Source organism: Panacagrimonas sp. (genome assembly GCF_965216805.1).
Lineage (GTDB): Bacteria > Pseudomonadota > Gammaproteobacteria > Nevskiales > Nevskiaceae > Panacagrimonas.
This window is the reverse complement of record NZ_CBDCGN010000003.1, coordinates 973,705-1,089,047: the sequence shown is the minus strand read 5'-3', so window position 1 is coordinate 1,089,047 and position 115,343 is coordinate 973,705. Positions and strand designations below refer to the sequence as shown.

The 115,343-nt window shown below is 66.2% G+C and carries 93 protein-coding genes and 2 pseudogenes (2 of these 95 only partly in view); 51 read left to right on the top strand and 44 right to left on the bottom strand.

Annotation, left to right across the window (positions count from 1 at the left end):
* Positions 1-426, bottom strand: partial view of a 50S ribosomal protein L13 gene (rplM, locus tag ACOOHP_RS17995; protein WP_420467863.1) — the 5' portion only. The gene continues 12 nt to the left of window position 1, outside the view; only the first 426 of its 438 coding nucleotides appear in the window; its start codon is at positions 424-426; the stop codon falls past the left edge of the window.
* Between the two features lie 248 nt (positions 427-674).
* Here rplM and ACOOHP_RS17990 point away from each other — a divergent pair, with 248 nt between their 5' ends.
* From ACOOHP_RS17990 to ACOOHP_RS17975, 4 genes are read left to right on the top strand one after another with little or no spacing between them, the layout of a single operon-like run.
* Positions 675-1,403 (top strand): TetR/AcrR family transcriptional regulator, encoded by a 729-nt coding sequence (locus ACOOHP_RS17990; RefSeq protein WP_420467862.1) that lies wholly within the window; start codon positions 675-677, stop codon positions 1,401-1,403.
* A 22-nt stretch (positions 1,404-1,425) separates the two neighbouring features.
* Positions 1,426-2,748: a TolC family outer membrane protein gene (locus ACOOHP_RS17985; RefSeq protein ID WP_420467861.1), complete on the top strand. Its 1,323-nt coding sequence runs from the start codon at positions 1,426-1,428 to the stop codon at positions 2,746-2,748.
* Positions 2,749-2,757: 9 nt separating this feature from the next.
* A complete protein-coding gene (locus tag ACOOHP_RS17980; RefSeq protein ID WP_420467860.1) occupies positions 2,758-3,951 on the top strand; it encodes an efflux RND transporter periplasmic adaptor subunit in 1,194 nt (397 codons plus the stop codon).
* A 38-nt stretch (positions 3,952-3,989) separates the two neighbouring features.
* Entirely contained in the window at positions 3,990-7,139 is a 3,150-nt protein-coding gene (locus tag ACOOHP_RS17975; RefSeq protein ID WP_420467859.1) for an efflux RND transporter permease subunit, read from the top strand.
* A gap of 414 nt (positions 7,140-7,553) precedes the next feature.
* Here the strand turns inward: ACOOHP_RS17975 and kdsB are convergent, their stop codons facing one another.
* The 4 genes from kdsB to msbA are packed head-to-tail and all read right to left on the bottom strand — an operon-like array spanning position 7,554 to position 11,291.
* A complete protein-coding gene (kdsB, locus tag ACOOHP_RS17970) occupies positions 7,554-8,318 on the bottom strand; it encodes a 3-deoxy-manno-octulosonate cytidylyltransferase (protein ID WP_420467858.1) in 765 nt (254 codons plus the stop codon).
* A 17-nt stretch (positions 8,319-8,335) separates the two neighbouring features.
* Positions 8,336-8,518, bottom strand: coding sequence for a Trm112 family protein (locus ACOOHP_RS17965; protein ID WP_420467857.1), 183 nt, complete (start codon positions 8,516-8,518; stop codon positions 8,336-8,338).
* A 4-nt stretch (positions 8,519-8,522) separates the two neighbouring features.
* Positions 8,523-9,524 (bottom strand): tetraacyldisaccharide 4'-kinase, encoded by a 1,002-nt coding sequence (gene lpxK, locus ACOOHP_RS17960; protein WP_420467856.1) that lies wholly within the window; start codon positions 9,522-9,524, stop codon positions 8,523-8,525.
* A 6-nt stretch (positions 9,525-9,530) separates the two neighbouring features.
* Positions 9,531-11,291, bottom strand: a complete 1,761-nt coding sequence (gene msbA / locus ACOOHP_RS17955; protein ID WP_420467855.1) for a lipid A export permease/ATP-binding protein MsbA — start codon at positions 11,289-11,291, stop codon at positions 9,531-9,533.
* 89 nt (positions 11,292-11,380) lie between these two features.
* On the opposite strand from msbA, the gene ACOOHP_RS17950 reads away from it, so the two are divergent.
* The 3 genes from ACOOHP_RS17950 (at position 11,381) to ACOOHP_RS17940 (ending at position 15,037) form a co-directional block, all read left to right on the top strand.
* Complete coding sequence (locus ACOOHP_RS17950) at positions 11,381-11,722, top strand: histidine triad nucleotide-binding protein (RefSeq protein ID WP_420467854.1); 342 nt, start codon at positions 11,381-11,383, stop codon at positions 11,720-11,722.
* 332 nt (positions 11,723-12,054) lie between these two features.
* On the top strand, positions 12,055-12,726 hold the full coding sequence (locus tag ACOOHP_RS17945) for a response regulator (RefSeq protein WP_420467853.1): 672 nt from the start codon (positions 12,055-12,057) through the stop codon (positions 12,724-12,726).
* Positions 12,727-12,874: 148 nt separating this feature from the next.
* Positions 12,875-15,037: a sensor histidine kinase gene (locus ACOOHP_RS17940; RefSeq protein ID WP_420467852.1), complete on the top strand. Its 2,163-nt coding sequence runs from the start codon at positions 12,875-12,877 to the stop codon at positions 15,035-15,037.
* A 32-nt stretch (positions 15,038-15,069) separates the two neighbouring features.
* On the opposite strand, the gene ACOOHP_RS17935 is transcribed toward ACOOHP_RS17940, so the two are convergent.
* The 8 genes from ACOOHP_RS17935 to gltX all read right to left on the bottom strand — a co-directional run bounded on the left by ACOOHP_RS17935 (position 15,070) and on the right by gltX (position 21,281).
* A complete protein-coding gene (locus ACOOHP_RS17935; protein ID WP_420467851.1) occupies positions 15,070-15,519 on the bottom strand; it encodes a DUF1499 domain-containing protein in 450 nt (149 codons plus the stop codon).
* The gene (locus ACOOHP_RS17930) at positions 15,516-16,346 is read right to left on the bottom strand and encodes a M23 family metallopeptidase (RefSeq protein WP_420467850.1); all 831 of its coding nucleotides are present in this window, start codon (positions 16,344-16,346) and stop codon (positions 15,516-15,518) included. The genes ACOOHP_RS17935 and ACOOHP_RS17930 overlap by 4 nt, the downstream gene beginning before the upstream one ends.
* Positions 16,347-16,372: 26 nt before the next feature.
* Entirely contained in the window at positions 16,373-18,310 is a 1,938-nt protein-coding gene (gene thrS / locus ACOOHP_RS17925; protein ID WP_420467849.1) for a threonine--tRNA ligase, read from the bottom strand.
* Between the two features lie 2 nt (positions 18,311-18,312).
* On the bottom strand, positions 18,313-18,726 hold the full coding sequence (locus ACOOHP_RS17920; RefSeq protein ID WP_420467848.1) for a type II toxin-antitoxin system VapC family toxin: 414 nt from the start codon (positions 18,724-18,726) through the stop codon (positions 18,313-18,315).
* An 18-nt stretch (positions 18,727-18,744) separates the two neighbouring features.
* Positions 18,745-18,999, bottom strand: a complete 255-nt coding sequence (locus tag ACOOHP_RS17915) for a type II toxin-antitoxin system Phd/YefM family antitoxin (protein WP_420467847.1) — start codon at positions 18,997-18,999, stop codon at positions 18,745-18,747.
* Positions 19,000-19,072: 73 nt separating this feature from the next.
* Positions 19,073-19,498, bottom strand: a complete 426-nt coding sequence (locus ACOOHP_RS17910) for a type II toxin-antitoxin system VapC family toxin (protein ID WP_420467846.1) — start codon at positions 19,496-19,498, stop codon at positions 19,073-19,075.
* Positions 19,485-19,799 carry a CopG family transcriptional regulator gene (locus ACOOHP_RS17905; RefSeq protein WP_420467845.1) on the bottom strand — a complete coding sequence of 105 codons (315 nt, stop codon included), beginning with the start codon at positions 19,797-19,799 and terminating at the stop codon, positions 19,485-19,487. Before ACOOHP_RS17905 ends, ACOOHP_RS17910 begins: the two co-directional genes overlap by 14 nt.
* Positions 19,800-19,871: 72 nt before the next feature.
* Positions 19,872-21,281 carry a glutamate--tRNA ligase gene (gene gltX, locus ACOOHP_RS17900; RefSeq protein ID WP_420467844.1) on the bottom strand — a complete coding sequence of 470 codons (1,410 nt, stop codon included), beginning with the start codon at positions 21,279-21,281 and terminating at the stop codon, positions 19,872-19,874.
* Positions 21,282-21,435: 154 nt separating this feature from the next.
* Between gltX and ACOOHP_RS17895 the strand changes: the two genes are divergently transcribed.
* Positions 21,436-22,272 (top strand): 6-pyruvoyl trahydropterin synthase family protein, encoded by an 837-nt coding sequence (locus tag ACOOHP_RS17895; protein ID WP_420467843.1) that lies wholly within the window; start codon positions 21,436-21,438, stop codon positions 22,270-22,272.
* Between the two features lie 59 nt (positions 22,273-22,331).
* Entirely contained in the window at positions 22,332-22,811 is a 480-nt protein-coding gene (gene hisI / locus ACOOHP_RS17890) for a phosphoribosyl-AMP cyclohydrolase (RefSeq protein WP_420467842.1), read from the top strand.
* A gap of 7 nt (positions 22,812-22,818) precedes the next feature.
* On the opposite strand, the gene ACOOHP_RS17885 is transcribed toward hisI, so the two are convergent.
* The 4 genes from ACOOHP_RS17885 to ACOOHP_RS17870 all read right to left on the bottom strand — a co-directional run bounded on the left by ACOOHP_RS17885 (position 22,819) and on the right by ACOOHP_RS17870 (position 26,741).
* Positions 22,819-24,039 (bottom strand): acyl-CoA dehydrogenase family protein, encoded by a 1,221-nt coding sequence (locus tag ACOOHP_RS17885; RefSeq protein WP_420467841.1) that lies wholly within the window; start codon positions 24,037-24,039, stop codon positions 22,819-22,821.
* Positions 24,040-24,235: 196 nt separating this feature from the next.
* Positions 24,236-25,531, bottom strand: a complete 1,296-nt coding sequence (locus ACOOHP_RS17880; RefSeq protein ID WP_420468739.1) for an acyl-CoA dehydrogenase family protein — start codon at positions 25,529-25,531, stop codon at positions 24,236-24,238.
* A 46-nt stretch (positions 25,532-25,577) separates the two neighbouring features.
* Positions 25,578-26,063, bottom strand: a complete 486-nt coding sequence (locus tag ACOOHP_RS17875; RefSeq protein ID WP_420467840.1) for a hypothetical protein — start codon at positions 26,061-26,063, stop codon at positions 25,578-25,580.
* 114 nt (positions 26,064-26,177) lie between these two features.
* Positions 26,178-26,741 (bottom strand): adenylate kinase, encoded by a 564-nt coding sequence (locus tag ACOOHP_RS17870; protein WP_420467839.1) that lies wholly within the window; start codon positions 26,739-26,741, stop codon positions 26,178-26,180.
* A 296-nt stretch (positions 26,742-27,037) separates the two neighbouring features.
* Between ACOOHP_RS17870 and ACOOHP_RS17865 the strand changes: the two genes are divergently transcribed.
* From ACOOHP_RS17865 to ACOOHP_RS17855, 3 genes are all read left to right on the top strand, one after another.
* The gene (locus ACOOHP_RS17865; protein ID WP_420467838.1) at positions 27,038-29,080 is read left to right on the top strand and encodes a sodium-translocating pyrophosphatase; all 2,043 of its coding nucleotides are present in this window, start codon (positions 27,038-27,040) and stop codon (positions 29,078-29,080) included.
* A gap of 218 nt (positions 29,081-29,298) precedes the next feature.
* Entirely contained in the window at positions 29,299-29,847 is a 549-nt protein-coding gene (gene ppa, locus ACOOHP_RS17860) for an inorganic diphosphatase (RefSeq protein WP_420467837.1), read from the top strand.
* A 10-nt stretch (positions 29,848-29,857) separates the two neighbouring features.
* Entirely contained in the window at positions 29,858-31,498 is a 1,641-nt protein-coding gene (locus tag ACOOHP_RS17855) for a phytoene desaturase family protein (protein ID WP_420467836.1), read from the top strand.
* 30 nt (positions 31,499-31,528) lie between these two features.
* Here ACOOHP_RS17855 and ACOOHP_RS17850 read toward each other — a convergent pair whose 3' ends face one another.
* The 5 genes from ACOOHP_RS17850 to ACOOHP_RS17830 form a co-directional block, all read right to left on the bottom strand.
* On the bottom strand, positions 31,529-33,160 hold the full coding sequence (locus ACOOHP_RS17850; protein ID WP_420467835.1) for a flavin-containing monooxygenase: 1,632 nt from the start codon (positions 33,158-33,160) through the stop codon (positions 31,529-31,531).
* Positions 33,161-33,461: 301 nt separating this feature from the next.
* Complete coding sequence (locus tag ACOOHP_RS17845) at positions 33,462-34,706, bottom strand: NADH:flavin oxidoreductase/NADH oxidase family protein (RefSeq protein WP_420467834.1); 1,245 nt, start codon at positions 34,704-34,706, stop codon at positions 33,462-33,464.
* 481 nt (positions 34,707-35,187) lie between these two features.
* Positions 35,188-37,107: a sulfate adenylyltransferase subunit CysN gene (gene cysN / locus ACOOHP_RS17840; RefSeq protein WP_420467833.1), complete on the bottom strand. Its 1,920-nt coding sequence runs from the start codon at positions 37,105-37,107 to the stop codon at positions 35,188-35,190.
* Positions 37,108-38,040 carry a sulfate adenylyltransferase subunit CysD gene (cysD, locus tag ACOOHP_RS17835; protein ID WP_420467832.1) on the bottom strand — a complete coding sequence of 311 codons (933 nt, stop codon included), beginning with the start codon at positions 38,038-38,040 and terminating at the stop codon, positions 37,108-37,110. It abuts the gene before it with no gap.
* A gap of 129 nt (positions 38,041-38,169) precedes the next feature.
* The gene (locus ACOOHP_RS17830; protein ID WP_420467831.1) at positions 38,170-38,850 is read right to left on the bottom strand and encodes a TetR/AcrR family transcriptional regulator; all 681 of its coding nucleotides are present in this window, start codon (positions 38,848-38,850) and stop codon (positions 38,170-38,172) included.
* A gap of 291 nt (positions 38,851-39,141) precedes the next feature.
* Here ACOOHP_RS17830 and ACOOHP_RS17825 point away from each other — a divergent pair, with 291 nt between their 5' ends.
* On the top strand, positions 39,142-40,251 hold the full coding sequence (locus ACOOHP_RS17825) for an efflux RND transporter periplasmic adaptor subunit (protein WP_420467830.1): 1,110 nt from the start codon (positions 39,142-39,144) through the stop codon (positions 40,249-40,251).
* A gap of 19 nt (positions 40,252-40,270) precedes the next feature.
* Positions 40,271-43,384, top strand: a complete 3,114-nt coding sequence (locus tag ACOOHP_RS17820; protein WP_420467829.1) for an efflux RND transporter permease subunit — start codon at positions 40,271-40,273, stop codon at positions 43,382-43,384.
* Positions 43,385-43,460: 76 nt separating this feature from the next.
* On the opposite strand, the gene ACOOHP_RS17815 is transcribed toward ACOOHP_RS17820, so the two are convergent.
* Complete coding sequence (locus tag ACOOHP_RS17815) at positions 43,461-44,078, bottom strand: uracil-DNA glycosylase family protein (RefSeq protein ID WP_420467828.1); 618 nt, start codon at positions 44,076-44,078, stop codon at positions 43,461-43,463.
* 39 nt (positions 44,079-44,117) lie between these two features.
* On the opposite strand from ACOOHP_RS17815, the gene ACOOHP_RS17810 reads away from it, so the two are divergent.
* Both ACOOHP_RS17810 and gorA read left to right on the top strand, forming a co-directional pair.
* Positions 44,118-45,230 carry an aminopeptidase gene (locus ACOOHP_RS17810; RefSeq protein ID WP_420468738.1) on the top strand — a complete coding sequence of 371 codons (1,113 nt, stop codon included), beginning with the start codon at positions 44,118-44,120 and terminating at the stop codon, positions 45,228-45,230.
* A 23-nt stretch (positions 45,231-45,253) separates the two neighbouring features.
* Complete coding sequence (gene gorA / locus ACOOHP_RS17805) at positions 45,254-46,633, top strand: glutathione-disulfide reductase (protein ID WP_420467827.1); 1,380 nt, start codon at positions 45,254-45,256, stop codon at positions 46,631-46,633.
* Between the two features lie 184 nt (positions 46,634-46,817).
* Here the strand turns inward: gorA and ACOOHP_RS17800 are convergent, their stop codons facing one another.
* The gene (locus ACOOHP_RS17800; RefSeq protein ID WP_420467826.1) at positions 46,818-47,630 is read right to left on the bottom strand and encodes a DsbC family protein; all 813 of its coding nucleotides are present in this window, start codon (positions 47,628-47,630) and stop codon (positions 46,818-46,820) included.
* 410 nt (positions 47,631-48,040) lie between these two features.
* Between ACOOHP_RS17800 and ACOOHP_RS17795 the strand changes: the two genes are divergently transcribed.
* The 6 genes from ACOOHP_RS17795 to ACOOHP_RS17770 all read left to right on the top strand — a co-directional run bounded on the left by ACOOHP_RS17795 (position 48,041) and on the right by ACOOHP_RS17770 (position 53,224).
* Complete coding sequence (locus tag ACOOHP_RS17795) at positions 48,041-48,781, top strand: lysophospholipid acyltransferase family protein (RefSeq protein WP_420467825.1); 741 nt, start codon at positions 48,041-48,043, stop codon at positions 48,779-48,781.
* Positions 48,778-49,869 (top strand): cell division protein ZapE, encoded by a 1,092-nt coding sequence (gene zapE / locus ACOOHP_RS17790; RefSeq protein ID WP_420467824.1) that lies wholly within the window; start codon positions 48,778-48,780, stop codon positions 49,867-49,869. Before ACOOHP_RS17795 ends, zapE begins: the two co-directional genes overlap by 4 nt.
* A gap of 171 nt (positions 49,870-50,040) precedes the next feature.
* On the top strand, positions 50,041-50,604 hold the full coding sequence (locus ACOOHP_RS17785; protein ID WP_420467823.1) for a DUF4124 domain-containing protein: 564 nt from the start codon (positions 50,041-50,043) through the stop codon (positions 50,602-50,604).
* A gap of 74 nt (positions 50,605-50,678) precedes the next feature.
* A complete protein-coding gene (locus ACOOHP_RS17780) occupies positions 50,679-51,641 on the top strand; it encodes an IS5 family transposase (protein WP_420464632.1) in 963 nt (320 codons plus the stop codon).
* Between the two features lie 616 nt (positions 51,642-52,257).
* Complete coding sequence (locus tag ACOOHP_RS17775; RefSeq protein WP_420467822.1) at positions 52,258-52,611, top strand: carboxymuconolactone decarboxylase family protein; 354 nt, start codon at positions 52,258-52,260, stop codon at positions 52,609-52,611.
* Between the two features lie 13 nt (positions 52,612-52,624).
* A complete protein-coding gene (locus tag ACOOHP_RS17770; RefSeq protein WP_420467821.1) occupies positions 52,625-53,224 on the top strand; it encodes an RNA polymerase sigma factor in 600 nt (199 codons plus the stop codon).
* 250 nt (positions 53,225-53,474) lie between these two features.
* Here ACOOHP_RS17770 and ACOOHP_RS17765 read toward each other — a convergent pair whose 3' ends face one another.
* Positions 53,475-53,900, bottom strand: coding sequence for a GFA family protein (locus ACOOHP_RS17765; RefSeq protein WP_420467820.1), 426 nt, complete (start codon positions 53,898-53,900; stop codon positions 53,475-53,477).
* 285 nt (positions 53,901-54,185) lie between these two features.
* Positions 54,186-55,448 (bottom strand): OmpP1/FadL family transporter, encoded by a 1,263-nt coding sequence (locus ACOOHP_RS17760; protein ID WP_420467819.1) that lies wholly within the window; start codon positions 55,446-55,448, stop codon positions 54,186-54,188.
* Between the two features lie 204 nt (positions 55,449-55,652).
* On the opposite strand from ACOOHP_RS17760, the gene ACOOHP_RS17755 reads away from it, so the two are divergent.
* On the top strand, positions 55,653-56,234 hold the full coding sequence (locus tag ACOOHP_RS17755; RefSeq protein WP_420467818.1) for a TetR/AcrR family transcriptional regulator: 582 nt from the start codon (positions 55,653-55,655) through the stop codon (positions 56,232-56,234).
* Between the two features lie 659 nt (positions 56,235-56,893).
* Here ACOOHP_RS17755 and ACOOHP_RS17750 read toward each other — a convergent pair.
* Positions 56,894-57,268, bottom strand: a pseudogene (locus ACOOHP_RS17750) (HPP family protein); the annotation flags it as partial.
* A 274-nt stretch (positions 57,269-57,542) separates the two neighbouring features.
* Here ACOOHP_RS17750 and ACOOHP_RS17745 point away from each other — a divergent pair.
* The 6 genes and pseudogenes from ACOOHP_RS17745 (at position 57,543) to ACOOHP_RS17720 (ending at position 62,237) form a co-directional block, all read left to right on the top strand.
* Positions 57,543-59,864 (top strand): nitric-oxide reductase large subunit, encoded by a 2,322-nt coding sequence (locus ACOOHP_RS17745; protein WP_420467817.1) that lies wholly within the window; start codon positions 57,543-57,545, stop codon positions 59,862-59,864.
* Between the two features lie 2 nt (positions 59,865-59,866).
* Complete coding sequence (locus ACOOHP_RS17740; protein ID WP_420467816.1) at positions 59,867-61,102, top strand: NnrS family protein; 1,236 nt, start codon at positions 59,867-59,869, stop codon at positions 61,100-61,102.
* 1 nt (position 61,103) lies between these two features.
* The gene (locus ACOOHP_RS17735; RefSeq protein ID WP_420467815.1) at positions 61,104-61,508 is read left to right on the top strand and encodes a SirB2 family protein; all 405 of its coding nucleotides are present in this window, start codon (positions 61,104-61,106) and stop codon (positions 61,506-61,508) included.
* 69 nt (positions 61,509-61,577) lie between these two features.
* Positions 61,578-61,649 (top strand): annotated as a pseudogene (locus tag ACOOHP_RS17730) (DUF3565 domain-containing protein); the annotation flags it as partial.
* A 51-nt stretch (positions 61,650-61,700) separates the two neighbouring features.
* Complete coding sequence (locus ACOOHP_RS17725; protein WP_420467814.1) at positions 61,701-61,955, top strand: DUF3565 domain-containing protein; 255 nt, start codon at positions 61,701-61,703, stop codon at positions 61,953-61,955.
* 48 nt (positions 61,956-62,003) lie between these two features.
* Positions 62,004-62,237 (top strand): hypothetical protein, encoded by a 234-nt coding sequence (locus tag ACOOHP_RS17720; RefSeq protein ID WP_420467813.1) that lies wholly within the window; start codon positions 62,004-62,006, stop codon positions 62,235-62,237.
* A 104-nt stretch (positions 62,238-62,341) separates the two neighbouring features.
* Here ACOOHP_RS17720 and ACOOHP_RS17715 read toward each other — a convergent pair whose 3' ends face one another.
* The 3 genes from ACOOHP_RS17715 to ACOOHP_RS17705 are packed head-to-tail and all read right to left on the bottom strand — an operon-like array spanning position 62,342 to position 66,349.
* Positions 62,342-65,797 carry a UvrD-helicase domain-containing protein gene (locus ACOOHP_RS17715; protein ID WP_420467812.1) on the bottom strand — a complete coding sequence of 1,152 codons (3,456 nt, stop codon included), beginning with the start codon at positions 65,795-65,797 and terminating at the stop codon, positions 62,342-62,344.
* Positions 65,798-65,823: 26 nt separating this feature from the next.
* A complete protein-coding gene (locus ACOOHP_RS17710) occupies positions 65,824-66,066 on the bottom strand; it encodes a tyrosine-type recombinase/integrase (RefSeq protein ID WP_420468780.1) in 243 nt (80 codons plus the stop codon).
* Positions 65,951-66,349, bottom strand: a complete 399-nt coding sequence (locus tag ACOOHP_RS17705) for a phage integrase N-terminal SAM-like domain-containing protein (RefSeq protein ID WP_420467811.1) — start codon at positions 66,347-66,349, stop codon at positions 65,951-65,953. The genes ACOOHP_RS17710 and ACOOHP_RS17705 overlap by 116 nt, the downstream gene beginning before the upstream one ends.
* Before the next feature lie 456 nt (positions 66,350-66,805).
* On the opposite strand from ACOOHP_RS17705, the gene ACOOHP_RS17700 reads away from it, so the two are divergent.
* Positions 66,806-68,128, top strand: coding sequence for a hypothetical protein (locus tag ACOOHP_RS17700; protein WP_420467810.1), 1,323 nt, complete (start codon positions 66,806-66,808; stop codon positions 68,126-68,128).
* Between the two features lie 102 nt (positions 68,129-68,230).
* Positions 68,231-68,602 (top strand): hypothetical protein, encoded by a 372-nt coding sequence (locus tag ACOOHP_RS17695; protein WP_420467809.1) that lies wholly within the window; start codon positions 68,231-68,233, stop codon positions 68,600-68,602.
* 61 nt (positions 68,603-68,663) lie between these two features.
* On the opposite strand, the gene ACOOHP_RS17690 is transcribed toward ACOOHP_RS17695, so the two are convergent.
* Complete coding sequence (locus ACOOHP_RS17690) at positions 68,664-69,044, bottom strand: nuclear transport factor 2 family protein (RefSeq protein WP_420467808.1); 381 nt, start codon at positions 69,042-69,044, stop codon at positions 68,664-68,666.
* A 304-nt stretch (positions 69,045-69,348) separates the two neighbouring features.
* Between ACOOHP_RS17690 and ACOOHP_RS17685 the strand changes: the two genes are divergently transcribed.
* Both ACOOHP_RS17685 and ACOOHP_RS17680 read left to right on the top strand, forming a co-directional pair.
* Entirely contained in the window at positions 69,349-69,573 is a 225-nt protein-coding gene (locus tag ACOOHP_RS17685) for a DUF433 domain-containing protein (RefSeq protein WP_420467807.1), read from the top strand.
* Complete coding sequence (locus tag ACOOHP_RS17680; protein ID WP_420467806.1) at positions 69,557-69,895, top strand: DUF5615 family PIN-like protein; 339 nt, start codon at positions 69,557-69,559, stop codon at positions 69,893-69,895. The genes ACOOHP_RS17685 and ACOOHP_RS17680 overlap by 17 nt, the downstream gene beginning before the upstream one ends.
* 40 nt (positions 69,896-69,935) lie before the next feature.
* Here the strand turns inward: ACOOHP_RS17680 and ACOOHP_RS17675 are convergent, their stop codons facing one another.
* The 6 genes from ACOOHP_RS17675 to ACOOHP_RS17650 all read right to left on the bottom strand — a co-directional run bounded on the left by ACOOHP_RS17675 (position 69,936) and on the right by ACOOHP_RS17650 (position 80,826).
* The gene (locus ACOOHP_RS17675; RefSeq protein ID WP_420467805.1) at positions 69,936-72,629 is read right to left on the bottom strand and encodes a PD-(D/E)XK nuclease family protein; all 2,694 of its coding nucleotides are present in this window, start codon (positions 72,627-72,629) and stop codon (positions 69,936-69,938) included.
* 10 nt (positions 72,630-72,639) lie between these two features.
* Positions 72,640-72,963, bottom strand: coding sequence for a ferredoxin FdxA (gene fdxA, locus ACOOHP_RS17670; protein ID WP_420467804.1), 324 nt, complete (start codon positions 72,961-72,963; stop codon positions 72,640-72,642).
* A gap of 113 nt (positions 72,964-73,076) precedes the next feature.
* Positions 73,077-73,532, bottom strand: coding sequence for a chemotaxis protein CheW (locus ACOOHP_RS17665; RefSeq protein ID WP_420467803.1), 456 nt, complete (start codon positions 73,530-73,532; stop codon positions 73,077-73,079).
* Positions 73,533-73,539: 7 nt separating this feature from the next.
* Positions 73,540-79,923: an Hpt domain-containing protein gene (locus ACOOHP_RS17660; protein WP_420467802.1), complete on the bottom strand. Its 6,384-nt coding sequence runs from the start codon at positions 79,921-79,923 to the stop codon at positions 73,540-73,542.
* 4 nt (positions 79,924-79,927) lie between these two features.
* On the bottom strand, positions 79,928-80,476 hold the full coding sequence (locus ACOOHP_RS17655; RefSeq protein ID WP_420467801.1) for a chemotaxis protein CheW: 549 nt from the start codon (positions 80,474-80,476) through the stop codon (positions 79,928-79,930).
* Positions 80,473-80,826: a response regulator gene (locus ACOOHP_RS17650; protein WP_420468737.1), complete on the bottom strand. Its 354-nt coding sequence runs from the start codon at positions 80,824-80,826 to the stop codon at positions 80,473-80,475. Before ACOOHP_RS17650 ends, ACOOHP_RS17655 begins: the two co-directional genes overlap by 4 nt.
* A gap of 209 nt (positions 80,827-81,035) precedes the next feature.
* Here ACOOHP_RS17650 and gshA point away from each other — a divergent pair, with 209 nt between their 5' ends.
* Positions 81,036-82,322 (top strand): glutamate--cysteine ligase, encoded by a 1,287-nt coding sequence (gshA, locus tag ACOOHP_RS17645; protein ID WP_420467800.1) that lies wholly within the window; start codon positions 81,036-81,038, stop codon positions 82,320-82,322.
* Between the two features lie 26 nt (positions 82,323-82,348).
* On the opposite strand, the gene ACOOHP_RS17640 is transcribed toward gshA, so the two are convergent.
* The 3 genes from ACOOHP_RS17640 to ACOOHP_RS17630 are packed head-to-tail and all read right to left on the bottom strand — an operon-like array spanning position 82,349 to position 86,584.
* The gene (locus ACOOHP_RS17640) at positions 82,349-84,685 is read right to left on the bottom strand and encodes a cytochrome P450 (RefSeq protein ID WP_420467799.1); all 2,337 of its coding nucleotides are present in this window, start codon (positions 84,683-84,685) and stop codon (positions 82,349-82,351) included.
* Entirely contained in the window at positions 84,682-86,085 is a 1,404-nt protein-coding gene (locus tag ACOOHP_RS17635; protein WP_420467798.1) for a Dyp-type peroxidase, read from the bottom strand. Before ACOOHP_RS17635 ends, ACOOHP_RS17640 begins: the two co-directional genes overlap by 4 nt.
* Entirely contained in the window at positions 86,078-86,584 is a 507-nt protein-coding gene (locus tag ACOOHP_RS17630) for a hypothetical protein (protein WP_420467797.1), read from the bottom strand. Before ACOOHP_RS17630 ends, ACOOHP_RS17635 begins: the two co-directional genes overlap by 8 nt.
* Positions 86,585-86,782: 198 nt before the next feature.
* Here ACOOHP_RS17630 and ACOOHP_RS17625 point away from each other — a divergent pair, with 198 nt between their 5' ends.
* From ACOOHP_RS17625 to ACOOHP_RS17585, 9 genes are all read left to right on the top strand, one after another.
* A complete protein-coding gene (locus tag ACOOHP_RS17625) occupies positions 86,783-90,793 on the top strand; it encodes an AAA family ATPase (RefSeq protein WP_420467796.1) in 4,011 nt (1,336 codons plus the stop codon).
* Between the two features lie 61 nt (positions 90,794-90,854).
* Positions 90,855-91,820: a glutathione synthase gene (gene gshB, locus ACOOHP_RS17620; protein WP_420467795.1), complete on the top strand. Its 966-nt coding sequence runs from the start codon at positions 90,855-90,857 to the stop codon at positions 91,818-91,820.
* A 190-nt stretch (positions 91,821-92,010) separates the two neighbouring features.
* Positions 92,011-92,568 carry a YqgE/AlgH family protein gene (locus ACOOHP_RS17615; RefSeq protein WP_420468736.1) on the top strand — a complete coding sequence of 186 codons (558 nt, stop codon included), beginning with the start codon at positions 92,011-92,013 and terminating at the stop codon, positions 92,566-92,568.
* Between the two features lie 471 nt (positions 92,569-93,039).
* Complete coding sequence (gene ruvX / locus ACOOHP_RS17610; RefSeq protein WP_420467794.1) at positions 93,040-93,462, top strand: Holliday junction resolvase RuvX; 423 nt, start codon at positions 93,040-93,042, stop codon at positions 93,460-93,462.
* A 73-nt stretch (positions 93,463-93,535) separates the two neighbouring features.
* Complete coding sequence (locus ACOOHP_RS17605) at positions 93,536-94,537, top strand: aspartate carbamoyltransferase catalytic subunit (protein WP_420467793.1); 1,002 nt, start codon at positions 93,536-93,538, stop codon at positions 94,535-94,537.
* Complete coding sequence (locus ACOOHP_RS17600) at positions 94,527-95,825, top strand: dihydroorotase (protein ID WP_420467792.1); 1,299 nt, start codon at positions 94,527-94,529, stop codon at positions 95,823-95,825. Before ACOOHP_RS17605 ends, ACOOHP_RS17600 begins: the two co-directional genes overlap by 11 nt.
* 135 nt (positions 95,826-95,960) lie before the next feature.
* Positions 95,961-96,326: a response regulator gene (locus ACOOHP_RS17595; protein ID WP_420467791.1), complete on the top strand. Its 366-nt coding sequence runs from the start codon at positions 95,961-95,963 to the stop codon at positions 96,324-96,326.
* A gap of 57 nt (positions 96,327-96,383) precedes the next feature.
* Complete coding sequence (locus ACOOHP_RS17590; RefSeq protein WP_420467790.1) at positions 96,384-98,420, top strand: methyl-accepting chemotaxis protein; 2,037 nt, start codon at positions 96,384-96,386, stop codon at positions 98,418-98,420.
* Positions 98,421-98,548: 128 nt separating this feature from the next.
* Complete coding sequence (locus ACOOHP_RS17585; protein ID WP_420467789.1) at positions 98,549-100,201, top strand: phosphoenolpyruvate carboxykinase (ATP); 1,653 nt, start codon at positions 98,549-98,551, stop codon at positions 100,199-100,201.
* A gap of 67 nt (positions 100,202-100,268) precedes the next feature.
* Here the strand turns inward: ACOOHP_RS17585 and ACOOHP_RS17580 are convergent, their stop codons facing one another.
* Entirely contained in the window at positions 100,269-101,255 is a 987-nt protein-coding gene (locus ACOOHP_RS17580; RefSeq protein ID WP_420467788.1) for an NADPH:quinone reductase, read from the bottom strand.
* A gap of 134 nt (positions 101,256-101,389) precedes the next feature.
* Between ACOOHP_RS17580 and ACOOHP_RS17575 the strand changes: the two genes are divergently transcribed.
* The 5 genes from ACOOHP_RS17575 to ACOOHP_RS17555 all read left to right on the top strand — a co-directional run bounded on the left by ACOOHP_RS17575 (position 101,390) and on the right by ACOOHP_RS17555 (position 106,302).
* Positions 101,390-102,892 carry a carotenoid oxygenase family protein gene (locus ACOOHP_RS17575; RefSeq protein WP_420467787.1) on the top strand — a complete coding sequence of 501 codons (1,503 nt, stop codon included), beginning with the start codon at positions 101,390-101,392 and terminating at the stop codon, positions 102,890-102,892.
* A 158-nt stretch (positions 102,893-103,050) separates the two neighbouring features.
* Positions 103,051-103,794: a DUF502 domain-containing protein gene (locus ACOOHP_RS17570; protein WP_420467786.1), complete on the top strand. Its 744-nt coding sequence runs from the start codon at positions 103,051-103,053 to the stop codon at positions 103,792-103,794.
* 61 nt (positions 103,795-103,855) lie between these two features.
* The gene (locus ACOOHP_RS17565; protein WP_420467785.1) at positions 103,856-105,097 is read left to right on the top strand and encodes an MFS transporter; all 1,242 of its coding nucleotides are present in this window, start codon (positions 103,856-103,858) and stop codon (positions 105,095-105,097) included.
* A 57-nt stretch (positions 105,098-105,154) separates the two neighbouring features.
* Positions 105,155-105,628 carry a hotdog fold domain-containing protein gene (locus ACOOHP_RS17560; protein ID WP_420467784.1) on the top strand — a complete coding sequence of 158 codons (474 nt, stop codon included), beginning with the start codon at positions 105,155-105,157 and terminating at the stop codon, positions 105,626-105,628.
* Positions 105,629-105,726: 98 nt separating this feature from the next.
* Positions 105,727-106,302, top strand: a complete 576-nt coding sequence (locus ACOOHP_RS17555) for an ACP phosphodiesterase (protein ID WP_420467783.1) — start codon at positions 105,727-105,729, stop codon at positions 106,300-106,302.
* Between the two features lie 30 nt (positions 106,303-106,332).
* On the opposite strand, the gene ACOOHP_RS17550 is transcribed toward ACOOHP_RS17555, so the two are convergent.
* The 3 genes from ACOOHP_RS17550 to ACOOHP_RS17540 all read right to left on the bottom strand — a co-directional run bounded on the left by ACOOHP_RS17550 (position 106,333) and on the right by ACOOHP_RS17540 (position 108,476).
* Positions 106,333-107,277 (bottom strand): acyltransferase, encoded by a 945-nt coding sequence (locus ACOOHP_RS17550; RefSeq protein ID WP_420467782.1) that lies wholly within the window; start codon positions 107,275-107,277, stop codon positions 106,333-106,335.
* Positions 107,278-107,514: 237 nt separating this feature from the next.
* Positions 107,515-107,955: a YybH family protein gene (locus tag ACOOHP_RS17545; protein WP_420467781.1), complete on the bottom strand. Its 441-nt coding sequence runs from the start codon at positions 107,953-107,955 to the stop codon at positions 107,515-107,517.
* Positions 107,955-108,476, bottom strand: a complete 522-nt coding sequence (locus ACOOHP_RS17540; RefSeq protein ID WP_420467780.1) for a protease complex subunit PrcB family protein — start codon at positions 108,474-108,476, stop codon at positions 107,955-107,957. The genes ACOOHP_RS17545 and ACOOHP_RS17540 overlap by 1 nt, the downstream gene beginning before the upstream one ends.
* 185 nt (positions 108,477-108,661) lie before the next feature.
* Between ACOOHP_RS17540 and ACOOHP_RS17535 the strand changes: the two genes are divergently transcribed.
* From ACOOHP_RS17535 to mutM, 3 genes are all read left to right on the top strand, one after another.
* The gene (locus ACOOHP_RS17535; RefSeq protein ID WP_420467779.1) at positions 108,662-110,455 is read left to right on the top strand and encodes a GspE/PulE family protein; all 1,794 of its coding nucleotides are present in this window, start codon (positions 108,662-108,664) and stop codon (positions 110,453-110,455) included.
* 225 nt (positions 110,456-110,680) lie between these two features.
* Entirely contained in the window at positions 110,681-114,316 is a 3,636-nt protein-coding gene (locus tag ACOOHP_RS17530; protein ID WP_420467778.1) for a beta strand repeat-containing protein, read from the top strand.
* Positions 114,317-114,608: 292 nt separating this feature from the next.
* A protein-coding gene (gene mutM, locus ACOOHP_RS17525; protein ID WP_420467777.1) for a bifunctional DNA-formamidopyrimidine glycosylase/DNA-(apurinic or apyrimidinic site) lyase crosses the window boundary here: on the top strand, positions 114,609-115,343 show its 5' portion. 84 nt of this gene lie beyond the right edge of the window; 735 of the gene's 819 nt are visible here — the first part of the coding sequence; its start codon is at positions 114,609-114,611; the stop codon falls past the right edge of the window.

The window sequence follows — 115,343 nt, the reverse complement described above, 5'->3', positions numbered from 1 at the left end:
GGGCTGCGGCTGCTGCGCGGTGTGCGGGTGCTCGGCACCGGCGTAAACCTTGAGCTTGCGGTAGACGGCGTAGCCCAGCGGGCCCTTGGGCAACATGCCCTTGACGGCCTTTTCGATCACGCGCTCGGGATGCTTGGCCAGCATCTCCTGCAGCGAGGTCTGCTTGATGCCGCCAGGATGCTCGGTGTGGCGCCAGTAGATCTTGCCGTCCTTGCCGTTGAGCTTGTTGCCCGTAGCAACGATCTTGGCGGCGTTGATCACGACGATGTAATCGCCGGTATCGCAGTGCGGGGTGAACTCCGCCTTGTGCTTGCCGCGCAGACGCCGTGCGACCTCAGTGGCCAACCGGCCGAGGACCTTGCCTTCGGCATCAATCACGAACCAGTCGCGTTTGACGCTCTCGGCTTTCGCCATGAACGTGCTCATCGAATACTTCCTATGGGTAGTTATAGTTCGGTTTCCAGAAGGCCTTGAGGGGCCGCCCCGAAACGTCAAAAGGGCGCGAAGGATAGTGAGCGGCACCGGCGAAATCAAGCCTGGACACGGGTACAAAGGGTCTGAGGGCTGACAGATCGCGCCCCTTCCCGTGAACCGCCTAGCGCATATCTCCTACTTGCCGGAATTTTGAATCTAATTCAGGATGCGCGTCCGCATCACATTTTATATTCAAATCAGTGGGAACCCGGGAACGCCGCCAGAGGGAGATCGCCGACCGCGAGGAGCTGCTCCTGGACATCGCCCAGGAGCTGATCCGGCAGGACGGCCTGCTTAACCTGCAGATGAGCCGCATCGCCGACAAGAGCGAGTACGCGGTCGGCACCCTATACCAGCACTTCGCGTCCAAAGAGGACCTGCTGCTGGCGCTAATGACCCGCTACGTCAAAAGCCACGTATCGCTGTTCCAGCGCGTGGCAGCGTGGAAAGCCCCGTCGCGTGATCGCATGTTCGCCATCGGCGTGGCCGACAGCCGCTTCATCAGCCAATGCCCGGATTTTTTCCGGGTGGCCCAATACACCCTCAGCGAGGTGGTGTGGAACGCCACCTCGCCGGAACGGCGCAAGACCTTCTTCGAGGTCAACGATCCGCTCGCCGAGGTCGTGATCTCCATCGTCGACGATGCCCGTCGCGCCGGCGATCTGACCCTGCACGAGCAGAACGCCCAGGAGATTTCGATGGCGACCTGGTCGATGTGTCTGGGCTACCACAACCTGGCGCATGCCGAGGGCATGCTCGAGGATTTTTCCGTACGGGACCCTTACTCGCTCATGTTCCGTCATCTGCAGTACCTGCTGAACGGTTTCGGTTGGAAGCCCCTCTTCGACCCCGCCGACCGTACCGCCATCGAGTCCCTGATCCAGCGTATCGTCAAGGAAGTGTTTGATGAAGAAAGCTGCCTCAAGTAACGCGCCTCCAAAGGCGCAACGGTTGCGATTGCTGTTGGCGGCGCCATTGCTGCTGTGGGCCGGGCACGCCTACACCGCGCCACTGACGCTGGTCGATTCGCTGGCGCTGGCCTACGAGAACGATCCATCGGTCCCGCCGTCGATTGCGCTTCGGGAAACCGAGCGCGAACTTGGCGAACAAGAGCGGGCTGGCCTGCGACCTACGGTGTCGGCGCAGGGCAGCTACAACTACAGCTACTCCGACTCCAAGTTCGCATTCGGTCAGTCGCGCGACGAATACCCCGCCTGGTCGGCCGGGCTGGAGGCACGGCAAGCCTTGTTTCGCCTGGACTGGTCAGCGCGCGGCGAGCGCGCCGACGCGCAGGAAGCCCTGGCCGATGCCGGCATGGAACAGCGCCGCGTCAATTTGTACAGCCGCGTCGCTGAACGCTACATCGGCGTGCTGATCGCAGAGGACGCGTTGCGACAGGCTCAAGCCGAAGCCGATGCCGTGCGCGAGTCTATGCAGGACACCCGCAAACGCTACGAAGTGGACTTGGTGCCCGGAACCGACCTCAAGGAGGCCCAGGCACGCGACGACTTGGCGCAGGCTCAATTGCTATCAGCTCAGCAGGAGGTCGAATCGTCGCGCGACGTGCTTGCCGAGACCGTCGGCCGTCGCGATTTCGATCTGCCGCAGATGCCGGACGCCGTGGTGTTCGGCCCCGTCGTGCCGGCCGAGGTCGATGCCTGGATTGACGCAGCCACCGAGAACAACCCGGCACTGGTCATCGCGCGACGCGACGCGCAGATCGCCAAAACACAGGTTCGCAGCCGCCGGGCAGACGCGATGCCACAGGTCGACCTGGTCGCCAGCGTCAGTCGCAATGACTCCACCGAGTACGTGCTCGGACAGCGTCAGGACGACGCAAGCATTGGCGTGGAACTGAATGTGCCGATCTATGCAGGCGGATACAACGACAGCCGCGTGCGCGAAGCCGAGGCCAATCTGCGACGGGCCGAGTCGGCAGCCCAGCTTCTGGCGTCGGAAACCGAGCGAGAGGTGCGGGTGCTGTTCCGCTCGCTAAAAACGAATTACATCCAGGTTCGAGCCTACGAACGCGCGCGCGAATCAGCGGCGCTGGCTCAGACGGCGACCAAGGCCGGTTACGACGCGGGGACTCGCACCATCACCGACGTGCTCGATGCGCAAAGCCGCGTGGTGCAGGCCAGCCGCAATCTCAATCAGACACGCTACGACTTGTTGCTGAACATGCTGCAACTGCGCCAGTACACCGGCCAGATCGACGAAACATTCTTCGCCGCCGTCGACGCCCTCTTCACGCAGACCCCCGCACAGCCCTGAGATTGTCCCATGACCACAAAACGAATGCTCATCATGCTGGTGTTGGCGCTGGTGCTGTTCGGCGGCGTCTTTGCCTTGAAGTACATGGGTCGCCAGGGCATGAACGCCTATTTCGACAGCATGCCGGTGCCACCGGCAACGATTTCCGCCAGTGCTGCCGAGGCGATGACCTGGGACAACCAGCTCGAAGCCATCGGCTCGGTGGTCGCCGTCAACGGCACCGACGTCACCACCGAGGCCGGTGGCATCGTCACCGAAATCCACTTCGAGTCCGGCGCGCACGTCAAACGCGGTGCGCGTCTGGTCACGCTGGACTCGGCCAACGAACGCGGCGAACTGGAACGCCTGAAGGCGCAGGCCGAGCTATCCAGGCTCAATCTGGAGCGACGCAAGAAACTGTTCGATCTGGAAGCGATTTCGAAGTCCGATCTCGACGCCGCCAACGCCGAAGCCAATGCCGCCCGCGCCGCGGCACAGGCCCAGCAGGCCCTGCTGTCACAGAAGGACATCCGCGCGCCTTTCGACGGTCAGCTCGGCATCCGCCAGATCAACCTTGGCCAGTATCTGTCGCCGGGCACGCCGATCGTGTCGCTGCAGTCGGTAGACCCGATCGAGTTCGATTTCTCGCTGCCCGAACAGCATCTGGCGGTGGCAGAGCCCGGACTGAAAGTCGAACTGACGGTGGACGGTTACGCCGACACCACATTCACCGGCGAAGTGACCGCGGTCGAGCCGCGCGTGGACGAAGCCACCCGTAATTTCGGTCTGCGTGCGCGCCTGCCCAACCCCGATCACAAGCTGCGCGCCGGCCAGTTCGGCCGGGTCAAACTGCTGCTGCCCGGCGAGCGCGAGCTGCTGGCGGTGCCGCGTACGGCGATCAACTACAGCTCCTACGGCACCTCGGTTTTCGTGGTGCGCGAGAAAAAGCAAGACCCGGCTACGCCCGACGTGGCGCCGTCGGCCGGCGATGCCCAGGCCACCGACGCGGCCAGCGGCGAACAGAAACCGAGTCTCGAAGTGATCCAGCGCTTCGTGCGTATCGGCGAGGCCCGCGGCGATTTCGTGGCGGTGCTCGAAGGCTTGAAACCGGGCGAGCGTGTTGCAACCTCGGGCCTGCTCAAGCTGCGCAACCAGCAGCCGGTGCTGATCGACAACAGCGTGGTGCCCGACGCCGAGCTGTCCCCGCAGCCGAAGGAATCCTGAAACCTGCTGCCGTAGCCCGTTTCACCGGAGCACATTCCATGCGTTTCACCGACATCTTCATCCAGCGTCCGGTCCTGGCGACGGTGGTCAGCCTGATCATCCTGTTGCTGGGCATCCGCGCCGCGCTCGACCTCACGGTGCGCCAGTACCCCGAGCTGCAGAACGCGCAGATCACCGTCACGGTGGCCTACCCCGGCGCCGATGCGGACCTCATGACCGGCTTCATCACCACGCCGCTGGAACGCGAGATCGCCACCGCTGACGGCATCGATTTTCTGACCTCCAACACCGCGCTGGGCCTGTCGATGATCACGGCCAACCTGCGCCTGGACAAGGACCCCAACGAGGCGCTGACCGAGATCTCGGCGAAGGTCAACAAGCTGCGCAACCAGCTGCCGCAGGAATCCGAGGACCCGGTGGTGGAAGTGGCGCAGGCCCAGGGCACCGCGGCGATGTACATCAGCTTCTCGTCGGATGTGCTGGACAAGGCGCAGATCACCGATTACCTCGTCCGTGTCGTCGAGCCGCAGTTGTCCGCCATCAACGGCGTGGAGAAAGCCGAGATTCTCGGTGCCAGCGTCTACGCCATGCGCATCTGGCTCAAGCCCGACCGCCTGGCCGCGTACAACCTGACGGCCAGCGAGGTCTACCAGCGTCTGCAGAGCCAGAACGTGCTGTCGGCGGTAGGCGAAACGCGTGGCAACTACGTGAAGATCGGACTCAAGGCCGATACCGATCTGCGCAGCGTGGAAGAATTCCGCGAAGTCATCGTCAAGTCCGACGGCGCCACCAACGTGCGACTGCGCGACATTGCCGACGTGCAACTGGGAGCCGAAAACTACGATCCCACCGCGCGCTGGGATGGCGACCCCGCCATCTTCATCGGACTAGAGGTGCGCCCCGACGCCAACGTGCTGGACGTGATTGCCGATGTACACGCGGTGTGGCCGGACCTGACCGCGCGCCTGCCCGAGGGCCTGGAGGCCTCGATCGCCTACGACAGCACGCTCTACATCCGCGACGCCATCGGCGAGGTGCGTGCCACGCTGCTCGAAGCCGTGGCGATCGTGCTGGTGGTGATCTTCCTGTTCCTGGGCTCGGTGCGCAGTTCGCTGATCCCGGCGGTGACGGTGCCGCTGTCGCTGATCGGCGCCATGTTCTTCATGTTCCTGCTGGGCTTTTCCATCAACCTGCTGACCCTGCTGGCGATGGTGCTGGCGATCGGCATGGTGGTGGACGACGCCATCATCGTGCTGGAGAACATCCACCGGCATATCGAAGAAGGGCTGTCGCCGATGGAGGCCTCCATCACCGGGGCGCGCGAGTTGGTGGGCCCGGTGATCGCCATGACCCTGACCCTGGTGTCGGTCTACATGCCGATCGGATTTCTCACCGGCATCACCGGCAAGCTGTTCACCGAGTTCGCGTTCGCGCTGGCCGGCGCGGTGCTGATCTCCGGCGTCGTGGCGCTGACGCTGACGCCGATGATGTGCTCGCGCATCCTCAAGCCCATGCACGGCGAAGGGGCGGAAAGCAACCGGCTCGCGGTGTTCCTGGACGATCAGTTCGAACGTCTGCGCCAGGGCTACAAGCGCCAGCTGCACGGCGCGCTCGACACCGTGCACGTGATCGGCGCGTTCGGTCTGATCGTGCTGGTGTCCTGCTACTTTCTGTTCGCCTCCACCCCCGGAGAACTGGCGCCGCAGGAGGACGCCGGCTTCATCGCGCTGGTCAACGAATCCGATGGCTATGCGTCGAACGAATACTTCGATCGCTATTCGCGCTACAGCGAGGAGCTGCTGCAAGGCACCGAAGGGATCGCGCACCTGTTCGCGTTCAACGCCTCGATGCCGGGCGCGGGTTCCAATTCCGGCTTCACCGGGATGGTGCTGCAACCCTGGAGCGAGCGCGACAGGAGCGCCGCGCAGATCACCCAGGAGATCACCCCGGTGCTGACCAACATCGCCGGACTGCGCACCACGGTGTTCGAGCCACCGCCGCTGCCGACTCCCGGCCAGGGCTTCCCCATCGAGTTTGTAATCAAGTCCACTGCGAGTCCGCTGGATCTGGCCGAGATCGGTAACGAAATCATCGGCCGCGCCATGGCGTCCAAGAAGTTCATCTTCATGGCGCCCCAGCTCTATTTCGACCGCCCGGAGGCGCGACTGGAGATCGACCGCGAGAAGGCCGCTGCGCTGGGCATCGACATGCGGCAACTGGGCGCCGACCTTGCCGCGCTGCTGTCCGGTGGCGAAGTCAACCGCTTCTCGTTCGACAACCGCTCCTACAAGGTGATCCAGCAGGTCACCCGCACCGAGCGGCTCAACCCGACGCAGCTCGAGGGCTATTACACCCGCGCTCGTGACGGCACCCTGGTGCCCATCTCCACCGTGGCAAAGATCGAAATGCGCACCACCGCGCGCTCGATTCCCCACGCCCAGCAGCTCAATTCCAACACCCTGTCCGGCGTGCCGCGCCCGGACGTCACCCAGGGCGAGGCACTGGCCACGCTGGAGCAGATCGCCGAAGAAGTGCTGCCGCCCGGTTACCAGATCGACTACGCGGGTTCTTCGCGCCAGTTCAAGCAGGAAGGCCAGGCGATGCTGGGAACATTCGTGTTCGCGCTGGTGATCATCTATCTGGTGCTGTCGGCGCAGTTCGAGTCTTTCCGCGATCCCATCATCATGCTGGTCACGGTGCCGATGTCGATCTGCGGCGCGCTGCTGTTCCTCAATATCTTCGGCATGACCAACGGCCTGGGCCTGAGCAGCGTCCCCGGCATGACGCTCAACATCTACACCCAGGTCGGCCTGGTGACCCTGATCGGCGTGATCGCCAAGCACGGCATTCTCATCGTGGAGTTCGCCAACAAGCTGCAGGTGGACAAGGGCCTGCCCAAGCGCGAGGCCATCGAGGAAGCCGCGTCCATCCGACTGCGCCCGGTGCTGATGACCACCGCAGCACTGGTGATGGCGATGGTGCCGCTGCTGATCGCCAGCGGCCCCGGGTCCGCCGCGCGCTTCAGCATGGGCCTGGTGATCGCGTCGGGCATGACCATCGGCACCCTCTTCACGCTCTACGTGTTGCCCGCGATGTACCTCTACATCGGCCGCGACGAGCAGGCCCGGCGGGCGGGCGCAGCGGCCAAGTCAGGCGCAGCGCAGCAGCCGGTGGCGGGAACGCATTGAGGTACGAAGCAAGAAGTCGGCGGCCATGACCATGGCCCCTCCTCACATGAGCGAGGAGGGGCTCTTCCGTCGAAGCTTTTCGTCATGGGTTGACGCTTTTGCTTACCTCTCCCGCAAGCGGGAGAGGTCGGCGCGAAGTGGTTGGGTCCCAGCGCAGGAGTGCCATTGAGGCACTCCTGCGTAAACCCAACCGGGGGAGGGCCGCTCGGTTGGGTGCCGCGGCGTCGGCGAGGCCCTCACCCCCAGCCCCTCTCCCGCTTGCGGGAGAGGGGAGCGCGCAATGCGGCCGGGCTGCGGTTGGTTGCTCATCAAGTCGACTTCTGAATAGGCACATCGCCGTAACCTGCGCCCTTGCGCGAACCCTCGGCATGACGCTGGAAGTACAGCCAGCCACCGATTGGGTTTGCCCGCCGCTCAGCGCCCCACCATCAGGCTGGCCACTGCGGACAGGTCTTCTTCGGTATCCACGCCGCGCGGTGGCGGGTTGTCGGTGATGCCGACGCGGATGCGAAAGCCGTGGGTCAGCGCGCGTAGCTGTTCCAGCGCCTCGCACTGTTCGAGTTCGGACGGCGGCAGTTCGCTGAATTGCGCAAGGCTACCCACGCGATACGCGTACAGGCCGATATGGCGGTAGGCCAGACTCGCCGGCATGTGAGCGGAGGCCTTGGTTACCGACACCGGATCGCGTCTCCATGGAATGGGCGCGCGCGAGAAGTACAGCGCGTAGCCGCGCCGGTCCATCACCAGCTTGACCACGTTGGGATTGAGCCAGTCCTCAAGCGCGTGCAGCGGGTGGGCCAGGGTGGCGATGTCGGCGCTGGCGTCGTCGGTCAGCAACTGCGCCGCCTCGCGCACCAGCGCCGGCGGCATCAGCGGTTCGTCGCCTTGCAGGTTGACCACGATGCTGTCACTTGCCCAGCCGGCCGCGCGCGCGACCTCGTTGACGCGATCGGTGCCGGACTGGTGAGTGGCGGCGGTGAGCCACACCTCGGCGCCGAATTGCCGCGCGGCATCGGCCACCGTGGCGTCGTCGGTGGCGATCACCACCTGTTGCGCGCCGCTGCCGCGCGCGGCTTCCCACACATGGCGCACCAGCGGCTTGCCGGCAATCTCGCGCAGGACCTTGCGCGGCAGGCGGGTGGAGCCGAGACGGGCGGGGATGACGACCTTGAAGTCCATGCTGCCCTCCGGTTGGGTCAGCCGAGTTCTTCCTCGGACAGGGGACGCGCTTCGTCTTCGAGCATCACCGGCACGCCGTCGCGCACCGGGTAGGCCAAACGCGATGCCCGGCACCACAGTTCCTGGACGTCGGCATGCCACTCCAGCGGCGCCTTGGTGACGGGGCAGACCAGGATATCGAGCAGTCGCTTGTCGAGCATCGGATCAGTGCTTGGGAGGAGGTTTCAGCGCGGCCAGAGATTGTTGCACAAGCGTGATCGCGTCCGCGTTGAACCGCGCCCGCACCGGCACCATGTGATGCAGGCCGGTGGCCCAGGGCCGGTATTTCACGGCGTCCTTCTCGGTCATCAACACCGGCAGCTCGTCGGCAAAATCCAGTTCGCCGTCAGCGTAGGCGTAGTGGTCCGGATAGGGGTGCAGGATCAGCTCGATCCCCTGCCCCGACAGCACTTCGAAAAAGCGCTCCGGATGACCGATGCCCGCCACGGCATGGACGCGGCGTCCGTGCCAGTCGGCCAGGGTGCTGCGCGTCGCGTCGCGCAGGGCCACCACGCCGGCAGGCTCCAGCTGCATGTCGATACGGCCCGGATGTTCCAGCGCGCTGAAGCCGCCGTTGACGATCACCAGCGGAATCTCCTGCAGGCGAGACGGCGGTTCGCGCAGCGGCCCGGCAGGCAGCAACGCGCCGTTGCCCAGACCGCGGCGCCCGTCGACAACGCAGATCTCCAGGTCGCGCGCCAGCCGATAGTGCTGCAGGCCGTCGTCGGTGACGACGATGTCGACATCATCCGAGCGCAGCATCGCGCGGCCGGCGGCGACGCGGTCCGGCGCTACCGTGACCGGTGCCCCGGTCCGCAAGGCGATCAACAGCGGCTCGTCGCCGCAGTGTTCCACCGGCGTGTCGGACGTGACCCGCAGCGGATAAGCCGGTGCGCGCCCGCCATAACCGCGCGCGATCAGGCCCGGCTTCCAGCCCGCGTCGCGCAGGTGTTCGAGCAGCCAGATCGCCACCGGGGTCTTGCCGGTGCCGCCGACGGCGATGTTGCCGACCACGATCACCGGCACCCGCAGGCGCTGTGCAGTGCGCTGCAGGCGCCAGCGGCGAAACGCGACGATCCAGCCGAACACGCGACTAAGCGGCCGCAAGGCGGCGGGAGGCGTGCTGGCATACCAGCGGCGCTGCAGCCTGTCGCGCAAGGAGGGCATCGGGACTCAGACCGGGTTATCGAACTGCATGCGATGCAGCGCGGCATAGGTACCGTCCAGCCGCAGCAGTTGCTCGTGATTGCCCTGCTCGACGATACGCCCGTCCTGCATCACCACGATCAGGTCGGCGTTCTGGATCGTGGACAAGCGATGTGCGATCACCAGTGTGGTGCGCCCTGCCACCAGCCGCTCCAGCGCCGCCTGGATCAGGCGCTCGGATTCCGTGTCCAACGCCGAGGTCGCCTCGTCCAGGATCAGGATGGGCGCGTCCTTGAGCAGGGCGCGGGCGATCGCAATGCGCTGACGCTGGCCGCCCGACAGCGAGGCCCCGTCCGGGCCCAGCGGCGTGTCCAGGCCCTGCGGCAGCTTTTCGATGAACTCCCAGGCATTGGCCGCCTTGGCCGCGTCCACAATGCGCGCGGGGTCGGGAATCGGGTCGAGGCCGTAAGCGATGTTCTCCGCCACGCTGCTGTTGAACAGGCGCACCTGCTGATCCACCAGTGCAATCTGCGCACGCACCCGTGGCAGCGGGTAGTCGCGCAGGTCGTGACCGTCGAGCAACACACAGCCAGAGTCGGGATCGTAGAAGCGCGGCACCAGCGACAGCAGCGTGGACTTGCCCGAACCCGAGCGTCCGACAAAGGCCACCGTCTGGCCCGGCGCAATCTTCACCGACACGCCCTTGAGCGCATCCGACAAATCACTGCGGTAGCGAAAGCGCAGATCGCGAAACTCGATCTCGCCGCGCGCTCGGACCAGTTCGCGATCACCACCGACCGGCTCGCGCTCCTCCGACATCAGCTTGAACAGGTCGGTGGCCGCAGCAATGCCGCGCTGCAATTTTTCGTTGACATTGCTGAGCGCGCGGATCGGCGCCAGCAAACCGAGCATGGCGCCGACAAAGGCCACAAAGGTGCCCGGGGTGATTTCTTCCAGCATCTGCGGCTGGGTGGCGACGAACACGATCGCCGCCACCGCCCAGGCAGCGATGAATTGGATCACCGCCTCGCTGCCGGCCTTGGTCGCCACCACCTTCATCGCCAGCACGCGCGCGCGCTCGTTCACCACCTCGAAGCGAGCACGCTCCTGTGCCTGCGCGTTGTGTACCTTGACCACGCGCTGGCCGGAGATGGTCTCGTCGGCCGCCTCGGTGACGATGCCCATGTTCTCCTGGATGCGTCGCGACACCTTGCGAAAGCGACGCGATACGTAGATCACCACGCCGGCAATCAGCGGCGCCACCGCCAGTGCGAACGTGGCGAGCTTGACGTTGAGCCAGAACATCAGTCCGATCAGGCCGATCACGGTCAGACCGTCCTTGATGATGGTGGTCAACGCAGTCGTAGCTGCTTCGGCCACCTGCTCCACGTGATAGGTCACGCGTGCGATCAGGTGCCCGCTGCTGATGCGGTCATATAGGCGGGTCGGCATCGCCAACAGATAATCGAACAGTTCGCCGCGCAGCGTCTTGATGACGTTCCGCGCAATCCATGACATGCCATAGCTGGACGCAAACGCCGACAATCCGCGAGCCAGGAACAGTCCGACGATCGCCCAGGGCATCCAGCGGATGATGTCCGGATCGCGCTCCACGAAACTGCCGTCCAGCAGCGGCTGCATCAGGCCCATGAAAGCCACGTCGGTGGCGGCCGCAGCCGCCATACCCAGCGTCGCCAGCACGAACACCCGCCACTGCGGGATCGAATAGCGCAGCAGGCGTTTGTAGACCGTGAGGGGCCGGTAATCCGGCAAGGGCGTAAAGCTCATGACGGCGCCGATGGTAGCAATACGCCGCTGCGGACTGACGGCAACCTTCGCGTAAACTCAAATGCCCTTCGATCAACCCGAGCTTACGCATGTCCAAAACCCTGTTCGAGAAGATCATGGATGGCGAGATTCCTGCGGAATTCGTTCACCAGGACGAGCATTGCATCGCCATCAAGGACATCAACCCCACCGCGCCGCTGCACCTGCTGGTGATACCGCGCAAGCCGATGCCACGGCTGTGCGACGCGGTACCGGAAGACCAGGCTCTGCTCGGCCATCTGCTGCTGGTGGCCAACCAGGTCGCTGCCGATGCCGGCTACGGCGAGGCATTCCGACTGGTGATCAACAACGGCGCCGCCGCCGGGCAGAGCGTGTTTCACCTGCACCTGCACGTCATCGCCGGCCGCCCGCTCAAATGGCCACCGGGGTGAGCGAGGCCGCGCATTGAAACGACCCGGTGGGTCGTTTCAGGCCTCGCGAACGCCCTGCCGCTCGTCGGCAGGGCCGGGCAGGAGCAAGGTGCAAATTTTTTGCACCCGCCCGCTCATTGGGCGGGCCGGGAACCCAGCGCAGTTTCCTCTCCCCCCAACCACCTATCGTGAGCCCTCGCGGACCAAAAGATTCGAGGCGGCCCGTCCCGCCACCAGCCCTCTCCCCAATTACCGTTCCGGCGGCTTCTGCCAATCCCCTCCTGCAGCCGCCGAGCGGACCACCCCGTGAACAAGGGATTCCCCGCCCGCGACGAAGCTGTCATGTTGAAGCTATGGCAATCCCGCAAGCCTCGCCACGCTCGGCCCTGATCCTGGAAGACATTCCGGAGGTCTCGACTTGGCTCGCAGCGCTGTTGCCGGACCTGTTTCCAGGCATCGCGGTACACACGGCGCCGACGCTGGCCGCAGCCCGCAACTTCCTGACCACCGCAGAGCAGCTCGATCTGGCGCTGATCGATCTGGCTCTGCCCGACGGCAACGGCACCGATCTGATCCGGGAACTTTCCAATACACGGCCGACCTGCGTCGTCGTCGTTACCACGTTGTTCGCCGATGACGAATTCCTGTTTCCAGCGCTGCGTGCCGGTGCCCAGGGCTATCTGCTCAAGGATCAGCGGCCGGAAAAATTTGCGGCAGCCCTGCGCGGCATACTGGAGGGCGAACCGCCGTTGTCGCCCAGCATCGCGCACCGGCTGCTGCGCACTTTCGGTCCGCCCGCAACGGCCGGTCTCGCGGCAATGCCCGCCCTGACCACGCGCGAACGCGAGGTGCTGACCCTGACCGCCAAGGGCTATCGCCTGCCGGAGGTCGCCGAGCGTCTGGCGGTCAGCCGGCACACCGTGTCGGACCATCTCAAGAGCATCTACCGCAAACTCAAGATCAACACGCGCGCCGAAGCAGCGCTCGAAGCGGCGCGGCTCGGGCTGGTCGGCAACCCGCACTGAATCCCCCGCGCCGGCGCGACGCGCGCGCGAGACCGGTGGCGATTGTGGCTTCCGGCAGCCGACAATACCGAATCCTGCGCCGCGCCCATTGCCGGTGTGCCAATCGCATCGCGTAGCCCCGCCCGCGGTGCTCGCAACTTCCTTCCGCATGTTCGGATACCCGCAGCTGCCGCCGCATCGCATCCTCACCGTTGCCCTGATGGCGGCGGCGGTGGCGGTCGCCATTGTCGTCGGCACCGCCCTGAGTCCGCCCTGGCTGGGCCTGCAACTGCAAGGCGACGGCGATGCCGTGGTGGTGGTGCACGTCCACCCGGCGGTAACAGCGCACCCGTTGCGCCGCGGCGACCGTATCGTGGCGGTCTACGGCGCGGACGGCGTCGCGCTGCCGGTCGGCGCGCAGGAGCTGACGCCCGAACCTGACATGGCGTTCTCGCGTTACTCGCAGATGGACGCCTTCTTCGAGCGTCAGACCCTGCTCGCGCGCGCGCTGCAGGCACCGGGCGCGTCGGTACGGCTGCACGACGGCCGCGTGAAGCAGATTCCCGTGCGGGACTCGCGGCCGCTCGCTTCGCTGCCGGTGGCGTTCTGGTTCCAGTTGCTGTGCGCGCTCGGCGGCCTGCTGGCGGGCGCCAGCGTATGGGCATTCCGCCCGCGCGATCCGGCCACGACCTACTACGCGACCACCGGCATCGGCATGCTGCTGTTCGACGCCTCCGCCGCCATCTACAGCACGCGCGAGTTCGTCATCGACGGTCAGTTGTTCATGGTCCTGTCGGCGCTCAATCAGTTCGGTGCCCTGCTGTTCTGCGGCGGCCTGATCGCGGTGCTGTGGTACTACCCCACGCAATTGGCGCCGTGGCGCGCCGGCCCCGTCATCGTGGGTACCTACGTGGCGACCGGCCTGGCCATCCCATTAAGGCTGGTCGACTCGGTGGAAGCGCTGGCGCATCTGCCGATCACGCTGGGCTATCTGTCGACCTACGGCCTGGCCGCCGTGCAGTGGCGCAGGACGCGCCGCGATCCGCTGCAGCGCGCGGCACTGCGGGCGTTCCTGCTGGCCTGGCTGTTCGGCAGCGGCGCGTTCGTGGCGGTGATGATCGTGCCGGCCATGTTCGGCATCGACAACGGCGCCCTGCAGGGCTACGCCTTCGGGTTCTTCCTGTTGATCTATGCCGGCATCGCCGCCGGTGTGCTGCGGTATCAGCTGTTCCGCCTGGATCGCTGGTGGTTTACCGCCTGGCGGTTGTTCTTTGGCGGCCTGGCCGTGATCGCGCTCGATCTGCTGTTCATCTACGTACTGCGGCTGGACGCGCGCAGCTCGCTGCTGATCTCGCTGGCATTGGCGGGCTGGCTGTATTTTCCGCTGCGCCTATGGCTGTGGAAGCGCCTGACCACGCGTGGCGGTGACCCCCAACAGGCGCTGATCCGCAGGGTCACCGAGAGTCTGGCGGACAAGGATCGTGGCGAACTCGACGCCTGGCGCAGCCTGCTCGAAAACACCTTCGCACCGCTGGCGGTCGAGGCGCTCGATGTCGTCGAGGACGCGGTCGCCGAAAGCGGTCTGGCGCTCAAGGTTGCCGCGCACGAGGGCCTGCCCGGACTGCGCCTGCAGTTCTGCGCCCGTGGGGACCGGCTGTTCGGGCAGGACGATCTGCGCACACTGCGCGAGCTGCGTCATCTGTTCCGCGAAATCCTGCGCTATCGCGGCATGCTCGAAGCCGCGGTGGCGCGGGAGCGCCGACGCGTCGCGCGCGATCTGCACGACGACGTCGGCGCGCGCCTGCTCACCATGAGTCACCGGCTGCCGCCCGAACAGGCCGAGCAGGCTCGCCAGGCACTGGCCGAACTGCGCGCCGTGGTTCACAGCATGCAGGCGCCGCCGATGTCGCTACGCGCGCTGCTGAGTCAATGGCAGGATGAACTGGAGGAGCGCTGTATCGCCGCCGGAGTCGCGCTGGACTGGTCTCTGGAAGGCGAGCTGCCCGAGCTCGAACTGGCCGGCGGCGAGGCGCTGTCGCTGACCCGTGTCCTGCGCGAGGCGCTCAGCAATGCGCTGCGTCACGCCGCTCCGGATCGGATCGCACTGCGCCTGAATTTCCGGGGCACGCGCTTATCGATGCAGCTACGCCATCGCCACCACGGTCCGGCCCCGGAACAGTGGACCGCATCCCTGGGGCTGCACAGCCTGCGCAGCCGCCTGGCACCGCTGCGTGGAGAAATCTCGTGGATTGCCCGCGATGGTGAACTGCATACCGACTGGCACGCCGAGCTGGCCGCGAATAGCCCGACAGACCCCGCGTTCGCCGGATAGAGCAGAAGCGTTCGATAAAACGCCGGGAAGCCTCAGGGCACCACCTCGAACGCCTGTCGCAACTGTTCGACCCGCGCCCGGTTGACGTCGAAATCGCGATAACCGAAGCGCGAGATCGAGCGCACCTCGATGCGCCCTTCCGGCAGCACCAGCAGTTCGACGTCGTCGCGGTAACGCATCCGTGGCGTGGCGAACACCGCGTGCAGATAACCTGGACTCTCGTGTTCGATCACGCCGCCCATGCGGTCGATCACCTCGCGCAGCATGGACACCGCGCGCAGGGTATCGCCGGTGTGGGCCAGCGCCGGCACGCGGTGGGCATCGTCGCTGGCGACCGAGGACACGCAACTCGGCCGCGCCGGACAGCCGGCGAACTCGCCGGTGAAGACGTAAAGATCGGCCGGGGTGGTGTGCGTCTTGTACAGCCCCAGCCCGACCACGCCCAGCGCGACGACGAGCAGCACGATCAACAGCGTCTTCATTTCTTGTGTTCTCCCTTGCGAGCCGGTTCACTGTGCACGAGCAGAGACGGGTCCAGCCGTACGTCGAACCAGTTGGCGCGCCAGCACAGATGCGGCCCGGTGGCGCGGCCGGTCTTGCCGACCTTGCCGATGATCGTGCCCGCATCCACCTCGTCACCCAGGTTCACGTCCAGTCTGGACAAGTGCAGGTAGGTCGTGGTGACACCATGACCGTGGTCGAGAATGAGCGTGCCGCCGGTGTAATAGAGATCGCGCTCGGCCAGCCGTACCACGCCGGCTGCGGGCGCACGCACCGGCGTGCCTTCGGCGGCCGCCAGATCGATGCCGAAATGCGGCTGCCGCGGCACGCCGTTGAGGATGCGCTTGGACCCGTACACGCCGGTCACGCGCGCGGCCAGCGGCCAGCGTTGCAGATTCGCGAAGTCGACGCGCGGGGTGTCGTGTTCGCGCGCCGCTGCCACTTTGCGTTGATCGTCGGCGATGCGCTTCAGCACCTCGGCCGGCGGTTCCACCATGGCCTTGGGCAGACCACCGATCTTCTGCACGTCGTACTGCCGCGCTTCCACGCTGTACTCGAAGCGCTGCGCAGTCCCGTCAGGATCGCGCACTTCCAGCGCGGCGGCCGGCGGCGCATCGTAGGCAATACCGATCACGAACCGACCGTCGCTGCTCACCGCGAGCTGGCGCCGATCGAAACGCACCCGCGATCCCGGCGCGATTTGGCCGACGATCAGCCCGCCCTGTATCCAGCGGCCCTGAATCTGCGGTGCCGCCTGCGCCATGCCGGAGACGGCCGCCAACCCCAAGCCGCAACCCAGCGCCAACATCCGCCCTCGCCGCAACATCGCCACGATCAGGGCCGGGCCTGGACGGTCAGGCGCTGCACGGCGTCGGCCAGCGGCAGGGTCTCCTGCCGCTCCTCGCCGCGGAAACGCAGGGTGACGGTGCCCTCTTCGGCCTCCTTGCGACCCACCACCACGATCACCGGGATTTTCTGCGAGGCGTGTTCGCGAATCTTGTAGTTGATCTTCTCGTTGCGCAGATCGGCTTCCACGCGCAGCCCGGCCTTCTTCATCGCCTCGCACACCTGCGTGGCATAGCCGTCGGCGTCGGAGACGATGGGCGCAACCACCGCCTGCACCGGTGCCAGCCACATCGGGAAGCCTCCGGCGTACTGCTCGATAAGAATGCCGATGAAGCGCTCGAAACTGCCCAGCACCGCGCGATGCAGCATCACCGGCCGCTGCTTGGAACCGTCTTCGGCGACGTACTCGGCATCAAGACGTTCCGGCAGCACAAAATCGACCTGCAAGGTTCCACACTGCCAGTCGCGGCCGATGGCATCGCGCAGGGTGAATTCCAGCTTGGGCCCGTAGAACGCGCCCTCGCCCGGATTCATGGTGTACGGCAGGCCCGCCTCTTCAACCGCCTTCTTCAGCGCACCTTCCGCCCGATCCCAGATCGCATCGTCGCCGGTGCGGTTCTCGGGTCGATCGGAGAATTTCACGCTCACATCGACGAAGCCGAGGTCGGTGTACATGCGCTTGAGCAGATCGCAGAACGCGACCGTCTCAGAACTGATCTGGTCTTCAGTGCAGAAGATATGCGCATCGTCCTGCACGAAGCCGCGCACTCTCATCAGACCGTGCAGCGCGCCCGACGGCTCGTAGCGATGACAGGCGCCGAACTCGGCCATGCGCAGCGGCAGGTCACGGTAGCTGCGAATGCCCTGGCGGAAGATCTGCACGTGGCAGGGACAGTTCATGGGCTTGACCGCGAGCACGGCCTTGCGCTGCACCCCGGCAACCTCACCCTCGTCGACTTCGGCGATGAACATGTTCTTGCGGTAGTTGGCCCAGTGCCCGGAATCCTCCCAGAGCTGGCGATCGACGAGCATGGGCGTGCGCACTTCCTGATAGTCGGCTGCGTCGAGCTGCTGGCGAACGTAGTTTTCCAGGGTGCGATACAGCGTCCAACCCTTGGGATGCCAGAACACCTGGCCCATGGCCTCTTCCTGCAGATGGAACAGGTCCAGCGCGCGGCCGAGCTTGCGGTGATCGCGCTTCTCGGCCTCCTCGATCATCTTGAGATGCGCCTTGAGCTCATCATCGTTGGCGAAGGCGAGGCCATAGATGCGCTGCAGCTGTGCATTTTTTGCATCGCCGCGCCAGTAGGCGCCGGAAACTTTCGTGAGCTTGAACGCGGTGCCGAGCTTGCCGGTGGACGGCAGATGCGGGCCCAGGCACAGATCCAGCCAGGTGTCGCCCTGGCGATAGATGGTGAGGGCCTGGTCCTTGAGGCCTTCGCGTATCCATTCGGCCTTGAATTTCTCGCCCGACTTCTCGAAGTGCGCAACCGCATCCTGGTGCGACCAGACCTCGCGCGTGATCGGTAGATCGCGCTTCACGATCTCGCGCATCTTCGCTTCGATCTTTTCAAGATCGGCTTCCGTAAACGGCTCGGCGCGCGCGAAGTCGTAGTAGAAGCCGTACTCGGTCGAAGGTCCGAAGGTGATCTGCGTACCCGGAAACAGCTCCTGCACCGCCTGCGCCATCACATGCGCGGCGTCGTGGCGGATGGTCTCCAGCGCCTCCGGCTTGTCTCGCGTGACGATGCTGATCGAAGCGTCTGCCTCGATCAGACGGGTCAGGTCCCACAACTCGCCATTGACCTGCACGAGCGCGGCCTTCTTGGCCAGGCCGGGAGAGATACCTTGGGCGATGGCAAGGCCCGTGACCGGCGCGTCGAAGGACTTCTGGTTGCCGTCGGGGAAGGTGATGTTGATGGACATGTTCAGAGAGATTTGGTGTCGAACCAGCAGCCTAATGATTGGGCTGCTTTCTTGAGTGCAGCGTCCTGCGTTGCAAGCCGCGCATTGTTACGCATTGCGCAGTCCAGATAGGCCGCGTCGTACGTCGTCAGGTCATGCTGCTCCGCGAGTTCGCTCAGCCGCAGCAGGTCGAAACGGACCGGCAACACGGTGATAGGAAGCTGCAGCGCCTCATGGATCGCAGTCAGGCGCCGCTCGCGGACCATGCGCTTGCGCCGCTCGAGTTGCCACAGGCTGTTGCCGAGCTCGAGCGGCCAGTGCCCGGGCACCAGCCATTCGTTGACTCCCATCCCAGCGAGCACGGCCTCCGCGTACTCGGTGACCTGCTGCGGGTGAAACCAGCCCAGGGTCACCGAATTATCCAGAACGATCCGCACGATCCAGTCTGTAATCTCTTACCACTTGCGACCGATATTTTTTAACTCTTCCCAGGGGATGGGCTTGCCCTTGGGCTTGATGCTGTCGCGCAGTTCCTTGAGCCGCTGGATCGTTTCACGCACTTCCAGCGTACGCGCGTCCGTCGGCTGCATTGGCACCAGCTTCGCCACCGGCTTGCCGTGCCGCGTAATCACCACTTCTTCGCCCTGCAGCACCTGGTCCAGAAGGTTGGACAGGCGGTTCTTGGCTTCGAGGGTGCCGACTTCGGTCATGGCCCGGCTCCAGAAAATTCTGGCCAGATTATAGTTCTTCTGGCCAGATTTTAGCTGACCTCTTTGGTGTCGCTCAGTTGCCTCCCGCGAGAAGATTTTCGAAGGGGTGGTGATGCTTCCATCGATAGTTACGGAAATCGCGCCGGTCGGTGGTCAGGATGCGCCCGTGCCCAAGGTGTTCGGCCAGCAAGACCAGTGAGGCGTCGGCGTAGTCCATCGGAAGGTCCCGGTACTGGTGCATCAGTCGCGCGATTCGCGGGAGTTCCTCGGTATCCAGTTCCAGCACTTCTACCGGACCGTCGCGCAGGGCTTCGACAAGCTGGAGCATCGCGCCGGCATGCTCTCGCCGATATAGCAGGTGACAAGCTTCTGTGATGACCGCGTGCGTGGTGATGAAACCGTCCGATTCATACTGCCCGGCCGCGACCAGCGCGGCGGCATGATCGCGGTCGCGACGGTTGTAGAGCGCCACCCAGAAGCCCGCATCAGCGATGACCATATTTCTCGTCGACGGCCTCGCGCACCAGCGCCTTGTAATTGGCTGAAGCGTCCGGACCCAGATCGACGGCGCCGATCACACCGTGCTTTTGTAGCGCCTCCAGCAGACTCAGCTTGCCCCGCCTCGGCCGGCGTGCGAAGTGCTCGCTGAGGGCCTGCTCGACCACTTCGGTGACCTTGAGCCCACGTTCACGGCGCTCCTCGTCCAGCAGACGCGCCAACTCCGGTTTGAGTCGCACGGTGACACGGTCGGGAAGGAGCTTGTCCAGCTTGTAAGAGCGCTTGTGTTCTGCGACTTTCATGGCAGATTTCGTCTGACGATGTCAGACAATCATACGCTTGTGTCTGGCGAACGGGAGTTTCGCGCGGGCGTTTCAAGCCCCAGCCTTGACGGCTGCCGCCCGCAAACGCGCCAGCGAGCGCTCGCGTCCCAGCAGGGCCAAGGTCTGGTCGATGGGCGGCGACACCGCCATGCCCGCGATGGCGACCCGAATCGGCTGCGCCACATCGCCCAGTTTGAGCCGCAGCTTTTCGGCCACGCCGTGCACAGCCGCGTGCAAGCTGTCGGGTTCCCACTCGGCGGCACTCAGCCCCTCGATCAGTGCGGCGAGCACGGGCGCCGACTTCGGTGTCAGGTGCTTGGCTGCGTCCTTCTCGTTGTAGCCGCTCAGCTCGGCGTAGAAGAACGCCGACTTCTCCGCCATCTCGGCCAGGGTGCGGCAGCGTTCGCGCTGCTGTTCGATCACGGCGGTCAGCGCCGGACCGTTCGCAGGGTCCAGGTTCAGGCGACGCAGATGCCAGTCGAATTCCGGCGCGATCACGGCCGGATCGGCGATCTTCAGGTATTGGTGATTGACCCAGAAGGCCTTCTCCATGTCGAAACGCGCCGGGCTGGCGGAGACATGGTCGAAGTCGAACTTGGCCAGCATTTCCTCACGCGTGAACAGTTCCTGATCGCCGTGGCTCCAGCCCAGGCGCACCAGATAATTCAGCAGCGCCTCAGGCATGAAACCCATGGCGCGGTACTCGATGACGCCGAGCGCACCGTGGCGCTTGGACAGCTTGGCGCCGTCAGCACCCAGGATCATCGACACGTGCGCATACGCCGGCGGTATCGCACCCAGTGCCTGCAGAATCTGCATCTGCCGCGGCGTGTTATTGACGTGATCGTCACCGCGGATGACGTGGGTGATGCCCATGTCCATGTCGTCGACCACGACACAGAAGTTGTAGGTGGGCGTGCCATCGCTGCGCGCGATGATCAGATCATCCAGTTCCTCGGCCGCGAACACGATCTCGCCCTTGATCAGATCTTTGAGCACCACGCTGCCCTCATTAGGGCTACGAAAGCGCACCACCGGCTTCACACCGGCTGGCGGCGACGGCAGGGTCTTGCCCGCCTCGGGCCGCCAGCGGCCGTCGTAGCGCGGCTTCTCCTTGCGCGCCTGCTGTTCGGCACGCAGCGCGTCGAGTTCTTCCTTGCTGGCATAGCAGTGATAGGCCGTGCCCTCGTCCAGCATCTGCCGGATCACCTCGGCATAGCGGCCAAAGCGCTGCGTCTGGTAGATCGGCTCGGCGTTGTCGCCGGCCAGGCCCAGCCAGGCCATGCCCTCGAAGATCGCGTCCACCGCCTCCTGGGTGCTGCGCTCGCGGTCGGTGTCCTCGATACGCAGCAGGAATTTTCCGCCGCGGCCTTTCGCGTACAGATAGGAAAACAGCGCCGTGCGGGCGCCGCCAATGTGCAGGTAGCCGGTGGGGCTGGGCGCGAAACGAGTGACGGTCATAGGACGGGAATCGGGAATGGGGAATCGGGAATCGGCTTGCAGTGACATCCGGCCAAGCCATCTCCGAGGCCGCCGCATTCTAAACTAGCCGCCTTCACGCCCTCCCGCCCGCTCCTGTCTCAAATCTCGATTCCCGATTCCCGACTTCCACAGCATGACTTCCCTGTTTGTCGAACACCTGACCGTCATCGACTGCGCCTACCTGGACGCGCAGCGCGGTCTGGTGGGCGAGAGCTGGATCGTGGACGTGGAGATGGAGGGCGATCTGGACGCGCAGTCCATGGTGCTGGACTTCGGCGAGGTCAAACGGCGGCTGAAACGCGCCATCGACGGCGGCCTGGATCACAGCCTGCTGGTGCCGACCCAAGCGCCGGAATTACGGCTGCAACTGACGGATACGGATGTGCGCCTGCGCTTCGTATCGCAGCACGGCGAGATCGAACAGCTCAGCCCGCCCTGTGCGCTCAGCCTGCTGGCGGTTTCCCGCATTGACGCCGCGAGCGCGGCGGCGCACCTGGAAACCACGCTCAAGCCCATCCTGCCGGCCAATGTCGCACGCCTGAGCCTGCATCTGCGGCCCGAGCACATCGAAGGCGCCAGCTACCACTACGTTCATGGCCTGAAGAAGCACGCCGGCCAGTGCCAGCGCATCGCCCATGGGCACCGTTCGCGGCTGGAAATCCATGTCGACGGCCAGCGTCGTGCCGACCTCGAAGCGGCGCAGGCGCGGGCCTGGACCGACATCTATCTGGGCACGCGCGAGAACGTGATTGCGCAGACCAGCGACCGCATCGCGTTCGCCTATGACGCCCCCGAAGGCCGCTTCGAGTTGAGCCTGCCGGCAGCGACCGTCGACCTGCTCGATACGGATTCCACCGTAGAGCGCATCGCCGAGCATCTGGCGCGGCGGGTTGCGCACGCGCATCCCGGCCGGGCCGTGGAAGTGCGCGCCTACGAAGGCGTCATGAAGGGCGCCCGCGCGCGGGCTTGAGTTGCACCCGGCCGGGCCCACGTATAATCGCGCCCCCGCTTTTGCTGCCGAGCCGTGCCATGTCATCGAACGACGTCGAATTCTCCAAGCGCCTGACCATCGAACAGGTCGAGGAAGGCCATGAGCTGGCGCCCAAGTTCGACGAGCACGGCCTGATTCCCTGCGTCACCACCGCTGCCGGGTCCGGCGAGGTGCTGATGCTGGGTTACATGAACATCGAGGCACTGAAGAAGACCATCACCACCGGCGAGGCGCACTACTACAGCCGCAGCCGCAAGCAGCTGTGGCACAAGGGTGCAACCTCCGGCCTGGTGCAGAAGGTCACCGAGATGCGTATCGACGACGACCAGGACGCCATCTGGCTGCGCGTGGAAATTCCCGGCGATGCGAGCTGCCACGTCGGCTACCGCTCCTGCTTCTACCGCTCGATTCCGACCGGTGAAGGCAGCGACAAGCGCGAGCTGCATTTCGAGGAATCCGAGAAAAGCTTCGACCCCAAGAAGGTCTACGGCGACGCGCCGAACCCGACAGTCCTGTAAGTCACCTCTATTTCAGCTCGGCCGACGTCTTGCCCAGCAAACGGCGCGCCACGATCAGCAGCTGGATTTGCTGAGTCCCTTCGAAGATGTCCAGGATTTTGGCGTCGCGCGCCCATTTTTCCAGCAGGCCGTGGCCGGCTTCGCCCTCGGCGTAACCCAGGCTGCCGGCCAGTTCGATGCATTTGAGCGCAACCTCGGTGGCGGTGCGTCCGGCCTTGGCCTTGGCCATGGAGGCCTGCAAGGAATTGGGCTTGCGGTTGTCCGCCATCCACGCCGCCTGCAGGGTGAGCAGGCGCGCGGCCTCGTAATCGGCTTGCATGCGCAGAAGTTCGGCGGCGGCGGCGGGCTGCGTGATGGGCGGTCTCAAGTAGTCCACGTTCACCCCGGCCTTGGCCAGCAGCTTGCGGGTTTCCTCCAGGCAGGCGCGGGTAAGGCCCACCGCCATCGCCGCCACCAGGGGACGGGTGTTATCGAAGGTTTGCATGACCCCGGCAAAGCCCGATCCGACCTTGATCTCCGGATCACCGAGCAAATTCTGCCGCGGCACCCGCACATCCTTGAGCACGAACGCGGCGGTATCGGATGCGCGGATGCCGAGCTTGTGCTCGAGCCGCACCAGCTCGAATCCCGGCGTGCCTTTCTCGACCACGAAGCTTTTGATGGCGGCGCGCCCCCTGGACTTGTCCAGGGTGGCCCAGACCACCACCAATTCGGCGCGCTCGCCCGCGGTGACGTAGATTTTCTCGCCGTTGAGGACGTAATGATCCCCATCCAGCACGGCCGTGGTGCGGATCGCGGCCGAATCGGAGCCGCAGCCGGGCTCGGTGATGGCCATCGCCGCCCAGCGGTTTCCGAATCGGGCGAGCTGTTCTGCGTTGGCGACGCTGGCGATGGCCGAATTGCCCAGCCCCTGGCGCGGCATCGACAGCAGCAGGCCGACATCGCCCCAGCACAATTCCATGGTGCCGAGCACGGTCGACAGGTTGGAGCCGTTGCGATTGCCCTCGTCGATGCGCGCATCGCGGCGCACGCCGGCAGCGCCTGCGCCGGAGTTGCCGCCGGCGGCGCTCATGCCGTCCAGCAGCGCCGCCAGTGCATCGAGCTCCTTGGGATAGGCGTGCTCGGCAAGATCGTAGCGGCGTGAATGGGGGCGAAAGATTTCGCGCGCGACCTGATGCGCTTGCTGCACCAGGCCTGCGAACTTCTTGGGGGTTTCGAGCTGGATCATGGTGAAAGGCGTGAGGGCCGGAGCGGCGCGTGCCTACGCGAGTGCCTTGACTTGGCACTCGCGTGCGCCGATCCGGCGGGCGGCAGCCCCGGCGCGGCGCGAGCCACCCGCAAGTGCCTTGACCTGGCACTCGCGTGCGCCGGTCCGGCGGGCGGCAGCCCCGGCGCGCGTGGGCCGAAACAATGACGGCTGCCTTTCAAACAAGCACCGCGCCTTCCATCAATCCCACCGCACGCAGATCCCGATACCAGCGCTCTGCCGGATGCTCTTTGACGAAACCGTGGCCGCCGAGCAATTGCACCGCATCGGACCCGATCCGCGCGGCCTGTTGTGCGCACAGCTGGCGCGCCAGCGCGGTCTGTTCGGCAAACTCATGACCTTGTTCGGCCCGGCTGGCGGCGCGCCAGGTCAACAGGCGCATGGATTCGATGTCGATGGCCATGTTGGCGAGGGCAAAGGCCACCGACTGGCGGTGACTGACGGGTTCGCCAAACGCGATGCGCTCGTTCACGTAAGGCACCAGATAATCCAATGCCGCCTGCGCAGTGCCCACTGCCAGGGCGCACCAGGCCAGGCGCGCCAGATTGACGCAGTCGGCGTAGACCTGCGCCTCGCCCTGTCCGAGCAGCGCCTCGTGCGGCAGTGCAACGCGATCCAGGACCAGCCGACCGGTCGCCGCCGCCCGCAAGCCCATCGCGGGTTCGGCGTGCAGGCTCAGACCGGGGTTGGACGATTCGAGCGTAAACAGCGTCGGGCCACGGCCTTCGAGATGCGCCGCGATCAGGAACAACTCGGCATCGGCGGCACGCGGCACCAGCGACTTGACTCCCTCCAGAACGTACCCGTCTGGCGTGCGGCGCGCCTGAGTGGACAGCCTGAATGGATCGAACAGGGCGGCGGGCTCCTGGATTACCAGCGTCGCCGCAGGCGCTTTATCGCTGGCGAAGGCCGGCAGATAACGCGCCTGCTGTTCGCTGCGACCCCACAGCACCAGCGCGGTGCTCACCGCCGAGGGCGCCAGGCAGGCCAGCGCCAGACCCAGATCGCCGTGGGCCAGGGCTTCGGCAACGATGACGCCGGTGACCACGGATCGCTCCTGGCCGGCACCGCCCAGGCTTTCGGGCACTCCTAGCAGGTGCAGGCCCAGATCGTTGGCGGCGTCGAGCAGTTCGGGGCTTGCGCGGCCCCGGGTATCGGCGCTCAGCGCCGCCGGGCGCAGCTGCTCGGCGGCGAACTGCCGGCAGGTATCGCGCAACATGTCCTGCTCGGCGCTGGGCGTGAGGTCGAACAGGCCGTCATTGGCGCGCGCCTGCAGGCGCACCGGCTGCAGAAACTGCTGGGTGGACTTGAATACGCGGTTGGCGGCGCCAGCGGTGGCAAAGCCAGCGCGTGAGGCGCCATAGACCATTTTCTCCGCCGGCTTGCGCAATCCCAGCTTGTCGATGGCGCTGCTTGCGGCCATCCGATTGAGTGCCCGCAAACCCAGGCCCATCGCGTCCTTGCCCAGGCTCATGGAGGCGCAATCCGGATGCTGGCGATCAGACAGACGCCGACTGTGTTTGCACGACCGGTTCGGCGCCGGCCGAGAGCCGGTCCAGATAAGCGTCCGCCAGCGCAGAAAATTTGCCCTGGATGAAGGCCGGCGCCACCAGGCGGTACATCAGCGGAACCGGCACGTTGCGCAGCTCGCCGCGCACACGCAGGCTCAGACGGTTACCGGCTGCGTAACGGATGACGCCCTCGAGATCGGCATTGCCGACCTTGGGCAGCGCCTGCCAGCGCAGCTCGGCGTTCTCGGGATCGGCGATGCAGCGAGCCCCGAAGGACACGTCGTGGGCGATCTTGGCCACCTTGGAGCCGACGGTCTGCATGTCCAGACGGAAGTCCTGCTCGCCCAGGACCTGAAGTTTGCGCAGCTTGGGGAAGCGCTTGAGCGTTGACTCGGCACTGGCCGTCAGCGCCTGAACCTGCGCCGGGCTGAGCTTGACGGTCTTGTGCCGTTCGATGTCGATCCTGATGTTCACGCCGCGCTCCTCGAATGTCCTGGGCCGCAGCGTGGCATCGCTGCTCGGGCCGAACCTTGGCCGCGGCGTCGGAATTCGCGTCCGCCGAGCCAAGGCCGGGCGGACACCGTCGCCCTACTTCAGCGCATCGAGGATACGGGTGTAGATTTCTTCCAGCCCCCCCACGCCTTGCACCGTCACCAGCTTGTTCCGCTGGCCGTAGTAATCGAGCAGCGGGTGGGTTTCCTGGTTGTAGACCGCGATGCGGTGACGAATGACGTCTTCCTTGTCGTCGGCGCGACCTTCCTTCTGAGCGCGGTCGAGTAGGCGCTTGACGATCTCTTCGTCGGTGACGTGCAGATGGACCGCCTTGTCGACGGCGGGTTGGCCCAGCCGGGACAGCATCTGGTCGAGTACCTGCGCCTGCGCGGTGTTGCGCGGAAACCCGTCCAGAATAAAACCCTTGCGGGCGTCTTCCTGGCCGAGACGTTCCTCGACGATGCCGATGACGATCTCGTTGGCGACCAGCTGGCCGGCGTCCATCGTCGCCTTGGCCTTCACGCCCAGCGGCGTGCCGGCCTTGACCGCTGCACGCAGGGCATCGCCGGTGGAAATCTTGGGAATCCCGAACTCGGCGACGAGTTTTTCGCCTTGCGTGCCTTTGCCGGAGCCCGGAGCCCCCAGAAGTACCAGTCTCATTCGCTGTTTCGCCTGTGTTGCGGCCCGACCCCGGGCCTTGTGAAAAAATGCCCGCTTCTCGCGGCACGCGACGATCCGTGCGGGCAATCCCCTCCGATTGTAGCCCGAACTCCACCGGGCTCCGCCAGCCGTGCGTATCCGCTGGTCTGGGCGAAAAAACACCGTGCTAGACTCGCCCGCGCTTTTTGTCGCACACCTGTTCGTTAAAGTCCGAATCGCGCGGGCGATACGTGTGTAATGCCCGCGGATTCGGTCAATCTCCAGAATGCTTCGCATATAACCGGGGGGAGAAGCCGATGTTGGTGGAAAATGGTTTGTGGATCGCGCTGGCTTGTGCCGCAGCCGCGATCGTTTACGGCGCGGTCGTGGCCAAGTGGATTGTCGGCATGCCCGCCGGCAACCCGCGCATGCAGCAGATTGCGGCGGCGATCCAGGAAGGTGCTGGCGCCTACCTGCGACGCCAGTACATGACCATCGCCGCGGTGGGCGTGGCGCTGTTCTTCGTCATCGGATTCGTGCCTGCGCTGGGTTGGGCCACCGCGATCGGCTTTGCCATCGGCGCGATCCTGTCCGGTCTGGCCGGCTTCATCGGCATGTTCGTGTCGGTCCGCGCCAACGTGCGTACCGCGCAGGCCGCCACGGTGAGCCTCAACGAGGCGCTCAACGTCAGCTTCAAGGGCGGTGCCATCACCGGCATGCTGGTGGTGGGTCTGGGCCTGCTCGGCGTTGCCGGCTACTTCATGCTGGTCGTCGAAGGACAGACCCAGGACGCCCTGAACGCAGCGCTGCAGCCCATGATCGGCCTGGCCTTCGGTTCTTCGCTGATCTCGATCTTCGCGCGTCTGGGCGGCGGCATCTTCACCAAGGGCGCCGACGTGGGTGCCGACCTGGTGGGCAAGGTTGAAGCCGGCATCCCCGAGGATGACCCCCGCAACCCGGCGGTGATCGCCGACAACGTCGGCGACAACGTCGGCGACTGCGCCGGCATGGCCGCCGACCTGTTCGAAACCTACGCGGTGACGGTGATCGCCTCGATGCTGATCGCCGGCATCTCGTTCGCCACCTACGGCTGGGCCGGCGCCATCTACCCGCTGCTGCTCGGCGCGGTGAGCATCGTCGCGTCGATCATCGGCACCTTCTTCGTCAAGGTGTACGCGGGCGGCAAGATCATGAACGCGCTGTATCGCGGTCTGGGGGTGTCCGGCGGCCTGGCGGCCATCGCGTTCTACTTCGTGACTGCTGCGGTGTTTCCCGTCAGCGACGTGTTACCGAACGGCGGCATGCCGCTGTTCTGGTGCGCCATGATCGGCCTGGTGCTGACCGCTGCAATGGTGGTCATCACCGAGTACTACACCGCCACCGAGTACGGTCCGGTGCAACAGGTTGCCAAGGCCTCCGAAACCGGACACGGCACCAACGTCATCGCCGGCCTGGCGGTATCGATGAAGTCCACCGCGGCTCCGGTGCTGGCGGTGGTTGCCGCCATCTGGGGCTGCTACGAGCTCGCCGGCCTGTTCGGTCTGGCCATCGCCGCGACTTCGATGCTGTCGATGGCCGGCATGATCGTGGCGCTGGATGCCTACGGCCCCATCACCGACAACGCCGGCGGTATCGCCGAGATGTCGGGCATGGACAAGGATATCCGTGTCACTACCGATGCCCTGGACGCGGTGGGCAACACCACCAAGGCAGTCACCAAGGGCTATGCGATCGGCTCGGCCGGCCTGGCCGCGCTGGTGCTGTTTGCCGATTACGCGCACAAGCTGCAGGAGACCGGCGCGCAGGTGAACTTCTCCATCGACAACCCCAACGTCGTCATCGGCCTGCTCATCGGCGGCATGATTCCCTTCCTGTTCGGCGCCATGGCGATGCAGGCGGTGGGTCGTGCCGCGGGCGCGGTGGTGGAGGAAGTGCGCCGCCAGTTCCGTGACATCAAGGGCATCATGGAAGGCACCGGCAAGCCGGAGTACGACAAGGCGGTGGACCTGCTGACCAAAGCCGCCATCCGCGAGATGATCCTGCCCTCGATGCTGCCGCTGTTCATTCCCATCATCGTCGGCCTGGTGCTGGGCCCGGCGGCCCTGGGTGGCCTGCTGATGGGCACCATCGTCACCGGCCTGTTCGTCGCGATTTCCATGTGCACCGGCGGCGGCGCCTGGGACAACGCCAAGAAGTACATCGAAGAAGGCCATCACGGCGGCAAGGGCTCCGAAGCCCACAAGGCCGCGGTGACCGGCGACACCGTCGGCGACCCCTACAAGGACACCGCGGGTCCCGCGGTAAACCCGCTGATCAAGGTCACCAACATCGTCGCGCTGCTGCTGGTGCCTTTGCTCTGATCGAGCCTGCAGCAACCAAAGCCCCGGTCCTGTGACCGGGGCTTTTTTGTTGGGTCGCCCGACCAGGATCACGTCGACCTTCAACGCGGCCGGGACTGTTGTGGACCGCGCAAATTCGGCTTTGCAGCCCGCGGTGAAGTCAGTTTGTGCGGCGCACAATTTCCAAGTCCGCCGGTATAATGCGCGGCCTGTCCCAGCCCGTTGCAAGGTACCGCCCGATGTCGCTCGAACTCGTCCCCACCGGCAACCACGTTCCCGATGACGTCAACGTGGTCATCGAGATTGCGATGAACAGCGAGCCGGTCAAATACGAAGTGGACAAGGCCTCCGGGGCCATCTTTGTCGACCGGCTGCTGACCACGCCGATGCGCTACCCCTGCAACTACGGTTACGTGCCGCACACGATCTCTGGCGATGGCGATCCCATCGATGCGCTGGTGATGATGCCGATGCAACTCACCCCGGGCTGTGTGATCAACTGCCGGCCGATCGGCATGCTGGAAATGGAGGACGAAGCGGGCATCGATGAAAAACTCATCGTCGTTCCCAGCGACAAGATCAGCCGCTTATACAGCGACGTGCAGACCGTACGCGCGCTGCCGGCGCTGATCCGCGACCAGATCTCGCATTTCTTCGAGCACTACAAGGATCTGGAGCCCGGCAAGTGGGTCAAGATCAAGGGCTGGCATGGGCCCGAGGATGCCAAACAGGCCATCGTGGACAGCGTGGCAAGATTCAAGGCCGATCCCAGCAAACCCAACTTCTGAGGTTGGGCACGTGACGCGCCCCGACGTCATCGTCATCGGCGCGGGTCATAACGGCCTGGTCTGCGCGGCTTACCTGGCCAGGGCGGGACGCAAGGTCCTAGTGCTGGAGCGTCGCAGCCTGGTCGGCGGCGCCTGCGTTACCGAAGAACTTGCACCGGGCTACCGTAGCTCTACCGCGTCCTACGTGGTCAGCCTGCTGCTGCCGGAGATCGAACGCGACCTCAGGCTGGCGGATTTCGGCTACAAGGTCCTGGCGCGCAATCCGTCGTCGTTTTCGCCATTTGCAGACGGCCGCTCCCTGCTGATGGGGCCGGATGCCGAACTCAATGCGCGCGAGATCGCCAAGTTCTCCGCGAAAGACGCCGAGGCGTTTCCCAGATACGAAGCCTTGCTCACCCGCATTGCCGAGCACCTCGAACCGGCGCTGCTCGACACGCCACCCGACCTGCTGCCGCTGCCGCGTGAGTGGCGCGCGCGCGGTTTGCTGGATCGACTGCGCAACCTGCGTCGTGGTGGCGCGCTGTACCGCGCCCTGAAGAAGCTCGGCGCGGATCTGCCCGAGGCCATCGAGATTCTGACCGGTCCCGCCACGCCGATACTCGACCGCTGGTTCGAGTCACCCGAGCTCAAGGGCACGCTCGCCACCGATGCCATCATCGGAACCTTTGCGCCGCCGTCGGCGCCCGGCACCGGTTATGTGCTGCTGCATCATGTGATGGGCATGGCCGGCAGCAAGCCGGACGCGTCCGGTGCGCGTGCGCGCGGCGTCTGGGGATACGTGGAAGGGGGCATGGGCGCGCTGACGCAGGCGATCGCACGTTCGGCACAGAGCCTGGGCGTGGAGATTCGCTGCGACGCCGAAGTCGCCGAAATCCTGGTCGAAGCCGGCCGCACGCGCGGCGTGCGCCTGGCGGACGGCAGCGTGATCGAAGCCCCTGCGGTCGCGTCCAACGCCACCGCGCAAGTGACGTTCGAAAAGCTGATGAAGCCGATGCACCTGCCCGCGCACTTCCGCCAGGCGGTGAGTCGCATCGACTATTCCAGCGCGTCGGTAAAGATCAATCTCGCGGTCTCGGCGCTGCCACAATTTTCCTGCATGCCGCCGCGCAACGGTGCGGCGGGTCCCGAACACCACGGCACCATCCACATCAATTCCCTGCCCGAAGATATCGAGCGCGCGTATGAAGACGCGCGGCGCGGCCTGCCCAGCCAACGACCGGTGATCGAAATGGTGATCCCTACCAGCGTCGACACGACGCTGGCGCCGCCGGGCCATCACATCGTCAACCTGTTCGTGCAGTACGCGCCGTACTCGTTGCGCGAAGGCACCTGGGATCAGTGGCGCGATGCGTTTGCGGATCGCTGTATCGATCAGGTCAACGCGCTCGCGCCCAATTTCGCGGCCAGCGTGCTGCACCGCGAGGTGCTGGCGCCGCCCGACATCGAGACCCGCTTCAACCTCACAGGCGGCAACATCTTTCAGGGCGCGATGCCCTTGCATCAACTCTTCAGCTTTCGCCCGGTGCCCGGCTGGAGCGATTACGCCACGCCGGTCAAGGGCCTGTTCCTGTGCGGCGCCGCCGCCCATCCCGGCGGCGGCGTCATGGGTGCCTGCGGACGCAATGCGGCGCAGGCGCTGCTGCGCGGCTGAAGGACCCGGCCTCCAGCCGCGCCGCTGGGTTCAGGCGAGTTCGAAGCCCTTATACCCGCTGGCGATAACGTCCTCACACGCTTTCTTGTAGGTGTGCACGCCACCGGCATAAGACAGCAGGCGCCGCGGCTTGCCCGGCACGTTGGAGCCCATGTACCAGGAGTCGGTCTTGGTCAGCAGGGTGGCGTTGGCAATGTCATCGTGATGCTGCACCCAGGCGTCTTCGGTCGCCTTGGTTGGCTCCATCACCTTGAGGCCCTTGTCGCGCATGTAGCCGATGGTGTCGGCGATCCAGCCGGCCTGCTGCTGCAGGCAGGTGGTCATGTTGCACAGCGCTGCCGACGGCGCGAGCGGCGCCGCGGTGGTGAACAGGTTCGGATAACCGTGTACCTGCAGACCCATCGTGGTGCGGATGTCCTTGCCCCAGTCTTCCTTGAGCTTGCGGCCACCGCGGCCCTCGATGTTGATACGCGTCAACGCACCGGAGCCAGCATCGAAGCCGGTAGCCAGGATGATGACGTCGAATTCCAGTTCCGTGCCGTCCGAAGTCTTGATGCCCTTGGGCGTGATGCCGACGATGGGGGTCTTCTTGACATCGACGGTGTCGACGTTGGGCTGCAGGTACACCTCGAGATACTTGGTCTCCAGCGGCACACGGTGCGTACCGAAGCCGTAGTCCTTCGGAATCAGCAGGTCACACAGCTTCGGGTCGTTCTTCAGCCGCGCGCGCATCTTTGCGCGCACGAAGTTGGAAATGTCGTCGCTGGCCTCCTGCACCGAGAAGATCTCCGGATAAGCCGCCAGCCACAGCGACAACGAGCCGTCCTGCCACAGGCGCTCGTAGACCGCCTGGCGCTGCTCATGCGTGGCGTCGTGCCAGCTGCCGTTGTCGAGGTCGTAGTCGAAGCCGGCGAACGAGGTGTGGCATTGCTTCTTGAGTTCCTCGAAGCGCGCGTGCAGCTGCTTATTGTCGGCTTCCGTGTACTTGGGGTTGCGCATCGGCGTGATGTACTGCGGCGTGCGCACGTACACCGTCAGATGATCGACGTCCGGCGCGATCGTCTGGATCACCTGGATACCGGTGGCGCCAATGCCGACCACCGCCACGCGCTTGCCCTTGTAGTCGACCCCTTCCTTGGGCCAGCGCGCGGTGTGCACCAACTGGCCCTTGAACGTGTTCTGCCCCGGGAACATCTCGGTCAGCGGTGCCGACAGCATGCCGCAGCAGGTGATGAAGAACTGCGTGTCGAACGTTTCGCCCTGGTCGGTCTGCACCGTCCAGCGCCCGGTGGACTCGTTGAACTTGGCCGACTCGACTTTGGTGCCGAAGCTGTATTCCTTCTTCAGGTCGAGCTTGTCGGCCACGTAGTTCAGCCACTTCTCGGTTTCCGGCTGCGCCGGAAAGCGCTCGCTGGGCTTCCAGGACTTGTAGAGCTGTTCGTCGAACCAGTATTGGTAGATCTCGCCTTGCGAATCGAAGCGCGCTCCCGGGTAGCGGTTCCAGTACCAGGTGCCACCGACGCCGCTGCCGGCCTCGATACCGTGCACCTTTACGCCCATCTCGCGCAGGCGGTTGACCTGGAACAGACCGGCAACGCCGGCACCCACCACGATGGCTTCGACCTTTTGGGCGCCCTGCTGGGCAACACTGCTCTCCGACATGGTTCAACTCCTCTCTTATGATTTGGCCTGCTGACGGGTCGCGGCGGACATAGACGGGCCGTGCGAGGCCCGCCCACAAACGGCAGCGTATCGGGACGTTACCCGACCTCCGCGATTCGGGAAACCACTCCCCGGGGTAGTTAGGACGCGCCCGCAGGGACAGAATTCGACAATCGGCCGCTGGTCGAGCGGCGCGCAGGCGCGATCCGGCTTGGCCGGATTCGAGCCCCCCGCCGGGCCTGGCCAACGCCCTGATTGCCTGGCGACTCCAGGGCAGGCGGCCCCGCCCCGCTCTGCGCGACTACGCCTGCACGTTCGCGCGCAGCCGCCGCGTGCGGAAGATGCCGACGCCCTTGTCGCGCAGATCGAGCACGAAGGACTTGAGCGGATTCTCGTCCGGCACCGGCGCCTCGCCGCGACCCATGCGATGCAGCTGGCGCGTGTACCAGGTCACTTCGAGCGAGCCCATGCCGTCCAGATACTTGAAGCCGGTGCTCAGCGGCTGCACGCGCTGACGGGTTTCCTCGCCGCGCAGCAGGCGGGCCGGCGCATCCGGTTCGACGGCGAGGATGCGACCGAGGCCGATCAGATCCAGAGCGTTCGCGCGCAGCGGCGCTTCCATGCCAGCCAGGGTGCGGAAGCCGCCCGTCACCATCAGCGGTACGTCCACCTCTTTGCGCACCTTCTCCGCAAACTCGAGAAAATAGGCCTCGCGCGACGCCGTGCTGGCCTTTCTCAATCCCTGCATCGCCGGCTCTTCATAAGTGCCACCCGAAATCTCGATCAGGTCGATGCCGGCCTTGGCGAGCGCACGGATCACGCCCAGCGATTCGGTTTCCGTAAACCCACCGCGCTGGAAGTCCGCCGAGTTGAGCTTGATGCCGATGGGGAATTCCTCGCCCACGCGGCGCCGCACCTCGCGGTACAACTGTGTCACGAAGCGCCGACGCTTCACCGCCGTGCCGCCCCAGGCGTCCTCGCGGCGATTGTGATGCGGCGACAGGAACTGGCTGATGAGGTATCCGTGCGCGCCGTGCAACTGCACGCCATTGAAGCCGGCCTTCTGCGCAATCGCGGCGGCATTGCCGAAGCGCTCGATGATGTCCTCGATCTCCGATTCTTTCAGCGCACGCGGCACCGGGAAGAACGGCGCGAGCTTCTCGCCAAATCCAATCGCGGACGGCGCCACGTTCTCGCGGTTCATGCCGCGCGGCGCCTGCTTGCCCGGATGGTTGATCTGCATCCACAGCCGCGTGCCCTGCGAGGTCGCGGCGGCGGCCCACTGCTGCAGGCGCAGCAGGTCACGCTCGTCCTCCACCACCACATTGCCCGGCTCGCCGAGCGCGCGGCGGTCGATCATCACGTTGCCGGTCATGAGCAGGCCGGCGCCGGACGAAGCCCAGCGCTGGTACAGGCGGATCAGCTCTGGCGTGACGCGGTTGTCGATGGAACCCAACGCCTCGCTCAGCGCGGACTTGGCGATGCGGTTCTTGAGCGCGGGGCCGCGCGCGATTTGCAGCGGCTGGGCAATAAGGCGTTCGGTCATGGTCGGTCAGGCAGCAAGGACGGATTCGAGCGGCAGGATCCGCACTGGCAGGTACTTGTGGTAGGGCGTGCGCGACAGCGGGTCACAGTGCGCGGCGCCAGTCAGGCGGTTGAGCTGCGGGCCGATAGGGGCGCCGTGCCGGTAGCGCATGCCGCAGCAAGATCGCGCGGGCCGACGACGCTGTGCGCGAAACCTTTGAGCGGCGCCTGCTGGAGGTTCAGCAGATCGTGCGCGTGCGAACGGCGAACGACTGCGAGGCCTGGGCGCCGATCGCACGGGCGGTGGGGCGGTTACGCTGGCTCGTGCGATGCGCTCGCAGGCTGCGCGCAGGGCACTACTCGACGGCGCGGCCCAAAGCCTGATCGCCCTTCTCGATCACCCCACCCCACGCGACTGATTCATCGCGACCAACACCGCAGCCCTGCCTCGAGGGCCCAGGTTTCACGGCAAGAGCGCCGTGCGATTGGAGGCCGCTCGCGCCTCAGCCCAGCACCCGGCCCACAATCAGATCTGCCGCCTGCTCTGCAGTCACGGTGGTGGTATCGATGTGAATCTCCGGTGACTCGGGTGTCTCGTAAGGCGAATCGATGCCGGTGAAGTTCGGCAACTGGCCGGTGCGTGCCTTCTTGTAGAGACCCTTCACGTCGCGCTTCTCGGCCTCGGCCAGCGGGGTGTCGACATGGATCTCGATGAATTCGCCCTCCGGCAGCATGCCGCGCACCAGCTCGCGCTCCGCGCGGAACGGCGAGATAAAGGCCGTGAGCACGATCAGCCCGGCGTCGGTCATCAGCTTGGCCACCTCGCCGATACGGCGGATATTCTCGATGCGGTCCGCCTGCGTGAAGCCCAGATCCTTGTTCAGACCGTGGCGGATGTTGTCGCCGTCGAGCAGGAAGGTGTGCTTGCCGAGGTGTGCCAGCTTCTTCTCGACCAGGTTGGCGATGGTGGACTTGCCGGAGCCGCTCAGGCCGGTGAACCACAGCACCGCCGGCTTCTGCTGCTTGAGTTCGGCACGAGACTCCCGGGTGACGTCCAGCGCCTGCCAGTGCACGTTCTGGGCACGGCGCAGGGAGAAGTTCAGCATGCCGGCGGCGACGGTGGCGTTGCTGAACTTGTCGATCAGGATGAAACCGCCGAGCGTGTGATTGTCGGCGTAGGGCTCGAAGGGGATCGCACGCTCGGTGGTGAGCTTGGCCACGCCGATGGCATTGAGCTCCAGGGTCTTGGCGGCGAGGTGTTCGAGGGTGTTGACGTTGATCTGGTACTCGGGCGGCTGCACGCGCGCCGTCACGGTCTGGGTGCCGATCTTGAGCCAGTACGGCCGGCCGGGCACCAGCGCCTCGTCGCTCATCCACACCAGGGTGGACTCGAACTGGTCGGCGACCTGCGTCGGTTGTTCGGCCTGGGTGATCACGTCGCCGCGCGAGCAGTCGATCTCGTCGGCCAGGCACAGGGTGATGGACTGCCCGGCCACGGCCTGCTCCAGATCGCCGTCGAAGGTCGCGATGCGGCTGACCGTACTGGTCTTGCCGCTGGGCAGCACGCGGATGGCATCGCCGGGTTTGATCGAGCCGCTGGCGATCAGGCCGGAGAAGCCGCGGAAGTCCAGGTTCGGGCGATTGACCCACTGCACCGGCAGGCGGAAGGGCTTGGCCTGGTCCAGCGTGGTGTCCAGCTCCACTGTCTCCAGGTGCGCCATCAGCGGCGCGCCGGTGTACCAGGGCATGTTCGGCGAGTTGGCCGTGATGTTGTCGCCCTTGAAGCCGGAGATCGGCATGGGCGTGAAGTCCGTAATGCCGATGCTCTTGGCGAAGCTGCGGTAGTCCTCAACGATCTGTTCGTACTTGGCCCGGTCGTAGCCGATCAGGTCCATCTTGTTCACGGCCAGCACCAGATTGCGAATGCCGATCAGGTGCGCGAGGTAGCTGTGTCTCCGGGTCTGGGTGAGAACCCCCTTTCTGGCATCGATCAGGATGATCGCCAGGTCCGCGGTGGAGGCCCCGGTGACCATGTTGCGGGTGTACTGCTCGTGGCCGGGGGTGTCGGCGACGATGAACTTGCGCTTTTCCGTGGAGAAGAACCGGTAGGCCACATCAATGGTGATGCCCTGCTCGCGCTCGGCGGCCAGACCATCGACCAGCAGCGCGAAGTCGATCTCCTGGCCCTGGGTACCGACCTTCTTGGAGTCGGCCTCCAGCGCGGCGAGCTGGTCCTCGAAGATCATCTTGGAGTCGTACAGCAGCCGGCCGATCAGGGTGGACTTGCCGTCGTCCACCGAGCCGCAGGTGATGAAGCGCAGCAGGCTCTTGTGCTGGTGACGGACGAGATAGGCGTCGATGTCTTTCGCGATCAGCTCGTCGGTGACGTAGATCGGGTCCGGGGTCGTCGTTGAAGTGTTCATTTAGAAATACCCCTCCTGCTTTTTCTTCTCCATGCTCGCGCTGCCGGCATCCCTGTCGATGGCTCTGCCCTGGCGCTCCGAGGTCGTCGTGAGCAGCATTTCCTGGATGACGCGCGGCAAGGTGTCGGCGGTGCTCTCGACGGCACCGGTCAGGGGGTAGCAGCCCAGGGTGCGGAAGCGGATCGAGCGCATCACGGGCGTCTCACCCGGGTTCAGGCGGAAGCGTTCGTCGTCGACCATCAGGATCAACCCATCACGCTCCACCGTGGGCCGCTTTGCGGCCATGTACAGCGGCACGATGGGGATGTTCTCCAGGTGGATGTACTGCCAGATGTCGAGCTCGGTCCAGTTGGAGATCGGGAACACGCGGATCGACTCGCCCTTGGCCTTCCTGGCGTTGTAGAGGTTCCACAGCTCGGGCCGCTGGTTCTTGCCGTCCCAGCGATGGCTGGCGGAGCGGAACGAGAAGATGCGTTCCTTGGCGCGGGATTTTTCCTCGTCACGCCGGGCGCCGCCGAAGGCCACGTCGAACTTGTGCAGGTCCAGCGCCTGCTTGAGCCCCTCGGTCTTCCACAGGTCGGTGTGCAGGGAGCCGTGGTCGAAGGGGTTGATGCCCTTGGCCTTGGCCTCGGGGTTCTGGTAGACGAGCAACTCCATGCCCGACTCGCGCGCCATCTGGTCGCGCAGCGCGTACATGGCCTGGAACTTCCAGGTGGTGTCCACGTGCAGCAGCGGGAACGGCGGCGGCGCCGGATAGAACGCCTTGCGCGCCAGATGCAGCATCACGGCGCTGTCCTTGCCCACCGAGTACAGCATCGCCGGCTTCTCAGCGTCGGCAATCACCTCGCGCAGGATGTGAATCGATTCGGCTTCGAGGCGTTGAAGGTGGGTGAGGGTCACGGACGGCGATTGCGTAGTCACGACAGGGGCCATATGCGGGTGAGACCAGAGATGAATCCGCGATTTTAGCGGGTCGTCGTGGAGGGTCCGGGCGCATTTCGCGCACCGGAGGATCAAAGCCAGTGACCGAAGGATAAACGCGCCGGAAATTCCGCCCGGCTCTTAGAACTTTTCGTCCTTTGCTTCAGCTGTTCTTTGGCTGCTCCGCAGCGACTGCTTGCGGTCAGCGCGCGCGGCCGGCGCGCGCGCTGGCGCCGAAGGCGTGATCCCTGGCGCGTGAGCACGCAGAAACAGGTCCACCACTTCGTCCAGGTGGCGCCGGCGCGCCTCGCCTTCCAAGGGCGTGCCGGCGCCGACCAGACAGCGGATGTGATGCTCGCCCTTGAGCAGCACGAAGAAATGCGCAGCGGACCTTCGGGCATCTCGAAGGCTGATCTCGCCCTCGCGGGCGGCGGCCTCCAGCACCTGGGAGAAGCGCTGCATGGTGCGTTCCGGACCGGCCTCCCAGAACAGGCGGCCGAATTTTCCGTTACTGCCGGCTTCGGCGGCGAGCAGTCGGTACATGTTGATGACGTCCTGACTGTTGACCAGATCCAGGAACCCCTGCCCGATTCCCAGCAGACGCTCGCGCAGCGGCGGCCGTAGCTGAACGTCGAACAGCACGTCGGGCCAGTGTTCCGCGCACTTGGCAAAAATGGTCTGGCGAAACAGTTCCTCCTTGTTGCGGAAATGGCTGTAGACCGTGAGCTTGGAAACCCCGGCGGCCTGCGCGATGCCCTCCATGCTGGTGCGGCTCAGACCCTGCGCGGTGAACAGGGCCTTGGCCGCGATCAGGATGGCCATGCGCTTGTCCAGGTCCTTCGGACGCCCGCGCGGGAGCCGCGAGGCGGCGGCGCGAACGGCAGGCTTGCTTGACTGGGCCATGGCAACGGGAAACCGCAACAGGAAGAGTTCGACCGCAAAGTTCGACAGCGCCCCGCGCCGGGCGGGCGCGGTCACGCTGCCATGCCGTCGAATCTAGACCAGCCATCCCCCGCCTGTCGCGCGGTGGTAGCCGGTATTGGACCGACGATTTAATAATGTACCATTCGGTTCAATATATAGACGCGCGCATCTGCGTCGCGGGAGGACCTGGTGGCGTTCCAAATTCCCTGGCGGGTTGCATCAGTCCTCGCGGGCGTGCTGCTGAGCGCGTGCAACGGCGGCGCGCCGCCGCCCAAGCCGGCGCAACCGGTGGTCGTCGAATCGCCGCAGCCGCTGCAGGGTCCGGGCGCCGCCGAGGCGTTTCCCGGCACCGTCCACGCGCGGGTGGAAGCCGACCTGTCGTTTCGGGTGCCGGGCAAGATCGCCTCGCGCAAGGTCGATCTGGGCACGCGGATCGAGCCGGGCATGGTGCTGGCGGTGCTGGACCCACAGGACGCGCGGCTCAACCTGGATGCCGCCCGGGCGGCGCTGGCCGCCGCCGAAGCGGACCTGTGGCTGGCGCAGGAAGAAGAGAAGCGCTATCGCGACCTAAAGGAGCGTGGCCACATCGGCCAGTCGGCACTGGATTTGCGCGTCAACACCACCCGGCTGGCGCAAGCCCGCGTGGAGCAGGCGCGCTCGCAACTGGACCTGGCGCGCAACCAGTCGCGCTACACCGAGCTCAAGGCCGACGTCGCCGGGGTGGTGACGCAGGTGATCGGCGAACCCGGCAACGTGGTTGCCGCCGGCCAGCCGGTGCTGCGGGTAGCCGCCGACGGCGAGCGCGAAGTCCGCATCGCAGTGCCGGAGGGCCGCGTGCAAGCGCTGCGCGACGCCCCGCAACTGGTGGTGGAAATCTTCAACCAGCCCGGCAAACCCTACGCGGCCAAGCTCCGCGACCTCAGCCCGCAGGCCGACCGCGCCACCCGCACGCACGAGGCGCGCATCACCCTGTCCGAGCCCGACGAGCAGGTGCAGCTCGGTGCCACTGCCACGGTGATGGCGCTGTCGGCCGCGGACGGCAAGACCTTCCGCCTGCCCGCCACCGCTCTGGGTGCGCTGGAGGATCAGGCCGCCGTCGTGTGGACCCTGGTCGACGCCGAAGATGGCGGCACCCAGGTCGAGCCGCGTCCAGTGCAGGTCCTGCAGTACCTGGATAACGCCGCCATCGTCAGCGGCGAACTGGCGCTGGACGACCGCCTGGTCAGCGCCGGCGTGCACCGGCTGACGCCGGGCATGCGGGTTCGACCCATTGATCGCGCGGCCAAGGCCGCGCTCTGACACCCGACCGAGTCCGCACATGGGGCGTATCAATCTGAGCGAATGGGCGCTGGCCAACCGGCCGCTGGTGATCTTCGCGATGGTGTTGTTGGCAATACTCGGCGTCTGGGGCTACGCCCACCTGGGCCAGTCCGAAGACCCGCCGTTCACCTTTCGCGTGATGGTGATCCGCACGATCTGGCCGGGCGCCACCGCCGATCAGGTCGACCGCCTGGTGACCGACAAGATCGAGGAAAAGCTGCAGGAACTCGATTCGCTGGACTACCTGCGCTCCTATTCGCGCCCGGGCGAATCGCAGGTGTTCGTGATCTTTCGCGAAGACATTCCGGCGCACACCATGCCGGAGAACTACTACCAAACGCGCAAGAAAGTCGACGACATCCGCCACACCCTGCCGGCGGGCGTGATCGGGCCGGCGTTCAACGATGAATTCGGCGACACCTTCGGCAACATCTATGCGCTGCAGGGCAAGGATTTCAGTTACGAGGAGCTCAAGGACTACGCCGACCGCATCCGCGACCGCCTGTTGCGTATCGACGACGTCGCCAAGGTCGAATTCGTCGGCCTGCAGGAAGAACGCATCTACGTGGACGTGGCCAACTCCCGGCGCGACCAGCTCGGCATACCTCCCACCCTGATCGCCGAAGTGCTGGCGCAGCAGAACGATGTCACGCCCTCCGGCGACTTCGATACGGCCACCGACAAGATCTATCTGCGCGTCAGCGGCGGACTGGACCGGGTGGAGGAACTGCGCAATCTGCCTATCAGCTTCCAGGGCCGTACGTTCCGTCTCGGCGACGTTGCCGAAATCTACCGCGGCTACCAGGACCCGCCGGCACCACGGGTGCGATTCAACGGCGAGCCTGCCATCGGCATTGCGGTGTCCATGGAGAAAGGCGGCGACATCATCCGCCTCGGGCGCCGGCTCGATGCCGAGTTCGAGAAACTCAACCGCGAAGTACCGCTGGGCATGGAGCTGCAGCGCGTCGCCGACCAGCCGCGCGCGGTCAGTCGCGGCATCAACGAGTTCCTCAAGGTATTGGCCGAGGCGGTGATCATCGTGCTGGCGGTGTGTTTCATCTCCCTGGGCGTGCGCACCGGACTGGTGGTGGCGTTGTCGATCCCGCTGGTGCTGGCGATGACCTTCGCGGTGATGCACCAGCTCGGCATCGGCCTGCACAAAATCTCGCTCGGCTCGCTGATCCTGGCGCTGGGCTTGCTGGTGGACGATGCCATCATCGCGGTGGAAATGATGGCGGTGAAACTCGAACAGGGTTACGACCGGGTCAAGGCGGCGGCCTTCGCCTATTCCAGCACCGCGTTTCCGATGCTCAGCGGCACCCTGATCACTGCCGCCGGCTTTCTGCCCATCGCCACCGCCAAGAGCAGCACTGGCGAATACACGGTGTCGATCTTCCAGGTGGTGACCATCGCCTTGCTGGTGTCGTGGATTGCCGCGGTGCTGTTCGTACCCCTGCTGGGCTACAAGCTGCTGCCGGAGAAAGGGCTGTCGCCCGACGGCCAGACCCACGGCGAACATGGCGTCTACCACACGCGCTTCTACAACCGTTTCCGCCGGCTGGTACGGCTGTGCGTCAACCGGCGCTGGACCACCATCGGACTGACGCTGGCTCTGTTCGTCGGCAGCCTGGTGATGTTCAGCAAGGTGCCGCAGCAATTCTTTCCCAGCTCCACCCGCCTGGAACTGCTGGTGGACCTCAAGCTGCCCGAGGGCGCATCCATCGCGCAGACCGATGCCGCGGCGCTGCGCATGGAACACCTGCTCAAGGACCTGGAAGGTCTGATCAGCTACGTCGCTTACGTGGGCAGCGGCGCGCCGCGCTTCATCCTGCCGCTGGATCAGCAGCTGCCGGCGGCCAGCTTCGCGCAGTTCGTGCTCAACACCCGCGACATCAAGGCCCGCGAGGCGATCCGCGCTCATCTGCTGGAGACTCTGCCCGACGAATTTGCCGACCTGCGCTGGCGCGTCAACCGCCTCGAGAACGGCCCGCCGGTGGGCTACGTGCTGCAGTACCGCGTGTCGGGCCCGGAGCGCGAACAAGCCACGCGCTACGCCGAGGAGATCGCCGCCCTGCTGCGCGACAACCCTCACACCGCGGGCGTGCACCTGGACACCGCAGAGCGCTCCAAGACCATTTCCGTGTCGATCAACCAGGATCGCGCGCGCAGTCTGGGCGTGAGCTCGCAGACCGTCTCGCAGTTGCTGGAGACCGCGATCAACGGCGCCACCCTGAGTCACTTCCGCGAAGACAACAAGCTCATCCAGATCGTGCTGCGCGGCCCGCCCAGCGAACGCGAGCGCCTGGAGCTGCTGTCCAGCCTGTCGATCCCCACCACCAGCGGTGCCAACGTACCGCTGGCGCAGATCGGTCGCCTGGAGTTCCGCTTCGAGCAGGGCATCCTGTGGCGACGCGACCGCGCGCCTACCATCACCGCCCGGGCGGACGTCTATTCGGACATCCAGCCGGCGCAGGTGGTGGCGCAGCTGGCACCCAGCATCGCCGAGCTGGAATCGCGGCTGCCGCCGGGCTACCGCGTCGAGGTTGGCGGCACCGTGGAGGACGCCGCCAAGGGCCAGAACAGCGTCAATGCCGGCATGCCGCTGTTCATCCTGGTGGTGCTGACCGTGCTGATGATCCAGCTCAAGAGCTTCTCGCTGTCGATCATGGTGTTCCTGACCGCGCCGCTGGGCATCATCGGCGTCGCCGCATTCCTGCTGCTGTTCGGCCAGCCCTTCGGTTTCGTGGCGATGCTCGGCACGATCGCACTGCTGGGCATGATCATGCGCAACAGCGTGATCCTGATCGACCAGATTCAGCAGGACCTCGACCACGGCCGCGGTCCGTTCGACGCCGTGGTGGAGGCCACCGTGCGACGCTTCCGTCCCATCGTGCTGACCGCCCTGGCGGCGGTGTTGGCGATGATCCCCTTGTCGCGCAGCGTGTTCTTCGGCCCGATGGCGGTGGCCATCATGGGCGGCCTGATCGCAGCGACCGCGCTGACCCTGCTGTTCCTGCCGGCGCTGTACGCGGCATGGTTCAAGGTGCCGCGCTCGACCGATCCGGACGCGCAGACCGAGCCGTCTCCCGCGCCTGCGGGCAGCCTGCCCTGATCTCGGGTCATCGCTCGAAGGTCATTAGCCGAAACGAGCCGCAGGTGAAATCCGGGCACCCGGATTTCACCAGCACTCAATCGACGCCGGCGCTCAGACAAGACTGCAGCACAGCGCGCAGCTGCGGCAGCACCTCGGCCTCGAACCACGGCCTGCGCCTGAGCCACAGCGTGTTGCGCGGGCTGGGATGCGGAAGCGGAAAAAATCCGTTCGCGAGGTGCCGGCGCCAATCGCGCACAGTGTCCTCCAGCGCCTGCTTCGGGCCCGGCAGATAGTAGGCCTGCGCATACTGGCCGATCAGCAGGGTCAATCCGATCCGCGGCATCTGCGTGCGGACGCGCAGGTGCCACTGCGGCGCGCACTCCGGTCGCGGCGGCAGGTCGCCGCCCTTGCCGCGTCCCGGATAGCAGAAGCCCATCGGCACGATGGCGATGCGCGCGGCGTCGTAGAAGGTGTCGCGGTCCACATCCATCCACTGGCGCAGGCGCTCGCCGCTGGCATCGTTCCAGGGGACCCCGCTGGCATGCACCTTGGTGCCCGGCGCCTGGCCAACGATCAGCAGGCGCGCCTGCGGCGCTGCGCGCAACACCGGCCGCGGCCCCAGCGGCAGATGCCCGCTGCACAGCGTGCAGGCGCGAATCTCGCTCAGCAACAGCTCAAGCGGAGTGGCGGGGTCTTCTGCGTGGACGGGCATGCGCGATACTGCGAAACCGTGAATGAAGATCGAAGCATGATGCCGTCAAGGTGCGGCCGGCGGCCACACCCGCCTGCAAGTCGCGTCGGTCGGATCGCGCTGGCCCTGCTGCCGCTGAGCCTGGTGGCGATCGCGACCGGTTGCGCCCAGCTCGGCTATTACGCGCATCTGGCGCGCGGACAGATGGAACTGCTGTCGCAGCGCGAGCCGATCGCGCAGATCGTCGGCGACGAGCGACGCGACCCCGAACTGCGGCGCCGTCTGACGCTGGTGCTCGACGCCCGCCGCTTTGCGGTGCGCGACCTGCAACTGCCCGACAACCCCAGCTACACGCTGTACGCCGACCTGCAGCGCGCCTATGCCGTATGGAATGTGCTTGCCACGCCGGAGTTTTCGCTGGCGCCGCTGGAATCCTGCTTCCCTATCGCTGGCTGCGTCGCCTACCGCGGCCACTACAGTCGCGAACGTGCCGAAGCGCAGGCCCAAGCGCTGCGCGAGCAGGGCCATGACGTCGACATCGGCGGCGTGCCGGCCTACTCCACCCTGGGCTGGTTCGACGACCCGGTGCTCAACACCATGCTGCACTGGAGCGACGCGGTGCTGGTCGCCACCGTGTTCCACGAACTGGTGCACCAGCAGCTCTACGTGAGCGACGACACTGTGTTCAACGAGTCCATGGCGCGCTTCGTGGAACAGCAGGGGCTACGCGAATACTTCACCGCCGGTCGTATCGACGAGACCGACTCCGCGTTGCAGCGCGAGCGCCAGCAGCAATTCACCCACCTGGTGCTGGACGCGCGCGAACGCCTGTCCCGGCTGTACGCGCAACCGCTGTCGAACGAAATCATGCGCAAGCGCAAAGCCGAGGAGTTCCAACGCCTGAAGGCCGAATACGCCGAGTTGCGCGACACCCGCTGGAACGGCGACGGCGACTACGACGGCTGGTTCGCGCGCGACCTCAACAATGCCAGCCTGCTCAGCTTCGGCTTGTACGACGAGTACGTGCCCGCGTTCGAAAGCCTGTACGACGTTTCCGGTCGCGACTGGCACCGCTTTCATGCCGCCTGCCGCGAACTCGGCAATCTGCCGGGGCCGACACGCCGCCTGCGCCTGCAAAGCCTGATGCAGTACCGTAGCGCCGAATCCGATTGATCGATTGCCCAACGCATCCGACCATGAACCAGAACTACGACTACGACCTTTTTGTAATCGGCGCCGGCTCCGGCGGCGTGCGCGCCGCGCGCTTCGCGGCCAACTACGGCGCACGCGTGGCCGTCGCGGAAAGCCGCTATTACGGCGGCACCTGCGTCAACGTGGGCTGCGTACCCAAAAAGCTGCTGGTGTACGGCGCACACTTTTCCGAGGACTTCGAAACCGCTGCCGCCTACGGCTGGAACCTGGGCGAACCGCGCTTCGACTGGGCGCGCTTGATCGACAACAAGAATCGCGAGATTGCCCGCCTCAACGGCATCTACCGCAAGCTGCTGACCGGCGCCGGCGTGAGCCTGTTCGACGGCCACGCACGCCTTTGCGATCCGCATACCGTGGAGGTCAACGGCCAGCGCCACCGCGCCGCGAACATCCTGATCGCCACCGGCGGCTGGCCGCACAAGCCCGAGGTGCCCGGCGCCGAGCACGCCATCACCTCCAACGAAGCCTTCTTCCTCAACGCGCTGCCGCGTCGCATCGTGGTGGTGGGCGGCGGCTATATCGCGGTGGAGTTCGCATCGATCTTCCACGGCCTGGGCGCCGACACCACCCTGATGTATCGCGGCGATCTGTTCCTGCGCGGCTTCGACGACAGCCTGCGCACGCATCTGCGCGAAGAGTTCGAACGCAAACAACTCAAGACGCACTTCGGCACCGACATCGCCGCCATCGACAAGCAAGCCGACGGCAGCCTGCGCGCCACGTTGAAGGATGGCAGCGCACTGGAAACCGACTGCGTGTTCTACGCCACCGGGCGTCGACCCCTGCTCACCGACCTGGGCGTGGAGAACACCGGCGTGCGTCTGGACGAGCGCGGCTACATCGATGTCGACGCGCACTACCGCACGGCCGAGCCTTCGATCTTCGCCATCGGCGACATCATCGGTCGTGTCCAGCTCACACCGGTGGCGCTGGCCGAGGGCATGGCGGTGGCGCGCACCCTGTACCAACCGGAACTGGCGCGGCCGGTCGCCTACGAGCTGATTCCCACCGCCGTGTTCAGCCTGCCCAACATCGGCACCGTGGGTCTGAGCGAGCAACAGGCACTTGAGGCGGGGCACCGGCTGAACATCTTCGAGTCGCGCTTCAAGCCGATGAAGCTGGCCTTTGCCGACAACGCCGAGCGCACCCTGATGAAACTGGTGGTGGATGCCGATAGTGATCGAGTGCTTGGCTGCCACATGGTGGGGCCGGATGCCGGCGAGACCATTCAGGGCCTGGCGGTGGCGCTCAAGGCCGGCGCCACCAAGCGCATGGTCGACGACACCGTCGGTATCCACCCGAGCTCGGCGGAGGAGTTCGTGACCATGCGCGAGGTCACCCGCAAGGTCGCGCCCGAAGCCTGACGAAACCCGGTCATGCATCCGTGCTGATGGCGGCTCGCGGCCGTCGGCAGCGCCGACAAGGGCGGCCCATGCCCTTGTCGTGTGCGCTCAACAGATAGGCCCGACGGCGGGCGCGGCCCGCCCTACACGTCGAAACGGGATGCAGCCGCGCGACGATGAGCCCTATGCCGGTCCACGGGCGCCGTCAACCCGGCGCGGGAGCGGTGCCGTGCTCGGCCAGTACGCGCAGCAATTGCGCCGGCTCCTGATAACCCGGAATCAGCTCGCCGTCCGGCAGCACGATGGCCGGCGTTCCGCGCAGGCCCAGCTCCGCGGCCAGGCGCAGATGATCCATGACCGGGTTCTTGCATTCCTTGGGTCCTTCGAAGCCGCTGCCCAGCTTGGCTTCGGTCAGCGCCGCCTTGCGGTCCGCCGCACACCAGACCTTTTCGGCCTTGAAGAACGATGCCGTCTCCGGCCCCGAGCGCGGAAAGAACACGTAACGCACGGCAATGCCGTCGTCGTTGTATTCCTTGATGTGCTGGTGCAGCTTGCGGCAGTACCCGCAGTCGATGTCGGTGAACACCGTCACCGTGTACTTGGGTTCGCCTTTGGCCGGCGCATACTCGATGGTCTGGTCCGCTGCCATGCCGTTGACCAAGGTGGCGCGCGCACTGCGACGCCGGTTCTCGGTCAGGCGTTCGCCGGAGGCCAGGTCGTTGAGATCGCCGTCGATCAGATAACGCCCGTCCAGCGACACGTAGCCGAAGTTGAAGCCGGCCTGGATCTCGTACAGCCCCTCGATGGGCGTGGGCCGCACCTCGTCGATCTGCACCGTGGGCAGGTTGACCTGCAGACGTGCCTTGAGCGCGGCCATGTCTTCGGGATCGGCGTCGAGCACCGGCTCCGGCGCGACGGCCGGCGTCGAGCCCGCGGCAGCCTCGTCTTGATCGGGCTGTTGCGGCGCGCAGGCGACCGTCAGCAGGGCGAAGGCACCTAACCACCAGAGCTTGTGCATCGAAGAATCCTGTCGGGAGACCGCCATAGTGTAACGACGGCAGGAACGGGCGATCCGTTGTGATCGTCCGCACACAATGACCGTTGCTCGGCCTTGTCGGTTGCAAGCCGCCGCGAAAGACTAGCCTCCCGCCACCGACATATCCCGGCTGGCAGCGCCGCTTCCCCAGGAGACCCCAATGAACAAGCGCGAAGAAATCCTGGTTTACAGCCGTATCGTCGTCGGGGTGGTGCTGATGACGCTGGTGACCCTCGTCGTCCTGCCCTGAGCCCGCCGCGCTTCGCAAGCGGGGCACGGGAAACCAGCTACGGGCCCCGGCCAGGGTCGGCAACCGCCGACGCGCTGCCCCGGAACGGCAGTCATTGCCGATAATATCGGCCGTTCAGGTCATCTCTTCCGACGCCTCGCCGATGTGGGTCCCCCTGCTGCAACGCCTGTATGGCGTCTTCGCTGCGCCGGTGCTGGGCCTGATCGTCTTCGGCGTGGTCTGTCCGCTGATCCTGCTCGCCCCCACGTTGAGCCTGCGCCGCCGCATCGGCCGTGGCGGCGTGCGCCTGGGCCTGCTGAGCATCGGCATCCCGCTGCGGGTGCGGGGTCTGCAGCATCTTCCCGCCGGCGCCTGCCTGGCTGTGGCCAATCACGCGAGCTACATGGACGGGCTGGTCCTCACCGCCGCCCTCCCGGAACGCTACACGTTTGTGGTCCAGGATGGTGCCGGCCGCTGGCCTTACGTGGGTCTGGTCCTGCGACGCATGGGTTGCAGCTTCGTCAATCGCAGTTCGGCCCGCGACGGCGCCGCGCAGACCCGCCAACTGATCCGCCGCGTGCAGGAAGGCGAGTCGCTGGCGGTGTTTGCCGAAGGCACTTTCGAGCCCGACCCGGGCCTGCTGCCGTTCAAGAAAGGAGCGTTCCTGATCGCCGCCCGCGCGGGGGTGCCGGTGGTGCCGGTGGGTATCCGTGGCACGCGGGATTTCTTTGGCGGCCACCGGCGCGGCTTGCGCTGGAGCCGGATCGAAGTCGAGGTGGGACCGCCGATTGCGGCCAGCACCGACGCCGCCGCCTTGCGCGATGCCGCCCGTAGCGCGGTACTTTTGCGCTGCGGCGAGCCTGACCGCCACGCCGCGCCCGAGCCCAACGGAGACCTGTTGTGAGCGGCCCTGCGCTTTCGCCCCACCAACGTTATCAAGCCGACCTCGCGCGCCCGGGCTTTGTCGCCGATCAAGCGCAGGCCGCGGCGGTCGAAGCCCTGCAACAGGTTTTCGAGACCTTGGAGGCCAACCCACCGAAAAGACGCCTGATGCGCCGCAGCCTGATCTGGCCGCCGGTGGCCGGCCTGTATCTGTGGGGCGGCGTGGGTCGCGGAAAGACGCATCTGATGGACGCGTTCTTCGACGCGCTGCCGCCCGAACACAAACAGCGCACGCACTTCCACCGCTTTCTGCTCGACGTCCACGCCAGACGCCGACGATATCCGGATTCGCGCGATCCGTTGCGCATGGTGGCCGCCGAGATCGCCTCGCAGGTGCGGGTGCTGTGCTTCGACGAGTTCTATGTGTCGGACATTGCCGACGCCATGATCCTGGGACGCCTGTTCAAGGGCCTGTTCGCACGCGGCGTGACCCTGGTGGCCACCAGCAATTGCGAGCCCGACCAGCTCTATCCCAACGGCCTGCAGCGCGCCAACTTCCTGCCGGCCATCGACATGCTCAAGGCCCATGTGCGGGTCCTGAACGTGGACGGCGGCACCGACTACCGCCTGCGTGCGCTGACCCGTGCCGAGCTGTATCACTGGCCCAACGACCCACGCGCCGACGAGCTCTTCGAAAACGCCTTCGAGGACATTGCACCGGAACCCGGCTGTGCCCACGTCAAGGTGGAAATCGACGGCCGCACCCTGCACGCGCGTCGCCTGGCCGATGGCGTGGTCTGGTTCGAGTTCAACGAGGTCTGCGACGGCCCGCGTTCCGCCGCCGACTACATCGAGCTGGCCCGCGAGTACCACACGGTGCTGATCTCCAGGATTCCGCAGCTCACCGTGGAGCGCGAAGACCCCGCGCGGCGCTTCATCAACCTGGTCGACGAGTTCTACGACCGCGGCGTCAAGCTGCTGCTGGCCGCCGACGTGCCGCAGGAGCAGCTCTACACCGGCAAGCGCCTGCAGTTCGAGTTTCGCCGCACGCAGTCGCGCCTGCAGGAAATGCAGTCGCAGGAGTATCTGGCCAAACCGCATCTGGCCTGAGCGCAGGCGCGAAGCCCGCGTCCGGGGACAGGTGCGCTCACCCACTATCGCTGCGCGCGCCCGCGCACTACGCTGGAAGCGCGCCGGAACTTCCCCCTCACGACGCTGCCTCAAACGCACCGGCACGGCGCCCCGCCCACCGGATCGGGGAGGAAGAGGTCGCAACCCGCCATGCGTGTCCTGAGCCTCATCGCGATGCTGAGCGCAACTTTCGCCGCCCAGGCGCAGGTCTACCAATGCACGGACGCGGAAGGCCGCAGGCTGTATCAAGACCGCCCCTGCGCAGCCGGCCAGCAGACCACCCGCTTCGATCCGCTGGCCGGCAACCTCACCACCATTGATTCGACTGCGTCCCGCGAGCAGACGCAGGGCGCGCTGCTGATGCGCGAAGAAATTCGCGAGCAGCACATCGGGGTCACCATGCCCGCCGCCGCCGACACCCGCATCACCCTGTCCGAGCCCGCCTGGGAAGCACAGCCGGTCTATCCGGCAGCGTTCCCGTATCCGATCTATCGGGACCGCCATCGTGACCGCGACCGCGGTCGCGATCGGAACCGGCGCGACCCCGACTTTCGCGGCGACCGCGATCACCTGCGTCCCGATACCGCCCGCGCGCGCGCCGGCGGCGGTTACGTACCCGCACCGCCGACCATCCGCCAGATCGCACCGCGTCCGCCTGCGACTTCGCCCGCAGGGTCGTCACGGGCAGGCGTAGGGCGCGACGACGATCATTAGGGATTCTCTGATTTACCTCTCGAAGTTGCACGCTGTTTGCGTTTCAATCTGGAACGGACAGACGGATGACTTTGATGAAGCAACAGAGCCTGGGCAGTGGATTTGAGAAGTACGCGCGCACGACCAAGCGGGCGCGCTTCCTGGAGCAGATGGACTCGGTGATGCCGTGGTCCTCGCTGTGCGAGGTGATCGAGCCGTATTACTTCAAGGATACCGGCAGCGGCGGACGGCCACCGATAGCACTGGAGCGGATGCTGCGGATCTACTTTCTGCAGCAGTGGTTCGATCTGTCGGACCCGGCGGCCGAGGAGGCCTTGTACGACTCGGCGTCGATGCGCCGTTTTGCGGGGATTGACCTGGGCCTGGAGGCGCCGCCGGACGAAACCACGATCTGCAAGTTCCGCCACCTGCTGGAGCGCAACACCCTGGGCAAGCCGCTGTTTGACCAGGTCCAGCGCTACCTTCAGGAGCAGGGCTTCAAGATCAGCAAAGGGACGATCGTGGATGCCACGATCATTGGCGCGCCGAGTTCGACCAAGAATCAGCAACAGCAGCGCGATCCCGAGATGCACCAGACCAAGAAAGGCAACCAGTGGTACTTCGGCATGAAGGCGCACGTGGGTGTCGACAGCCGGACCCGGCTGATTCATTCGGTACAAGCCACGGCGGCGAACGTGGCCGACTGCCGGGTATTGCCGGAACTGCTGCACGGCCAGGAGACGCGGGTGTGGGGTGATCAGGCGTATCGCGGTCAGGGCAGCGTCATTCGTGAGAAGGCCCCGCAGGCGCTGGATTTCACCAACCGGCGCTACCGTCTCAAGGGCGTCATCGACGAATCAGAGCGGGCGAAGAACCGGACCAAGTCCAAGGTGCGCGCCAAGGTCGAGCACGTCTTTGCGGTGATCAAGCTGCGCTTCGGTTTTACCAAGGTCCGCTACCGCGGTCTGGCGAAGAACCTGCACCGGCTGCAGGTGACCTGCGCGCTGGCCAACCTGTACCTGGCGCGCGCTCAATTGATGAAGCTGCAGCAGGCGTAATCCGCCTGCTGCACAGCGATTGAGGCCGAAAGGCCAAGAAACGAGGCATCCGAGGCGATCCAAGCACCCATAATTCGGATTTCTTATCGGCTTGGGGCGCCAGTCACCAGGTAAATCAGAGAATCCTTAGCGCATTTTTCGATTCGAGCGAATTCTCGATCGGCAACCCACCTGACCCCGGCCGCATTGCGTGCCCCCCTCTCCCGCAAGCGGGAGAGGGGCCGGGGGTGAGGGCCTCGCCGACGCCGCTGCACCTGGCTGAGCGGCCCTCACCCCGGTTGGGTTTACGCAGGACTGCCTCAACGGCACTCCTGCGCTGGGACCCAACCGCTTCGCGCCACCCTCTCTCGCAAGCGGGAGAGGGCAAGCAACGGGTGGCCGAGCTGCGTTGCCAAGCGCAATCCGCGGCCGCAATTTCGGCGGCTCCGGGCATCGGCACGTGCAAACTTCCGATCACCCCATCGCAGCCATTCGCTCCTGGTACGACCGCTGCCACAATCTCGGTAGCCGCTTCGACAGGTTCAGCCAGCGCTGGCGTAACGCAAGATGTATCTCCGGCGCCGGAATTTGCGTCCAAGTCAGGGCCACACCGCCATTACGACACCGGAGTCCTTTCATGACCGATCTCTCTGCCCGCGACCGCGCTCTGGTCGGCCTGGGGGCCGCCCTGGGCAGCAACTGCATTCCCTGCATCGAGCATCACCTGCCGATGGCGCGCGCCGCCGGCCTGAGTGACGACCAGATCCGCGCGGCACTCCATCTTGCGGACAACATCCGGCAGGTTCCCGCGCGACGCGCGCTGGTCCGCGGCACCGAACTGCTCGGCACACCGGCGTCCGAATCCGCCGAAGAGGCTGCCGGTTGCTGCGCGCCGGACGACAAGCCGACCGGGCGAGGCCAGGATGCGACGGTCTCGGCGGCAGCGGCCGGCTGCGCCCCGGGTACCGCGCAGAAAACTGGCTGCTGCTGAGCCGGTCAATTCCATGTCGCCGGCCCAAGTTCCGTTCGAAGCCGCGGTGCGCCAGGTCTCGCAGCCCGTACTCGACTACCTGGTCCGCTACGTCGGCGACATCGGCACCGCCGAGGATCTGCTGCAGGAAACCCTGATCCGCATGAGCAGGGGAATGGCTGGTTTCGAGGGCCGCGCCTCCACCAAGACCTGGGCGTTCTCCATCGCCAGCCGGGTTGCAGCGGACTATCTGCGTCACCCGCAGCGGCAACCGCGGACGGTGGAACTGGAAGAAGCCGAGGCCGTCGCCGACCCCACCGGCAGCATCGACGAGCGCCTGGTCATCGACGAGATGGGCGCATGCATCCGACACGCCATCGACACCCTGCCGGACCGCTATCGTGCCGCCCTGATCCTGCGCGACCTGCAAGGCCTGAGCGCCCAACAGGTCGCAGAGGTCAGCGAGTGTTCCCTGGCCGCGGCCAAGATCCGGATTCATCGCGCGCGCCGGCATCTGAAGCAGGCGCTTGCCGGGCGGTGCACCTTCTACCGCGACCCCGACGCGGTGTTCCGCTGTGACCAGAAGCAGGACGCTTCGGAAAGAGCTGAGCAGCCGACAGTCGGTGCGCGGTGATGTCCGCGGGTCTACGCCTGGATGTTGCGGCGGCGCCTGCCGACTCAGTGGTGGTAGCGATGCGGCGCCGAGAGGACGATCAGCACGCTCGTCGACCACCCAGCAAGCGATCACTCAAGATCAGCGCTGTGTTCATCGCTGCGCCAAGAAACACACTGGAAGCGGCCCCGCGCCTCCGACGCCTCAGAAATTTCGCCGCACGGATCGACTCGCGCAGTACGCGCGACCCGATCCGCTGGCGATTCGATCTTTAGTCGGGCAGGGTCTCGCCCGAACCGCCCATCTCGGCCGGGAAGTCTTTCATTTTCGGCAGGCCGTCCTTAACGCTGAGCACCTTCTCGGCGTAATTGACGTGCACGGCCGGCTGGAAACTCAACGTCGGGATCACCGCCGCGTACACGTCGACCAAGCCCATCGGCGGGTGGTCGCTGAAGACATGGCCGCCGCAGGTCTTGCACCACTTGCGGTAGCTGACCGGCGTCTTGTTGTAAGTCCCGATGTTGTCCGCGCCCTTCGTGACCTTCAGCGAGTCGGGCTGCCACAGGCTGAAAGCGTTGACCGGCCCCGCAGACCAGTGCCGGCAGGACTCGCAGTGGCAATAGCCCATTGCAGCCGGCTCGCCGGTCACCGTGAACTGCACCGCGCCGCAGAAACAACTGCCTCTATGTTCGCTCACTGTCGCTCTCCTCGGTTGATCGGATTCTGTCCCTGGCCGCGCCGCCGACTTGGAATCGCCGGGTAGGACAATGTGTCGGCCTGGCCCGGGTGAAGCCACCACTGCGCCCGATCATACCGATTGGTCCGACACGCGTGCGACAGAACCGAGAATTGCGGATCGGCCCCGAGCCAGCGTCGACGAGTTCAGGCGCTACTCGACCGTCGGGGTGCAGCCCGGAGCGGCCATCAGCAACCGCAACTGACCGGCCGTCTAAACCGGCCTCGATTGCGATTCTCGGAGTTTCTAAAAACGCCTGCCCACGGAGAAGCCGGCTCCATAGACCTTATTCTCGATATCCGCCTCTCCCCCACCGAACCCGTCTGGGATCGAATCCTTTCCTCGCACCGTCCTGCGCGGTGAAAGGTTGCCGTAGGCACTGAGTTCCCAATGACCCCAGTGCTGGGTGGCGCCGACGCTGTATTGCTCCTGCAACGTCACCGGCCCCAGGAATGCGAACAAGGTGTTCTGCTCGGTCACCACGTTGGTTCCGTAGATGTAGCCGCCGCGGACGGTCAGCCTCGACGACACATCGAACGAAACTCCAAGCTTGTAGACGTTTTGATTATCGAAACCGAATCCTGCGCCATTTGGTGCCCCCAGCGGCACACCCGCTTCCAGACGATCCAGGCCGTTGCCAAACGCATCCTCTTTTCGATACTCGTAGCGCTGCGCCTCGATGGCAATCGTGGTCCTGGGTGATGCCTGGACCGAAATGCCGCCGCCGTAGATGGCAGGCAGCTCCAGCCTTCCACCGCCCGCGATCAACCCACGATAGTCCTTGTGCTTCCCATTGTGGTTCTTGCTTCGGTAGGAGGCGCCTGCGGTCAGCCACGAATTGATTCGCCACAGGACACCCGCCGAAGCGCCGAGCGTGAACACGCCGTCCTTGCCTTGGTTGGTCACATCCCCTGGCGACGAAGACACCATGGCGTTGTCCAGAAACTCGAGCCCCTTGGCCGAGAAAACCTGATACCCGGAGTTGAGGCTCACCCCGACATCCACGGAAGGACTGAAGCGGTAGGCGAGCACGCTGTCCAGGCTGCTCGACGCAAGCTGAAGACTCGCTCGATCCGGATTGCCGCCGAAGCGAGCAAAAGGACTACCGTCGTAGTCCGGGCCGATGCCCGCGCTGAGGATGGTCATCCCGAAGGCCCATCTCTCATTCAGTCGCCGAGTGAAGCCCGCCTGCGGAATCATGTAGTAGCTCCGCCCGTCGGAATTGCTAGTGCTGTCTTCCGCGATGGCATTTCCCGAGATCGTGGCATTCGCACGCGCGTAGAAGAAATCGGATCCGACGTCGTAGCGGCTGCCCAGACCCAGTGCATGTGCCGGGTTTCCGCTCAGCGCCGTGGTCTCCGCCGCAACGCTGTAGGAGACGCCCCCCATGCCCAGTGACTTGATGCCATTGCCACCGGCGAAGGCGCCCATCGTGGCGTAGCTGGGCAAACTCACGCACATGAGGGACAGCCACCACAGGCGCTGCGAAGCCATCGTCATGATTTTCATCCGGTCATTGAAAGGGGCGTGGCGTAGCCGGCCAGCGGTCTGCCCGTCAATTAGACTACATGGTCTAGATGAAGTAAACCAATTGGTCTATAAAGCACGGACGACTTGGTCTATGCGGCCGTCGGTCACCCCTCGACGTTCCCAGTTTTGCGTCGACCCTAAACTTCGACGATTCCTAGGGGGCAGTTCATTTGGAGAGCGTCCGTGTCACGTGCCCGTGAGTTCGATGAACAGATGGCGGTCCAACGAGCCATGCGCCTGTTCTGGCGCAAGGGCTACGAAACCTCGACGCTGCCCGAACTGCTCAAGGTCATGCGGATCTGCAGAGGCAGCTTTTACAACGCCTTCGGCACCAAGAGAGAAGTCTTGATCCGCGCCGTTCAACGGTATGCAGCCACCGGGATGGACGGCCTACTGTCCCCGCTGGCGACGGACGCCGCGGGGCGTGCCGAAATCGAGAAGACCTTCGCCCAGCTCCTGGCCTACATGACCAGCCCAAGGGGTCGTCAAGGTTGCTTGATCAGCAACTCGATGACGGAGATCGCCATGCAGGACCCGGAGCTGCGGGAGATTCTGCTTCTCGCGCGCAAGCAAACCGAAGATGCCCTTGCGCGAGCCTTCGCCAATGGCCAGGCCAGCGGTGCGATCAGCAATGGCGCCGATCCTCGGTCGGCGGGAAGATTCCTGCTCAACACGATTTCGGGCCTGATGGTTTCGTGCAAGACCAACCCAGGGCCCGACGAACTCGACGACATCGTTCGGATGGCGCTGCATGTTCTTGATTGAAGGACGACGGTGCCTGCTTTCACTTCGGGCATGCAGACGATGGAGGCACCGCACCCGCATCTGTCTGACCGACTGCGAGAGGTTCAGATGGCTGCAGGTGCTTGGGGGCGAGAATGCCGACGCGTCGGACGGCCGCTTTTGGCACCGGAGCCGACAGTCGAGCTCCGCGACCAGGGGACTCCGAAGCAGACTTTCGTGAAGACTCACTCCCGGCACTTGAGCGGCCGCTGCTAATCAGCCCGCCGCGATCATTCACCACATTGCAAGACCGCCTCAAAGCGGCCTGGTTTTCGCATTCGGACGGCGCCCGCCGACCGCGCAAAAACTCCCCGGTACTTTTGAGGAATCAGAACCCGAGCGTACCGGGGCATGGCCCGGCATGCCGCCCTGGCCCGTGAAGCTGTGATCCCCTTGCGGTGAAGTAGCCGAATACGATCGTTTGAGGGTGGGAAGCTGCTCAGCATCGATCGCACGTCGGCTGCTCGCGAATAACGTGCGGCAACTTATTCGACAGCGCAGTGCGGGGCAACGAGCAGATCATCAAGACGATCATCGCCCGCGAAGCCTGCAGTCCAACATCGGAGACACCGATCGAAGTCCTGCGATTCTTTTGGAACGTCGTGCCGCGACGCGCCCGACCATTAAAGGAAGCTGCCGACTCAACGCTCCTCAGAGGACGGCCAGCCACCCCAGTTCAAGCTTGGCGGCGACGGCGTCCGAAACGACACCGGATAGTGCACCAAGCCTGGATAGAGTCTGCTCCACACGAATGCGACCCCCATCAGACAGAGAACGCCCGGAAGCATGGGGTTCCACAGCGCTGTCCACGTCGCGCCGGCCGCCACCATGATCAGCGGGTTGGCGCCAGCAGGAGGATGAACGGTGCGGGTCCACAACATCAGTGCGAGGCTGAGCATGACCGCAATTGCCGCGCTGGCGTTCGAACTTCCCAAGACCTGCACGCAAGCGATACCGCACGCAGCTCCAATCAAGTGCCCGCCTAGCGAGGTGCGGGGCTGAGCAGCGGGCGCCTGAGTTAGCCCAAAGCGGAAGTCCGGATGGACGAATTCATCGCCCGAAAGCGGACGGTGTTAGCGAGGCATCAATACTCATGAGCGGCACAGCTTGTGGGCCAATAAATTCCGCTGCGGCTTGCTACCGAGGCATTGAGGTCGACGATGAAGGTGAGATGGCAGAGCAGCCGGAGGTTTAGTGCCTGTGTAACTGGTTACTATGAAGCCAAGAGGGATATCAAAAGGGAGTAGCATGCTCTGACCCGGCTGAGGATCCCGATCCAGGGAGGACACCGTGAACGACTCGAAGAAGCTGTGGTTTGGTTTGATCTCATTGCTGGTTGTTTCATTTAGTGTGCTTCTTTGGGCCGGTGGTGAAATCTTTCGCGCTGCACCGCCAATGCCGGAGCGAGTTGTCGGCGAAAATGGCGATGTGGTTTACACGCGCGCCGACATTGAGCGTGGACGGCAGGTCTGGCAGTCCTTCGGCGGTATGCAGCTGGGTTCGATCTGGGGACACGGTGCCTATGTCGCGCCGGATTGGAGCGCCGATTGGCTGCATCGCGAAGCATTGGCTGTGTTGAACGCATGGGCACAGCAATCCGCTGGATCCCAGTACATGGGTCTACCACTGGAAGAACAGGCGCCTTTGCGCGGCCGCCTCGAAGCATCGATACGCCGCAACACCTACGATCCTGCCACGGCGACGATCACGCTCGATGCGGATCGCGTCGCTGCAATCCGCGAGGTCAGCGCGCACTACGAGAGTCTGTTCGGGGTCGATGCTGATACCGCCGAGCTGCGCGAGCAGTATGCGATGCGGGACAACACCGTCAGCACTCCCGAAGGCCGCCGCGCACTTTCAGCATTCTTCTGGTGGACCGCCTGGGCCGCGACCACGGAGCGCCTCGGCACCGCCGGTGAGACGCTGGTCCCGGAACGCGAGGGTGTCCAGCCGCAGAAGGTGACGTATACCAACAACTGGCCCGCCGAACCGCTGGTGGGCAACCGGCCACCGCCTGCGCTGTGGGTGTGGTCTGCATTCAGCGTACTGTTCTTGCTCGCTGGCATCGCATTGCTTGGATGGCATTACGCCGTTTCGCATGGGCGGGAGGAAAATAGTCCAGCCATTCCGGCATCCGACCCCTTCGCACTCCTGCGCATCACGCCGTCGATGCGAGCGACTGCAAAATACTTCTGGGTCGTATTGGCACTGTTCCTCGTCCAGATTTTGCTCGGAGCGATTACTGCGCACTATCAGGTAGAGGGGCAGGAGGCATACGGATTCCCGCTCGCCGAGTATCTGCCCTACTCCATCACGCGCACTTGGCACACGCAGCTCGCTGTTCTTTGGATTGCCACTGCATGGCTCGGAACCGGGCTCTATATCGCGCCTGCACTATCGGGTCATGAGCCGCGCTTCCAACGTCTGGGCGTGAACTTTCTGTTTGTCTCGCTGCTGATCATTGTCGTGGGCTCATTTGCCGGCCAATGGCTGGCCGTCACGCAAAAGCTCGGGCTCGACTACAACTTCTGGTTCGGCCATCAAGGCTGGGAGTACGCGGACATGGGCCGCTTCTGGCAGTGGTATCTGTTCATCGGTCTGCTGCTGTGGCTGGTGCTCGTCGGCCGCGCACTGTGGCCGGTGCTACGTGGCCCCACCACTGAAACGCGTTCCATCACGGCACTGTTATTTCTGTCGACCGTCGCGATCGGCTTGTTCTTTGGTTCGGCGCTGATGTGGAACGAGCACACCCATATTTCCGAAGTGGAGTACTGGCGCTGGTGGCTGGTACATCTGTGGGTCGAAGGCTTCTTCGAAGTCTTTGCCGCCGCCGTCATGGCGCTGATCTTTACGCGGCTTGGGCTCGTGAAGGCCAGTTCCGCGACGATAGCCGTCCTGTTCGCCACGATCATCTTCATGGCCGGCGGCGTTCTGGGCACGCTGCATCACCTTTATTTCGTCGGAACGCCTATTGGCGTTGTGGCGCTGGGCGCCAGCTTCAGCGCGCTGGAAGTCGTTCCGCTTGCCTATATCGGTTTCGAGGCGTACCACACTTGGAGACTGAGGCAGGCCGCGCCGTGGATGGAGCGTTACCGCTGGCCGGTAATGTTCTTCCTTGCCGTGTCGTTCTGGAATCTGGTCGGTGCCGGACTGTTCGGCTTCCTGATCAATCCGCCGCTGTCGCTGTACTACATGCAGGGCCTCAATCTCACGCCCTTGCACGGTCACACGGCGCTCTTTGGCGTGTACGGCATGCTTGGGATCGCGCTGGTCCTGTTCTGCCTGCGCGGTTTGCGTGGCCAGATGGTCTGGAACACCAAGTTGCTGGGAACGTCCTTCTGGGCACTGAACATCGGTCTGGTGCTGATGGCGCTGTTGACCTTGTTGCCACTGGGCACGATGCAGTTGCTGGCAGCCATCGAGCATGGCTATGCATACGCGCGCTCGGCTGAGTTCATGGGACAACCGATTGTGGAAGTGCTGGTGTGGATGCGTGTTCCCGGCGATACCATCTTCAGTATTGGTGCGCTGGCGCTCGCATGGTTTGTGGTCCGTCTGTGGATCGCACCGACACCTGAACCCATTGCCGGCGGCGATACTCGAAAAACATAGCGATGGTGGAGTCTGAGGCTGACCCGCTGTCGCTGCGCCGCCTCGGGGATGCGCCGCACAGGCTGCTGTTCTTCGTCGGCGCGACGAACGTGCTGCTTGCCATGGCGTGGTGGACTGCATGGTTGATCTCGGCGAGCAGTTCGACACCCTGGATGCCGCAGCCGCGTGTGCCCGCAGGCTGGCTGCATGCCTTTGTCATGCAGTACCAGATGCTGCCGAGCTTCATGTTCGGCTTTCTGCTCACGGTCTTTCCGCGCTGGATGAGTCTTCCCGAGTTGTCGTGCAGGCACTATCTGCCGGTCGGCATCGGCCTGTTCGGCGGACAGATTGCGACTTTGATGGGTGCAATGGGCGTGGCCCCAGCGTTATACCTTGGCTGGGCGCTGACAGCAGCGGGCTGGATCGCGGGTTTGACTGCCTTGGCCCCCCATCTCTGGCGCGAACAAGGTATCACCTGGCACGCCAGGTCGTGCTTTGCCGCGCTGGTCGTCGCCCTGCTTGGCCTCGGCATGTTCGGTGCCTACCTGGCAGGTGCTTCGTCCTGGTGGCTCCTCGCCAGCATCAAACTCGGCACATTCGGCTTACTACTGCCGGTCTATCTCACGGTCGCGCATCGGATGTTTCCGTTCTTCGCCGGCAACGTTATGGCTGGCTATGCTTCCTGGCGGCCACTCTGGTTGCTTTCGGCCTTCTGGCTAGTGTGTATTGCCCATCTCGCGCTGGAACTCGTCCAGGCCTATGGCTGGTTGTGGATGGTCGATGTCCCGATGTCACTGCTCACGATGTATCTATGCTGGCGCTGGTGGCCACGTGCTGTGGAACGACAAACGTCGCCGCCATTGCTGACGACTCTGTTCATCGGCTTGGCATGGCTACCCGTGACATTCGCGCTTTACTCCGCCCAGAGCGTTTGGTACTTGGTGAGCGGCATGTATGAACTGGGCAAGGCGCCAGCCCACGCGCTGTATATCGGATTCTTCGGAAGTGTTCTGATCGCCATGGTGACCCGCGTCACCCAGGGCCATTCTGGGCGTCCGCTCTTTCTCCCCACCATCGCTTCCTTCGCGTTCGTCGCAATCCAGATCGTGGTGATCACCCGCATCGTCGCCGAAGTGCTTCCGGATAGGCTGCTTTGGTACGCACTGGCCGCCGGTGGCTGGCTTCTGGGACTTGGGCCCTGGATTCTGTGGCTGGGCAAAACCTATCTGGCACCCCGCGCAGACGGAAAACCGGGTTGAGATGATCGAGTACTACTCCCAGATCAAGTTTGTTCACATCGTCGCCGTGCTGATCAGCGGGAGTTTGTTTTTTCTGCGCGGGCTGATGGTGCTCAGCAGCAAGCAGGGGTTGGCACTGGCAATGCCTGTGCGATACCGCAGCTATACGATCGATACTGTGCTGCTCACGGCGGCGCTCATGCTGGTTTCGCTTCTGCCCGCGGCAGTGTTCTCGAACGGCTGGCTTACGGTCAAATTGATCCTGCTGGTCGCCTACATCGTTCTCGGATCATTCGCCCTTAAGCGGGCGGCCAGGCCGAATGCCCAACGGTTGAGTTTCGTATTCGCTCTGCTCACTTACGGCGTCATGGTAAGCGTCGCGCGCGCGCACCATCCCCTTGGCGCTCTGCATTCCTGGTTCGGATGATACGCACCGGAAGCGAAGAGACCACGTGAAGGGCTCGGAACGCAAGATCGTTGGCCTCATCGAGACGCGGAATTGCACCGGGCTACACGTCTCGAGTGTGGACACAATCAGCTGGTGCGTCGCAGCCCGCCATGGTTCTAGTTTCTGAGATCCATTTTGTGGACAGCTCCGCCAGCTATCACTACAACTTAAATGGTTGCCAGAAACTTCGAAGAACAAGTAGACCCAATGAATGGTATAGAGCGCAAGATCGTCGAATTTCACCAAGATGCGGAATCGCACTGGGTCGCGCAACTTGAATGTGGCCACAACCAACATGTGCGTCATAGCCCGCCCTGGTTTAACCGGCCTTGGGTGACGACCGTCGAGGGAAGGAACAATGCCTTGGGAGAGAAGCTATCTTGCGTGAAGTGTGCGGAACGAGCGCCGCCGGATAGATGTCAGTAGGAAGCAGTATTGCTGTGCGTGGGTGGCTGGACCCCTCGAATGCATTGGATGAGCCGCATTCAACTCATGCCGATTATTAACTCCTCGCGACGGGGCGCCTATGCCTTCCAGCAAGCGGAAGGCAAGGCAATCTCGGCGGTGCGTGCGGAGATCGCGGCGATCATGCACGCGTTGCTGGAGCATCCCCCGGCTCTGCGGGCTTCGGCCGCCATTGCTTCAAAACGATCACGGAGACATTCACCAGATAAGGCAGTGCGCAAGCGCGCGCTATCGCGGCCCTGAGTCTGCGCCTTTAACCAGACGTTCGCGACCGGCAGTAAGTGGCACTTACATGCCGGTCGTCACCGACACAACTCGACCCCCGCAAAGTCACCCGCCGCAACGATCTATTGATCGACCGCACTCGTGACGACACTCGCCAATTGCCCGGCCTCGGCGAAGTACAGCGCGGCACGCATCTGTCGGCCTGGTTTGAGCTGCGCCAGCAGATCGGCGTAGCGGGCCACCTGTTCGCGGTACCGAGTTCCCCCTTCTTCCAGGTAGCGCGCCAGCCGCTCTGCTGCCACGGGCCTGGCGCTGGTCTTGTAGTCCACCACCCACAGCGTGCCGTCGTCGTCTTCGAAGCAGCGGTCGATGACGGCGGAGATCCAGCGGCCATCGCTGCGGCCGGCCAGCGGGTATTCGCTACGCGCCCAGGGTTTGGGTGACAGCAGCCAGCGGCCGTCTTCGGAATCCAGGGTTTTGTTCAGCAGTTCGATCACGCGGGCGACGGCGAGGTCGACCATGGGCTCGGGCATGCCGCGGCGGCGTAGGCCGGCGGCCATGGAGCCGCGGTGCCGGGCGCCGCCATCGGACCACGCCGCCAGACCTTCGGCGGCGATGCGCTGCATGGCCTCGTGATAGAGCGTGCCGACGAGTTGGGCGTAGACGTCTTCGATTTCGTCCACGCGCGCCGCGGACGGCTCGGCCTGATCGCCGAGCAGCGCTTCGCTGGGGCGCAGGGTGCGCAGCTCGGGCGGGCGGTAGCGCGGGGCTTCGGCCGGGGGTCGTGCGTCCAGCCGCAGGCGCCAGGCACGCGGCGGCGGGTTGGCCACGACGACCGCTGCGGTTTGCGCCATTGGCGCGGGCGGTGGTTGCGCTGCCGGCAGCGCGGGCGTGGCGGCGACATGGGCCTGCACCACCGGATCGATCACCGGCAGCAGCGCCTGCGCAAAGCTCTGCGCCGCATACGGCTGCAGCGCGCCGGTCTGCCTGTCGCGCTCCACCGCCACGGTAACCGTCGCGGTACGACGCGCGCGGGTGATGGCCACGTACAGCAGGCGCAGGGCTTCGCTGCGGCGGCCGGCGACATGCAGCGCCTGCACCGCCTGGTAACTGCGATGCGCGGGATGATCTTCGGGCCAGGCTTCGTCCGGCCTGGGCAGCAGCAGGCGCGGGCCTTCGACGTCGAACAGGTGCAGCCAGGGCTGGTCCTCATTGCGCGGCTTGCGGTTGCAGCCGACCAGCAGCACGTGGTCGAACTCCAGGCCCTTGGACTTGTGCACGGTCATCAGCTGCACCTGACCGGCGCGCGGCGCGGCATACAGCTCGGTGAGCCGTCGACGCAGACGCGCCAGGTCGCGCACACCACCGCCGCGGGCTTCCTCGCGCAGGCACAGCAGCGCCTGGCGCACGTCATCGAGGCCTGCGCGCGTGCAGCACAGCGGCCCGTGCAGGCGGCGCCACACCGCCTCGGTGCGATCGGCCAGTGCCGCCCGCTGGCTGCGTGAGCGGCCGCTGGCTTCGAGCGCATCGTGCAATCGCTGCAGACGTACGCGACCTTCGTCAGACAAGCCTTGCGGGTCGGCCAGCGCCTGCACGATGCGCGCTGGCCAGGGTTCGCGCACGCGACCGCGCGACAGGTTCACCAGATCGGCCCAGCTCAAACCCACGAACGGCGCGCGCAGCAGCACCGCCCAGTGCAGGCGATCCTGCGGATGCCACAAGGCCAGGGCCAGGGCGAGCACATCGCGCACCTCGGGCACGGCGGCGAGCGGGTCGATGTCCTGGCAGGCCGGCAGATGCCCGCGCTCGCGCAGCGCACGGATCACCGGTTCCAGGTGATTGCGCGCACGTGCCAGTACCACCACCGAACGGCCGCCGTTGGCGAACGTGATGGCGCGCGCTGCCACCGCATCGGCCTCGGCTTCGCGGTCATCGAAGACCTGCACGTCCAGCCCGGCGGCATCGGCCATCGGCTCGCGTTGCGAGGTACTGGCGGTGAAAGGCACCGCGCCGCGCAGCACGTCCAGCCGGGTCGGGAAGATCTGCCCGAACGCGGTATTGAAGTCGGCCACCATGCGCGGGTCGCTGCGAAAATTCGCGGACAAGCGCAGCGGCACCAGGTCCAACGCACCCAGCCGGCGCGTGTTCCACAGGTCCAGAAACAACCGCACCTCGGCCTTGCGAAAGGCGTAGATGCTCTGCTGCGGGTCGCCCACCAGGAACAGCGAGCGGCCGTCACCCGGCGTCCAGCTCGCGGTCAGATGCCGCAGCAGGTCGAGCTGCGCTTCGCTGGTGTCCTGCATCTCGTCGACCAGCAGATGGCGGATGCGCGCGTCGGTGGCCAGCAGCGCATCGCCCACATTCGTATCGGTGGCACGCAGGGCCTGCAGGGCACACATCGCCAGTTCCGGAAAATCCGCTTGCTGGTGGTCCGCAAACACCAGCTTGAGATGCCCGGCCAGACGTCGCAGCACACGCAGCCACGCACCGCGCAGCGCCACCAGCTCCGGGTGCAGACAGGCGTCGGGTAGCTCGCGCACGGCGGCGGCTAGGGCTTGCAATTCGGCATCGCCGGCCCAGCCGTCGAGCAGCGCCTTGAAGCGCAGCGTGTAAGGCTGTCTGGCCAAAAAACCGGTCTTGACGTTGACGCCGCCGGACTTGCGCAGCTCGCCATTGCTGGTAAGCAGGCAGGACGCCAGGCGGCGCAGCGTGTCCAGATTCGCAGCCTGTGCTGACGGCCAGTCGTGCAGCTCTGCGGCCCAGGCCAGCAGGTCGTGCTGGCCCGCGCCTTCGCGCAGCAGCTCCACCAGCGCCTCGCGATCCGCCGCCGGCAGCGCGGATTCAAACGCCTGCAAGGCCGGCAGGATCAGACGCTCTAGCGCCAGCCGGTCCTGCTCCCGCCAAAAATCTTCCGCCGCATCCGCTGGCACCGTCGCCGCGGCACCCAGCCACTGCTCGCGCCGACCCAACAATTCGGACAAGGGCTCGATCAGGCGGTCCAGCCGGTTGCCGCTCAGGCGCAGCACCCGGGCCATCGCCGCACGGTCCGCTTCCGGCACCGAGGCGTCCTCGATCTCCTCGAACAAGCGCAGCAACGCCTCGCGATACAGGCCGCGCGCGTCCTCGCTGATCGCCAGGGTGCCACCGAGGCCGGACAACAAAGGCAACTGCGCCGCCGTTTGCATGCAGAACGCGTCGATAGTGGTGGCCGACAGCCGCGCCGGCTGTTGCAGCAACTGCCAGCCGCGCACGACATCGCGCGCCAGCACCGCACGCGCGCGCTGCCGCACCGCCCGGTCGTGCGTATCGAGCACATCGTCATCCGCAACCGGCGCTGCCACCGCCGCACTCAGGGCCTGCAACACCCGCGCGCGAATCTCCGCCGCCGCCTTGTTGGTGAAGGTGATGGCCACCACCTGCTCGGGCTCCTCCACCACCGCCAATGCCGCCAGCAGGCGCTGCACCAGCAGCCCGGTCTTGCCCGACCCGGCCGGCGCCGTGACCAGCGCATGTCCGTCGAGGTCCAGCGCGGCGTCGCGTTCAGGGGCGTCGGACAGGTCGGAGGAAGGAGCAGACATGGCGCGGCGATTATCGCCGCATGGGCTCAGAGCGCATCCAGCAGACTGCGCACCCCGAGGCCAGCGCGGCTGTGCACGTGGGTGAAGATCATGGTGGCGCGCACGCCCGCCCGGCCGAGCAGTTCCTGGACGGTCCCGATGCGGTAGGTGCCTTCAAGCAGATGCGTGGCAAAGGAGTTTTGCAACTCCTGCAGCGACACCGACTTGGCAACACCGGCGTGCGGTGCCACCTGGCGCACGTGACGCTGAACCTGCATTCCGTCCTGCATCCAGCTCACGTCCAGTCGCTGAACCTCCCGGAAATGGAAGAGCAGAGTCGCCGGCACTTGGTTCTACGCTGACTGCAAAATTCCGGTCTGTCGCGAGATGCGTCAGAAACCGCCCCGCCTCTGGCCCGCCCAAGTCACGCGGATGTCGCTTGTCGCGTAACAGGATGAGGCGTCTAATCCCGTCGACATAAGTCCGCTCGGCACGCAGCCTGTAGTGGCGGGTTCGCAGCCGATCACGGACCTGATCGAGCAAGCGCGGCGCTTTAATATCTGCCCCGTTCATTGCGTCATAACTCAGGAGACAAGGCATGAAAGATGTATCGTTCGAACACTTGCGCATCCAGCCTTGGTGTTATCAGACATGTCGTCTGGTTTATCCGACTTGGTCTGTCGTCTAATCAGGCGTTGGCGTTGCTTGGGCTGCGAGTGAATCTCGTTTTATGCCACGAGGCGACGGTCTGTATGAGGTCTTGCGTGGCGTGCTATTACCGAAGCGGCTTTTGGCGCGGCATAAGCGAGCTTGATGCCGACGTCAAAAGCCGCTTCGGTGACGCCGCGTCGAATTCATCCAGGCCGGCGCTGTTTTGGGGAGTGATGATTTGAAAGAGCGGGATGCCAAGCACCTCCAACAACTCGTTGAAGCGGACATTGCGCTTTGGGAGTGTTCGGCACTTGAGGGTGTGGGCTGCGCAATGCCGCTTAACTCGATGCGTTGGCGTTAGGCCCCTAGGGAGAACAAATGAGCGTTGATAGTGACATCGGTGAACTCGAGACGCTGAAAACCTCGGCGCCTCACGAAATCAACATTTCCTTTCTAGATCATCGCGGCCGTAAGACGACGAAGCTAGTAGGCAACACTAGCGAGGAGAACCATGTCAAAGGGCGGCACCGAACATATGAGTTCGAGTTCAAAGAGCTACAGTTCGTATCTAGGATCCAGATCAGTACGCGAGATTACGCGGACGGCAACAAGGCCAACTTCAATTGCACTTACTACCCCTATGGAGACAAGGCCAAAGTTCAAGTCGCTAACGCGAACAACGCGTGGAGCGTTCGAGTAAACCGGTTCATTACAAAGTTCTCGATTGAGCCGCCCAGAAAATATCTGGGTGACCAGCTACTTACTTCGGTCCAAATCGAGGGGTTGAGATCGTCCGAGTTTTCCGACGTCGCTAAACAGGTTGGTGCTGTCGAGAACCTCCGCCAATCAGCACTTGAGAAATGTAGAGAGCGCCTTGAAGCAGTAACTGCCAAGGAGGCCGAGGTTGAGGGTCTGAATCAGAAGATCGCTGAATTGACGGAGTCAATCACCCAACTCGATGACAACAAGTCGCAGGTCGAAAGCCAGCTCGAATCTGCGCAGGAAAATTTGGCGACAACGGATCGGGCCGTAGGATCGAAAAAGCAAGAGCTTTCTGAGTTTTCCGCCCGCATAGAGTCCGCTTCCTCGTCAATTGAACAGAAAACGGAAGAACGGAAACAGCTTTCGACAGTAATCGCCAAGGCCGAGGCCCAGCTACGAGAGCTGAAAGAAAATATCAACATGTTTCCGACAGAAATTAGCGGCTTCGTCTCTCAGGGCGCATCAAGCATTAGAAGATACTCATTTCTCGCCGCCATCCCTATCATCGTAATTGGCCTGGTGACCGTTGATCTTTTTTCGAAGGCCTCAGAACTCAGTCACCTGGAGAATCTACCCCAGACCATATCCATATGGGAGGTCTTGGTTGCGCGCTTCCCATACGTTTTGGTCTGTGCCGCGCTGATCGCCTCAAGTTATAAACTTGCCAGAGTATTCATCGCTGAGATAATCCGAATCAATGAGCAGAGGTTGAACCTCACAAAAATTAGCATTGTCGCCAAGGACGTGTCCGACGCATCTGAAGATGGTTTATCGCTTGATGACGCCGCGCGCTACGAGCACCGCACACATCTAAAAATGGATCTTTTACGCGCCCATTTAAAAGGCTACCTCGCGGATGATTACCAATATTCTAAGAAGGAACTTCCATCTCAAGACCCGCAGCCGGGAGATGGTAGCCAGGATGAGGCCGAGGCCTAGCATTTCGCTGCAGGCGACGTTTGACCCGCCACCTACTTCTGCTTCCGCAAAAGCAGGCGTCGCCTCAAGCGCGCCTGAGCTCAGGCGTTAGGGGACAAGAAGATGTTTCTGTACGCACGTCGGGAGTGGGCAGTTCGGGCAGTGCTGAGGCGGCTGGCGCGCCAGCGTGTTGCGCTTGTGCTTCAACCCGGCAACGTATGGGTGATCGAGAACGCCGTACCGGACAATGAAGAAACAGATGCGGCGCTCAAGACCTGTTTCATGCGCGGCTGGGTTGAACCGCTAGAAAACTCGGTGCCAAAAGGGCGGCTCGGTCCTAATGGCGAACTACCCGAGGCATTTCGCTTCCAGACTTCGGGGCCGGTGTGGCGCGTAACAGAAGGCGGGTGGGCCGCAATTCACCGTTCAAACGAGTGGACGCTCGTCGGGATTCTACTCGGGGCTATCGGAGTGCTCGTTGCGCTCGTCCCCTAAGGAGTGACGGTGACAGGATACTGAGTCCCCACCACCGTCGTTCGCGCTCCGTGATCCGCCGCTATACCGCGAGCCCCGGCCAGTCCTTGTAATCCGCGTACGAGCGATCCAGGGCGATCTTGTCGCCTCTGATTTCAAGTACCGCGCACAGCGGAATGCCCCAGTCTTCGCCGCGGGTCTTGTCCTTGAGCACGACTTCCACGATGACCGCGGTGTCGGTGGCGTGCATCTTGAGAACGTGCATTCTGCGGTTGGGCGCCGCGTTCCACACCGCCTGTTCGATCTCGATGAACTTGTCGATGCCTTCGAACGATCCGACGCCCATGCAGTTGAGATTGTAGTCCGGGTGGTAGCACTCGCGGACGAATTTCTCCGGGTCGGAGTTGTAGAGCTCGATGTACCTTTCTGCGACGGCGAGGTTTTGTTTCGCTTGATCGGTCATTGCCATTTTTTTGGTCCTCCATGAGTGGTTCCGATGCCAGGCCGTTGTGGCCGCGGGTGCTGTGCCCGCTGGAGTCGAACCGTATCGCAGGGGGGCGGGGATTACGAATTTGGGTAGTGCCATGGCATGACGTTCCCGCCGCCGCAGGATCGCCACGATTTGGCTTCGAGAACGGTCCTATGTCCCACGCCGGCCGTCGGCGCAGGCACCCGGCAAGGACCTTGCGCGCCCGGCCGCACTACATCAGCTTCACCGCCCGATCAGGCTCCTGGCGCCTATACTGGTCGCGACGCAGGAGATCCCCATGGTTTCGCTGATCGGCATTACCCACACAGACGCGGAAGTCCTCAGCGGCACGCCTGTTTTCGTCGGAACGCGTGTTCCGGTGCGGTCGCTTTTCGACTATCTGGAAGGGGGGGAGACGCTTGAGGAATTTCTTCACCAGTTCCCGTCGGTGAGGCGAGAACAGGCGATTGCCTTGCTGGACGCGGCATTTGAACGGGTCGCAACGGATGCGCATCCTGCTTGATGAGAATTTTCCGGCTGACTTCGCAAGCCTCCTCGCAGGCCATCAGGTCTCTACCGTTCACCGCCTGGGCTGGTCCGGCGTGAAGAACGGTGAGCTTCTCCATCGCGCAGGAGAGGTCTGCGAAATCTTCGTCACAATGGATCGCAGTCTGGAGTTTCAACAGAACGTCAAGGTGTTGCCATTTGGGATCGTAGTGGTGCACGCAGTATCAAATCGCATGGTCCATCTGGCTCCGCTCGTTGACAGCATCCTCGGCGCGGCTGTCCGCGCGGGGCCCGGCGCTGTCGAGAGAGTCGGTGCGCTACCGCCTCATCGCGCTTGACCGCCCTCCCCGGAATGACCGGCTGAAAGCCGCAAGCCCGTCAGGCGCCGCCGTCATCCCCGTCAGCATCGTCGTCCTCGCCCTGCGCGGTCAGCACCAGCAGATCGGCGTAGTGCGAGCGCGGTTTGACGCGCTGCGCCAGGCCCGCTTCTCCGGCTAGAAACCCTTGTGCGGCGGCTTCCAGCGCCACGCGCCACTGGCCGAGCTTGGCTTGCCATTCGCCGTCGGTATCGGCGGCGGGGTCGTTGATCAGTTTCTTGCGCCAACTGGTCTGTGCGGCGAGCGCGGGATGGCCGTCCTTGAGGTGGCCGAAGCAGATGCCATCCACCTGCGGGACGCCGGCGGCCAGGGTGGCGGCGTAGCCGGCGTAGAGCGGGAGCTGCGGCTCTTCCAGGCGCTCGGCCTTCCAGCCGCGCGGCTCGGCGTTGCGGCCGGTCTTGTAATCGATGACCAGCCAGCGCGCGCCGTAGGGCGTCTGCACTTCATCGACGCGGTCCAGGCGCAGGCGCAGGCTCAAACCGGCGACCGTGGGCTGGGCGTTGGGTTCGATGGCGCGGACGTGGAACGGGTCGAGGCGACGGGTCTCGTGCGCCAGCCATTGCTGCAGCAGAGCGCGCACGCGCTGGCGTTCCAGGCGGACCATCGCGGCGCCGTAGTCGGCTTCGGCCAGCAGCTGCGGGAGCTGAGCGTCCAGCGTGGTGTCGATCAGTGCGTCGAGCGTGCCGGCATCGCGCAGCGCTTCAAGATTGCGGCTGTCGCCGATCTGCGCCCATAGCGCTTCGAGCACGGCGTGAACCAGATTGCCCTGTACGCGCGCGTCCATGCCGGCAGCGGGTTCGGGCAACGATTCGACGCCGAGGCGGTAACGCGCAAAAGCGAAGAACGGCGATTCGAACCAGGCCTTGAACAGCGCGGCGTCGGGACGCAGGCCGGCCTGTTCTTCGGGGTCTACCGGTGGTACCGGGTCGGCGTCTGGTCGTTGCAGAGGGCGCGCGGCGGGATCCTGCGGCAGGGCGGCTTCCAGCGCGCCGACGGCATCTGGCGTGCTGGCGTCCGGCCAGGCCTGCGCATCGCCGAACAGCGTCGACACCAGCAGCTCGGCGCCGCGCGCGTCGAGCCTGGGCGCGCAGACGTGGACCTGCGGGGCGACCTGCTGCAGCAGCGCCTGGACCTGCGCCTGCGTGCGGGCCAGCCAGGCGCTGGGGTCAGCCTCGGCCGCGCCGGCGGAGCGTAGCGCGTCCTGCGCCACGAACGGCGAGGCGCGACGCTGCGGTGGCAGGCGCTGGCTGGTGGCGTCGAGCACGAACAGCAGGTCGGCCTGCAGGGTGGCGGCCTCGTCCAGGCGGGTGATGAAGATGGGTTGCTCGTGATCGGCGCGCGGCTCGAAGTCGGTGGCGCGCAGCAGTTCGCCCAGCCATTCGCGCGCGGTGGTTTCGGGTACGCGACCGAGCTGGGCGTCCAGGGTGCCGAGGCGATCGAGCAGCCCGCGCGCGGCGCGCACCGCCTGGTAGCTCTGCGAATCCAGCGCCTCGACCCCCGGCCAGCCGAGCGCGCTCAGGCGCTGCAAAAAGTGGTGCGACCAGGCGCTGGGCAGGGCTCGCGACGGGGCAGCTTGCAGCAATGCCAGCAGACGGGCGAAGCGCTCGCGCAAGTCCTGTGGGCCCAGTTGCGTGAGGCGCTCCAGCGGAATCTGCGGACGCCCGGTGTCGCGCAGCTTTGCGTCCACCGCAGCGGTCTCTGCGCGCTGGGCCTCGCTCCACAACGCGCCGGACAACAGCACGCGGCTGACCAGCGCCGGGGCGTTGCGCTCGGCCTGCAATTGCAGCGCGGCGAGCAGGCTGTCCACCAGCGGCTGTTCGGCCAGCGGTCGGCCGCGCGCCCAGCGCCAGGGCAGCAGCGCGGTGGCATCGTCGGCAAGGCCCGATGCGGGCAGCAGAGCATCGCGCAGCGCGGCTTCCAGCGGTTCACGGGCGGCGTCCGGATCGGGCAGTGCCAGCAGCAGACGCGGCGGGCGTTTGCCGCTTTGCACGAAGGGCTGCAAGGCGAGCTGGAGTAGCTGCGCCACCCAGCGCCATTGCGCGGCCTCGTCGGGCAGGCGGTGGCGGTGGACTTGTACCTCGGGAGCCGGCGGCGCGCGTGTTTGCAGGTCCACACCGCGTGCGCGCAGCGCGTTCAGTACCGCCTGTTCGGCCGCGCCGGGCGGCTCGATGAAGCCGGCCAGCTCGATGCGCACCGGCAGCGTGCCGACGGCGCCGGTTTCGATCAGCACGCAGACCTCCCCGGCGATGTCGGCGCTGGTCAGCCAGTGGTGTTCGGATAGCTGGCGGGTGACCTGCGCGCGCCAGCGTCGAAAGGCCTGATGCTCGTCCTGCCAGGCCGGCCAGGCGTTTAGGTCGATGCGGTGACGGCGCAGAAGCTGATCGGCGCGGCGCGCCTCGCGTGCAGCGGACAGCGGCGCCAGCAGGGTATGGGTGCCGTCACGTTCGATGGCGCTGCGCCACAGCACCAGCTCCTGGGTGGAGCTGAGGAGCTGGGCGTCGGGCCAGCTTGCGGTCCAGGTGTCGATCAGCCAGCGCGACCAGGACTGCACCCGCGGCGCTTCCCAGACCCTGGCGCCAGCGTCGGCACGCTGCAGGTTGTGGGCCTCGCGCAGTTCGCGGGCGAGGCGCTCGGTGGCGGTAAGAACCAGCGTCGCGGGCCGGTCCGGATCGGGGGCTTCTTGCGGGCCGATCATCCCGCCGCCGTCAGCGTTCCAGCAGCTTGAGCTTGTCCGGCTTGCCGTCCCAGTCCTTGGCGTCGGCCGGCGGGTCCTGGCGCTCGGTGATCACCGGCCAGATCTTCGACAGATCGGCGTTGAGTTCCTTGAAATGCGCGTCTTCGGCCTTGAGATCGTCCTCGGCGACGATGGCGTTGGCGGGGCACTCGGGCTCGCACAGGGTGCAGTCGATGCACTCTTCGGGGTCGATCACCAGATAATTCGGGCCCTCGTGAAAGCAATCGACCGGGCAGACCTCCACGCAGTCGGTGTACTTGCACTTGATGCAGTTTTCGGTGACGACAAAAGTCATGTTCAATCCTGAAACGTAACGGCCAAGGCGCCGGATTGTAGTCTCAGGGGGGCTGACCCGCATTACTCGGGGGAGGATCGCGCCGCTCGTGGCGGCCTCTGCCTGAGGTCCGTTCAGGCCAGGCCGGCCAGTTCGGTCTCGATGCGTTCCAGATCGGGAATCACCGCTTCCTGCCCGGCCACGCGCACGCGCGACAGGATCATCTCGTGGCGGTCGTTGACCCGCAGGTCGATGGCGGCAATCGCCTCGCGCTTGAGCGTGAGCAGATGCGGATGGCCCTGCGCCAGCAACGCAAAAGCGCCGCCGTGCACGCGCTGCCCGACCGGGTTGACGATGACCACGCGCTGGCGCTTCTGGTTTTCCGGCCGCGGACGCCCGCACAGGCTTTCGAACGACAGCACCGGAATGCGGCGTTCGGCGGTGGTGTGCCAACCGGCGAGCCAGCCCGGGGCACGCGATTCGGCGTTCTCGAAACGATCCATGGCGGTGACTTCCGACACCGCAGCGTTGGGCAGCAGCAGCGCGTCGCCCTGGATCTGGATCAGTACCGCGAAGAGGGTGTCTGCCATGAGCGCGTCAGGCCATTGCCGGTTGTGCGGCCAGCAGGACGCGCAGTTCTTCGATCAACTGGTCCTCCTGGTAGGGCTTGATGAGGTAACGGTCCACGCCCAGGCTGCGCGCGTGCTCGCGGTGTTTGTCGCCGGAGCGCGAGGTGATCATGATGATCGGCAACCGCTTGATGCGCGCCGTGTTGCGCACGAACGCCGCCACTTCGAAGCCATCGGCGCGCGGCATCTCGATGTCCAGCAGCATGGCGTCCGGGGTTTCGGTCTGCAGCATGGCCATGGCATCCAGGCCGTCCTTGGCGGTGATCACCCGATAGCCCTTGCGTGTGAGCAGGCGCTCGGTGACGCGGCGGATGGTGATGGAATCGTCCACCACCATGATCAGGCGCCGCGCGTCTTCCACCGCCGCCGGAGCCACCGCGGCCTCGTTGCCCAGACGCCGGCGGGTGGATTCCTGGATCAGCGCCGGCACGTCCACGATCAGCATCACGCGGCCATCGGCCAGGATGGTGGCACCCGATACGCCGGACACCGAACCCAGGATCGGGCCCGCCGCCTTGGTCACGATTTCGCGATTGCCGAGCAGGCGATCGGCGACCACCGCCACGCGTCGGCCGGCGGCATCCAGGCCGTCGCCCACCCGCATGAGGATGGCCGGCACGCTGCGCGCATCGATGCGCGCGGGCACCGGCAGGCCGACCAGATCGCCGAGCCGGCGCAACTGGTACTCGCGGTCACCGTAAGCCAGCGCCTCGCCGCCATCCTTGAGCATGGCGGGCAGGGTTTCGCGCGGCACGCGTGAAATACCTTCCACCGAGCCCAGCGGAATCGCGAACAGTTCCTCGCCGACCTGCACCACCAGCGCCTGCGACACCGCCAGCATCAGCGGCAGGCGCACGATGAAGCGCACGCCGCGGCCGGCTTCGGAGGCGATGTCGACGGTGCCGCCGAGCTGTTTGACTTCCGACGCCACCACATCCATGCCGATGCCGCGGCCGGCGTCCTGGGTCAGGGTCTGCGCGGTGGAGAACCCGGCGGCAAACACGAAGCGCGCCAGGTCCTCGTTGGACACCTGCGCGTCGCTGCGCATCAGGCCGCGGCGCACGGCCTGGGCGCGGATGGCGTCGAAATCCAGGCCGCGACCGTCGTCGCGCACTTCCACCGACAACTGCGAGCCCTCGCGACGCAAGGTCACGGTGACCACTCCCTCGTCGGCCTTGCCGGCGGCGCGGCGCGCCTCCGGGGTTTCGATGCCGTGTACCACGCAGTTGCGCAGCAGGTGCTCCAGCGGCGCGGTCATGCGCTCGAGCACGTTGCGGTCGAGTTCGCTGTCGGCGCCCTCGAACTCGGCACGCGCCAGCTTGCCGTTCTGCTCGGCGGTCTGGCGTACCACGCGCGCCAGACGCTGCACCTGGCGCGAGAACGGCACCATCAGGGTGCCCATCAGGCCTTGCTGCACATCGTTGTTGATGCGGCCCTGCTGCTGCAGCAGCACTTCGGCTTCGCTCACGGAAGTGTCGAGCGAGGCGTACAGCGAGCCCATGTCGCTGACCGATTCCGCCAGCGAGCGCGACAGTTCCTGCATGCGCGAGTAGCGATCCATTTCCAGCGGATCGAACTGGGCGTCGTAACGATGACCGTCCGCACCGTCGGCCTCGCTGGGGCCGCGGGCGAAACCGCGCGCGGCAATCTGCGCCTCGGTCTCGATATCCATCAGTCGCAACTGTTCGCGCACGCGGGTGATGGTCTGCGCCATTTCCGCCAGCGAGGTGGTGAGTGCGGCGTTCTTTTCTTCCAGACGGGCGCGGAAGATGGAAATCTCGCCGGCCTGGTTGAGCATGGCGTCCAGGCGCTCCACCGGTACGCGCACGGCTTCGCGCCGCGCCTCGGCAGCGGCCGCCTCGTCGCGTCCCGGGTTCCAGAACAACTGCGGGTCCCAGGCGGCCAAGGTCGGTTCGTCGTCGCGCGTGGCGTCGGCAGCGACCGGGCTGTCCACCGGCGGCGGTGGGGCCGGCACCTGCGACGGCAGCGGCGCCACCGCGGCCGCGACCTCGGCCTGGCTCAGGCCGGTGTCGCGCACGGCTTCGTCGTAGAGCTTGTGCAGTTGGTCCAGCTGCAGGCTCACCGACTGCACCGCCTCCAGCTGCAGGTGCGCGCCGTCGCGCTCCAGCGCCTCCAGATGCGTTTCCAGTTCGTGCGCGGCATCGCCCAGTTGCATCAGGCCGGCCATGCGCGCGCCGCCCTTGAAGGTATGCAGGTCGCGCTGCATGACGCGGCTGGGATCGGCATCGCCGGGGATTTCGCGCCAGGCATGCAAAGCCTGCTGCAGCGACTCCAGCAGTTCTTCGGCCTCCGGCGCAAAGATGGCGAACAGCTCGCGATCGACCTGCTCGGCCGCTGCGTCTCCGGTGTCGTCGGTAGCGTCTGCGCCAGACGCTTGCATCTCGGGCTGCGACGCCGCGTCCGGTTGCGCATCCGGCGGCAGCTCCTGGAGAGTGCCCGTCGCGCTGTCCTGCGCCGGTGCGAAATCTTCCAGGGTCCAGTCCAGCGGCGCCTCCGCGTCGACACCCCCTGCATGGGTCCCGGCTTCGAATGCGGATTCGGCGGTTTCGCGAAGTGTTGCGTCCGGGATGGCGGTTTCGCCCAGCGCATCGAAACGCGCAATCAGCGCCGCGACGTCCACCGACTCGCGGCCGCGCGCAAGCTCCAGCAGATCGCGCAGCCCTTCGCTACCCAGACGGGCCTGCTCGCGGAAGCGCAACGCCGCGGCAGGATCGCTGCCGGCGGCGACGGCCTCGGTGGCCGACTCGATGCGATGCGCCAGCTCGGCGATCGATTCCACCCCGGCGACGCGCGCGCTGCCCTTGAGCGTGTGCAGGTTGCGCAGCCAGGGGCCGAGCCGCTGCGGATCCTGCGGCTTGGCGCCGACCGCTGCGCTGTCGCTCTCCAGCTCGCGTACCAGCTCCTCGGCTTCCTGCAGAAAGACTTCGCGCAGTTCGGCGTCGTGCTCGGCGCTGTCGAAATCGACCGTCTCCGGCTTGGGCGCCGCGGGCGTCGGAAAGATCAGCGCGGTCGGCGTCGCCAGACGCGGCGAACCGTCGATGTTCATCACCTTGTCGACCCACACGGTGCCGTCGCCATCCAGACTGCCGTCGCGATAGGCGTCGAGCTGGCTGTACAGCGCCTCGACCACTTCGGCCATGCCGGTGAAGAAGGCCGGCCCCGGCGCCTGGCCATCGATCATGGTACCCAGGCGCAGATTGAGCGCCTGGGCCACCGCGGCGATCGGCGCGCAGTGCGCCATGCCGGCGGCGCCCTTTAGCGTGTGCACGGTGGCTTTGAGCGAGCGCGCAAACCCGGTCGAGGCCGGCGCCTTGGACCAGGCGTGAAGATCGGTTTCGAACTTCTGCACCAGATCCAGCGCTTCGAAGGTGAAGATTTCCGCCAGTTGGGCGTCCTCGTCTTCCGACGGCGCCACCGCGCCGTCGCCGCCGCGCAAGGCCTCAACCCGTTCCAGCCAGGGCCGCGCATCGACGCCGGTCGCGCCTGGCTCACCGGCCCGCGCCACCCATTTGTCGAGGACGGTGCAGGCCTCGGCCACCAGCGCCATGCCGGATGCCGACAGGGTGCCGCGCCCGCGGTGCAATTGTTCGAGATAGGTTTCCAGGCTGCCGGCCAGCTCGCCGACCGCGCGCGCATCCACCGCCAGTGCCGCGCCGCGCAGGGTGTGGAAGGCGCGCACTACCGGCTCGGGGATGGAGTATTCGCCGGCCAGACCTTCCTGATCCTTGACCCAGCGCGCCACCATCTGCAGGCGCTGCTGGGCGTCGCCGCGGAACACCGCGATCATTTCGTTGTTGTCGCCGGCCACGGCGCTGCCAGCGAGCTGGCGCGCCTGCGCAGCCAGACGCGGTGCGGCTGCGGGCTGCGCTTGGCGGGCGCTGAACGCGTTGACCATGGCGGGCAACAGTTCCACTGCGTCGCGCACGGTGTCCATTACCGGCGCCGACAGCTCGACAGTGCGATCCAGGCAGCGGTTGAGCAGGCTTTCCAATGCCCAGGAAAACTCGCCGATGTCCTGCGCACCCACCATCCGTCCGCTGCCCTTGAGGGTGTGGAACGAACGGCGGATGGTGCTGAGCAGCTCGCGTTCGTCGGGCTGGCGCAGCCAGCGCGGCAATGCACGCTGCAGGGTCTGCAGTACCTCGGAGGCTTCTTCGATGAAGATGTCGCGGATCTCCGGGTCCACCTCGGGCTCGGAGGCCATGATCGCGACCGTGGCCTCGGCCGGCGACGTTCCGATGTCGTGTGCTGCGTCCGACAAGCTCCGCAGCGCGTCGTCGGTTTCCTCGGCCAGCGCGCCTTCGAAGATCGCCGGTTCGGGTTCGCTGGCGGACTGCGGCTGCGCCTCGGGGGTGGGCACCACCTCGGCCGCTGGAGGTTCTGGCATGGGCTCGCCCAGCAGATGGAATTCCGGCGTCTCGGGCGGCAGCACCGGCTCTTCGGCGGCAACGCTGCGGCGCGCGGCGGCGTCGTAGTCCAGGATCGAAAGTTCTTCCAGCGTCTCCGCGTAGTCGGTATCGGCCGTTGCGCCGGCATCGGCGGCAGATGCAGCGTCGGATGCAGCGGCATCGGCCAGGGTCGGTTCCGGCGCTGCATCGGCGGTAGGTTCGGATGCCGCCTCGGCAGCCGGTTCCGTGGCCTGGCCCAGGCGCTGCGCCAGCAGATCAAGCTGATCGAGCACATCGGCGGCGGCGGGCGAGCCGTCGCGGCGGAACTCCAGGTAGTACTCGATGGCGGCGATGGCGTCGGCAAAGCGTGCGGCCACCACGGTGTCGCTGCGCACCGCGGTGAACCCCGGCGACTGCAGGAACTGCTGCACGCGCAGGGTCAGTTCTTCGGCGCGGTCCAGCGCCAGCATCCGAAAACCGGCGGCGACCTCGTCCAGCAGCCGCGCGGCCTCGGGCAGCCCGAATACGTCTTCGCGCTTGAGATAGGACTCGATGTAGGTCTTGATGCGCGCCAGATTGACCAGCGATTCGCGGTACAGCGCCGACATGCCGTCGCGCAGATCCGCGACCGCCAGCTTGCCGGTACCGTCATCGGCGGCGGTGGAGGACTGCAGCTGGCGGTACAGCGCACCCTCCAGCGACAGGTCCACCTGCAATACCGCGGTGGCGAATTCCATCCAGGCAGCGGTCTGCGACACGCCGGCATCGCCGGCTTCGTGCAGGGTCTCCACCGGCTGCGCCAGCGCCTGGCTTTCGGCCGACAGGCCCAGCACCAGCAGGGTGTCGGCGACGCGCTTGAGGCGATCGGCGGTGGCCTGCAGTTCGTCGGCACCGGCACCGGCGCGCAAGGCGATGTCGATGCTGTCGCGTACCTCGGCCAGGTCGGCGCGCAGTTCTTCGGCTACCCGCACCAGCAGACCGGTATTGGCACCGCGCAGGCGCGCACGGCAGGCCTGCACGGTCTCCACCGGCGGCAGCCAGGTCTCCAGTTGCAGGCCCTGACGCAGTTCGGTCACGCGCGGGCCGGCGCCGGCCGAACGCCCGGCGTAGAACAGCAGGCGCATGGAGACGTCGCTCATCTGGCGCAGGGCCGGGGCCTCGCCGGATTCGCCCACAATCTTCAGCAACTGCCCGGCGCGTCCGAACTGGCGCTTCAGCTCCAGGGTTTCGTCCAGGGTGCGCGACAGCAGCGCCTCGACGCAGGCGGCGGCGGTGCGCCACAACTGGTACATGGGACGTTCGCGCGAGAGATCCGCCAGCACCTCGCAGATGCGGCCGATGCGGCTCAGCGCCTGCGCGGTGTCCTGCTCCTTGAACCAGGACAGCAGCGAGGCCGAGAACACCGGCGACAGTCGCTGCGCCTCGGCTTGCAGGTTGGCTTCGTCACGCAGCGGCGTGCGCCGCGGAAGGACAAGCCCCAGCACGCGGAACTGCGCCACGAACAGATCGTCTTCGGTGAGCAGGCTCTTGCCGCGCGACAGCCGCAGTTCATTGACGATGGGCTGCAGGATCAGCGCGCTGTCCTGCTGGCCTTGCTGCAGCAGGTCCAGGTAATCGCCGGCCTGCAGGCAGGCGCCCACCACCGCGGCGTAGGCCGGATCGGGCTCGTGGACGCGACCGGCCGCCAGGTCCTGCGCGGTCTGCTTCATCTCCTCGGCCAGCAGCGCCACCCCGTAGGCCTGGATCAGCACCGAGGCGCCGCGTACTTCCTGCAGATGGGAGATGGCCTTGTGCAGCGCCGCCGCACCCTGCGGTGCCTCGGCGTGCTGCTGGATCAACTGGCTGGCCAGCTGCAGGTTCTGGTCGAGCTCCTTGCGCACCCAGTGCAAACCGGCACTGACCCCACGGATGGACGACGGCAGGCTATGCGCGTTGCGGTTCATGTGCTTACCACCCCGCGCGCCGCAGCGCGTCCGACTGCGCCAGGCGATGCAGGCTCAGCACCGGCCAGACGCGGCCCTCGCGCTGGAAGCCACCGAGCAGGTAGGGCGCAGACGGGTCCTGCTCCGACCTTTCGAGGTCGGCCTGCTCGCGCACCGTGAACTGGCGGTAGCCGGCCACCTCGTCGACCAGGAAGCCGGCCGGCAGACGTTCCGAATTGAGCACCAGCACCCGCGCGGTGCGCTTGTCGCCGCTGGCCTCGTCGCCCAGCAGGCGACCGGAGTCCACCACCGTGAGCAGACTGCCGCGCACGTTGGCGACGCCGGCCAGCCACGGCCGCGCGTTGGGCACGCGGGTCAGGCGCGGCGGCGGGATGACTTCGCGCACGTCGTCCTTGGGCGCGACCAGCCAGCGCTCGCCGAGGCGAAACGCCAGGCCCTGCCAGACATCCGCGCTGCCGTCGGCGCTGTCCGAACGGGCGGCCCGCAGGCGCCGGTCGAGCTCCAGCAGCAGGTGGAACGGTTGGGCACGCAGCGAGCGCAGGGCCGCGCTCATTTGCGCAGATGGGTCTTGACCGCGCCGAGCAGTTCGTCGCGCGTGAACGGTTTGGTGAGGTACTCGTCGGAGCCGACGATGCGGCCGCGCGCACGATCGAACAATCCGTCCTTGGACGACAGCATGATGACCGGGGTGCCCGCGTAACGCGGGTTGGCCTTGATCAGCGCACAGGCCTGATAGCCGTCCAGGCGCGGCATCATGATGTCGATGAACACCAGGTCCGGGTGGTGGTCGGCGATCTTGGCCAGGGCCTCGAAGCCGTCCTGCGCGGTGACCACGGTAAAACCTTCCTTGGCCAGCAGCGATTCGGCGGTACGCCGGATCGTCTGACTGTCGTCGATCACCATGATCTTGGCTGCTGCCGCTGTCGACACTCGTGTTCCCCTCGATGCCTGATCCGTGCGCGCGGTGCGCCAGGCGCCGAAGGCCTTGGACCGGTTCCCCGTAATGCACCGATTTTTAGCACATGCCCGCGCACGCCGCCTACGTCCGCACCGACGCGGACCGGCAATCCGGATGGGCTAACCTTAGCGTCGCCCACTTCGATGGAATTCCCATGCTCGGCAACGTCCCGCAGTTGTCCACCCCGCATACCTCGCCCTTGCTGCGCTTCGAGCAGCAGTTGATCGCGCGCAGCGCGGACATCGAAGCCTGGTTCCGGCGCCAATGGCTGAGCACGCCGCCGCCGTTCTACGCCTCGGTGGATCTGCGCAACGCCGGCTTCAAGCTGGCGCCGGTGGACACCAATCTGTTTCCGGGCGGCTTCAACAACCTGGCGCCGAGCATGGAGCCGCTGTGCATCCAGGCGATCCAGTCCGCCGTGGAGCGCGCCTGCCCGACCTGCAACGGCGTGCTGCTGGTGCCCGAAAACCACACGCGCAACAAGTTCTACCTGGAGAACGTCGCCAGCCTGTTCGAGCTGCTGCGCGAGGCCGGCTTTCACGTGCGCATCGGCACGCTCAACCCGGAGGTCCGCGAAGCCACCACCCTGTCACTGGAGATCTCCGGCAGGCAGCTCACCCTGGAGCCGCTGGTCCGCGAAGGCGACAAGGTGCGCGTGGGCGACTTCACGCCCTGCCTGGTGTTGCTCAACAACGACCTGTCTGCCGGCATCCCCGAGATGCTGCAGGGCATTTCGCAGACAGTGTCGCCTCCGCCCGCGGCGGGCTGGCACGCGCGGCTCAAGACCCATCACTTCGGTTACTACCGCGACGTGGCCACCGAGTTCGGCAAGATCGCCGGCATCGACCCCTGGTGGGTGGATCCGCGCTTTCGCAATTGCGGGCAGATCAATTTCATGAAGCGCGAGGGCGAGGAATGCCTGGTCAGCAACGTCGAGCTGTTGCTGGAAGACATCCGCGAAAAGTACGCCGAGTACGGCATCCATGAGGAGCCCTTCGTCATCGTCAAGGCCGATGCCGGCACCTACGGCATGGGCGTGATGACGGTGCGCAGCGCCGATGACGTGCGCGAGATGAACCGCAAGGCGCGTACCCACATGAGCAGCGCCAAGGAAGGTCGCGAAGTCACCGGCGCAATCCTGCAGGAAGGCGTGCACACCTTCGAGACCTGGGGCCCGGACAACCACGCCGCCGAACCGGTGGTGTACATGATCGACCGTTTCGTAGTCGGTGGTTTCTATCGCGTCAACGAAAAGCGCAGCAATCAGGAAAACCTCAACGCACCGGGCATGAGCTTCAAGCCGCTGCCGTTCGAAAACTGCTGCAATCATCCCGACCTGTCGGTGGCCCCGGACGCGCGGCCCAACCAGTTCTATGCCTACGGCGTGGTGGCGCGACTGGCGCTGGTGGCGGCCGCACGCGAGATCGCCGGGCTCGGCTGAGCGGTGGTGCGCGCCGCCTCGGGGTCTTACCCCCAGGCGACCGGCAGATTGCTCAGGCCGCGCAGATAGGGATCGGTCTGCCATTGCGGCAGGCCCTGGACCCGCAGCCGGGGCAGGCGCCTCAGCAGCGTCCTGAGCGCTACCGGCGCCACCTGCCGCGCCAACGGCTCGCCGATGCAGCGGTGGATGCCCTCGCCGAAACTCAGTTGCGCGGCTCCCGAACGATCCAGGCGCAGCGCATCGGGCCGCTCCGCGGCCGCCCGGTCGCGATTGGCCGAACCCAGCACCAGCGCCAGCTTGTCGCCCTGGCGCAGCCTGATGCCACCGAGTTCGCAGTCGCGGGCGACCACGCGGTCCACGATCTGCGCCGGTGCGTCCAGGCGTAGCAGTTCGTCGATCAGCGCGCGTTCCTGCGCCGGTCCGCCGTGCAGCAGGGCCTGCTGCGCCTGCGGATGTTCGAGCAGGTGCCGCAGGCCGGTGCAGATCAGGAAGGTGGTGGATAGGTATCCGGCGATGGCCATGCTCACCAGGCTGGCCTGCAGCTGGTCTGCACTCAAGCCGCCCTGCTGCGATCGCGCGATCAGCCGCGGGATCAGCGCATCGGGCGTCGCCACCGGCGGTGCGCGCAGCGCGCCCTGAAAGTAGGCGCCCAGCGCGAAGCCGGTGGTGGCACCGGCCAGGCGCAGGGACTGCGACTGCCGGATGTCGTGGGCGATCACCGCCGCAGTCACCCAGCCGATCAGCACCGGCACGTGCTGCGGATCCACGCCCATCAGCTGGAACAGGGTTTGCGCGGGCAGCGGCAGGGCATAGGCACTGACCAATTCCAGACGGCCGGACTCCGGCAGATCGCCGAGCAGGGATTCGGCAACGCTGGCGGCCACCGCCGCGGCCGGTGCGATGGCGGCATCGAAGTCGGGCTGCAGCGCCGCACGCAGTTGCGTATGCCAGGGCGGATCGGCGGCGAACAGACCGGGCGCCAGGTAGTCGTCGATCTCGAACACGGCAGGGCGGACCGGCGCCGCGGGCCGCGCGGGGTCGGCCTTGAGAAAGCCGGCGGCGTCCTCCAGCACCGCGCGCACCTCGGGCTCGCCGAACACCCACCACGCCTGGTAGGGCTCCACCCAGCGCACCGGGGTGTCGCGGCGCAGCGCGGCATAGGTCGGATAAGGATCGCGCAGGAAGTCGGGGTCGTGCGGATCGAAGGCCACGGTCGCCGTCGCCGGTTCCTGCAGCCGTGCCAGCAGCCAGTCGCAGGTGGCCGGTTCGAAGTAGAGGTGCGGGTGATTGCGACTCTGCACGCAGTAGGCATGAAACGGATTGCCGTGCGGCGGCGTCGCCGGCACCGGCGCCAGCGGATGCAGGTCCAGATCCAGCGCACTGACCGTGGGCACGCTGCAGCTCAGCGGCACTGCGACGGGCACCGGCGCGCCGCCCAGCCACTGCGCGCATTGCGCCGCGGATTCCAGGTAACGCCCCTGCCCGCCCGGCATCGCCTCCCAGCTCAACTCGCCATGCACGTCCAGCTCCGGCAGCGTCTGGCCTTCGCACTGCCCCTCGGCGACGCGCGCCGGCGCCCCCTCGCCCAGCGTCCACAGCCGCGCCGCGTTGCCGGCGCGGTCCTGCCAGTCCAGCGCCAGACGCTGCGCGGGAAAGCTGCGCGCGCCATCGCCTCGACCGCTGGCGATGGCCCAGCGCCGGGGTTGTTGCGGGTAACCGCCGAGGTCCTCGAACTCGCGCAGCAAGGCGCTGCGCAGCGGACTGCGCAGCGCGCGGTTGTCGTGCAGCCACAGCATCACCAGCTGCTGATTGGCCGGCGTATCGAGCAGGGCCGCCAGTTCGGCGATCGGTGCGCCGGCAGGCGCGAAATTCTGCGCGAACCACTGCGCCGCCAGGCTGGTGTAGGCGCCGCGATGCGGGGTGTCCAGGGTGAGCATGGCGCGGGTGGCGTGGTCGCGCCCGGCGCGTTCCATCCGGGCCAGGGCATAGCGCACCACCAACCCGCCCAGGCTCATGCCGGCCACCACCAGCGGCTGCGAGGTGCGCGCCTTGAGCGCCTCGATGCAGGCCTCCACCACTCCGGCGTTGTGCTGGATCGGCGCCGCGCCCTGGTCCAGCCCCTGGATCACCACGTCATAGCCGCGCTCGCGCAAGCTCCGCATCAGGCCGTGCTGCTGCAGCACCGCCAGCAGATAAGCCAGCGTGTGCCCACCGGGAAACCCTTCCACGAACACCAGCGGCCGGCGCACCTGGGTCTGGCCGCTGGCCCAGTAGACGTGGGCCGAGCCGGTGCAGGCGCTGTCGCCGGAGCGCAGCGGCCAGATTTCGTCGGGCTGCAGGTCCTGCGGGGTGATCCGGTTCATGTCGGTTGGGCCAGATGGCGCAGGCCGCGCAGGCCCGGCAGCAGGCAGTACAGCGAGCCGCGCGTGGCGACCCAATGCGGCAGGTCGGACAGCACGATGGGATCGCGCGGATCGTCGGTGCGGATGACGAACTTGCCGCCGCAGGGCGGATGCGCGCCCAGCAACGGGTCGCGCGTGCCGCGCAGCCCGGGCGCGGCGATGTCCTGGTTGACCCAGACCCGCTGCAGAAATTCGAACTGCTGTTCCAGATCGCCGCACAGGAAGTAGCCGACCAGGCCACGCTCGATGCCGTCGTCGGCCAGGTACGGGTCGCGGGTGTCGTATTCGGGTCCGTAGGGCATGGCGCGACGCACGAGGCGCCGGCTGTGCGGCTGGCCCATCACCTGCGCGCCGCGCGGATTGAGACGTCGTATGTGTGCGCCCACCGGGCAGCGCAGACCTAGCGCATCGTCGTAGCGACCCGGGTGGGCGGCGCTGGGCGCATAGTCGAAATCCTGGATGCCGGCATCGGCCACCGACGGCGCGCCGACGGCATCGACGGCGCGATCCGGCGCCAGCGACAGCGGCACGCCGTTGCGCCAGCGCCCCATCAGCTTGGCCGCCACCTGTTCCGGGTCCATCTGCCAGCGTCGGCCGCTGAGGCGGATCAGACGCTCGAAGGCTGCCGCGTCCTGCGCCAGCACCCGGAACGCGCCATAGGTGGCGTTGGTGCACAAGTTCGCCGGCAGATCGCCGAGATGATTGCCGCCGTAGCAGTTGACGTGGCTACCACCGAGCAGGAAATCCCCTGCCGGCGCCAGCGGCTGCGCATCCGCCCGCTGGCCCGGCCCGGAACCGGCGATGCGCGGCTGGGCGATGCCATCGCGGTAACCGAAATGCACCCGATCGCCCGGCAGCGCAGCGGCCTGCCGCGACCATAGTTCGCGCACGCCCGCCTGTGCCAGGCGGTCGCGCAGGTGCTGCGTCGCCAGCTGCAGGTGCGGTTCGCCCGCCGCGTGGATCGACAGCAGGCCGTGGGCAACCTCGCTGGCGCTGCCGCCCAGCTCCCAGTGGCTGGGCGCACTGGCGCCGACGTCGCCCAGGGCGGCAGCGCGCTCGGGCTGACCGGGTCCGTCGCGAAACGCTTGGGGGAAACGGCCGAGCACCGCCGCAGGCAGCCCCAGCGCCGCCAGTCCGGCCCAGGTGAGCCCCAGATTCAGGGTGGTCGACGGTTTGTGCGACCAGGGCCGCGCGCTGGTCAGCGGCGGCAGCCCGTCGCCGCCGTCGATCAGCTCGGCGAGCAGGCCGCGGGCGGATCGGCCGTCGGCAAACGCAAAAGCCAAGTGCACGGCCAGCGGCAAGTGATAGCCGCGCAGCAGATTGCCCTGGATGTCGTCCAGCTCCAGGGCCGCCTCAGCCACGGGACTGCGCCTGCAGGATGTCGAGCACGGTCATCGAGGGATAGGCGGCCCAGGGCTGCACCTGCCGCAGATTGTTCTTCATCACGAATTCGCAGAAGTCCTGCGGATAGGCCGACACCGGTAGCCGCGGCGCATCCCGCACGAACTCCAGGATGGCGGTGAAGACCTCGCCCAGCACCGCCACGAAATCCATCAGATAGGACTGCAGGTCGCCGTCGAACACGGTGATGACCATCAGGGTGCTGCCGTCGCGACTGGGCAGGAAGCGCGCGAAATGCACGTAGTGCAGCGCACTGAGCGCGGCCCGCACCTGCGGCTGCAAGGCGTCCAGACTGGCCAGCAAGGCCGGCATCTGCGCCGGGTTCTTGAGCGCCAGAAACAGATTCAATCCCTGCTGCACGCTGTCTTCCAGCAAGCGGCCGGCCGGCCGGCCGGGCGATCCGGAGCCCGCATCGGCTGCCGTCGGCGCTGCCACCGCCTGAGTTCTGGTCGCGTGCATCCCCGTCCTCCCCGCCCCCGAGGGCTTGAGGGTGCATCCGCTGCACCCATCGGCCCGTTAAGCTAGGGCTAGTGTGGAGAGCACGCCCGCTGCCCGTCAAAGCGGCGGGGCCATGCGGACACGGGCACCCGTGTCGACGCTGGGACTGCCACCCCACCGCCACCGTCGTGCGCGCACAGGGAAGCGAATCGACCAGGGATGGATAGCGGATACCTCGCCAGTTACGTGCCGCGCCTGGTGCGCGCGCACCTCGCGCAGGATCCCGGCTGCGTCAGCCGTCGCCTCACACTGCGGCACGCCGCGGTTTTGCTCACCGACATGCAGGGCTTTACCCGTCGGGTGGAGCAGGCCACCGCGGGCGGGCGGGCGGAGCTGGAAGATCTGAACGCGCAGATCGATCGCTACTTCTGCGGCATGATCGACATCGTCCACGCGCACGACGGCGAGGTGCTCGCGTTTGCCGGCGACTCGATGCTGTGCGCCTGGCCGGCCGAGACCCCGGAACACCTGCCGGAAACCGCAGTGCTGGCCGGCTGCGCCGGACAGGCGATCCAGCGGGCGCTGGGTCGCAACCACCCCACCCGCATCGGTATCGGGGTGGGCCAGCTGCACGGTGCGCTGGCCGGCGGCCACGCGGGACGCTGGGAACTGCTGGCAGGGGGCTCGGCCCTTAGCGACGCGGTGGCGGCCGAAAAATGCGGCCAGGCCGGCCGGCTGGTGCTGTCCACCGATGCCTGGGTGGCGCTGGGCCGTCCGCTGGAGACCGTGCGGCTCGATTCCGCGCACCGGTTGCTGACCGCCGCCCTGCCGAATCTGGTCTTGCCCGACCTGCAGGCGCACCGCCGCAGCGCGCCCGAGGTGCCGGTCCAGAGCCTGGAGCCACTGGTGCCGGCAGCGGTCCTGCACCGGGTCCGCGCCGGCCAGACCGCCTGGATTGCAGAAGTGCGCCCGGTGACCGTGGTGGCGGTGGGCATGAGCGAACTGGACCTGAACCGGCCGGAGGCCCTGGAGATCGCCCACGAGGGCGTGCGCACGTTCCAGGCGCTGCTGCAGGTCTACGGCGGCACCCCGCGCCTGAGCATGGACGACAAGGGGCTGCTGGTGGCCGGCGACTTCGGCCTGCCGCCGGCGGCGCTGGAGCATCACGCCGAGCGCGCGGTGCGTGCGGCCCAGGACATGCTGGCGGCGCTGCGCCAGCTCGGCGTCGAAGGTGGCATCGGGGTGGCAACGGCGCGCGCGTTCTGCGCTGGCTTCGGCAACGACCGCCGCCGCGATTTCGGCGTCTTCGGCGACGGCACCAACGTCGCTACGCGCCTGATGCAGGCGGCGCGCGACGAGGTCCTTTGCGACGACGCCACTGCCCATGCCGCGCGCGAGCGCATCGCCTTCGGGCCCGCGGAGTCGGTCCCGGTCAAGGGCCGCGACGGCTTGGTCCGCATCTGCCGACCGCTCGGGCGGCGCCAGGGAAGCTACGAGCAGGATGCGGTGCTCACCGGCCGGAGCGAGGAGCGCGAGCAGATCCAGCGGCGCCTGCAGGCGCTGCGCGACGGCCGCGGCGGCCTGATGCTGATCGAAGGCGAGCCCGGTCTGGGCAAGTCCATGCTGCTGGCCCACGCCCAGCGCTGCGCGCGCGAACTGGGCCTGCGCCACGTCGCCGGTGCCACCGACGTGATCGACCGCGATACGCCCTACCTGGCCTGGCGGCCGATCTTCACCGCGCTGCTGGAAACCCCTGCCGATCTGGACGGCGACTCCCTGGTCGCGCACGTACTGGCACGCTTCTCGGCGGCGGCGGGCATCGCCGAGATGCTGCCGCTGATCGGCCCGGTGCTGGGCCTTTCGGTGCGCGACAGCGCATCGACGCGCCCGTTGAGCGGGACGGTGCGTGCGGCGAACACCTACCGGGCGATGCGCGCCATTCTCGGCTACTTCGCCGAACAGCGGCCGTTGCTGATCACGCTGGAGGACGCGCACTGGCTGGACTCGGCCTCGCGCGGATTCCTGGCCTGGCTGGCGCGCAACGCCACCGACATCCTCACCCTGATCGCGGCGCGGCCCGAAGCCGGCCTGCGCGCCTGGCCGCGCGGCGCCGAGGTCGAGCGGATACGGCTGCGCGAGATGCCCGCGGCCGAGTTACTGGCGCTGGCCAGGCAGACGCTGGGCGTGGCCACGTTGCCGCCGGCGCTGGACGAAGTGCTGGTCCAGAAAGTCGGTGGCAATCCCTATTTCTGCTGCGAACTGCTACGCGCGCTGCTGGACAGCGGTCGCATCGGGGTGCGCGACGGCGTCTGCGAGGCCGGGGATCTGGCCAGTGGCGACATGCCGGCGACGGTCGAGAGCGCGGTGCTGGGTCGGCTGGACCGGCTGGCGCCGCAGGGGCAGCTATGCCTGAAGGCTGCTTCGGTACTCGGTCAAAGCTTCCGCCAGGACGCCCTGAGCACGATCTATCCGGTGCCCTCCGAGCGCCAGCACATCGGCCGCCATCTGGCGTCGGCGCGCGACGGCGGCCTGGTGTGGCTCGATGCCGCCGCCGAAATCTCCTGGAGCTTTCGCCATGCCATCGTCCGGGATGTCACCTACGCGCTGCTGACCCGCGATCAGCGAGCCCCCCTGCATGCCGCGGTGGCAGCCTGGTACGAGTCGCGTTTCGCCGACGACCTGCCCCCGCTGTATCCCCTGCTGGCCCATCACTGGGACGAGGCCGGCCAGACCGAACCGACGCTCAACTACCTGGAGCTGGCGGGCGACCAGTCGCTGCGGGCCGGCGCCTTTCAGGAGGCGCGCCGCCTGTTCGGACGCGCGCTGCAGCTGCAGAGCGAGTCGGCGATCGCCACCTCCGCCGGACGCCGCGCGCGCTGGCATCGCGGCCTGGGCATGGCGTTGTACTTTCTGGGCGAACTGGGCCCCAGCCGGGATCACCTGGAAACCGTGGCCAGCCTGCTGGACCAGCCGCTGCCGAAGGCGCTGGCCGCCACCCGCAGGCGCCTGCTGGGTCGGGTCCTGCAGCAGACCCTGCACCGTTTGCGCCCGGCCGCGGTGCAGGGCCGGCTGGCGGCGCGCCAGCCCGAGATCGACCTGGTCGTGGAGTGCTATTCCAAGCTCGGACAGATCTACTACCTCAACGGCGAACCGGCCGAGCGTCTGCTGCTGGTGACCCTGGCCGGACTCAACCTGGCCGAGCAAGGCGCACCTTCGGCGGCACTGGCCCGGGTGCTCGCCGGCAGTTCGATCATGGCCGGCGTGATCGGGCTGTCGCGGCCGGCGCGGCGATACTCGGCGCGTGCGCAGGCGGTTGCGCAAAGCGAGGCCGGCCGCGATGCCGCGCCCCAGGTCTGGCACTACCACGCCATCCTGCAGGCGCAGCAGGGACGATGGCAGGAGGCCCGGCGCGCCAACGATCACGCGCTGCGACTGATTCGCGAGCTCGGCGACCAGACTCTGGAGGCGGAAGCCTGTGTCGTGCGCTCGACATTTCTGCTGTGCCAGGAGGATTTTTCCGGCGCCGAGCAGGCTTGGTCGCGGGCGCTGCGTCTGGCGCAGCGTATCGGCAACGCACAGATCGAATGCTGGAGCCTGCTGGACCAGGCCGAAACCCATCTGGGCCGTGCCGAGCTGGACGCTGCGGATCGTGTGCTGGCAACCGCGCTGCAGATTTCCACGCCGCCGCAGGACGGTTACAGCGCCATCGAAAAACAGCGCATGACCGCGCGCGTGCGGCTGGCCCAGGACCAGCCCGAAGCAGCCTACAGCGCCTGCCAGGTGGTCTACCGGATGGTGCACGCACAGCCTCCGGCCGGCTATCACTGGGCCGATTTCTACGCCACCACCGTGGAGGTGGTGCTGGACCTGATCGAACGCAACGACGCCTTTTCCCGGAACCGTCACGACGCCCTGCTGGCCGACGCGCAGGCCGGCTGTCGGCGCCTGCGGGGGCTGTCGCGAACCTTCGGAAACGTTCGCATCCGTGCGCAGACCCTGCAGGCCCGGCTGGATTGGATCGAGCGGCGCAGCGCACGCGCGCTGCGCCTGTGGCAGTCGGCGCTGGTCTGCGCACGAAGCGCCGCGATGCTCAACGAGCAGGCACGCGTGCTGATCGAATTGCGTACGCACGGTCACGCCGCCGATCCGGCGCTGGGCGCGTCGCTGATCCCCGGCCTGCAGGCCCAGGGCGCTTATGCCCTGCTGCGACGCCTGCAGTCGCAAGCCTGAAGCCGGTGCTGCGCCGACGGGCTAGGATGGCGCCAACGCGCAAGCACGCGATGACAGAGCTATGAGCAAGACCCGACGCATCGGCATCGTCATGGACCCCATCGGGTCCATCAAGCCTTACAAGGACACCACCCTGGCGCTGATGCTGGCGGCGCAGGCACGCGGATGGCACCTGGAATACCTGGAGCAGTCCGACCTGTTGGTGCGCGACGGCCTGCCGTTCGGCCGCATGCGAACAGTGAGCGTGCGCGACGACCGCAGTCGCTGGTTCGAATGGCAGGGCGAGGCGCGCGTGCTGCCGCTGGGCGAACTCGATGCCGTGCTGATGCGCAAGGACCCGCCGTTCGACATGCACTACATCGCCAGCACCTACGTGCTCGAACGCGCGGAGGCGCTTGGCGTGCAGGTGCTCAACAGGCCGCAAAGCCTGCGCGACTGCAACGAAAAACTGTTCACCGCCTGGTTTGCCGAGCTGGCCCCCCCGACCCTGTTCGCGCGCGATGCCGCGACCTTGCGGGCCTTTCATGCCGAGCACGGCGATGTCATCTACAAGCCGCTGGACGGCATGGGCGGCAGCGGCATCTTTCGGGTGGGGGCCGACGGGCTGAACCTGGGCGCGGTGATCGAGCAGCTCAGCGATCAGGGTCAGCGCATGATTGTCGCGCAGAAGTATCTGCCGGCCATCGTCGACGGCGACAAGCGCGTGCTGATGATCGACGGCGAGCCGGTGCCTTACTGCCTGGCGCGGGTTCCCATGGCCGGCGAGACGCGCGGCAACCTGGCGGCTGGAGGCAGCGGCCGGCCGCAGCCGCTGTCCGACGCCGATCGGCGTATCGCCGCCGCGGTCGGACCCGAACTGCGCCGCCGCGGCCTGGTGTTCGTGGGTCTGGACGTGATCGGCGAGTACCTGACCGAGATCAATGTCACCAGCCCCACCTGCGCGCGCGAAATCGATGCCGCCTACGGCACCGATATCGGCGGCAAGCTGATGGACGCGCTGGCACGCCGCTTCGCCGGCCAGGACTGAGGCCGTCTTGCCCGGCCCGAGCCGGCGCCGGATACTGCACCCCATGCCACGCATCACCACCACCGCTGTCCGCCGCCTGCGCAAGGCCACCGGCGCCCCGCTGGCCGACTGCCGCAGCGCGCTCGAAGCCCACGACGGCGACGAGCCCAAGGCCGAGGCCCAGTTGCGCTCCGAGCGCTTCTTGCAGGACCTGGCCTCTACTCTGAAGAACCAGTTCCTGGTCGCCATGCCGGGGCTGGAGGACGAGAACTTCCGCCAGACCGTGTCGCTGCTGTGCGAACACAACGACAGCGGCGCTATCGGGCTGGTCATCAACCGGCCTACCGATCTGACCTTGACCGCGATGCTCGACCAGATGGGCGTGGCGCACGAGTCGATGGATGCGGTGGACCATGTGGTGTTCTGGGGTGGCCCGGTGCAGCCCGAGCGCGGCTTCGTGGTGCATCGCGAACCCGGCGGCTGGGAATCCTGCATGCCGATCGGCAACGAGTTGTTCATCACCACCTCGCGCGATGTGCTGGCCGCCATCGGCGAAGGCCGCGGCCCCAAGGAATTCCTGGTCACCCTGGGCTACGCCGGCTGGGGCGCGGGCCAGCTCGAGGACGAGATCCTGCAGAACTCCTGGCTCAACACGCCGGTGGACCGCCAGGTGCTGTTCCATCTTCCGGCGCGCAACCGCTGGCAGTCGGCGACGCGCCTGCTGGGCCTGGACGTCACCCAGATCGGCAGCGGTGCGGGGCACGCCTGAAGCAGGCGTCGAACGAGGCGTTAGGCAGATCTCGCGACACATGAGGCTCTTGTGGCAAAGAACGGCACACCTAATGAGCTGTACTGGAAACACTTAGATGATCAGCGGATCAAGGATGAGTACGCAAAATTTCTTCAGGCAGAAGGATTAGAGAACAATCCTGGGTCTGGGCACATCTTCGCGATGCGAAAGGCAAAAGATGGGTACAGGGACAAATCGGAAAGAGATTTAATCCTTCTGGTGTCAGGCGGCCTACCTGATGTGTATGACTAACCTACATATAAGCTTCATTGAGTGGAGTCAGGGGTAGCCCAAATTCAGGCGTAAGGACGTGCGCTGCGCGCTTTGGGCGTAAGCCCTGCCCGGCATCTCAGGCCGCTCCGGGGCTACCGCCCGCCGGACCGACGCACGCGAGTGCCAAGGCCAGGCACTCGCGTAAGCTCGTGTCGCTCCGGCCCTAACGCCTAAATCATGTTTCTCGCTTTCGACTTCGGCCATAAGCGCATCGGCGTTGCGGTGGGCGACACGCTCACCGGCACGGCGCGGGCGCTGCCGGCGCTGAGGTCGTCAACGCAACCCGACTGGCCGGGGATCGAGCGACTGCTGACGCAATGGCGGCCCGAGGCGCTGATCGTGGGCCTGCCGTTGGACGAGGACGGCGGCGAGCAGGACATCACCACCCTGGCACGCCAGTTCGCGGAACAGTTGCGACGGCGCAGCGGGCTTTGCGTGCATCTGGCCGACGAGCGCTATTCCTCGCGCGCCGCCGACGACGCGCTACGCGACGCCCGCGCCAGCGGACGCATGAAACGCCGCGTGCGCAAGGGCGATCGCGATGGCGAAGCCGCGCGAGTGATTCTGGAACAGTGGCTGGCCGAGCAGTCGATCCGCTAGCGCGGCGAGTCCGGCAGGGCCGGGCGAATCGATTTGCGGCGGCGCCGACGCAACGGCGACAATCGCCGCCCGTATGAGCCGCCCTCTCCAACTCGACCCGCAAGGACGCCTGCGTCACCTGCTGTCGATGGATGAACTGCCGAGGGACTTGATCGTATCCATTCTCGATCGCGCGGCGGAATTCTCGGAGGCCGTTTCCGGCCCCGACAAGAAGCTGCCCAATCTGCGCGGGCGCACCATCGTCAATCTGTTTTTCGAACCTTCGACGCGCACGCGATCGACGTTCGAAGTCGCGGCCAAGCGCTTGTCGGCGGACGTGATCAACCTGCAGGTATCGGCGTCCAGCACCACCAAGGGCGAGACCTTGCTGGACACCCTCAAGACCATGGAGGCGATGCAGGCGGACATGTTCGTGATCCGCCACGACGCCAGCGGCGCGGCACATTTCTTTGCCGAGCACGCCGCACCGGGCGTGGCGATTCTGAATGCCGGCGACGGCCGCCACGCGCATCCCACCCAGGCCTTGCTGGACCTCTACACCATCCGCGCACGCAAGGGCGATCCGGCCGGGTTGCGCGTGGCCATCGTCGGCGATGTGCTGCACTCGCGGGTGGCGCGCTCGGATATCCACGGTCTGCGCATCCTGGGCTGCAAGGACATCCGAGTGGTGGCGCCACCCACCCTGGTTCCGGCGGGAATCGAGCACATGGGGGTGCGCGTGTTTCACTCGCTCGATGCCGGCCTGGACGGCGTCGACGTGGTGATGCTGCTGCGCCTGCAGAAGGAACGCATGCTCGGCGCCTTCCTGCCTTCGGCCGCCGAATTTCATCGTGATTTCGGCCTGACTCGCGAGCGCTTTGCGCGCCTCAAGCCGGATGCGGTGGTGATGCACCCGGGGCCGATCAATCGCGGCGTGGAGATTTCCGGTGATCTGGCCTACTCGGAACGCTCGCTGATTCTCGACCAGGTCGCCAACGGCATCCTGGTGCGCATGGCGGTGATGGACATGATTCTCGAAAGCCGGGAATCGGGAATCGGAAATCGGGAATCGAAGGGAGGCGGCGGTGGCTTCTGACCACGTCCTGCTCATCGCCGACGCCCACGTGCTCGACCCCGTCAGCGGCTTCGACGGCGAGGGTTTCGTCGCGGTGCGCAACGGGGTCGTCCAGTCGCTGGGCGCGCAACGACCCGAAGGCAGTTTCGACGAAGTGATCGACGCCCGCGGACTGTGGCTGATGCCGGGCATCGTCGATCTGGCCGCGCGCTTTCGCGAGCCCGGGCAAACCCATAAGGCCAGCTTCGCGTCGGAGACTTGCGCGGCGCAGGCTGCCGGCATCACCGCCATCACCCTGCCGCCGGATACGCAACCTCCCATCGCCACGCCCGCGGTCGCCGATCGCGTGCGCGGCATCGCAGCCCGGAGCGGCGGGCTCGATGTCTACATGCTCGGAGCGCTCACCCAGAATCTGGCGGGCGAAGCGCTGGCCGAAATGAGCGCGCTCAAACAGGCCGGCTGCGTGGGCGTGAGCAACGCGGCCTTCGGCCTGCGCGACTCGCTGGTCGGCCGCCGCGCGCTGGAATACGCGCAGGGTCTGGATCTGACCGTGCATGTGTTTGCGCAGAACCCGGCCCTGGCCAATCAGGGTTGCGCCCATGAAGGTCCGGTCGCCACACGCCTGGGTCTGGCCCCCATTCCCGTTGCGGCGGAGGTATCGGCGATCCGTTTCTGGATCTCGCTGGTGGAGGACACCGGCGCGGCCGTGCACTTCGGCCGCCTGTCGACGGCGCGCGGGGTGGAAATGGTGGAAGCGGCACGACGCAACGGCCTGCGGGTGACGGCGGATGTAGCCGCGCATCAACTGTTTCTGACCGCCAAGGACGTGGAAGGCTTCAACGCGCAGTGCCATGTGCTGCCACCGCTGCGTTCGGTGGACGATCGCGAGGCCCTGCGCGCGGGCGTGCAGCGTGGCGCCATCGCCGCCATCTGCTCGGATCACCAGCCCCACGAGGCGGACGCCAAGATCAATCCGTTTCCGCTGACCGAACCCGGCATCTCGGGTCTGGAGACCCTGCTGCCGCTGGGCCTGCAGTTGGTGGCAGACGGCGTGCTCGATCCGCTGCAACTGGCCGAGCGTCTCAGCACCGGACCGGCGCAGGTCCTTGGCGTGACCGCCGGGAGCATCGCCGCGGGGGCACCGGCCAACCTGACCCTGGTGCACCCGCGTTCGCCCTGCACCGTGAACCCGGAGGCCTGGCGCAGCGCGGGTCGCAACACGCCTTTTCGCGGCTGGGACCTGCCCGGGCGGGTCTGCCTGACCCTGCACGGCGGTCGCGTGGTGTTCGACGAGTTGCCGTCGAGGTGAAGTAACCGCGCCGATCCGTCACCCGCGCGGGCGGTGCAAGTCGGCCGCTACCGTCGCGGCAGGGCGCGGGGGTAACGCGTGTATAGTTTGCCGATTCGCGCGATCACCGGTTCGCGCCGCATCGGAGAGGCACAGATGGCACGTGTGATGATCGTCGACGATTCGCCGACGGACGCACTCAACCTCAAGAAAATTCTGCGCAAGGCCGGCCACGAGGTCATCGAGGCCAGCAGCGGCAACGACGCCATCCCCAAGGTCCGCAGCGAACAACCCGACTGCGTGTTCATGGATGTAGTGATGCCCGGAATCAACGGCTTCCAGGCCACCCGCACGCTGTCGCGCGATCCGGCCACCGCCAAGATTCCCATCATCGTGTGCAGCAGCAAGGACCAGGAGACCGATCGGGTCTGGGCATTGCGCCAGGGGGCGCGCGAGTATCTGGTCAAGCCGGTCAAGGAAAGCGAACTGCTGGCCAAGCTTCGCAACATACTTGGCGGCTGACAGCTCGCTGCCAACCAATAAAGGCGCGCTCGCGCCACGCTACAGAAGGGGGAAGGGATGGCTCAGGGGAAGTCGCGGTTCAGGTTCGACATCTTGCTGCTGCTGGTGGCGGTCATCGGCGTCGGCGTCGGCGGCGCGGGCCTCTACTACAACCAGACGCTGTCGGGCCGTCATGCAACCTGGATCACGGTGGTCAAGCAGCTGCAGACCGACGCGCTGGAGGTCAGCCGCGTGGCCGAGGACGTGGGCCGCGGCCTGACCCCGAACTTCCCGGTGCTGGTGGGCCAGTCCGAGAACTTCGCCGACACCGTACGCATCATGCGCGACGGCGATGTCGACTTCGAGATCGAACCGCTGCCCGCCGAAGTGAGCGACGAACTGGCGGCCGTGGAGCAAAGCTGGGCCACGATGCAGGAGTCGTTGAACCAGCTGATTGCGTCCGAGCCGGCGGTCAGCGCGGCCACCGGCAATCTCGGCACCCTGGATGCTGCCGGCGTCGAGCTGTTCGAAATCTATCGCACCGCCGCCGAGCGCCTGGCGGCCAGCGGCGCGTTCGCCGATCGTCAACTGCGGGCCGGCGAACAGATGGCCCGTGCCGAGCGCCTGCGCACGCTGTCCCGGCGCCTGCTGGGCGAGGGGCGCGATGCCGGCACGGTGGCGGCGGAGATCGGCGCCGAGATCGAGGCGCTGAGCCAGACTCACGCCAGCCTGGTTGGCGACGGCCCAGTCGGAAGCTTTCTGCAGGCGAACTCGGAGACGGTGGAGCGGGTGGTCACGGCGGGGGGAGCCATCGTTGCGGCCGGCCCCGAACTGGACCAGATGCAGGCCGCTGCAGGCGTTGTCCCCGGCAACAGCCGCGACCTGTATTCCACCGCGATCGGTCTGGAAGACGCGCTGCTGCCGCTGCAGGGCGAGGGCCAGATCCAGCAGACCGCGATCCTGCCCGCCCTGGGCGTCGCCGTGGTGTCCCTGCTGCTCTATGTGCTGATCAACATCGTGTCGGTACGCCGACGCATACGCGCGGCCGAAGAACGCGACCGGCGCCAGCAGGCGGCGATCCTGTCGCTGCTCGACGAGATCAGCGATCTGGCCGACGGCGATCTGACCGTGCGCGCCAACGTCACCGCGGATTTCACCGGCGCCATCGCCGACTCGGTGAACTCCACGGTGGAGACCCTGCGCAGCCTGGTCGGCACCATCAACGAAACCGCAGTGGAAATCAGCGCGGCGGCCACCGCCACCCAGGAAACCGCGGCGACCATGGAGGCGGCCTCCGAAAGCCAGGTGCAGGAAGTGGCGGAGATCGCCCAGCGCATGCAGCAAAGCTCGGATTCACTGACCGCGGTGGCCCAGCGCGCCGAGCAGCTCGCGGCGCAGGCGACCACTTCGGTCAACGTGGCGCACAGCGGCGCGTCCACCGTGGGCCGCACCATCCAGGGCATGGCGGCGCTGCGCGAGCAGATTCAGGACACCGCCAAGCGCATCAAGCGCCTGGGCGAGTCCTCGCAGGAAATCGGCAACATCATCGAGTTCATCAACGACATCGCCGAGCAGACCAACACCCTGGCGCTCAACGCCTCGATCCAGGCCGCCATGGCCGGCGAATCCGGGCGCGGCTTTGCGGTGGTGGCCGATGAGGTGCAGCGCCTGGCCGAACGTGCCGCCGCCACGCGCCAGATCGAAACCCTGGTCAAGACCATTCAGGCCGACACCAATGAGGCCATCGTGTCGATGGAGCGCTCCACCACCAACGTGGTGGCCGGCGCCCGCAGTGCCGAAGAGGCCGGCCAGGCCCTGACGCGCATCGAATCCAATTCCACCGACCTGTCCCGTTTCATCCAGGCCATCTCCGGCGAGGCCCGCAACGAGGCCGCGCAAGCCACCCATATCGCCGGGCAGATCCAGTCCATCCGCGAAACCGCGATCCAGACCGCGGCCTCGGCGCAGATCACCAGCGACGCGGTGGGTGAGCTCAATGCCCTGTCCACCAAGCTGCGCGAGTCGGTGGCCGGCTTCAAGCTGCCAGCCGACGTGTCGCTGGAAGGCGAGGACGAAAACCAGCCGGACCCGGCGTTCGCGCTGCCGCCGTCCTAGGATTGGCCCTGCGGCCGCGGCCGCAGGTCGCTTCGGCCAATCGCCGGTTTGAGGCTTGCCGGGGCCGGCAGGCGGCCACTATTCTTGCCGACCCCCGTCCACTCCACATCCCCTGAGGACCGCCACTCATGACCTACTCGGCCGATCTCGAAAAGCTCCTTGGACTCAAGGCGGTCAGCTACAACTACAACCTGAGCAAGCAAGAACTTTTCGCCGAGGCCATCGCCAACGATCGTGGCCGCGTGCGGCGTGACGGTCCTTCCGACGAGCAGAAAGCCTTCCCCACCAAGCTGGGCGTGAATGGGCCGCTGGTCTATTACACCGACCCCGACTGCACCGGCCGCCGCACCAAGGACACCTATGCGGTGAAATGGCCGGAGGTGGCGGACGAAATCTGGTTCAAGGCCGACCTGTCGCCCTATGAGCCCGGCGCCTATGAAGGTTTGCTGCAGCGGGTGATCCAGCATCTGAACGAAAAGAAGGCGTCGCTCTACGTCAAAGACGTCTTCATGGGCAGCGATCCCGACTTCGCGGTGCCGTATCGCTTCGTCGGCGAGTACGCCACCCACGCGATGTTCGTGCACAACATGTTTCCCAAGAACCTCGACGTGACCGACGCCGAGTCGCGTCGCTGGACCATGCTCAACGTGCCGAGCTTCGTCTGCGTGCCCGAACGCGACGGCTGTCGTGCCGAGGCCGCGGTCGTCATCGATGCCCGGAACCGCATCTGCCTGGTCGCCGGTCGCGCCGACTACTGCGGCGTGAACAAAAAGACCATCTTCACCGTAGGCAATTACCTGCTGCCCAAGCAGGGCCGTCTGTCCATGCACTGCTCGGCCAACGTCGGCGCACGCGACGATGCGGCGATCCTGTTCGGCCTGTCCGGCACCGGCAAGACCACCTTGTCGGCCGACGCCAGCCGCCGCCTGATCGGCGACGACGAGACCATCTGGTCCGACAACGGCCTGTGCAATCTCGAGGACGGCTGCTACGCCAAGCTCATCAACCTGGACAAGGATGCCGAGCCGGTCATCGCCGCGGCGCTGTCCAAGCCGGGCACCATCATCGAGAACGTGCCGCCGCTTCCCGGCAAGACGATGGAGGAATGCCATCCCGACGAACTCGATCTGAACGACGGCTCCATCGCCGAGAACACCCGCTTCAGCTATCCGCTGGAAGTGGTGCCCAATGTGATGCCCAACGCGCAGGGCCCGCATCCGCGAACCATCGTGCTGCTCACGGCCGACGCGTTCGGGGTGCTGCCGCCCGTGTCCATTTTGTCCGCCGAGGACGTGATGTATCACTTCGTCTCCGGCTTCACCGCACGCGTGGCCGGCACCGAAGTGGGCGTGACCGAACCGCAGCCCACCTTCAGCGCCTGCTTCGGCGGCCCCTTCATGGCGCAGAAACCTAACGTCTACGCCAAGCTGCTCGGCGAGAAAATGCAGAAACACAAGGCGCGCTGCATTCTGCTCAACACCGGCTGGAGCGGCGGGCCCTACGGCACCGGCAAGCGCATGAGCATCAAGCTCACCCGCACCCTGCTCAATGCCGCGCTCGACGGCAAGCTCGACGACGTCGACACCGAGACCTTGCCGATCCTGAATCTCACCATACCCAAGGCCTGCCCCGGCATCGACGACCCCACCGTGCTCAATCCGCGTGCAACCTGGACGGACAAGGACGCCTACGACGCCACCGCCACCAAGCTGCGCGACATGTTCCGCGCCAACTTCGACAAGAAGGGTTTCGCCAGCTTCGGTATCGAAGCGCGGATCTGATCGGATCGGGTCACCAACCGGAAGCCGGCCCTGCGCCGGCTTGCCTTGCCGCGGGGGATCCGACCGGTCAGTCGATCTCCACCACCACATTGCCCTGTGCCTGCCCGCTTTCCACCCGTTCGTGGGCCTCGGCGATGCGCGCCAGCGGATAGCGCTCGGCGACGTTGTGCTGCAGCCGGCCGGCGGCCAGCAGTTCGTTCACCTCGGCCAGCTCGCGGACGCGATCGTCGGGCTTGAGGTTGTAGACGATGAAGAAGCGCAACTGCACGTTCTTCATGATGCCCTGGACGAAGGGCACCGCCACCTCGGGCACATTGCTGCCGTAAACCACGATGTCGCCGTTGGCGCGCAGCAGCGCAAAGTCCAGCGCCACGTTGGCGGAAAAATCGACCTCGATCACGCGATCCACGCCGGCTCCGGCGGTGAGCTCCAACACGCGCGCCGCCACGTCCTCGCGCCGGTAATCGATGACCGCATCGGCACCCGCCGCCAGCGCCAGTTGTGCCTTGGCCGGACTGCTCACGGTGGCGATGACTTTCGCCGCACCCCGGAAGCGGGCGAGCTGGACCGCGTAATGCCCGACCGCTCCCGCGCCGCCGGCCACCAGCACCGTCTTGGCGGCGACCCCGCCGTCCATGACCACGGCGTGATAAGCGGTGAGCGCAGGGATGCCCAGGCAGGCGCCTGCAGCAAAGTCGATCTTGTCCGGCAACGCCACCGCCTGCGCCGACGGCAGCGTCACGAACTCCGCCGCGGTGCCCTGCGCCCGGCCCCAGGCGGCATTCCACGTCCACACGCGCTGACCGATGCGCGCCGCGTCCACACCCGCGCCGACGGCATCGATGATCCCCGCGCCATCGCTGTGCGGGACGATCTGCGGAAATGCCAGCACCCGGGTGCGGGTGCCGGCGCGCGTCTTGACGTCGGAAGGATTCACCCCGGAGGCCGCCAGCCGCACGCGTACTTCGCCCGGTCCGGGCTGCGGCGTCGGCCATTGCAGAATCTGCAGCACTTCGCGGGCGGGTCCCACTCGATCGTAAACGGCAGCGCGCACGGGTTTCCTCTTCATTGCGACGGGGGCGGCCCGAGACTAGCAGAGCAGGTCCGGCACCCGAATCCTGACCGCCCCGTAGAATTGACCACCCACAGCAGGAGGACCTCGATGTCCGCGTGCAACCGGAGCGCCGCATGAGCGCGCGCATGACCCACAGGGTGCGCAGCAGCCTGCAGCCCTGCGAGCATCCTTATCTCAGCGGGGCGTGGACACCGGTGTTCGAGGAGTGGCTGGACGACGACTGCCCGGTCACCGGCGAGATTCCGCGCGACCTCGATGGCGTGTACCTGCGCAACACCGAAAATCCGGTGCAGCAGCCGCTGGGCCGCTACCACCCCTTCGACGGCGACGGCATGCTGTGCGGCCTGCGCCTGCACAACGGCTGCGCCGCGTTTCGCAATCGCTTTGTGCGCACCCGCGGCTTCGTCAACGAACAGGACGTGGGGCGCGCGCTGTGGTCGGGCATCGCCGAGATGCCGCCTTTGTCGGACCGTCCCGGCTGGGGCGCGCACGGCGCGCTCAAGGATGCGTCCAGCACCGATGTGTGCGTCTTCGGCGGCCGCGCCTATACCAGCTTCTACCAATGCGGCGAGCTGTACGGCTGCGACCCGGTCAGCCTGGAGCCCTCGGGCGCGGTGGGCTGGGGCGGTGCGTTTCCGCGCGCGGGCATCTCCGCACACGCCCTGCCCGATCCGCAGACCGAAGAGTTGTTGTGGTTCAGCTATTCGCGCGAGGCACCGTTCATGCACTGCGGTGCCACCTCGCTGGGCGGCGAGGTCACCCATCAGCGCGAGGTCCCGCTACCGGGCCCGCGCCTGCCGCACGCCATGATGTTCACGCCGCGCTGGTACGTGCTCAATGACTTCCCGCTGTTCTGGGACGCCGAACTGCTGCAACGCAAGCTGTTCGCGGCGCGTCTGCACGACCTGCCCTCGCGCTTCGCACTGGTGCCGCGAGCATCGGCTCCGCACGGCGGCCGGGCCGACGACATCCGCTGGTTCGAAGCCTCGCCCACCTACGTGCTGCACTACGTCCAGGCGCGCGAGGAGGGCGACGAGGTGATCCTGGACGGCTATCGCCAGCGGTGTCCCTCGCCGCCGCCGCTGGCCGGCGCGCCGCGCGAACACGCACGCATGATGGCGTTCCTGGATCTGCATTCGCTGCAGCCGCAACTGTGGCGCTGGCGCTTCAATCTGCGCACCGGCCAGACCCGGGAGGGCGCGCTGGACGACGCCGTCTGCGAGTTCGGTTGCGTGCACGTCGCACATCCGCAGCAGGCCGCTCGCTACGTCTACAGCATGCTGGGCGAGCCGGGCTGGTTTCTGTTCAACGGGCTGGACAAGCTGGACCTGCGCAGCGGAACGCGCGAGACCCTGGCGTTCGGTCCCGGCGTGTTCGGCAGCGAAGTCCGCTTCGTGCCGCGTCGGGCCGCACGGTCCGAGGACGACGGCTGGCTGATCACGCTGGTCACCGACGTCAATCGCAATCTGTCTGAAGGCCGCATCTACGCGGCGCAGAACCTGCGCGCCGGCCCGTTGGCGCGTATCCGCCTGCCGCTACGGATTCCCAGCGGAACGCATGCCTGCTGGGCGGACGCGGCGGCCCTGCAGGTCCCCGCACCGAACGCAAGATTCTGAACGCAGGCGCGCTCGCACAGGTCTACAGAGCCCCTCCAGGATCGCCGGGCTGAACGGTTTTGCGGTTTCCAGCGCGCGCGCAGCGCTCCCGATAACATCGCCGCCAGAGGGCAGCCACAGGCCCCGATCCCTCGATCACCGCCCGGCACCGTTCATAGATGAAAAACAAGCGCACCCTGTTGCGACACCTCGGCGACTGGCGCCGTCTCACGCGCACTTTTCTGACCGGCCTGTTCGTGCTGCTGCCGATCATGGTGACACTGGCCATCGTGATGTGGCTGATCGGCCTGGCCGAAACGGTGCTCGGCAGCTTCATCCGCGTGCTGCTACCGGGCGAGCTTTACCTGCCGGGCATGGGTCTAGTGGTATCGCTGCTGGTGATCCTGCTGGTGGGCCTGCTGATGCAGGCAATCTTCTTCCGCGAGCTGGTGACCTGGCTGGAGGATCAGCTCGAGCGCATCCCGCTGATCAAGACGGTGTACAGCGCGGTCAAGGACCTCACCGGCTTCTTCTCACGCGCCGGTGGCGGCGCCCGACGCTTCGGCCAGGTGGTGCTGGTGCAGATGCCGGGCGTACCGATCCGCATGCTCGGCTTCGTGACGCTGGAGGACCTGCACGGGACCGGTCTGGAACCGCCATCGGGAGAAGAGGCCGTCGCGGTGTACCTGCCCATGAGCTACCAGATCGGCGGCTACACGGTGCTGCTGCCGCGCGGCTATCTCACCCAGGTGGACATGGGCATGGAAGAGGCCATGCGCTTTCTGATCACAGCCGGTATGTCGCGCTCGCCGGACGCCGGCAACGGCAACGGCAACGCCCAGGAGCCCGGCGCCAAGGCCGCGACGGCACCGGCACTGGCGCCCGGCACCACGGTCAAGCCGGAGCCGCCGCCAGGCGCATGAGCGCGCCCATCCGATGGACCGGAGCGACGATGCAAGCTCCGCCGACCTTCAGGGCGCGTCGGTGAATCCCGCCTGCAAGCTCGGCTTGCTGGCCAGCCTGTATCTGGCGCAGGGCCTGCCATTCGGGTTCTTCACCCAGGCGCTGCCGGTTCTGCTGCGCGAACGCGGCCTGTCGCTGGCCGCCATCGGCGCCACTGGCCTGTTGTTCCTGCCGTGGGCGCTGAAATTCCTGTGGGCACCCGTGGTGGATCACACCGGCACGCGCAAAGCCTGGCTGCTCGGTCTGCAGGGGCTGACGGTGCTGGTGGCACTGGCGCTGACGGCAGTGGATCTGGATTCGGGCCTGGTCGCGATCTTCATTGCGCTGGTGCTCTTCAATCTGCTCGCGGCCACCCAGGACGTAGCCACCGACGGTCTGGCCGTGCGCCTGTTGTCGCCGACGGAACGTGGACTCGGCAACGGCATCCAGGTGGGCGCGTACCGCATCGGCATGATCCTCGGCGGTGGCCTGCTGCTGTGGGTGTTCGCCAAAGGCGGCTGGTCGACGATGTTCCTGGCCATGGCCGGCATCCTGGCGCTGACCTGCCTGCCGGTGCTGTTCCTGCCGCGCGTCGATGGCGGTGCCGAACCCGCCCCGGATCGCCACTCCGGAGCGCGCCTGCTGATGGCTTGGAGCGAGCGCCTGCGGGTACCCGGTGTGCTCGGCTTCGTGATGTTGATCTGCATGTACAAGTTCGGCGACGCCATGGCCTCGTCGCTGGTCGGCCCGTTCATGCATGACGCGGGCCTGAGCAAGGAAGAGATCGCAGTCGTCAAGGGCACCATCGGGTCGACCATGGGACTGGCCGGCGCCGCGCTGGGAGGATGGATGGCCTGGTACTTCGGCCGTCGTCCGGCGCTGATCGCCTGCGGCGTGCTGCAGACCGCCAGCCTGCTGCTGTACGTGGCTTGCGCGCTGGAGCCCGGCGACCGCCATCTGATCTACGCCGCCAGCACCGCCGAACACCTGCTCGGCGGCATGGCCACAGTGGCCTTGTTCACCCTGATGATGGACGCCTCCGACCCCGCGCACGCCGGCACCGACTACACCCTGCTGGCCTGCGCCATCGTGCTGGCCGGTGGGTTGTCCGGCCTGGCCGGCGGGGTGGTCGGTGATCTGGCCGGTTATGTCGGCGCCTTCGCCCTGGCGTTCCTGCTGTCGGGTCTGGGGTGTCTGGCCCTGGTGCTGGCGGTCGACCGCGGCGCCGGGCCGCAACGCCTGACGGCCGTGTGGCCGCAGCGGCGCGCCCGAGGGTCAAGGTGAGCTTCATGGAGCGGTGCTAGCGTCGTCGATCCTGCCATCTCCCCGGACCCTGCCGTCATGAGCGATCGCAAGCTGGCCCTGCAAAGCTGGAACCGCCTGTCGTCATTGCCGCTGGGCGCGGCGGCATGGTCGAAGATGGTGTCGGCACGAGCGCCCTATTTCCGCAGCATCTCGCCGCGCATGGTCGAACTGGCGCCCGGCCGCTGCATCGCCGAAATGAAAAAGCGCTGGCGCATCGCCAACCATCTCGGCACCGTGCATGCCATCGCCATGTGCAACCTCGCCGAATTCGCTGGTGGCCTGATGACCGAAGTCAGCGTGCCGCCCGGCCATCGCTGGATTCCCAAGGGCATGACGGTGGAATACCTGCACAAGGCGCAGACCGACCTGCGTGCGGTGTGCGTGTGCGACCCGCTACCCGAATTCGGCGCCGAAAGCTTCGAATGGCCGGTGACGGTGGACGTGCAGGACCGCGGTGGCCTCACGGTGTTTCGCGCGGTGATCCGCATGTGGATCAGCAGGAAGCAGTGATGGGCGATGGGTGACGGGACCGGATGCGGGACCGTGATCCATCGTGCGGACTGCCCTGCGACGCCGGCCCGACAAGAATCACCGATCTCCGCGCATCGATGAATTTCCTCGCCCACCTGTGGCTGGCCGACCGCACGCAGACCTCGCTGGCCGGCAGCGTACTCGGCGACGTCGTGCGCGGCGCCGACCTGTCGGCCTATCCGCCGGATATCGCGCTGGGCATCCGCCTGCACCGTCGCGTGGACGCCACCACCGACCGCCATCCGGCGATGGTGGAAGCGCGTTCGCGCTTTGCGCCGGGCGCGCGCCGCTACGCGGGCATCGTGCTGGATCTGGCGGCCGACCACGCGCTGGCCACCGCCTGGCCGCGTCTGCATTCCGAGCCGCTGGCACCATTCGCGCAGCGCTGCGGCAGCGCGATGGCCGCGGCGGCCCCCTGGTTCGTGCTGGGCGGCAGTCGCCGGCCCGACGCGCAGGGTTTCGCCGAACTGCTGCAGTCCTACGCAACCCCTTCCGGCATCGTGCTCGCGGTGCGGCGGGTCGCCGCGCGCTTGCGCGATCCGCAGGGTCTGATCGATGCATCGACGCAGTGGCCGGAGGTTTCGGCGACGCTGGATGCGCAGCTCGAGCCGCTGTTGCAAGACCTGATCGCGGCGATGCGGCGTCCCGTCTGATCCCGCCTGCGGGGCATCGGATGCGGTCGGCTAGGACGTCGCTGCGGCGCCCGCGCCCCCCGGCAGCGGCGGCTCCAGCATCAGCGAGATGCGTCGATCCTTTTCTTTCCACAGGTCGCCGATCCAGAATTGGAAGCGCTTGCGAAAATCCGGGTCTTCCTCGTAACGACCTGCCGCCAGCCCTTCCAGCAGGCCCTCCGGCAAACTCAGCGGACGCACATCCACGATGACCCGGCGCACCTTGCCGCTGAGAAATTCCCAGAAACCGACCGCGCCGCCGGGGTAGGCGATGGTGACGTCAAGCAAACCATGAAGCTTGTCGCCCATGGCCTCCAGCGCAAACGCGAAGCCGCCGGCCTTGGGGCGCAGCAGGTGGCGGTAGGGCGACTTCTGGTTGGCCTGCTTGGTGGGGGTGAACCGCGTGCCTTCGAGAAAGTTCAGGATCAGAACCGGCTGGTTGCGGAATTTTTCGCAGGCCTTGCGGGTGACCTCCAGATCCTTGCCCTTGAGCGCGGGATTTTTCTTGATCTGATCCGGGGTGGAGCGATGCATGAACGGGTAGTCCAGGCCCCACCAGGCCAGGCCCAGCACCGGCACCCAGATCAGTTCCTTCTTGAGAAAGAACTTGAAGAAGGGCGCGCGCCGACCGAACGCGCGCATCAGCACGAAGATGTCGTTCCAGGTCTGGTGATTGGAGCAGACCAGGTACTGCCGCCTGGCATCGAGCTCGCCGCTGACGCGGATATCCCACTCGATGCGCTGGAACAGCGTCGACAGACGCACGTTGACCTGCGACCAGTTCTGCGCGATGGCCGAGGCCAGGCGCGACAGCGCGTCGCGCAAACCCGACTTGGCGGGCGTGAGCAACTTGAGCAGAAACACCACGTACAGCGGAGTTGCCCAGAACACCGTGTTGACGATCAGCAGGATCGCCATGACAGCGCCCTGCAGCGCGCCCGGCAAGGGATGCAGCATGGATGGATACTCCCCCGTATTAAGCCGGCGCCGGTCGGCTGCCGATCGATGAGCCTTGCAACTCTAAGAACCTGTCCAAAAACCGTAGCGAGCGAAGGTAGTTCGCGTTCGGCGGAGCGCAGGAAGCGGAGCGTACATAGAAGTGCGTGAGCATTTCGAGCACCGTACGGACGCGAAATGCCGAGCGCAGTAGGTTTTGGGACAGGTTCTGAGGTTGCCGCTGCCGCAGTTGATTAGTCAGGGACCGGCGGCTTCTTCGTGCGCCGACCAGTGCAGATGCACGATCACCCAGCGATCGCCGTCGCGACGCAGGATGGCGGTCTCGGCGCCGTTGAGCCGCAACGGCGGGTCCTGTGCCAGGGCGACGGTGGTCTGCGTGCTCGACACCACCCAGGCCACATCGCCCAACTGGCGCGATTCGCGGCGCAGCAGCTTGCGTTGGGTATCGGCCGCAAACGCAACCGCCGGCCCGAGCTGGTTGCGCATCCAGTCGGCACGCGAAAGCTCGGCGAAGCCCTGCTCGTAGATCAGTGCCTCCGGCGCCAGCAGCGCCACCGCACGGTCGGGTTGACGGTCGCGCAAGGCGGCGTGAAAGGCATCCACGGTCTGGGCAGGTGTCGCGGCCGCGGCCAGCGAGGAGACGAACAGCAGCAGCGCCGCCAGCATCAAGGCGCGCATCAGGCGCCACCCAGCCGCGTCATCGCGCGCACGCGTCCGGTCTGATCCACCAGCTCGATGCGCTCGTAGGCCCCGCCGGGAATGCTCACTGCCACGCAGGGACTGCTGGGTTCGCTGCCGGCCCAACGACCCTGCTGCGGTTCGAAGAAGGTCGCACGCAGGCGCAGCGTGTCGCCCTGCAACGCCGCCTCGCGGCTCACCGCCAGCCCGTAGCCGCTGTTGGGGCGCTGTCCGAACTCGACGACCGCGTAAGCGGTTTCGGGCAGCGACTTGGCGGAATTGCGGACCCATTCGAAGCCCCGGCCGGAGGCCAGCGCCTGCATGGCCGCGACATTGCCCAGAACGGCCAACTCGATTTCGTCGGTGACCGAATGGCAGACGTTGGCGCGTGCCACCTCTTCCACCTGCACCAGGTTTTCGGCCTTGGAGAACCAGTCGGAGGTATCGGGCAGACGCACCCACGCCGGTTTGGCACAGGCCCCGAGGAGACTGGCGGCGATGATCGGGATGAGGAATCGCATGGGGGCGGCAACTCGAATGCAAGGTGATGCGCAGGCGATGCGCTGCGGCGGTGATGCGCGCCGTCGGCAAGCAACTGCCGGCCACGACGCGCTGCCGCATTATCCACGGCGGAGCCGACGATGCCCACGGCTCGGCCCCAGACGCCGACGTTCGAGCCAGCCTGGCGCGGTGGTAGCCTTCGACCATGGCCATCGCATCCGCATCTCCCGGCGTCGAGCGTCGTCTGAACCTGCAGGAGCTGGTGGAAGGCCTGTTGCACGACGGCCTGATCGACGTCGCCCAGGGCCGCGAGCTGCAGGTCAAGCTCGCCGGCTTGCGCGAAAAGCCGCGACATCCGCTGTCGCTGCTGGCGCAGCAGGAATGGCCGGACCCGCGACGTGCGGGCGCGCGCCTGAGCATGGACGCGCTGCTGCAATGGCTGGCCGCCAGACACCAGATAGGCTGGATACGCATCGATCCATTGGCCATCGACGTCGCCAAGGTGACTTCGGTGATGCCCTACGCCTATGCCTCGCGCATCCGTGTGCTGCCAGTGAAGGTATCGCCCACGGAGATCGTCGTCGCCACCGCCGAGCCTCTGGAGCGCGAGTGGGAAACCGAACTCGCGCGCATCGTGCCGCAATCGATCAAGCGCGTGCTGGCCAGCCCCGACGACATCGAGCGCTACCTGGTGGAGTTCTACGCCCTGTCGCGTTCGGTCAAGGCCAGCAACGAAGAGCGCCGCGCAGTCGCGCCCAGCGGCATGCAGAACCTGGAACAGCTCATGGAGCTGGGCCGGCGCGGCAAGCTCACGGCCGACGACCAGCACGTGGTCGCCATCGTCGACTGGCTGCTCAGCTACGCGTTCGAGTCGCGCGCATCCGACATCCATCTGGAGCCGCGGCGCGAAACCGGCCAGGTGCGATTCCGCATCGACGGCGTGCTGCACGAGGTCTACCAGATGCCGACCCCGGTCATGGTGGCGGTGAGCAGTCGCATAAAAATTCTGGCGCGCATGGACGTAGCGGAAAAGCGCAAGCCGCAGGACGGCCGCATCAAGACGCGTTCGCCCGAGGGCAAGGAAATCGAGCTTCGCGGCTCCAGCCTGCCCACCGCCTTTGGCGAAAAGATGGTGCTGCGCATCTTCGATCCCGAAGTGCTGCTGCGCGATTTTTCTGCGCTGGGTTTCTCCGCCGAAGATTCGCAGCGCTGGAACGACATGATCCGCCAGCCGCACGGCATCATCCTGGTCACCGGCCCCACCGGCTCGGGAAAGACCACCACGCTGTACTCCAGCCTCAAGCAGCTCGCCACGCCGGAGGTCAACGTCTGCACCATCGAAGACCCCATCGAACTGGTGGAGCCGGCGTTCAACCAGATGCAGGTGCATACCGCCATCGACCTGACCTTTGCCAACGGCGTGCGCGCGCTGCTGCGCCAGGACCCGGACATCATCATGATTGGCGAGATCCGCGATCTGGAAACCGCCGAGAACGCGGTGCAGGCCGCGCTCACCGGACACCTGGTGCTGTCCACCCTGCACACCAACGATGCGCCCAGCGCGGTCACGCGCCTGCTTGACCTCGGCGTGCCGCCCTACCTGATCAAGGCCACGCTGCTCGGCGTGGTGGCGCAACGCCTGGTGCGACGCCTGTGCCCGCACTGCAAGATGCCCGCTACGGTTGATCCGGAAGCCTGGAACGAACTGGTCGGCGAGGCTAAAAATCTGTCGCCGCCAACTGAAATCCGCCAGGCCGTGGGTTGCCTGGAATGCCGCGAGACCGGCTATCTCAGTCGCCTGGGCCTGTACGAGATCATGCCGTTGAGCCTGGGCCTGAAACGCCTCATCGACCGCCAGGGCGACATCGCCGATCTGCGCCGCCAGGCCATTCGCGAAGGCATGGTGCCGCTGCGCGTCGCCGGCGCGCACAAGATCGCCGCAGGGCAGACCGATGCCTACGAGGTACTCAGTTCCACGCCGGTGGTGGCTAACGACTGAGCACCCGCTGCGGACTTGAGCGAAAGTAATTTCGGTTTTGCTGCATCCGGAGTCCGGTTCAGCGCGTACGCCTCATGCCCTCGATTTAGGGCCACCGGTTCAGAGTTCGCGCCAGGCGCGGGGATTGTTACAGTGCCCCCGGAGCAACACCCTCGCCGCGACGCAGCGTGACCGGTCCGGCCACCCGAGCTTCATTCATCATCCTCACCCAGGGAGAGACCCGACGTGAAATCCTCAACCTTACCGCAGCGTCTGGCGGCAGCCGCCGCTGCATTGGCTTTGTCCGCACCAGCGCTGGCAACCGACTACGTCGTCACCACCGTTGCAGACACGGTCGCAGTCGACGGCGAAATCAGCCTGCGCGAAGCGATTCAGGCGGCCAGTACCAACATGGCCGCCGGTGATGCGCCGGCCGGCGAACTCGAAGGCGACACCATCACCTTCGGCCCCGGCGTGGCGTCCATTACCCTGACCTCGCCCCTGCCGGCCATCACCGACGACGTCAGCATTACGGGTGACGTCACCATTGACGGCAACGGCGGTGCAATCCTGTCAGTCAGCTCGCCGTCTGCGACGGGCGTGGTGATCGAGGGCCTGACCCTGACCGGCGGCAGCGCCGCCAGCGGCAGTGCGATCAGCATCGGCGCGGACACCACCGTGACACTGGACTCGGTGACGGTGACCGGCAATGTCGGCACCGGCGGTGGTATGACCAACGGCGGCGCGGTCGAGAGCCTCGGCGCGCTGACCATCGTGGACTCCACGTTCAGCAACAATGCTGCGACCACCATGTCCGGCAGCGGCGGCGCCATCATCCACGGCGGCACCACATTGTCGATCTCGGGCAGCATGTTCACCGGCAATACGGCGGCTCGCGCCGGCGGCGCCATCGAAATCTTCGGTGCGACCGCTGCGACCACGGTGTCCGGCTCCACGTTCAGCAATAACGACGTAGCCGTCGCCGCAGTGGCCAACGGCGTTCCAGGCAATGGCGGCGCCATCCACATCACCAATGCCAGCAACATCACCGTTACCGACAGCAGCTTCAGCGAAAACTCTGCAGTGGAAGGCGGCGCGCTGTGGAACGGCGGCGGCGTCATGACCATCACCGGCGGGGATATCTCCGGCAACACCGCCATCGGCGGTGCAGCTGATGCGGGCGCCATGGCCCAGGGCGGCGGCGGCATCTTCAGCGATGCAGCCGGAGGATCGGTGGTGATCACCGGCACGCTCATCGACGGTAACGACGCCGGTGTCTTCAATATGGACGACACCCCGGCCACGGGCAGCGTCGCCTCCGGCGGCGGCATCTTCATGAACGAAGGCACCATTCTTGAAGCGACCGACGTCATTCTTCGCGACAACCGCGCCAACCGCGCCGGCGGCGGAATCGAGACCCGCGCTGGTTCGACCGCGACGCTGACCAACGTCACCCTCGGCGGCGATACGCCGGCTGACGGCAACATCGCCAACACCATCGGCGGCGGCGGCGGTGGCAACGGCGGCGGCATGCACATCACCGGCAACGGCAATGCCGAGATCATCGACTCCACGGTGCGCAACAACGTGGCCGCGACCGAGGGCGGCGGCTTGTGGAACGGCGGCGGAACCATGACAGTCACCGATACCGTGGTGGCCAACAATGCCGCGAATGGCAATGCGGCAGACGACGGCGGCGGCGGATTGTTCAACAACGGCGGCACGCTCATCGTCGTAGGCGGCTCGGTCACCGGCAACGCGGCGCTGGGTACCGCGGGTTCGGGCGGCGGCATCTTCAACAACGGCATGACGAACAACGACGCCGCGTTGACCGTGACCGGCACCATGATCGCCAACAACATCTCCAATCGCGCTGGCGGCGGCATCGAGGCCCTGATCGGCATCACCACACTCACCGACGTGACCTTGCAGAACAACGGCACCGGCGTCGGCACGGGCGCGGTGGCGGCACCCGGCAACGGCGGCGGTCTGCACATCACCGGCCCCGGCGGCACAGTCACCGTCAACGGCGGATTGATCGACGGCAATGCTGCGGCCCAGGAAGGCGGCGGCTTGTGGAATGCCACCGGCACCATGACTGTGCAGCCCAGCGACACGGGCGGCACCGTGATCTCCGACAACGTGGCGCAGGGCGATGCCGCGGACGACGGCGGCGGCGGTATCTTCAACAATGGCGGCACCTTGGTCGTCGAAGGCGCCACCATCAACAACAACGCGGCCAATGGCGACTCCGGTTCCGGCGGCGGCGTGATGAACCTCAACGGCCCGGCGGTGACCATCACCGACTCGGTGATCAACAACAACACGGCGTCACGTGCGGGAGGGGGTTACGAGGACGTGTCGTCCATGGCTGCCACCGTGGTGAACTTCGATGCGGTCACCATGGACAGCAACATCACCGGCAACACGCCGGGCAATGGCGGCGGCGTGCACATCACCGGCGGCCAGACCGTGATGACGATGGCGAACTCCACGGTCTCCAACAACGAGGCGCAGAACGAGGGCGGCGGCCTGTGGGTGTTCGGTGGCTCCACGTTGAACCTCGCCAACTCCACCGTGTTCGGCAACGTCACCAACCTCACTGGCGGCGGCGGCGTGCTGATCCGTCCGGCCGGTATCGTCAATGCCACCAACGCCACCATCGCCGGCAACGTGGCGAACACGGCCGGCGGTGGCGTGCAACTGGCCGATGCCACCTCGGTGTTCAACGCAACCAATACGCTGATCGCGCAAAACAGCGGCGCCACCGATGCCCAGCTGTCCGGCATGGTCTCGGCGGGTGACAACAATCTGATCGCCGACATGGGCGGAGTGGCCACGATGCTGGCCGACAACGGCGGCCCGACGCTGACCCTGGCGCTGTCGGCCGGCAGTGCGGCGGTCGATGCCGGTGACAACGCGGCCTGTGCGGCGGCGCCGATCAACAACCTCGATCAGCGCGGCCAACCGCGTCCGGTCGATGGCGATGCTGACGGCAACATGGACTGCGATATCGGTGCGTTCGAGTTTGCGGGCCGTCCGATGATCGGGCTGGTCGGCAATGGCGATGCTGGCGTGCTGGTCAACGTCAACGCCGGCGACCAGGACGTGGAGGCGCTGGCGTTCTCGCTGACCAACAGCGCGGACGAAACCGTCACCCTGGATGGCTTCAGCGGCACCCTCAGCGGTAGCGGCGACTTCGGTGCCGATGTGTTCGGCGCGCAGTTGGTGCTGGACGCCAACGGCAACGGCGAGATCGACACCGGCGAGATGGCCGTGGCCGGTGCCAACGTGACCATCGACGGTGCCGGCAAGGGCCTGGGCGGCACCTTCACGGTGACGTTCGGCACGCCGGTGAACTTTGCTGTCGGGCAGACGCGCAGCTACATCCTGTCGGTGGACTTCGCCGCCGACTTGGCGCTCAACCAGGCGCCGACCGGCGCCATGTCACCTGGCGCCGCATTGTTGGCCGCGGGCGGCGGCGGCCTGCTGCTGCTCGGCATGGTCGGCGGATTGAGTTCGCGCCAGCGCTTCATGCTGGTCATGGCCGCGGCGGTGCTGAGCCTGGGCCTGGCCGGCTGTAACGGCGACGACGGCGACCCGGGTCCGGCGGGGCCTGCCGGCCCTCCGGGTGAACCGGGACCACAGGGTCCGCAAGGCCCCGCTGGTCCGCAAGGCCCGACAGGACCGCAGGGTCCGACCGGCCCGCAAGGTCCGCAGGGCCCGCAGGGTCCGGCCGGTCCCGGTGGAGCTGGCACCCAGTCCTACCAGTTCCAGCTGACCGCGGTCGATGCCACCGGTGACGACACCGGCGAACAGGTCCTGCCCAGTGGCATGGCCACGGTGTCCGGCCCGACCCTGCTGGTGACCGAGCAACCCTGAACGATCTGAGGTCGTTTGCAGTACGAGCCCCCGGCTATGCCGGGGGCTTTTTGTTAGGTTCGCCGTCCCCGGCATCGCTGCGCAGAAACGGGCTCAAAAGTCAGCTGCGGGTGGGCTCGTGTGCCAAGTAGCCCGGGCGAAGCCCGAGGGTTGTGTCGGTCGTTAGATGGTGCAACCCCGGTACGGTGCTACGCGAGTTCGTCCGCACGCCGCCCATCCGCGTGGGAAATTTGCGGAGGCCCAACGGCTGCCGCACTGGACGCGCGGCCGAAGGCCGCCGAGCATGCGCGCCATGCCCGAACTTCCCGAAGTCGAAACCGTCCGCCGCGGCATCGAGCCGCATGTCGTCGGTCGCCGACTGACTGCCGTGCAGGTGCGCGACCGGCGCCTGCGCTGGCCGATACCAGCGGATCTCGAACCGCGCCTGCAGGGACGGCGCATCGATCAGGTACAGCGCCGTGCCAAGTATCTGCTGCTGCTGCTGGACAACGGCGACCGCCTGCTGCTGCACCTGGGCATGTCGGGCCGGCTGTGGGTGCTGGACCGGCACACGCCGACGGTGAAGCACGATCACGTCGATCTCGAACTCGACAGCGGACAGTTGCTGCGCTTTCACGATCCGCGCCGCTTCGGCGCCGTCCTGCTGTGGGCTGCCAACGAGCCCGATCACCTGCTGCTGCGTCATCTCGGGCCGGAACCGTTCGATCCCGCCTTCAACGGCGATTATCTCTACAGCTTGTCGCGCGGGCGCACCGCGGCGGTCAAGAACTTCATCATGGACGGACAGGTCGTCGTCGGTGCCGGCAACATCTACGCCGCCGAGGCGCTGTTTCGCTGCCGTATTCGCCCCGGCCGCGCGGCCGGCAGGGTCACCCGCGCCGAGTACACAGGGCTGGCCGCACGCATCCGCGAGGTGCTCGAGGCCGCCATCGTGCAAGGCGGCACCACCTTGAAAGATTTTGCAGGGGCCAACGGCGAATCCGGATACTTCCAGCAGGACCTCTACGTCTATGGCCGCCAGGGGCTG

Coding starts and splice junctions, on each gene's coding strand:
- ACOOHP_RS17940 (WP_420467852.1), top strand. CDS start 12,875: ATGTTCGGATACCCGCAGCTGCCGCCGCATCGCATCCTCACCGTTGCC.
- ACOOHP_RS17585 (WP_420467789.1), top strand. CDS start 98,549: ATGACCTACTCGGCCGATCTCGAAAAGCTCCTTGGACTCAAGGCGGTC.
- msbA (WP_420467855.1), bottom strand. CDS start 11,291: ATGAGCTTTACGCCCTTGCCGGATTACCGGCCCCTCACGGTCTACAAA.
- kdsB (WP_420467858.1), bottom strand. CDS start 8,318: ATGGACTTCAAGGTCGTCATCCCCGCCCGTCTCGGCTCCACCCGCCTG.
- ACOOHP_RS17815 (WP_420467828.1), bottom strand. CDS start 44,078: ATGCCCGTCCACGCAGAAGACCCCGCCACTCCGCTTGAGCTGTTGCTG.
- ACOOHP_RS17710 (WP_420468780.1), bottom strand. CDS start 66,066: ATGCAGGACGGAATGCAGGTTCAGCGTCACGTGCGCCAGGTGGCACCG.
- ACOOHP_RS17590 (WP_420467790.1), top strand. CDS start 96,384: ATGGCTCAGGGGAAGTCGCGGTTCAGGTTCGACATCTTGCTGCTGCTG.
- ACOOHP_RS17545 (WP_420467781.1), bottom strand. CDS start 107,955: ATGCGCGCCTTGATGCTGGCGGCGCTGCTGCTGTTCGTCTCCTCGCTG.
- ACOOHP_RS17630 (WP_420467797.1), bottom strand. CDS start 86,584: ATGCACGCGACCAGAACTCAGGCGGTGGCAGCGCCGACGGCAGCCGAT.
- ACOOHP_RS17540 (WP_420467780.1), bottom strand. CDS start 108,476: ATGCGATTCCTCATCCCGATCATCGCCGCCAGTCTCCTCGGGGCCTGT.
- fdxA (WP_420467804.1), bottom strand. CDS start 72,963: ATGACTTTTGTCGTCACCGAAAACTGCATCAAGTGCAAGTACACCGAC.
- ACOOHP_RS17660 (WP_420467802.1), bottom strand. CDS start 79,923: ATGAACCGCAACGCGCATAGCCTGCCGTCGTCCATCCGTGGGGTCAGT.
- cysD (WP_420467832.1), bottom strand. CDS start 38,040: ATGGCCCCTGTCGTGACTACGCAATCGCCGTCCGTGACCCTCACCCAC.
- ACOOHP_RS17570 (WP_420467786.1), top strand. CDS start 103,051: ATGAAAAACAAGCGCACCCTGTTGCGACACCTCGGCGACTGGCGCCGT.
- ACOOHP_RS17595 (WP_420467791.1), top strand. CDS start 95,961: ATGGCACGTGTGATGATCGTCGACGATTCGCCGACGGACGCACTCAAC.
- ACOOHP_RS17795 (WP_420467825.1), top strand. CDS start 48,041: ATGTGGGTCCCCCTGCTGCAACGCCTGTATGGCGTCTTCGCTGCGCCG.
- ACOOHP_RS17625 (WP_420467796.1), top strand. CDS start 86,783: ATGGATAGCGGATACCTCGCCAGTTACGTGCCGCGCCTGGTGCGCGCG.
- ACOOHP_RS17865 (WP_420467838.1), top strand. CDS start 27,038: ATGTTGGTGGAAAATGGTTTGTGGATCGCGCTGGCTTGTGCCGCAGCC.
- ACOOHP_RS17950 (WP_420467854.1), top strand. CDS start 11,381: ATGTCCAAAACCCTGTTCGAGAAGATCATGGATGGCGAGATTCCTGCG.
- ACOOHP_RS17830 (WP_420467831.1), bottom strand. CDS start 38,850: ATGGCCATCCTGATCGCGGCCAAGGCCCTGTTCACCGCGCAGGGTCTG.
- ACOOHP_RS17535 (WP_420467779.1), top strand. CDS start 108,662: ATGGCCATCGCATCCGCATCTCCCGGCGTCGAGCGTCGTCTGAACCTG.
- ACOOHP_RS17810 (WP_420468738.1), top strand. CDS start 44,118: ATGCCGTCAAGGTGCGGCCGGCGGCCACACCCGCCTGCAAGTCGCGTC.
- ACOOHP_RS17725 (WP_420467814.1), top strand. CDS start 61,701: ATGGTTGCCAGAAACTTCGAAGAACAAGTAGACCCAATGAATGGTATA.
- ACOOHP_RS17820 (WP_420467829.1), top strand. CDS start 40,271: ATGGGGCGTATCAATCTGAGCGAATGGGCGCTGGCCAACCGGCCGCTG.
- ACOOHP_RS17655 (WP_420467801.1), bottom strand. CDS start 80,476: ATGAGCGCGGCCCTGCGCTCGCTGCGTGCCCAACCGTTCCACCTGCTG.
- ACOOHP_RS17930 (WP_420467850.1), bottom strand. CDS start 16,346: ATGTTGGCGCTGGGTTGCGGCTTGGGGTTGGCGGCCGTCTCCGGCATG.
- lpxK (WP_420467856.1), bottom strand. CDS start 9,524: ATGCCCTCCTTGCGCGACAGGCTGCAGCGCCGCTGGTATGCCAGCACG.
- gshB (WP_420467795.1), top strand. CDS start 90,855: ATGAGCAAGACCCGACGCATCGGCATCGTCATGGACCCCATCGGGTCC.
- ACOOHP_RS17975 (WP_420467859.1), top strand. CDS start 3,990: ATGCGTTTCACCGACATCTTCATCCAGCGTCCGGTCCTGGCGACGGTG.
- ACOOHP_RS17775 (WP_420467822.1), top strand. CDS start 52,258: ATGACCGATCTCTCTGCCCGCGACCGCGCTCTGGTCGGCCTGGGGGCC.
- gltX (WP_420467844.1), bottom strand. CDS start 21,281: ATGACCGTCACTCGTTTCGCGCCCAGCCCCACCGGCTACCTGCACATT.
- ACOOHP_RS17945 (WP_420467853.1), top strand. CDS start 12,055: ATGGCAATCCCGCAAGCCTCGCCACGCTCGGCCCTGATCCTGGAAGAC.
- ACOOHP_RS17760 (WP_420467819.1), bottom strand. CDS start 55,448: ATGAAAATCATGACGATGGCTTCGCAGCGCCTGTGGTGGCTGTCCCTC.
- thrS (WP_420467849.1), bottom strand. CDS start 18,310: ATGTCCATCAACATCACCTTCCCCGACGGCAACCAGAAGTCCTTCGAC.
- ACOOHP_RS17905 (WP_420467845.1), bottom strand. CDS start 19,799: ATGAAAGTCGCAGAACACAAGCGCTCTTACAAGCTGGACAAGCTCCTT.
- ACOOHP_RS17690 (WP_420467808.1), bottom strand. CDS start 69,044: ATGACCGATCAAGCGAAACAAAACCTCGCCGTCGCAGAAAGGTACATC.
- ACOOHP_RS17705 (WP_420467811.1), bottom strand. CDS start 66,349: ATGAACGGGGCAGATATTAAAGCGCCGCGCTTGCTCGATCAGGTCCGT.
- ACOOHP_RS17720 (WP_420467813.1), top strand. CDS start 62,004: ATGAGCCGCATTCAACTCATGCCGATTATTAACTCCTCGCGACGGGGC.
- ACOOHP_RS17735 (WP_420467815.1), top strand. CDS start 61,104: ATGATCGAGTACTACTCCCAGATCAAGTTTGTTCACATCGTCGCCGTG.
- cysN (WP_420467833.1), bottom strand. CDS start 37,107: ATGAACACTTCAACGACGACCCCGGACCCGATCTACGTCACCGACGAG.
- ACOOHP_RS17605 (WP_420467793.1), top strand. CDS start 93,536: ATGAGCCGCCCTCTCCAACTCGACCCGCAAGGACGCCTGCGTCACCTG.
- ACOOHP_RS17980 (WP_420467860.1), top strand. CDS start 2,758: ATGACCACAAAACGAATGCTCATCATGCTGGTGTTGGCGCTGGTGCTG.
- gshA (WP_420467800.1), top strand. CDS start 81,036: ATGCTCGGCAACGTCCCGCAGTTGTCCACCCCGCATACCTCGCCCTTG.
- ACOOHP_RS17715 (WP_420467812.1), bottom strand. CDS start 65,797: ATGTCTGCTCCTTCCTCCGACCTGTCCGACGCCCCTGAACGCGACGCC.
- ppa (WP_420467837.1), top strand. CDS start 29,299: ATGTCGCTCGAACTCGTCCCCACCGGCAACCACGTTCCCGATGACGTC.
- ACOOHP_RS17885 (WP_420467841.1), bottom strand. CDS start 24,039: ATGATCCAGCTCGAAACCCCCAAGAAGTTCGCAGGCCTGGTGCAGCAA.
- ACOOHP_RS17780 (WP_420464632.1), top strand. CDS start 50,679: ATGAAGCAACAGAGCCTGGGCAGTGGATTTGAGAAGTACGCGCGCACG.
- ACOOHP_RS17695 (WP_420467809.1), top strand. CDS start 68,231: ATGTTTCTGTACGCACGTCGGGAGTGGGCAGTTCGGGCAGTGCTGAGG.
- ACOOHP_RS17640 (WP_420467799.1), bottom strand. CDS start 84,685: ATGAACCGGATCACCCCGCAGGACCTGCAGCCCGACGAAATCTGGCCG.
- ACOOHP_RS17680 (WP_420467806.1), top strand. CDS start 69,557: ATGCGCATCCTGCTTGATGAGAATTTTCCGGCTGACTTCGCAAGCCTC.
- ACOOHP_RS17935 (WP_420467851.1), bottom strand. CDS start 15,519: ATGAAGACGCTGTTGATCGTGCTGCTCGTCGTCGCGCTGGGCGTGGTC.
- ACOOHP_RS17785 (WP_420467823.1), top strand. CDS start 50,041: ATGCGTGTCCTGAGCCTCATCGCGATGCTGAGCGCAACTTTCGCCGCC.
- ACOOHP_RS17700 (WP_420467810.1), top strand. CDS start 66,806: ATGAGCGTTGATAGTGACATCGGTGAACTCGAGACGCTGAAAACCTCG.
- ACOOHP_RS17800 (WP_420467826.1), bottom strand. CDS start 47,630: ATGCACAAGCTCTGGTGGTTAGGTGCCTTCGCCCTGCTGACGGTCGCC.
- gorA (WP_420467827.1), top strand. CDS start 45,254: ATGAACCAGAACTACGACTACGACCTTTTTGTAATCGGCGCCGGCTCC.
- ACOOHP_RS17915 (WP_420467847.1), bottom strand. CDS start 18,999: ATGACCGAAGTCGGCACCCTCGAAGCCAAGAACCGCCTGTCCAACCTT.
- ACOOHP_RS17550 (WP_420467782.1), bottom strand. CDS start 107,277: ATGCTGCATCCCTTGCCGGGCGCGCTGCAGGGCGCTGTCATGGCGATC.
- ACOOHP_RS17665 (WP_420467803.1), bottom strand. CDS start 73,532: ATGGCAGACACCCTCTTCGCGGTACTGATCCAGATCCAGGGCGACGCG.
- ACOOHP_RS17845 (WP_420467834.1), bottom strand. CDS start 34,706: ATGACCGAACGCCTTATTGCCCAGCCGCTGCAAATCGCGCGCGGCCCC.
- ACOOHP_RS17870 (WP_420467839.1), bottom strand. CDS start 26,741: ATGAGACTGGTACTTCTGGGGGCTCCGGGCTCCGGCAAAGGCACGCAA.
- ACOOHP_RS17910 (WP_420467846.1), bottom strand. CDS start 19,498: ATGGTCATCGCTGATGCGGGCTTCTGGGTGGCGCTCTACAACCGTCGC.
- hisI (WP_420467842.1), top strand. CDS start 22,332: ATGTCATCGAACGACGTCGAATTCTCCAAGCGCCTGACCATCGAACAG.
- ruvX (WP_420467794.1), top strand. CDS start 93,040: ATGTTTCTCGCTTTCGACTTCGGCCATAAGCGCATCGGCGTTGCGGTG.
- ACOOHP_RS17850 (WP_420467835.1), bottom strand. CDS start 33,160: ATGTCGGAGAGCAGTGTTGCCCAGCAGGGCGCCCAAAAGGTCGAAGCC.
- ACOOHP_RS17965 (WP_420467857.1), bottom strand. CDS start 8,518: ATGCTCGACAAGCGACTGCTCGATATCCTGGTCTGCCCCGTCACCAAG.
- ACOOHP_RS17895 (WP_420467843.1), top strand. CDS start 21,436: ATGACTTCCCTGTTTGTCGAACACCTGACCGTCATCGACTGCGCCTAC.
- ACOOHP_RS17685 (WP_420467807.1), top strand. CDS start 69,349: ATGGTTTCGCTGATCGGCATTACCCACACAGACGCGGAAGTCCTCAGC.
- ACOOHP_RS17740 (WP_420467816.1), top strand. CDS start 59,867: ATGGTGGAGTCTGAGGCTGACCCGCTGTCGCTGCGCCGCCTCGGGGAT.
- ACOOHP_RS17675 (WP_420467805.1), bottom strand. CDS start 72,629: ATGATCGGCCCGCAAGAAGCCCCCGATCCGGACCGGCCCGCGACGCTG.
- ACOOHP_RS17880 (WP_420468739.1), bottom strand. CDS start 25,531: ATGGGCCTGGGTTTGCGGGCACTCAATCGGATGGCCGCAAGCAGCGCC.
- ACOOHP_RS17770 (WP_420467821.1), top strand. CDS start 52,625: ATGTCGCCGGCCCAAGTTCCGTTCGAAGCCGCGGTGCGCCAGGTCTCG.
- ACOOHP_RS17555 (WP_420467783.1), top strand. CDS start 105,727: ATGAATTTCCTCGCCCACCTGTGGCTGGCCGACCGCACGCAGACCTCG.
- ACOOHP_RS17650 (WP_420468737.1), bottom strand. CDS start 80,826: ATGGTGATCGACGACAGTCAGACGATCCGGCGTACCGCCGAATCGCTG.
- ACOOHP_RS17560 (WP_420467784.1), top strand. CDS start 105,155: ATGAGCGATCGCAAGCTGGCCCTGCAAAGCTGGAACCGCCTGTCGTCA.
- ACOOHP_RS17575 (WP_420467787.1), top strand. CDS start 101,390: ATGAGCGCGCGCATGACCCACAGGGTGCGCAGCAGCCTGCAGCCCTGC.